The sequence below is a fragment of the Streptomyces sp. NPDC036984 genome (assembly GCF_055607665.1).
This window is the reverse complement of the sequence record NZ_JBVJRL010000032.1, coordinates 1-93256: the sequence shown is the minus strand read 5'-3', so window position 1 is coordinate 93256 and position 93256 is coordinate 1. Positions and strand designations below refer to the sequence as shown.

Here is a 93256-nt window from a genome sequence, read left to right as displayed (position 1 = left end):
GAGCCGCTCGACGACGGTCCGCTGGAGCCCGATGTGTCGTGGTCCGACCCGTCTTTGACCAGCCATTCCAGGGCCGCGGCACCGAGGGCCAGACCGGCGGCGGAGCCCGCGACCAGGAACCCGCGCCGGTTCAACCGGGTCGGCAGCGCACCCTCGGCGTGGGGCGTGTCGCCGGGGTGCGCTGCGGTAGGCGGGCCCTTCACCAGGGTCAGGCCTCCCGCCGTGTTCATCACCCGCCGCTGGGGCAGTGGTAATGACCGGGCGAGGAGGTGGTGGTGCACCTGGTCGAACAACGCGTCGAGGGTGGGCGGATCCGGGCGGCGCAGCGCTGCGAGCAGCGCCTCGGTGAAGGCGGTGTGGGTCGCGCCCGGCAAAGCCCGCGAGGGCTTGGTCGCCGATGACGAGGCGAGGACGTACGTGCCGGCGATGTCGATCTGCCCACTGATCAGCCCTTGCTCGTCCCCCATCGGTCCGGTCGCCCGGCCCGAGAAGCAGCAGTCCAGTACGAGCACCCTGACCGCCGCGCGACTGTCGACCATCGCCTCCCGCAGGACGTCGTAAGGGAGTGCGGTCACGCTCGTCCGTGCCGGGTCGGTGTGGACCACGGCCAGATGGAGCCTGCCCTGCCCGTCGACGACTCCGTGACCCGCGTAGTAGACGAGCAGTACGTCCGTGGCCTCGCCGGCGGCCTCGGTGACGGGGACGCCGAAATCGGTCGGGACCTGGGGCTCGTCGACCACGACACAGTGCTCGTCCCGCAAAGTCCCGTTGGCCGGATCCGTGAGGACTGCCCTGAGATCGGCGAGGTTCGCCCGCACCGCCGGGAGCCCGGGCAGTTTGGGATGCTCGTACCGGCTCACGCCGATCAGGACGGCTCGCGAACCAGCCGGATCCGGGAACCGGGTCACTCCGGCGTCCCCTCCCCGTCCCTGCCTGCCTGCCCGTCCGCCAGCAACCGCTCGACGACCTCGACCAGTGCGGGGACGTCGACGCGCTTGCCGTCCACCTCGACGGTGCGTCCGTTCTCGTTGGTGACGGTGATCCGCAGGTCCGCACGGCGATGCTGGAACCATGTGGCCAGAGCGCCGATCAGCGCGCCGACCGCGGCCGCGCCCACGCCGCCGGGACCCAGGGCCACCACCAGGGCGTCCAGCCCTCCGCCCATCTCGCCCGGCGTGATCGGGGCGTGTTCGACGCGCACGCGTCCGCGCAGCGCGTCCTCGTGCCGCAACCAGTCGAAGAGGGATCTCAGCTCGTCGAGCCCATGGTCGGTCTCGCCGGACACGGACTCGGTACAGATGCGCAGCTCTTGAGACGTCGCCGATGTCACCCGCTCATCATCCCGCGCAAGAGCCGTAATCGGGCCGAATCTCAGCACTTCGCCTTCTGTATCTGCGCATCAGATCCATGGTCCCCGCGGAACAAGCATGATCTCGGGTTCCGGCTAATACTCCAGCCGGACTTCTGTATTTCTCCTGGTCAACGGCTTGGCGGTGGGGAGTGTAGCGGGGGTTGAGCATGCGTGGGACGGTCTTGAACAGGCCGTCCCACCAACGGGTGCCCGCGCCGCATGTAATGACAGCGTCGGGCACGTGCCTGGTGACGGCGGCGCCATCGTGACCACTTCAGCACGTGGTCGCGGCCTGCAGGACGGTGGCGGGGTTGAGCTGCCAGCAGACGACGGATTTCGGCTGGTGTGAGGTCCACGAGGTCGGGCGTGTCGGCCTGGTCACCCCTTTTTCGCGTTCCTGCACGGCCATCACCGCGAGGAAGGCGTGAGCGAGCATCGCGAGAGTGATATGCCGATACCAGCCCACGTAGCGGCGGACTTCGTACTGGTCCAGGCCGCACTCGTTCTTCGCGCTCTGGAAGCACTCCTCGATCTTCCAGCGGCAGCCGGCAACACGGACCAGATCGGCAACAGTGGCTTCCAGCGGGGTGCAGGCGAGGTACTAGAACGATCTCTTCGGGCTTGCTGATGCTGCGGCGAGCCAGCATCCACCGCTGCCCCGGTCGACAGACATCCCACGCGCGTAAGTTGCCGTGGCGCGTCTCGTAGCGGCGCCAATGGCACCAGGCCGCACTCTTCCCCAGCCGCATCTGTTCGGCGGCGGTGGCCAATGTGTCCCAGAAGCTGAGCGGAAGCGGTTGGAGGTCACCGCGCTCCTTCAGCAGGCCGAAGGCCACTTCCCACTCGTCTTGGGTGAGGTACTCCCAGACGTCGTTCACCGTGATGTCGCTCTCGGTGGCGATCTCCTCAGGAACCAGCAGGGAAGCGGCTTCCAGCAGCTTGGGGGACGTCCATGCCCTGAATTCTGGACCAGGGTCTCCTGCTCGTGGCAGGAGGTGCCGAGCGATGACGATTGAGAAGGGCGCGATGCTCGCGACGTTCGGAGCGGTGTGGGCAGTGCTCGCGGTCGGCCGCAAGCGTTTTCGGGGCGACGTTCGGATCGGCGAGCGCTGCCGCTCAAGCGCGGAGCTGCTGACGCGCTCTCAGCACGGTGACAGGTGGCGGCAGGCTGTCCCGAAAGTGGCGCGTTGATTGGTATGCCGTATTCGGTGAAAGTGAGGAAAAGAGAGCTGGCGGCGCGGTGAGAATGCAGGTCAGTGAGTGCGCTCCCCGCGCTTGCGGGGATGGTCCCGACCAAGGACTCATCGCCTGGTCGTTCGATCCCTGGTCCCCGCGCGTGCGGGATGGGCCCCCTGGAGGCCGCGCCCTCGGCGCCATATCGGTGCTCCTGGCAGGTGCGGGGATGGTCGTCTAACGAGCTCGTGCACGATAGGGCGTGTACCGAGAGTGCCTGGTGAGGATGGCGGAGAGCCCATTTTGTGATCCAGAATGATTGGATGGTCACGCTTGAGACTCCCCGTTTGCTCCTGCGTCGCTGGCGCGAGGAAGACGTTGCGCCCATGGCTGCCATCAATGCCGACCCCGAGGTCATGCGGTGGATCCGTGACGGCAGCGTGCGTGACGAACATCAGACTCGCGGCGGGATCCAGGCGTGGGAGAGCGAGTGGGAGTCACAGGGCTTCGGCCTGTTCGCCGTGGAGATCCGGTCCACTGGCGAGCTGGCCGGGTTCACCGGCCTTTCGGTGCCCGACTTCTTGCCGGAGGTACTGCCGGCAGTTGAAGTCGGCTGGCGGCTGGGACGTTCCCACTGGGGGCAGGGCTTGGCCACCGAGGCCGCTGCGGCCGCCGTACGGTTCGGGTTCGAGGAGCGAGGGCTGGAGCGGATCGTCAGCATCACTCAAGTGGGCAACGACGCCTCCGAACGGATCATGACCAAACTGGGGATGCGTCCGGTGCGTGAGACCGTCAATCCCATCGGCGGTCGGCGCGTTCGGGTCTTCGAGTTGTCGTCGGACCAGTACGTCACCACCACTCGCTGATGGCGGCAACGAGGACGGTAGCCTCGTAGCGGACCGCGAGTTTGTCGTACCTGGCGGCCACGGCTCGATGTCTCTTGAGGTGATTGGTGCCGCACTCGACCGCGTGCCGGGCCTGGTAGTCCTCTGGGTCGAACTTGGGTGGCCGGACACCGCTGGACCCGCGCTTCCTGCTGGCGGGCACTTGCCCGCCATCTCGGACGCCGCAAGCACATGAGTCACACCGTCCAAGCCGTCGCCGGACTGCTGTCCCACCAGCAGACCGCGGACCTGACGTCGGCACGGCAGATGTGAACACTGAGCCCCGCCGCCGTCCTCGACGTCTTACTGCCTACCGTGCACGAGCTCGTTCGTCCTGTGTCTCGGCTTGGTACTCCTCCCCGGCGGGCAGGCCCGCCGGACGGCGGCCCGGCGGCTGCTGCGGCTCGGGGCGCGCGGGTGCGGAAGGCGTCGGCCGGTCCACCGGAGCGTCGATGGTCAGGGTCACCGGTTCCCCGTGATGCAGCACGACCAGCGGTTCGCCTTCCATCAGCCGGTAGCGCGTATGCGACGGGCCGATGTCCACCTTCAGCCGGCGTCCGCGCACCAGTACCGTGAACGCCACTGTGGACAGCGCTTCCGGCAAGCGCGGTGTGAACGCCAGCAGGGCCGGCTTTCCGTCCTCGCCGATGTACCGGCGCATGCCGCCGAAACCCGCGACCAGGGCGATCCACGTCCCGGCGAGGGAGGCGATGTGCAGCCCGTCACGGGTGTTGTGCTCCAGATCGTCCAGGTCCATCAGCGCCGCCTCGCCGAGGTAGGCGTAGGCCAGCCGCAGGTGCCCGGTCTCGGCGGCGAGCACCGCCTGACAGCACGCCGACAAGGAGGAGTCGCGGACGGTGAGCGCCTCGTAGTAGGCGAAATTGCGCGCCTTCTGATCATCGGAGAAGAAGTGCGGGCACTCCATCATCGCCAGCACCAGATCGGCCTGCTTCACCACCTGCTTGCGATACAGGTCGAAGTAGGGGTAGTGCAGCAGCAGTGGATAGTTCTCGGGCGGGGTCGCCTCGAAGTCCCAGCGCTGGAGACTCGTGAACCCGGACGACTGTTCGTGCACGCCGAGAGACTCGTTGAACGGGATCGCCATGCGAGCCGCGGCGTCCCGCCACGCGGCGGTCTCCTCTTCGTCGACGCCGAGTTCGGCGGCCCGGTCCTGATGACGCGTGGCCACCTCCGCCGCGGCCAGCAGGTTCTGGCGGGCCAGCAGGTTGGTGTACAGGTTGTCGCGGGCGATGGCGCTGTACTCGTCGGGTCCGGTGACCCCGTCGATGTGGAAGACGCCTTCCGCGTCGTGGTGTCCGAGGGAGCGCCACAACCGAGCGGTGTCCACAAGGAGGTCGAACCCCTCACGGCGCTCGAAGTCCTCGTCCCCGGTCACCATGACGTACCGGAAGACGGCCATGGCGATGTCGGCGTTGATGTGGAAGGCGGCCGTCCCGGCCGGCCAGTAGGCGGAACTCTCGGCACCGTCGATCGTCCGCCAGGGGAACACTGCTCCCGACAGGCCCAGCTGGCTCGCGCGTTCCCGGGCCGACGGCAGCATCCGGTGCCGCCATCTCAGTGCCGACGCGACGGCCTCCGGTGAGGTGAACGTCAGGACCGGCAGCACGTAGGACTCGGTGTCCCAGAAGGAGTGCCCGTCGTACCCGGTTCCGGTCAGGCCTTTCGCGGGGATGGCCTGGTTCTCACCGCGAGCCGCGGCCTGGAGCACGTGGAAGAGAGCGAACCGGACCGCCTGCTGGATCTGCGCGTCGCCCTCGACCTCGACGTCCGCGCAGGTCCAGAAGCGGTCCAGGTACGCTCGTTGCGCGGCGACCAGCCCGTCCCAGCCCGTGCTGACCGCGGCGGCCACCGCCCCGTCCACCTGGTCGTGCACAGCTGGCAGCGAACGCTGCCCCGACCAGCCGTACGCCACGAACTTGACCAGCCGCAGCGGCTGCCCGGGCACCAGGTCCGCGGTGACCGTCAGACGGCTGACGTCGGGTTCGCTCTGCGCCGTCCAGCGAGTGCTCTCGGGCCCCTCGACGAGATGGTCGGCCGCTGCTGCCACCCGCAGTGCGCTGTGGGTGGTGCGGTGCACGAGCCGCAGGCGGGTGTCCTGCGCGAAGGACTCCTCGGCGACCAGGGGGGACTCGATCGCCGCAGCCACGCGCGGGTCGCCCCCCAGGCGGGGCAGTTGTTCGTTGGCGACCAGCTCGGACTGCACGGCCACCGTGGTCGGTCCGTCGATCGGCTCGACCTTGTACACGATCGCGGCCACCGCGCGTTGGGGGAAGGAAACGAGCCGCTGTGAGGTGATCAGGACGGTGCGGCCGCCGGGCGACGTCCATCGCGCCGTGCGGCTGAGAACGCCGGACTGGAAGTCCAGAACGCGTTCGTGCGCCTGCAGCTGACCGTAGCGCAGATCGCACGGGTGGTCGTCGACCAGCAGCCGGATGATCTTGCCGTCGGTAACGTTGATCATCGTCTGGCCGGACTCGGGATATCCGTAGCCGGCTTCCGCATAGGGCAGCGGATGCCGCTCGTAGACGCCGTTGAGGTAGGCGCCGGGCAGCCCGTGGGGCTCTCCCTCGTCGAGGTTGCCGCGCCACCCGATGTGTCCGTTGGACAGCGCGAACACCGATTCGCTCTGGGCGAGCACGTCCAGGTTCAGCTCGGTCTCGCGCAGGCACCACGGCTCGACCGTGTAGCTGGGATGGGTGATCACCGTGACTCCAGGAGTTCGGCCAGGTCACGGACCACGAGGTCCGCCCCGTGCGCCCGCAGCTGATCCGCCTGGCCCACCCTGTCGACGCCCACGACGACGCCGAACCGTCCCGCTCGCCCGGCCTCGACCCCGGCCAGGGCGTCTTCGAACACCGCGGCCTCGTCCGGATCCGTTCCGAGCCCGCGGGCCGCCTCCAGGTAGGTGTCGGGGGCGGGCTTGCCGCGCAGACGGCGCTCGCGAGCCACCACTCCGTCGATCCGTTCCTCGAACAGGTCCTCGATGCCGGCCGCTGCCAGGACGTCGCGGCAGTTCGCGCTGGACGACACCACCGCGCAGCGCAGGCCGGCCTCCCGCGCGGCGTGGACGAAGCGGACCGAGCCCTCGTAAGGTTCCACCCCGTCCTCGCGGATCCGCCGCAGCACCAGGGCGTTCTTGCGGTTGCCCAGGCCGTTCACCGTCTCCGCCTCCGGCGGGTCGTCCGCCGTTCCCTCGGGCAGGTGCACCCCGCGTGCGGCGAGAAACGTGCGCACGCCGTCCTCACGGGGCCGACCGTCCACATACTCGTCGTAGTCGTCCACCGCGTCGAAGGGCACGAACTCGCTCCCCTCACGTATGGCGCGCTCGCGGAGATAGCCGTCGAACATCTCCTTCCAGGCGGCCGCGTGCACCTTGGCAGTCTTGGTGAGGACACCGTCGAGGTCGAACAGACAGGCAAGGACGTGCGCAGGAAGCCCCAGCATGTCGCCGAGGTTATGAGGCGTCCGCGGCCGCTCGCGTCAAGCCACCGTCCGGCACGCCGGACGGCACCCGCTCGGCCGAGGGCCGAGCGGGTGCCGGGGCGGGCAGACGCCGAGCCGGACACATCGCACAGCAGCACCAGTTCGGGCCAGGACGAAAGACGCGGCCAGGGCACGTCCGGGTATCGCCCCGGCGGGTACGGGGAGCATCAACGCCTCACTCTTGTCAGTGAGCGTCCCGCTCCAGATGCGCCACAGGGGCAGAGCGGCCCTGTCCAGTGGTGTTGCCGACCAGGCACTCTGGGGTGATCAGGCTGGTTCAGCCGTCGGACTCCGGCGACCGCGTGGAGGCGATCGGCACGTCGTTCGGGGACAGATCTACTCTCGCCGGGGTACGGCTTGGCCCAGTTGTGCGTCTGATACCACGTGAGGTGGTTCATCCGCGCGGGGTTCGCGTAGTCGGGCACGGCCTGGGGCCCGGTCAGCCGCTGCTCGGACTTCCAGTCCTCCCACTTCTCGGCGAGCTGCCGCATGGCCGACGGCACCTTCGACGCCGGCACGGCCGCCGCCTCCCCGGTCGAGGATGCCCGCGAAGGCGACGTCGTCGTCCGCAAGGCGCCGTCGAGGCCGAGAAAACCTCATTGATCATCTTTCTCCGACGCGGTCATCCACCGCGCCGGAGCAAGGGCGGCCGCCGCTTCCCCGTTCGTCAGTCCCGCAGGTGCCGCTCGAAGACGCGCTCGCGGTGATCTCGGTGCGCTCAGTACTGGGCTCCGAGGCGACACTCTGCGACCGTCTGTCATGTCGTCGTCGAGCTGGAACCGTGTTCGGTGAGCAGCAGGGCGATGTCGTCGGCCCGGTAGGAGGAGTCGCGGGCGTGGCGCAGAAGCCGGTCGGCGAGTTCGTCGAGTGAATCCGCACGAGCGTGGGCCAGAGATACCCGCAGGCGGTCGATGCCCAGCCCGATGTCGCTTCCCGGTGTCTCCACCAGGCCATCGGTGTAGAGGGCGAGGACGGAGCCCGGCGGGAGATCGATACGGGTCGGGGTGTAGACGCTCGCGGAGTCCACTCCGAGGACTGTTCCTACGTCGAGCTCGAGGGCGCTTGTCGTGCCGTCGGGGAGGCGGAGGAGGGGGGTGGGGTGGCCGGCAGTGACTGCGTGGGCGTGATCGCCGTGGGGTGCGAGGTGGATGTAGCAGCAGGTGGCCAGCAGGTCGCTGTCGAGGTCGATCAGGGTGCGATTGACCCCCGACATCACGTCGCCGGGTGCGTGGCCTGCGGCCACGAAAGCGCGTACTGCACTGCGCAGCTGGGCCATGGTGGCTGCTGCGGCGATGCTGTGTCCCTCTACATCGCCGATGACGAGGCAGACCCCGCTGTCGGTGGTGATCACGTCGTACCAGTCGCCGCCGATGTCCATTCCGCTGGTGGCGGGCAGGTACCGTGCCACGGTCCGGATGCCTGGGGTCTTGGGTAGGTGGTGCGGCAGGAACGCGTGCTGCAACCCGTGCGCGACGGCGAACTCCGAGTCGTACAGCCGTGCTCGTTCCAGAGCCTGAGCGATGAGTCCGGCGAGTGCGGTCAGGACGCTGCGGTCCTTTTCCGTGAAGTGATGAGGCGTGTCGAAGCCGAGGACGCAGGTGCCGACCGGGTGGCCGGAGGCGATCAGGGGCAGATACGCCCAGGAGCTCACCGGTCCCGTGGGGATCCCCGGGTAGCCCCGGGCGAGGTCCTTCTGGGACTCGATGAAGAGGGGGGCACCGGAGGTGAGGGTTTCCGTTCCAGGCATGTGGGCGTGCAGGGGAACGCCCTGGAGCCAGTCGAGGAAAGTCTCGTGGTGGCCGGTGTGGTGGAGAAGGTGCATTGCTTTGTTACGGACCACATATATCGCCATCTGCTGGCCTCCGAAGGCCGGCAGGAGCTGGTCAGAGACGACTTCGCAGACTTGGCGGGTGGTGACTGCCTCGGTCAGCGCGCTGCTGAGCTGCAGGACGTGGTACATCGCCCCCAGGCGCGCTGGTGCGGCGGCCGGCGCCACCACCGGTGGATGCGCGGGAACTGTTTCAGCCGATGAGGGACGGCTGGTGGCGATCACCCGGCCGGTCACGCCGTCGGGCTGCGGGTGGAAGGAGAAGGCGAGCCACTGGTCGGGGGGCCGGCTCACCAGGAACGAGGACGGCGCCTGCGAGATCATCGCGGAGCGGTGCCGGTACTCGACGCCGGGATCGGAGAGCCAGGGCAGCACATCCCACAGGCAGTGGCCGAGTATGTCGTCAGCGGAAAGGTCCAACAAGCGCAGGGCACGGCGGTTGGCATAGGTGACACGACCGTCGGGGGCCAGGGAGAACAGCCCGTCCGGCAGCCGTTCGACCGCTGCGACGGCTGCACCGCCCACCCGGGCATCCACGACCGCGCCGACCAGATGCGTAACCGCACGCGCGTCGTCGGCTGCCGGCGTCCGGCCCCACAACTCGACCGTGCGGTGTCGTGCGCCGCCGTCGCCGACATCCCGTACGCGCAGGCGCCGCCCGGCGATCCGGCCTTCGCTCCCCTCGCGCACGCAGGCTCGAAAGGCAGCACGATCACCGGGGTGCAGACATGCCGCAAGTGTTTCGGGACGGCCGTCGAAAGCGCCGCGATCGAGACCGAAAATCGCACAGAACGCGTCGTCCACGTTGAGGATGCCGGAGCTGAGGTTCCAGTCGAACAAGCCGACCTGCACGGCTGCTGCCGAGTGAGCGGGGGTCTCGACAGCAGCCATCCCCGGCTCGTATTCGACCTGCTCACCGGTACGGGCACGGAGTTCGGCCAGAGAATCACCGAGCCGACCGGCGACATTACGCAGGTGGCGACGCTGGGCCTTGGGCAGCCCCTCGCTGCCGGGTGAAGCCGGCCACACGATCGCCAAGGATCCGAAAAGCTCACCCTTTGTGCCCACAGGCACCGAACAGGAGCCGAAGGCATACGGCAGAGCCACCGCGAGCTGCGGATAGCGCCGCATCGCCTCCTCGGCGTTCGCCAGGTGCACCGTGCGCCCGGACATGTACGCCACCGCAACCGGAATCGGGCTGCTCGCTGCGATGAGCCGCCAGCCACCCAGCAGCGAGGGCGGCACGCCGCAGGTCGCGGCGAGGATGATCGACCGGCGGTCGCGAGAGCGCAGAAAGATGCTCCCTGCATACGCGCTCGTGCCCTGTACGGCCTCCACGACGGCAGCCGCGAGCAAGTCCTCACGCTCAGCCGTCCCGCTGGCGGTAAACCCGCGCATACATCCAGTGTGCGCAGGTCAGCGCATCCCCGCCCGTCGCCCGGCGGCCAACAAGGACTGGGCCGGCTCGCTGCATGCGGCGCTCGCCCGCCGAAGCAGTGTCTTGGATGCCGACGGGCAGAGTGCGCCGGCGGTCATCGAGGTGAGTGCGGCCCGCTTCTTCGGGGAAGTCGCTGATCAGTGTGCGGTAGGTGTCATCGCTTTCTTTCGACCAGGAGGTTGTCGGGTCCCACGAAGAGGTTCTGCGCGGTGTCGTAGCCGAGAGCGGCTTGGAACGGGAACAGCGAGTCGTCAGTGACGGAGAGGACTTCGCCGGTGACGACAGCGCCGATATCGGGTCCGCGGTCTACGACGATCCTGACGCGGTCGAGTCGGGCTGCTTCGACCATGAACGGTGAGTGGGTGGTGTGGATGACCTGGGCGACTGGAGCGAGGCGCTCGTTGATGAAGCGCAGGAAGTCGGCCTGGGCGCGGCCATGCCACCGAAAAGCGCTGGCCTGCTGGTCACACAGCCGCCGCAGCACCCTGCGCATGGACACCCTCGTCGCCTTGTGCTACATCACGACGACCCGCTGGCCGCTACTGGAGCTGACCTGGATCCTCGACTCCACGGCGGCCTTGTTGCCGATCGCGGTGTCGAAGTCAACCGTCACCGGCATGCCCACGCCGACGGTCGAGCCGTCCTCGGGGGAGAGATGCCCGACGAAGTCATCGGCCGGGGAGGCCGTGGTGATCGTCGCGTTTCGGTGGCGGAGCGGCCCTGGGCATCCTCGGCCTCTGCGGCGACCTGATACTTGGTGGCCCGCTCCAGCCGGCCGTCCGACTTCCAGGACGTGCCGTCCGCGGACAGGGTGCCCGGAATCTCGGCACCGGTCGCAACGGCGGTCATGGTCACCTTCGTGAGTTTGCCGTTGCTGACGGTGACCTCAACGGGGTCGTTGATCGCGGCATTGTGGGCGCCTTGCTGGGGCGTGATCTTTATTCGGGCGCCGGAAGCGTCTTGGGCGACCTTCTGATCCACCGGAGACTGCTTCAGGAACGCCTCGTGGATGTCGTCGCGGATCTCCCAGCGGATCCGCAGCCGTCGGAGGCCGTGGATCCACGCGTTCGTCCGCTCGACTACCCAGCGGACCGAGCCCAGGCCGGAGCCGTGCGGAACTCCGCGTCGGGCGATGACCGGCTTGATGCCGCGCTTCCACAGGAGCCGACGGTACTTGTCGAAGTCGTAGCGCCGGTCGGCGAACAACTGCCGCGGCCGGTGACGGGGGCGACCGGTCACTCCGCGGATCCGCGGGGTCGCGTCGAGCAGGGGCAGCAGCTGGGTGATGTCGTGGCGGTTGCCACTGGTCAGGGTGATGGCGAGCGGGGTGCCGCCTGCGTCGGTGATGACGTGGTGCTTCGAGCCGGGCCGGGCACGGTCGACCGGGCTCGGCCCGGTTCTGGGCCGCCCCGACGGGCCTGGTGGTGGGAGCCGTCGATCACCGCCCGGGACCAGTCCAGCTTCCCGGCACGGTGCAACTCGGTCAGCAGCACCTGGTGCAGCCGATCCCACACCGCGGCCTCCTGCCAGTCCCGCAGTCGGCGCCAGCACGTCATCCCGGACCCGAAGCCGAGCTCCTGCGGCAGCCACTCCCACTGGATCCCGGTGTGCAGCACGAACAGGATGCCCTGCAGGCAACCACGGTCGTCCAGTGGCAGCCGGCCGGGATGGCGCGGACGCCGCTGCCTGACCGGCAGTAACGCCTCGATCCGCCTCCACAGGTCATCCGGCACCATCCACGGAGGACCGTTACCCTTCCCCACGACTCGTTGAACGAGCCAGCCAGGAAGGGGATATGGCTACGACCAGGCTTTCTATATAGGTGCTCTGGACTCCCGCAGCTGACGGCCTGGAAAATAGGGTGCGGTCGGCTGAGCTGGGGTGATAGGTAAGCGATGTGACAGAGAGTCTTGAGTTTTCCGCCCTGCTGCAACTGATCGACGAGCGGTCGGCCGCGTTCCGGAGTGCGGTTGCCGCCGCGCCCAGCCTTGACGCGCCGGTGCCGTCCTGCCCCGAGTGGACGTTGTTCGATCTGGTGCAGCACCTGGGTACGGGCCAGCGCTGGTGGGCCGCGATCGTCGCCGCGGGCCCGGCCGAGGCTCCCCCGGCCAAGGATGCCGCGGAGGTGCCGCGCGAACTCGAGGCGCTGCTGGCCTGGTACGCCGAGTCGAACGAACTGCTGCTGAGTGCGCTGCGCGAGGCTGGCCCGGAGCGCGAGTGCTGGGCGTGGTGGGGCGCCGGCGTGTCGCCGGCGAATGCCTGGGGCGTTGCCCGGCGCCGGGTGCACGAGGTGCTGGTGCACACCTACGACGCCCAGCTCGCCGCAGGCGCCGTGCAGCCGATGCCGGCGGACGTCGCGATCGACGGCGTGGCCGAGTTTCTCGACACCTGCAACTCCACCCCGGCAGCCTGGCCGCACCAGGCCGCCACCATCCACTACCACGCCACCGAGGGCCGCTCCTGGCTCCTCGCGTTGGACGGCACCGGCGCCTGGCCCGCACCCCTCACGGACGACGCCGCACCCGCCTCCGCTTCGGCCACGGGCACGGCCGAGCAGCTGCTCCTCTTCGTCTGGGGCCGCCTCACGCTGAGCGACCTGAAGATCGAGGGCGACCAGCAGGTGTTCGAGCAGCTGATCGCCTGGGAGCCCGAGGAGTAGTCCAGTCAATACCGCCAGCGGACGGCCTCGATGACGTCCGCGTCGGTGAACATCGCGCACAGCTCCGCCTCCGCGCGGCGGACGGCCGGTACGGCCTCGTACAGCTCGGGCCCGAGCGCCTCCCGCAGCACTGCCGACTCGGCCAAGAAGGGGATATGGCTACAACCAGGCTTTCTGTCAGGTGCTCTTATAGAGCGTCCGCGAAGCCGGATCCGCAGGCCGACAGGCCGGCCGTAGGTCCCGGATCCGGTCCTTGAGCACGGTCAGTCCGCGGTCCCAGCCGATCCGGTCAGCGATCACCGTCGCGGGCACCTTTTGGCCACTGCTCAAGCAGTTCACGACTCCGTGGCTCCACCACATCCACGATCGAGCCCTTCGGCGCCCGTTGGTGCTTCGGCGGCGCGTCGTCCGCGATCACCCTGCGGACGGTGTTCCACTTCCTCGCGATCACCCGCACCGGCATCTACGCGGCCCGGTGAAGCCGGCGGATCTCCGCCCAATCCTCCACGCTGATCACCCCTCCACCCGGTCTGGCTCAACGAGCCAGACCCCCTGGAGGGGATCAACTTCCCAAGCGCCGCCCCTGGTCCACTTCTCCAACCATCACCGACGCTCCGAGCTCGCCTAGCGAGCTCGTGCATGGTTGGCGCCGGCACGTCGAGGAGTGTGAACTGGCCCGGTGTTCCCCTCGTACCGGTCGGGGGCGTTCTTTTTGAACTTGCGGTGTGGCGGGGTCACCACGCGTCCGCCGGTCTGGGCACCAAGGCCCTGATAGCCGGCATCCGCGAGGAACTCCACCGCAGGGCCGTCGGACACAGCTCTGACTAGTCCTAACGTGCGGGCATGCGTGATGTCCGCAGAGCTCGCGGGTTCAGCCGGGCTGCAATATAGAAGGCGGCCGTCCGCGTCCGTGAAGACCATGGCCTTGACGGCGTTCTGCTTGTTCTTCCCCGAGATGAACTTGTCCCGGTCCTTGCGTCCGGCGGCCGGGCGGCGGACGCGGATCTCGGTGCCGTCGATGATCCCGGTCTTCTCGTTCTCGCCGAGTTGGTCAATCACCTGGGTGATCATGCGGCGCCGAAGGCCGGGAGCGATGGTGCGGCCCCGCTGGGCCAGCAGCAGCCGTATTTCACTGATCGCACGCGTGATGGTGGAGCGGTCCACGCCGAACCAGCAGGCGAGTACGTCGTGGGTGGCTCCATGGCGGAGGTGAATCAACGTGGCCAAGAGCCGGTCGACGAAGACGAGCTTGTGTTTGGCACCGGCGCCGACAGCTCGCCGGCGGGGACGCGAGGCAAGTACCGCCTGGTGCCGCTCGTGCCACAACGGGCCGATCTCAGCTACAAGTTCGGCGATCACCTCTGAACTCAGTCCAGTGATCTGCCGACTGCGAATGACCGCTGCACGCGTCCTGTTCCCCACCACGCAGACCATGATCGAAAATCAAGGTCTCGACGTGCCGGCGCCAACCACGCACGAGCTCGTAAAGGGTGGTGCAGAAGGCTTGGTGACGGGCATTTTTCTCGTATGGGTGGGGTGTCGAGGCTGAGCCGGTGTAGGTGGAGACGTTCACCGTGTTGCAGCCTGCTGAGGGTCAACGTCCAGCGCTGCCCGCAGCACTCCCCCACCCCCACTGCTACCGATCCGGCGATAGCCGACTGGCAGCCTTCGGCCCGCTGCGCCACAGCTGGGCCGGAGTGGGGGCGCGGGGGTTTCCCTGGGGGTTTCCCGGTTCCTACTGGAGTGGGCAACAGGAGGGTTCTCGACAGCTGGTGGTGGCGCGGCTCAGTCTCGAAGTGCCGACGGCTCTGTCGGTGATCCCGGGGCGAGAGCGGTCTGCGTGGGTCGGGGTCGGCTCAGCGGCCGTGCCGCAGAGCTGTGCCCTGCCCGGGGCGGGCCTGCACCAGTAGTGGGCTGACGGGCTGTCTCCGTCGGCTTGCCTTCGGTAGATCTCAGGCGTTGTTTTCGAGGAGGACTCATGATCGTACGCAGGAAGCTCTCCGTCGTCCTGGCCACCGCCGCGCTGGCCACGGGGCTGCTCACCGCCGCTGGTCCGGCGTCGGCGAAGCCCGCCGGTCAGGCCGCTGCCGAGTGCGGGGTCCGCTCTGACGGCAAGCTGTGGTGCGGCAACCGCGTTGGTGCGAAGGGGTATGAGCACCGCTCGTACGGTTCGGCGGTGCGGGGGCCGCTGAACTCGTCGTTCAGCTGGTTCGCGTGCTGGGGTCCCGGTGACCCCCATGGCGGCGGGAACAACATCTGGTACTGGACGAAGCTTGACAACGGACAGTGGGGGAATGTGCCGGCCGTGGACGTGTACACGTCTGTCGACCCGGCGCCGGGTCTGCGTCAGTGCTGAGCTGCCCTCCGGGCGCGTGAATGGGGCTCGCCTCCTGAGTGGGGCGGGCCTCACGGCATGCTGTCCTCGTCTACGGCCGGGCTGGACAGCGGAACTCCCCCGGCCGAATTCGTGCTGACCTGGCCACGCGCACCCTGATCGACCAACGCCGTCACCGAACTCCACCACAGACGCCCACCCACCCATCCTGCCTCGCGCCCACCGCTGGTGACGTCGGCGCCGACACCGCTTAGTACTCCAGCAGCGGTTCGTGTCTTGAGCAGGCAGTTGTCGTTGTCTTGGCATGGAGGGGGTGACTGAAGTCGGTTGCTGGGCTGCGGAGTTGGAGTGGGTATTCGAGCGGGTGGCGAGTCGGTTCGGTCGGGCGGATCTGCGGTGGCGGATGCGGGATCATGTCCGCGGTCTGCTGGGCCAAGCGGCAAGGAAGAACGGCTGCCAGCTTGCGGAATGGGCAGGCCACCGCACTCCGGACGGCTTTCAGCGGCTGTTGAACAGCAGCGTCTGGGACGCGGATGCCCTGCGTGCCGATGTCCGTGCTTATGTCGGTGAGCGTCTCGGTCCGGGCGGGGTACTGATCATCGACGACACCGGGTTCATCAAGAAGGGCACCACGTCGGCCGGGGTGGGCCGGCAGAACCGGAACCTCGGGAAAGATCGACAACTGTCAGATCGGGGTGTTCGCCGCCTACGCCACCGGCTCGGGTCGGGCCCTGGTCGACCGGGACCTCTACCTGCCGAAAGCCTGGACCTCCGACCGCGACCGCTGCCGGGCGGCGAAGATCCCTGACGAGCGGGGCTTTGCCACCAAGGGCGAGCTGGCCCGGAACATCGTCCGCCGATGCCTCGCTGCGGGTCTGCCCGCCGCTTGCTCTACTCCGCAGACAGCCGCGGACGACCCTCGTGAGCACCCCGAGAACCGGTCACACCAGCCCTTTGACCTGCGACTTCAAGTTGGCGGAGGCTCACTTGTGGGCACGCCGCATCTCCTCAATGCGTGTGGCCACGTCGACCGGTGTCGCACTCGGCTGACGATGCGGCGTCGAGCTTCGATCAACCAACCCGAGTTCACCGTGTCGCCGGTACCGGTTCACCCACTTCGACGCCGTTGCTCGGGAAATCCCCATCTCGGCGGCGGCATGCGCGATCGGACGAGTCTTGCAACGCTCGATCAATCGGCGGCGACCCTCCACGGACAATGGTGCGTTCGTGTGGGTCATGGTGTGGTCGACACCGTACGGGACGCGTGGTGCCGTGCGCCGGTGACGATGAGTGAGACGTTCTGCCCACCGAAGCCGAAGGAGTTGCTGAGCACGGCTTCCTGGGGGATGTCTCGTCGCTCTGCGACGACATCGAGGTCGATGTCGGGGCCGACGCCGGCCGCGGTGAGATTGCGGGTCGGCGGGATGGCGCCGTGCTTCACACTGAGGACGGCGATGAGCGCCTCGATTGCGCCGGCGGCGCCAAAGAGATGACCGAGCGCCGCCTTGGGGGCTGTCACGGTGGCGCGGCCGAAGACCTCTCCGATCGCGTGCGCCTCGGCGACGTCGCCGGCCCGAGTTCCGGTGGCGTGGGCGTTGATGTGGCTGATCTGCTCGGGAGCCAAGCCGGCTTGCGCGAGGGCCTTCCGCATGGCCGAGATCTGACCGGAGCCGTCGGGAGCGGGCGCCGTGATGTGGTGAGCGTCGGCGGCGATGCCGGCGCCCGCGAGTACCGCGTGGACACGCGCGCCTCGGGCGCTGGCGTGTTCGGCACTTTCGAGCACTATGACAGCCGCGCCCTCACTGAGGACGAATCCGCTGCGGTCCGCGGCAAACGGCCGGGAGGCTGAGGCGGGTTCGGCGGTGTGGCGCGACAGTGCTTGTGCCTGGGCGAAGCCGGCGACGGTGATCGGGGTGATCGCGGCCTCGGTTCCACCCGCGATGACCACGTCCGCCTCTCCGGCACGGATGAGCCTGGCCCCCAGGGCGATCGCCTCGGCACCGGAAGAGCACGCCGAGACGGGCGTGTAGACCCCGGCCCGCGCACCGTATTCGATACTGATCAGCGCCGCCGCCGCATTGGGCATGAGCATCGGGACCGTGCGTGGCGAGACGCGCCGTGTCCCGGCCGCCTCCAGTACGTCGTCTTCCTTCAGCAGCGTCCCTACGCCCCCGATGCCCGTGCCGATCGCTGATGCGAGCCGGTCCGGGTCCACCCGCGGGGCACCGGCATCGGCCCAGGCTTCGGCCGCCGCGGTGAAGGCTGCCTGCTGTGAGCGGTCGAGCCGCCTGGCCTGCACCGGCAGCAGCGATTCGGCGGGGTCGATCGCCATCGTCCCCGCGACGATGTCGGGAAGGCCGGCGTCCTCGTGGCCGGGCAGGACGCCGCCGCGGATGCCGGACTTGCCGGCAAGCAGGGCGTCCCAGGTGGACTCCGCGTCTCCACCCAGTGGCGTGATCGCGCCGAGTCCGGTCACGACGACTTCAGTCCGGTGCATGTCCTTGGACCTTTCTTGTATGCGATACAAGCGAACCAGCCTTGTTGTATCACATACAATTTTGGTGTGGAGAAGAAGCGAACCGAAGCTCGTTCAGCGTCGGCTCGGTCGCGTGACCGCGGTCGCGCGACGAGGCGCCGGCTGATTGAGGCAACTGCACGGCTCTGCAAGGAGCGGCCCGGCGCCGAGGTGAGCGTCGCGGAGATCGCGAACGCGGCAGGTGTCTTTCCCAATCAGGTCACCTACTACTTCGGCTCCAAGGACTCGCTGCTCGTGCACGCCGCCTTTCTCGGCTTGCTGCACGACGCCCGACGGATTGAGCGCATCGGTCACCAAGCCCCCGATGCGGCGGCATTTCGACGCAACATCGCCCGCGCCGTACTGGCCATGCCCTCGCTCCCATCGGTCGCGCGAGCACTCGCCGCCGGTATCTCCAAGCCCGAACTCGCCCCCGTGGTCGACCGGCACCTCCAGTTGCTGTTCCGGCAATCCGAGCGCTTCGTGAGCCAGCTCATCGACAGTCGCGGCTGGCGGACCCGTCGACCGCTCAGCGTGGAGGCCAGGACGTTCTGGAGCACCGCGCTCGGCGCAGTACTGCTCGTCCGCGCCGGGGCACACGGCACTGTCGCCGACCTCGACCTCGCCGGAGCATTGACCATCCATAGCGAACCCGAGCGCGGCTAGCTCAGTCGAGCCTGCGGCGGAGACGTGCGCGGCTCCCCCGCGACGGTGGCCTTGTCGCGGTCCGCGTCTCCCCGCTCTCGTCCGTGCACTCAGTCAGCTCACTGCCGAAAACGAAGCACTGCGCCAGCAGCTGCAACTGCCGCCGCCCAACGTCATCCCCCTCCGGCCGAATCGGCACGGTTGACGGCCCTTCGGTAAACCTCAACCTTCGCTCGGAAATGCGCTGTTCTGCGGTTGGTCGGGGCATGTGAAGCCATGCTGCCATCATGAGGCGGACGACGAAACGGATCGCGTCGCGGTGGTCCTTGCCCTGATGGTCACTGGGTACGCCTGCTCCTGTGGAAGGGGCCGTGGTGGTTCGACGGCAACCATCTCCGCAGCACAAACCTCCGGCCGGCCGACGGCGTCGTCATCGCGGGCTTTCGCACCATGCTCGTCGCCCTCGGTGCCCGGCGCCGTAGCCACGCTAGGCCTTTACTACACCCACAAGGGCCACAAGCAGACCGAAGCCCTGTTTGAGCACCCCCGGCAGAAGGACCGGGAACAGGCCGAGCTGACGCGTGAGGGTCAGGTGACGGACCGCTACCTGGAGGCGATCAAACTCCTGGCTTCCGCCAGCCCACTGAGCGGCTCGGCGGCATCTACGCGCTCGAACGCATCATGCGCGACTCCGAGAAGGATTACGACACGGTCGTTCAGGTGTTGTCTGCGTTCATCAGACAGAGCGCCCCCGTCGACGCGGTCAGCGAACCCGAGCCAGGACCAGGCGACCGACACCCAACAGACGACCTCCAAGCCGCACTCCCTGTGCTTGGTCGTCGGCCCGAGAGAGCAGACGAGAAGCTGGCAGTCGATTTGCGTCGCACCGATCTACGCGGCGCGATCCTGGTGGGCGCCAACCGGCTGGGACGCTCGCACGGCGGGTTCACCACCAAGCTGCACTCGGCTGTCGAGCAGGGCCAGAAGCCCATGTCAATCGTGGTGACCGCAGGACAACGCGAGGACTCGCCGCAGTTCGAACCCGTGCTGGAGAAGATCCGCGTGCCCCGCATCGGGCCCGGCCGGTCACGCGTCCGCCCCAATCGCGTGCGGGCCGACAAGACGTACGCCTCCCGCAGGAACCGCGCCTACCTGCGCCGCCGCGGGATCCACTGCACCATCCCGGACAAGGCCGGCCAGGCACGCAACCGCCAGAAGCTCGGCTCCCTCGGCGGCCGGCCGCCGCGCTTAGACCCGGCCGACTACCGCGAACGCCACGCGGTCGAATGCGGCATCAACTGCCTCAAGAGAAACCGCGCTGTCGCCACGCGCTACGACAAGCTCGCCGTCCACTACGAGGCGACCGTGCTGGTCGCGGCCGTGAACGAGTGGCTGTGACCAGCACCATCGCAACGGCCTTCAGACGACGTCGAACTCGTTGCCCTCGGGGTCCTGCATGGCCGCGGCGTAGAGCCCCATGTCCGGCTCGTCCTTGATCGTCAGCACAGTGGCACCGGCCTCGACCAGCTGGTCCACCGCGGCCCTGACCCGCCGCGCGCGGACGTCCAGCGGGACGTCACGGCCGCCACCGACCTTCAGGTCGAAGTGCCACCGGTTCTTGGCGGTCTTCGGCTCCGGAACCTGCTGGAACCACACGCGCGGTCCGCGACCGGCCGGATCGACGATCGACTCCGGAATGTCGCCGGCCCCGGTCGGCAACTCCTCCGCGGGCACCCCCATCGCCTCCCAGTAGGCGCGCCACGTGGCGTGCCCATCCGGCGCGGGCTCGGGCACATAGCCCAGGGCCTGGGCCCAGAACGCCACCATTCTCTGCGGATCGGAGCAGTCGATCGTCAGCTGCACTGTCATCTCCATGCCCGGAGCTTCCCAGACAGGTCTGACAGACGATCCACTTTCACAACAGGCCCTAGCTTGACTCTGTCGGGAATCTTGAGTTGCCGATGTCAAGTGCCGAGGGTTCGCCAGGACTTCGGCCGGGGTATCTCGCGCTGGTCGAGGTAGTTCTGGAAGGCGGTCGGCCGACGGGACGTAGGTTCCTCGGTCGGCGGTAGTCCGCTGAGACGTTCGATGTTGACGGCGATGGCGGTCAGGACGTGCTGGATATGGGCCTTTCCCTGTCCTCGGTAGCGGCACCGGCGCATGCCGTGTCCGTGGGCGAACTCGTTGACGGTTCCCTCGACTCCGGAGCGGACCGCATAGCGGGTCTTCCACTCGGGCGTCTGCTGTTCGGTGCGGAGGCGGAGTTGCAAGGCGCGGAGTTCTCGCGGAGGAAAGCCCACGGTGCGTGCGTTATCGCGGGTGGTGGTGCACTGGGCACGGACCGGACACGGTCGGCACTGGCTCTTGGTGAACCGGGCCACGATCAGCGGGGCTGCGGTGGGTGAGGAGGTCGGGTAGGGGCCGTGCCAGCCCTGGCTGACCTGGCCCTGGGGGCAGGTGACCTGCTGGCGGTCATAGTCGATATGGAAGTCGTCCCGGGCGAAGCCCTCGTTTTGGCGGTGCTGGCGAGTGGGGTTGGTTCGGAGTGGCCCGGAGACGGTGACCTGGTGTTCACGGGTGGCTTGTTCCAGGTGGGGCAGGAAGGTGTAGCCGGCGTCGACCAGGTGCTCGGCGGGCAGCAGCCCGCGAAGCGCGAGGCGGGATGTGGATGCCGGGCAGAACCTGGCTGTCGTGCGTGGTGGCCGCGGTGGTGGCCACGTCCGTGATCACGTTGGGGCCGTCGGGAGCACAGGTCTCGGTCAGGTGCGCGGAGAACCCCTTCCATCTGATGATGTGCCCATGCCGTGCGTAGCGGGCCGAAGTGTCGTAGGGAGAGACGATCGCCTGGGACGAGGGCGGCAGCCCGGGTCCGTCTTCCTTCTCAGCGGTACGCCAGCGCAGGTGTCCTGCGGCGTCGCGATGGTAGTTCTGCACCATGATCTGGCGCAGGGCCTGGACGTGGGGGCCGAACGCCCGGTCCGCTCCGTGCTGTCGGAGGTGTTCCAGGAGCCGGATGGCGTCGTTGCCGGTGGCGATGATCCTGGTCTTGGGCTTGGTGGGGTTCTTGCCCAGGCGGACCGGGCGGCCGTAGCGGCGTCCCCAGTCCTCATCGACCAGGTCGTCCAGCAGGTGAGGGGCGGCACCGGCGACTTCTTCCAATGCGGCACGGACCTCCTCCGTGATCAGTTCCAGGCGGGTCAGGTCGCGCACCGCGGCCAGGACATGGGTGGAGTCGGTGCGCTGCGTGGTGCGCTCGCGCACCAGGCCGGCCTCCTTCAGGCGAGCCAGGGCAAGGTCGAGGAGGCGGTCGGCGCGGTCGCCTTCGTCGAGACGTTCACGGAAGTCGGCCAGCACGCTGTGGTGGAAGCCGGGGTCGTCCAGCTCCATGGCCATGGCGTACTTGAAGTCGATGCGGCAGCGCACCGCCTCGGCGGCCTGCCGGTCCGACAGACCGAGCACGAACTGCAGCACACAGACGGTGGCCAGCTGGGCGGGCGAGAGGCCGGGGCGCCCGTCGCGCGGGTACCAGTCGGTGAAGTCCTCGTCACGCCACAACCCGTCCAGCCGGTCGCACACCCATATCGCCGTCGTACCGTCCGGGTTGCTCGCCCGCGCGATCTGCGCAGTCAGAGGCGGACCTTGCTCACCGGAACGCGGGCGCAGGGACAACGGGCACCTCGGCAACTGCATCGATCATTCGCCGAGCCCGCGGAACTCGCCGCCGTCGCGCTGCTGCTGGCCGTCCGGGCGTTGAGGGCCGCGCTGGGCGTGCGGGAGCGGGAGGGCGCCGAGCGGCCGGACCGGCGGCCCACCCGACCCGCCGTCAGCAGGCGCGGCCGCACCCATCCCGCGGGCGCTCGTACCCGCCTCGCCCGAGCCCCCGGGCAGGCGTCCGGTCGGCGGTGACGACGTATCACGCCGAAGGAGATCACCCGTCACGTGATCGACTGCGAAGGCGTTCCGCAAGGGACGGAACGGGTCAGCGCGGAGTGGTGTCGTCGGCCTTGAACGGGGCACCGTGGCCGGGAACGATCAGGTCCGCCGCGGCCAGCACCCGCAGGCGGGAGGCGCGCAGGACCTCGCGGTCCGGGGCCACCGGGTCGTCCGCCGGGCCGTTCGCATGCCACCACAGGTCGCCGGCGAAGGCCACCACGCCCGAGTCCGTACCCGCCAGCAGCGTGATGTCCTCGGGGCTGTGGCCCGGGGTGCGGATCAGCCGCAGCGACGGCGTGAGTTCGTAGCCCTCCGCGTCCCGGTTGGTCCACTGGTCGTCCAGGTACTCCACCTTGTGGTCGTGCACCCGGGCACGACGGAAGAGGCCCACGTTCATGGTGTTGTCCGGGTGGTGGTGGCTGAGCACCACGTCGGTGATGTCGTCGGGGCCGAGGCCCAGTTCCGCGAGCGGGGCGAGGATGTGGTCGTGGCTCGCCACCATGCCCGGGTCGAAGACCACGTGCCGTCCGGCGTCGGAGACGTAGGAGACGGTGGCGGCGACTCCGGGGCCGGTGGAGCCCACGTAGCCGGTGGTCAGGACCTCGTACACGGCGCTGCGGCCGAGCGGTGCGTCTGTCATGGCCTCAATCCTGCCGAGGGCCACGGCGGTTCACGAGTGGCACTGCTGCCGCTGATCGCAGGATTCGTGCCACCGTGTGCCACACTGCCGCATGCCACCTTTCAAGACCGTCGCCGCGTACGTCCCTGCCGGCGTCGGCATGCTCGCCGTCGGCATCGTCACCGAGGTGTTCGGCCCGCACGGAGCGGCGCTGCCGAGTTTCGACTTCGCCCTCTGCGCCGACCGGACCGGACCGGTGCCCACGGACTGTGGCGTACCGCTCTCCGTCGCGCACGGACTGGACCGGCTCGCCGACGCCGATCTGCTCATCGCCCTGCCCGGGGCCGGGTTCCGCACACCGCCCGCCCCTGCCGTCCTCGACGCGCTGAGGGCCGCGCACGTGCGCGGGGCCGTGGTCGCTGCCCACTGCGTCGGCACGTTCACGCTCGCCGCTGCCGGACTGCTGGACGGCCGGCGGGCGACCACGCACTGGCGGTTCGCCGAACTGCTCGCCGACTGCCACCCGGAGGTCACCGTGGAACCCGACGCGCTCTACATCGACGAGGGGAGCATCGTCACCGGGGCGGGCGCCGCCGCGGGCTTCGACCTGTGCCTCCACCTGATGAGGCGGGAGCACGGCGCCGCGATGGCCAACGCCGTCGCCCGCGACATGGTGCTGCCCTCCCACCGCGACGGCGGACAGGCCCAGTACCTGGCCGCGCCCGTCCCCGAGGACGGCCGGGACGAGCGGCTCGCCGAGGTCCTCGGCTGGGCCCGCGAGCACCTCCACGAGCCGCTGCCCGTCAGCGAACTGGCCGGTCGCGCCTTGATGAGCAAGCGCTCCTTCGCCCGCCGCTTCACCGCCGCAACCGGCACCACCCCGCACGCCTGGCTGCGGAGCCTGCGACTGAGCAGAGCCGAGGAACTCCTGGAAACCACCGATCTGCCCATCGAGGAGATCGCCCGCCGGGTCGGTTACGCGAGCGCGGCCGTGCTGCGCGAACAGTTCGTACGGCGCCGGGGAGTCCCGCCCCGCTCCTACCGTCGCTCCTTCACCAGCACGCCGTAGCGACCGGGTGCTCGCGCGGGTCAGAAGTTCAGGACACCGAGGTCGCGGACGGTCTGGGCGAGGGCCCGGATGAGCTCGTTCTCGGCGTCGCTGCGCCACACCAGGGCGTAGGGAATCGTCCCCATCTCGGGGACGGGGACGAAGCGCACGTGGGACATGGACCAGTAGCGGGTGACGTGCGAGGGGAAGGGGTGGACGATCTCGCCGGTGCCGACGAGGTGGATCAGCTCGTCGGCGTTGGTGACCTGTTCGATTCGCTCGATCGGCTTCCCCCGGGTGGTGTGGAACGACAGGTAGCCGTCTTCCCAGTAGTCGGGCATGTCGGGTGGCATGGCATGGGCGAAGTCGCCCAGGGCCTCGAAAGGGACGGAGTGTCGTTCGGCGAGTTCGTGGCCGGCGGCGACGGCCAGGACGCGGGGATCGCGGAAGAGGATCGGGCCGACGGTGAGGTCGGGTTCGTCCACCGGCAGCCAGGTGAGGAAGACGTCCATGTCCCCCTCGCGCAGCCGGGCGAACGGGTCGACGTAGGGTGCTCGGCGCAGCTGCAGTTCCCACTGGGGGTGGCGGGAGCGGAAGGTCTCCCAGTAGGGGTACACGTCGGGCACGTTGAACGGCATCATGCCGACGCGCAGGCGTGCGGTCTTGCCGCGGGTGGCCAGTCGGGCGCGTTCGAGGCTGTCGCGCAGGTTCGCGTAGACGGGCCGGAGGTCGGCACGCAGCTGCCGGCCGAGCGGGGTCAGGCGGATCTGGCGGCGGTTGGAGCGGTCGAACAACAGGCCGCCCAGTTGACGCTCCTGACGGCCGATCACCTGACTGACGCGCGCCTGCGTGAGGTGCAGCCGGGCGGCTGCCCTGCCGAAGTGCAGTTCCTCGGCCAGCGTCAGGAAGATCTCGATGTCGCGCACTTCCACGTGTTGCCGACCCCCGTCATAAGCCTGAGTTATCGGATCTTACTGATCTTCGACGTTGATGGGCGCGGCGGGGAGTCGGAAGATCGACAGCGACACCACGTCATCGGACAGGAGTACCGCACATGCACGCCCCAGCCGAAACCACCAGCCGCGTCTGGTTCATCACCGGCGCCAGCCGGGGCCTCGGCCGCGCCTTCGCCGAGGCGGCGCTGACGGCCGGCGACCGGGTCGCGGTTGCCGCCCGCACCGTGGCCCCGCTGGAGGAACTCGCGGCCGCTCACCCCGCGCGGGTGCTGCCCCTAGGGGTCGACGTGACCGACCGCGACGCGGTGTTCGCCGCCGTCGCCGAGGCGGTCGGCCACTTCGGCCGGCTCGACATCGTCGTCAACAACGCCGGCATGCTGTCGATGGGCATGGTCGAGGAGTTCACCGAGGCCGAGGCGCGCGCCCAACTGGACGTCAACTTCTTCGGCGCGCTGTGGGTCTGCCAGGCCGTCATGCCGGTCCTGCGCGAGCAGGGCTCCGGCCACCTCGTGCAGGTCTCCAGCATCGCCGCCCTGGGCGGCTTCCCCAGCACCGGCCTCTACAGCGCCAGCAAGTTCGCCCTGGAAGGCCTCAGCGAAGCACTCGCCATGGAGGCTGCCGCCTTCGGGGCCAAGGTGAGCATCCTCCAGCCCGGCGGCTACTGGACCGACCTCTACACCGCCATGCACAGCACCAGCCCGTTGGAGGCGTACGCGCCGCTGCGGGAGCAGTTGGCCGCGCAGTTCGCCGAAGGCTCGGTCGACAGCGACCCGAAGCTCGCCGCAGCCGCGCTGCTCAAGCTGGTCGACAGCGACGAGCCGCCGCTGCGCCTGCTGCTCGGGAGCATGGTCTACGACCTCGCGTTCGACATCGCCCGCACCCGCATGGCCACCTGGGCGGCGTGGGAGCAGGTCAGCCGCGCCGCGGAACACGCGATTCCCACCCCGGCAGGCAAACCGGTGACAGACCGACCGTTCTGCTCCTGAGGGGTTGCGGCACGATGTTCCGTACCACGGCCGAGGTCGTGCACCGCTTCAACCGCGCCTTCCTCGACCATGACGCCTCGTCACTCGCCGAGCTGATCGCCGACGACTGCGTGATGGAGGCGAGGGAGCCGGCACCCGACGGGTCCCGCTATGAAGGGCGCGCCGAGTGCCTGGAGTTCTGCCGGTCGCTGGCCGAGGACCGCGCGGGCCGGTTCGAGCCGGAGGCCGTCGTCATCACCGGTGAGCGGGCGACGGTCCGCTGGCGGTACCGCTTCGGCGACGGACCGGCCGACTCGGTCCGCGGCGTCAGTCTCGTGCTGGTACGGGACGGTTTGATCGTCGAGTCCCTCGGCTACGGCAAGACCCCGGCCGCGTCGGCCGGGGCCGGGATCCACGGAGAGCGAAGGAAGTCCTGAACATGCGGGTGTTGTCGGTGGCGTACGGTTCGCGCGGGGACGTGGAGCCGATGCTCGGACTCGGGGCGGCTCTGCGAGCGCGCGGCGCGCAGGTACAGGTGTGCGCGCCGCCGGACTTCGCGGAGCTGCTGGAGGGCGTCGGCCTCCCGCTGACGCCGCTCGGCCGGTCGCTGCGCGAGATGGCGACCCGGGCGGTGACCGGGTCGGCGAAGGCGCCGGCGGCGAGCCTGACCGAGCGCGCGGCCCGGATGGTCGCCGAGACGTACGACTCGGTCACCGCGGTGGCCGGCGGCTGCGACGCCGTGGTGGCGACCGGCCTGATCCCGGCGGCGGCCGCCGCGCGGGCGGTGGCCGAGAAGCTGGCCGTCCCCTACGTGTTCGTCGCCTGCTTCCCGACCTACCTGCCCTCACCGCACCACCCGCCGCTCGCGTGGCCGGGCCGGCCGCTCCCGCCGGAGGTGACCGACAACCGGGTGCTGTGGGAGCTGAACCGCGAGGACATGAACGCGCTGTTCGGCGAGGGGATCAACACCCACCGGGCGTCGATCGGCCTGCCGCCGGTGGACGACGTCCGGGAGCACGTCCTCACCGGCCGCCCGTGGCTGGCGGCGGACCCGACCCTGAGCCCGTGGCCGCGGCCGGCGGACCTCGACGTGGTGCAGACCGGCGCGTGGATCCGGCAGGACGACCGCCCGCTCCCGGCCGCTCTGGAGGCGTTCCTGGACGCCGGCACACCACCGGTGTACGTGGGCTTCGGGAGCATGCCCGTCCGCGACGCGCAGGACGCCGCCCGGGCCGCCGTCGCAGCGGTCCGCGGGCAGGGCCGCCGCGTGCTGCTCTCCCGCGGCTGGGCCGGCCTGGCGCTGACCGACGACCGGGGGGACTGCTTCGCCGTCGGCGAGGTCAACCAGCAGGCACTCTTCGCCCGGGTCGCCGTCGTCGTGCACCACGGGGGCGCGGGCACCACGACGGCGGCTGCCCGGGCCGGCGCGCCGCAGGTGGTGGTGCCGCAGATGGCGGACCAGCCGTACTGGGCGAACCGGGTGGCCGAGCTGGGCATCGGCGCAGCGCACGACGGACCGACCCCGACCCACGAGTCCCTGTCGGCCGCGCTCGAGACGGCCCTCACCCCCGGCGTCCGCGCCCGGGCGGCCGCTGTGGCGGCCACGATCCGCACCGACGGGGCGATGGTGGCCGCGGAGCTGCTGTGCGACACGGTCGGCCGGGAAAGGCCCCCGGCACCCGTGCACCACTTCGGATGAGTCGTCAACAGTCTGCGGGATCGGGGGACGGGATGTGGACACACGTGTCCGGCCGAGGGGTGCCGGTGGCCGACAGGTTCGCCTGGTTCACCGAGACGGTGTCCACGGACCTGATACCTGTGGCGATCAACACCGATCGGGCGGGTGACTTCCACGCCGGCGTCGGGACGGTCGAGCTGGGCGCGCTCACGGTGTCGACGTTCGAGTTCTCGCCCCTCTGGTCGCGCCGCGCCCCGGCGCACATCCGGCGCGGCGACCCCGAGCAGTACCAACTCGCCCTGGTCCAGGGGAACGCGATGAAGGCGTGCCAGCTCGGCCGCGACTCCGGTCCGGTCGTCGACGGCTTCATCGTCACCAACACCTCCGCCCCGTTGGAGTGCGACACCGACCGCGAGGGCGGACCGACCCGGGCGATCATCCTTCAGATCCCGCGATCGGAACTGCCCCTGCGCGCCGGGCGCGCCGACCACCTCGTCGCCCGTCGGCTTCCCCTGACCGGCCTCGGCGCGGTCCTGGCCGACTTCCTGACGAGCCTTCGGGACAACGGCCAGGACTGCCGGGGCGAGGAACTCCCGGCCCTCGGCCGGGTCGCCCTCGACCTGGCCACGGCCTACCTGGCCGAGCAGCTCGGCACCATCGGGGCCACGCCACCCGAGATCCGCGCCCGTGCCCTCCTGGAACGCGCCAAGGTCTTCATCGAACGCAACCTGGGCGACCCCGAACTCACCCCCCGGACGGTCGCCGACCACCACAACATCTCGCTGCGCGGCCTCTACGCGCTGTTCCGGGACGAGCCGGGGGGCGTCGCCGCCCTCATCCGGACCCGCCGCCTCGAGCGCTGCCGCGCCGACCTCGCCCGGCCGGAGCTGCGCGCGCTGCCCGTCCAGGCGATCGCCGCCCGCTGGGGCTTCTCCAACGCCACCGTCTTCGGCCGCGCCTTCCGCCAGGCCTACGGCCTCACCCCCGGCGAGTACCGGCACCGCGCACTCGGCCCCGGCTCTGCACGCGGAGTCGAATCATCCTGCACGCTGCGGCGACCGTCGCCGACCGGGCTCGACTAGATTCTGTTGCCGCTGGTGAGGCGGGAAGCACCGCTCCAACCAGCCGAAGAGCGAAAGGAATTGGACGTGAAGGTACTCGTGCTGGGTTCGACCGGTTACATCGGGTCGGCCGTGGTGCGGCGGCTCACAGCGGAGGGCCACCAGGTGGTCCACCTCGTGAAGGACGCGGACCGGCTGCCGGCCGGGGCGCCGGGGCTGGTGGGCGACCTGGCCGACCCGGCCTCGCTGCGGGCCGCCGTCACCGATGACATCGACGCCGTGGTCAACCTCGCCACGCCGACCGGCGACGAGACGGTGGACGCGGCGGCCGTGGACGCGCTGACCGAGCGGCTGCGCGGCTCCGGACGGGCCTTCGTGTACACCAGCGGCGTCTGGGTGCTCGGCGCCACCGGTGATGCGCCGGTCGACGAGGACGCGCCGACGAACGCCATCGCCATCGTCGGCTACCGACCGCGGATCGAGCAGCGGGCGCTGGCCACCGGCGGGGACGACGTGCGAGCCGTCGTCGTGCGACCCGGCATTGTGTACGGCCGCGGCGGCGGCATTCCCGGCCTGATGACCGACTGGGCGCGCGAGCACGGCACCGGCCGGTACGTCGGCTCGGCGGCGACCCGCTGGCCGATGGTCCACGTGGACGACCTCGCCGAACTCTTCGTGCTGGCGGTGACCAAGGCCGATGCGGGCAGCGTGCTGCACGGGGTGGCGCACGAGGCGGTGCCGGTCGCGGCGCTGGCCGCGGCCGCCGACATCGCCGCGGGCGGCAGCGGCCGGGCCGAGCCCTGGCCGCTGGAGCAGGCCGTCGAGGCCGTGGGCGGCCCGTTCGCCGAGGCCCTCGGCCTGAACCAGGTGGTGTCCGGGCAGCGCGCCGTCGCCGAACTCGGCTGGCGGCCCAGCCGCCCGTACGTCCTGACCGAGCTGACCGGAGGCGACCGTGGCTGACCTCGCCGGTACGACGCTGCCCGTCTGCCGCACCTGCGGCACCCAGTACGCCGTCCCGCGCCCCGACTGCCCGGTCTGCCTGGACGAGCGCCAGTACGTCGGACGCGACGGCCAGCAGTGGACCAGCCTCGCCGAGTTGCGCGCCGACGGTCACCGGGGCCGCTTCGAGGAACAGGGCCCGGACGTCCTCGGCATCGGCTGCACGCCCGAGTTCGCCATCGGCCAGCGCGCCCTGCTGCTGCGAACGGCCGCCGGCAACGTGCTGTGGGACTGCGTGCCCTACCTCGACGACGCGGTGGTCCGTGAGGTACGGGAGCTCGGCGGCATCACCGCGATCGCCATCAGCCACCCGCACTTCTACTCCGCCATGGTCGACTGGGCGCACGCCTTCGACGCCCCCGTGTACCTGCACGAGGCGGACCGCCGCTGGGTCGGCCGCCCCGACCCCGCCCTGCACTTCTGGAGCGGGCGGACCCACCGGCTGAACGACGAGCTGACGCTGATCAACCCGGGCGTCCACTTCCCGGGCAGCACGGTCATGCACTGGAACGCCGGCCAGGGCGCACTGTTCACCGGCGACATCGTCAACGTCGGCCCCGACCCCCGCTGGGTCAGCATCATGTACAGCTACGCCAACCACGTCCCCGAGCGCCCCGACGCCGTCCGCGCCGCCGGCGAACTGCTCGCCGGCTACCCCTTCGACCGGATCTACGGCGCCTGGTGGGACCGCGTCGTCACCGTCGGCGGCAACGAGGTCCTCGCCCGGTCGGTCGACCGCTACCTGCGCTTCGAGCAGGCCCTGCCCACGGAGAGCGGCCCATGACCGGGCGGTGCCGGACGGGAGAGTGAGCACCGAGGTCCGCCCGGCCCGCGAGGGCGTACGCGGCGTCAGGGCGGACCGCGCGGGGCCCGGTGACCTCGGCGCCTGGTACGGCGACTGTGCTTACCGTGACGAGGCTTCGGCTCTTGGGCTGTGGCCTCGCCTTTTGTAGTGGCTGGTCCGGGTCTGGTGTTGGCGTCGGCGGCGCCAGTGGGACCAGTGGGACCAGTGCAAGATGGGGGTGGTGCTCCAGCGGGCAGGCCGGGCGAGGTAGGTGATCAGCCGGCGGATCTCGGGGGCGGTGAGTGGGATCGACTCTGGCGTTCGAGCCGGTCCGTCCCCTTTTCGAGCTGCTGGACCCGCAGGACGGTCAGGTAGGCGCGGGCGGCCAGAGCCGGCCGGGCCCCACTGCAGTCAGCGAGTGTCAGTGCGCTTTTCGAGGCGGGTGCCGTGGCGAAGGGTGATCGACATCAGGTCGCTGGGGGCGTCCAGTTCCAGGCGGTGCCAGCGGCCGCGGGGGACGATCACAGCGGTGCCTGCGTGCAGCTGCACCATGTCCTCGGCGCCGCCGGGCCTGGTGGGACGGAAGTAGAGGCGGACGCCACCGGTCAGGCAGCACACCGCCTCCTCGGCCTCCGGGTGCATCTCCCAGTGGTCAGCGTGAACGTCCGCGTCCGTCTCCACGTGGAACGTCGCGATCTGCCAGGCGCCGAAGTCGCTGCTCGTCATCCGCCGTTCGCCGGCTTGGACATCGCCGTCGGGGTGGATATGCAGCGCCGAGGCGAACAGGTCGATGGAGGAGATGGGTGTCGTCGTCATGACGGTGTTCCTTCCAGTCGGTTCTCTGCGGGGGTGGCGGGTTGCGGGGCAGGTGTGTTGGCGCGGCGGCCGGGCAGTACACCGATCGCCACGACCGCCGCGAGCACGAAGAGGACGGCGGCGACGGCCAGGACCAGGGCATAGCCGTCATTGAGCGCGGCGGGGTCGGTGGCCGTGCCGGTGCGGTATGCGGCGATGGTGGCCAGGGCGGCCAGGCCGACGCAGCCGCCGAGTTGGCGGGAGCTGTTGAAAAGGCCGGAGGCCATGCCGGCCTCGCGGGAGGCGACGCCGGTGGTCGCGGCGGCGGCGACCGGGGCCAGGACCAGTCCGACGCCGACGCCGGTGATGATGCAGGGGCCGAGCACGTCGGTGAGGAAGCCGCCGCCGGGGCTGATGAAGGCGAACCAGATCAGGCCCGTAGCGGCCAGCAGAGCGCCGGGTACCAGGGCGGCTCGGGGGGTGCGTGCCGCGGTGACGCGGGTCGCGATGACGGTGCCCGCGACCAGGCACACGGAGAACGGCAGGAACGCGGCGCCGGTCGCTGCGGCACCCATGCCCAGGACCTGCTGCATGTACAGGGACACGAAGTAGAACGCCGCGAACTGCCCGGCCGCGGCCAAGAACACCAGCACGTTGGCGCCGGCCACCCAGCGACTGCGCAGCAGGCCGAGGCGCAGCAGCGGCGCGGGGGCCCTGGATTCGGCGAGGACGAAGGCGGCCAGGAGCGCGGCCGCGGCGGCGAAGGTCGCCACGGTGGCCGTGGATCCCCATCCTCGGGCGTCGGTGCGGACGACGCCGAACACCAGCAGCCCGATTCCGCCGGTCGCCAGGACGGTGCCGAGCACGTCCAGCCTCTCGCGCCGGTCGGGCTGTGCTCCGGCCAGCACTCCTGCCGGAACCAGCGCGAGAGCCGCTGCCACGATGGGCAGGTTGACCAGCATCACCCAGCGCCAACCCGCGTACTCGGTCAGCAGACCACCCGCCAGTACTCCCAGCGCTCCTCCTGCGGCGTTCACCGCGCTCCACACCCCGAGCGCCCGAACACGCCGAGGGCCCTCGGAGAAGGTGGTGGTGAGCATGCCCAGCGCGGCTGGGGCGGCCGTGGCAGCACCCAGCCCCTGACCGGCACGGGCGGCGATCAGTTGCCAGGGCGCCTGGGCCAGCCCGCCCGCCAGCGAGCACAGCCCGAAGACGGCCAGGCCCACCACGAACACCCGACGATGACCGAACAGGTCACAAGCGCGGCCGCCCAGTAACAGCAGTCCGCCGAATGTGAGCGCGTAGGCGTGCACGATCCACGACAGGTCGAGCGGCGCGAATCCCAACGCGGTGCGGATGGCGGGCAATGCGACGTTGACCACCGACATGTCCAAGGCGAAGACGAACTGGGCGACGGCCGCCGCCGCCAGCACCAGTCGGGGTCGCCCCCGTGAGTTTTTATACATGTATAGAAAGTAGCCTCAGAGGATCGCCGCTGTCGACACCTGGGGGATGATGAGGGCATGCCGCAACCATCCGCACCACGCAAAACCCCGGGCCGACCTCCCCGCATCTCCCGCGAGGAGGTCATCGGAACGGCCCGCCGGATCGTGACTGAGGAAGGCGTGGACCGGCTGACCATGCGGCGGCTGGCCACGGAGATCGGCAGTACGCCGATGGCGCTCTACCACCACGTCCGAAACAAGGAAGAACTGCTCGTCCTGCTGCTGGACGACTACGCCGCGCGGACGCTGCACCGACCCGAACTGCCGGCCCGACCCCGCGAGCGGATCGTCGTCGCCGCCGCTGCGATCCACGAGGCGCTCGCCGCCTGCCCCTGGATCGTGGAGGTGCTGACCGCCGACGACCTGATGTCCACATCCGCCCTGTGGTTCGTCGAGCAGATCGTCGACGGCTTGATCGCATGCGGCCTGCCCCCCGAGCAGGCCGTACACGGGTACCGCGCGATCTGGTACTACACCGCCGGAGAGATCGTGGTCCGGACGACAGCGGCCCGACGGCGCGCAGACGACGACCGTGCGACCTACCGGGAGCAAATCTTCGCCGCTCTCGACCCGAACGAGCTACCCCGCTTGGCACAGGTCGCGGACCACTGGGCACCGCTGACCGCCGAGGACACCTACCTGGACGGGCTCCGCGCCCTGGTGGACGGCCTCCTGACTCCCCGTTGACCTGCTCGTTCGCTTCATATCTGCCCGCGCGCAGATCCGATGCCAACGCCTCTGCCCGCAAGCTTCACCAAACCGATCTCATGAGCGCTGTGATCTGCGGCTGGTGAGGTCCTCGGCGCGTGCGGCGACATACTCGACCCAGTCGCGTCGGACGTAGGCGACCCAGCGGGGCGCGGTGTGGCGGTGTATCCCGGTCACGTCGGCGACGATCGGGCCGGGGGGATCAGCGACGAGGGCGGCCGGCGCCGCGTTGCGCGCGATGCGAACCGGGATGCCGTGCCCGTTGAGCTGCTGGGCAGGGGGTGCCTGGCTGCGCTGGCGCAGGGTGCGGCCCAGGCGGACGACCGGTTCGAGCTGGCACCTTTCACGGGCGCTGGCTACCGGGCGGGCAGCACGACCGGGTAAAACGAAGGCCGCCTGGGCTCCTGACCGCCTTCGCTCTCCAGCACGCGGGAGGCGGGTGCCGGGGTGCCGGACCAAAAGGCTGCGGTCCTGAGGTACGACACAGGCTCCGAGGCATGGGAAAGGGCCCGGATCACCGGGCCCTTTCCGTTCGTAGCGGGGACAGGATTTGAACCTGCGACCTCTGGGTTATGAGCCCAGCGAGCTACCGAGCTGCTCCACCCCGCGTCGTCTGTTCAGCCACTCTACACGCACGCACGGGGAGGGCGTCGACGAGGCGCACCTGATGGACTCGCTGTGGGCGTTCGCCGACGAGTCGGCCCCGACGGGTCCGCTGGCTCTTCCGCTGCCGGCTCCTACCTTCGCCGTCCGCCCGGGTCGGTTCAATCTCCCGGGCGGACGCGGGGCTGGTCAGAGCTGGGTACGTGCTCACGGGGGTGTGGTGAGCGGAAGCGGACGGTGGTGTGCAGGGGGATCATGGGCGGATGGGAACGCCTGCGCGTTCCCCGACGACGTGGCCGGCCGCGCACCAGGCCGGAGGGGCTGTGGGTTGACTGGCAGAGCAGTCAGCGTCTGGACGCGGGTGGCATTTCTGCGTTGGTAGGCCTGCTGGACCGAAGGGTGGCGAGGCCGAAGGCCAGTCCTCCGGCGATGAACCAAGGGTTCCAGAGGGCCAGCGTCCAGGCCCGCTGCCCCGCGCTCACGGAGGTGTCCAGGTGAATTGTGTTGGTCAGCAGCAGCACCTCGATAGCGATGCCACGGGCCAGTAGGAGGGCACTGACGCCCCACCCCAGCCACCTCGCCAGCAGGGCGGGAACGCCCTGGAGCCTGGACCGGGCAAGCAGCCATGCCAGCAGAGCGCCGAGGAGGCAGAGCGCACCCACACCCCACAAACCGGCTACGACGAACCACAACGGACGCTCGGTGGCCAGCGGACCGGCGGAGATGCTCAGCCCCGCATCACCGCCGACGGCCCAGTAGAAGTGCAACCCTGCGAACGCGGCCGCCCACAAGCATGCGATACGCCCCCACAGCGTGGACGGCTCTGCGCCTGCCCCCTCCCGTCCGCGGTTCACCGCCGGCCCTCACGGGCATCGCGCCTGTCGGCGCACGGACCGTCCGCTTCCTGGGGCAACACGATGAACGCGGTGCCCTCGGCCAGGTCGATGCGGGAGCGAGGCGGCGCACCGTCGCTCTCGTCGTCCCGCCGCAGCAACTCCACCCGCCGCTGCTCCAGCTCCACCGTCTTGTTTCCGTTCACGACCGCCGTGAATTCATCGAAGGCCGTGTTCGACAACGACCGCCCGGTGCGCCTGCGTAGCCACGGCATCAAGCCCAGCCCCGTGAACCATCGCCACGCGCTCTCCGCCAGAGCGAACAAGATCAGTAGACACGCGAACGCCGGCAACGACATGGCCCACATCGCCACAACTGGCCCCCATCACCCTCAACACAGCTGACGGTCGGGAAACGGCTGAGGGGTTGGCGTCGTTCCCGCAGCGCGGCCAAGACCGGCTCGGGTGTCTCGTCCCGGAGGAAGCAGGCGAAGACCACTTCGTGGTGCAGGCTCACGCACGCATCGTCCGACGGTGTTCTGACAACTGGGCTTGGGCGGCCACGGACGCGACGTCGGACTCCCCGGTGTGCTGCCGCCTCCCTGACGGCTCGGCAAGGACGATCGGGAATCAGTAGGTCACTTCCGGTCGCGCCCTCAGGCATCAGCACTCCCCCTTCCGGGACCTGGGAGTGTCTGTGCGAGCGGTCCACGTATCGGACGTGCGGACTGGGAGAACTCGGGACGCCAGCCATCGGTCCGTGATGTGCCCGGCTGGGTGGTGCCGGCAGGGGCCGCCGTCCTCCGTCAGGCTGATCAGCCCGTCGATACCCCGGCCGCCGCAGCCGACTGGACCAAATCGGCGTGATGGGTCCTTCAGGGCTTCACGCCGACGTGCCGCGTATTTGCGGCACCCCATGCTCGGGTCGGCAAAACACATGGTGTGGGACGACGCGGGCCGGGTTGCACCGACCTGTTTGTCACGGTGTCGGCAGAGCCGTGGAGGCCGGGGTCTTGCCGGGCGGGTTGGGCTGGCCGGTGAACACCACGACCTGCCACGTGCCGTTCTCGCGCATCACCGTGAACTTGTCCTGCATGGGCTTGCCTGATGTGTCTGTGGCGGTCAGCCGGGCAAGGCCAGTGTTGGGACCGTAGGCGTATCCGATCTCAAGGCTGCGGATCTTCCAGCCACGTCCGCCCTTGTCAGCGAGTATCTGTGCTGCTTCCCGACGCGACCACGGCTCATCTTTCACTCCGCCGACCCGCATGAGATCGACGGCGCTGCGTGTGTTGAGAGCACGGAGGTAATCGCTGACGGTCCGACGTGCTCCGTCGGACGGCGAGGCAGCAGGCTTGGCCGTGTCACTGTGCGAGGAGCAGCCGACCAGGGCCAGTAACGCAAGTGCGACGACAGCGGTACCGCGACGGTTCACGACAGGGCTCCTTCTTCTCTTGTGGCGGCAACAGATTGTCAGGTGCGGTGGGCGTAATACAGAGCGTATGGACTGCCCGAAAGGACTTTCTTCAGACGTTTATTGCAGGTGTCACGTGTGTGATACGTGAGGTGGGGGAAACCGGCGAACCTGCTGGTGACGAACATCGAGTGATCGATGACGCCGTTATGGTTCCAGTCGGCTTGGAGGCCGTCTGAAGCCAACAGGTCCCGCACGTCGTACAGATGCTTCGTGCGCTTGGAGTGCTTCGTGGCGATCCAGTACCACCTCTCCGCTCCCCCCGCGTGTAGGAAGTCCAAGCGGTGGTGGGGCTGTAGAACCAGTACTTGTTGCTCTTACGTGGGATCTGGGAACCGGCGGCGGGCTTTCAGCCGCCGGCGGGCATGATCTGCGACAGGAAGTTCGTACGGTCGTTGCAAAAAAGCGGTTCCGGCCGCAGAGGCAGAAAAGGCACGTGCCGCCGAACCCGGGCGGCAGCTTCGCGGAGGCGCCTGGCGCGAGCCTGATCAGTGCGCCCGGTCACTCCTCCACAGATGCCTCCGGCATCGTCTGGAGGACGGCTTCCATCAAGCGCTGGCGCACAACGGCCCCGACCGGCCGCGTCGTCTCTGGGCCGCTACCGGTGACCGGGTGCTGCAGAAGATCGGTGGCTGCAAGCACCGCGAGAGCGGCCTGCCGCCGGTCGAGCACCGTGCTGAATGTTACTCATCGCGTCGTGGAAGGCCTCTCCGCTCCACCGCCGCCCCGCTGCGGGGCGATTAGGCACTGGCCATGACCTCCTACAACCGCATCGCGGCTGAACTCGCCGACTTCGCCGCGGCAAGGGGAGACCATCCGCAGCGCCCTGGACGACGGCCTGCCCCCACGCGGCTGACGACTGACCAGTACTGCACACGACGGCCAGACGCCGGCCGCCCGGATCGATCCGGGCGGCCGGCGTGATTTCCTCAGCACCGAGAGGGCGGGGCCAGCGGCTTGCGCTTGTCCGCGACGAACTCAGTTCGAGTGCGGACGACCGTCTCGGACCCATGTCACCACAACCAGAGCTGCGGTGACGTACATCAGGACGCTGAAGGTGGCTACGGATTCGACGTACTGCTCGTAGCCGTCTGCTGGCAGCTGGAGCGCAAGGGAACCAAGCGCAGTCCCAAGTGCCGCGGTAGCGGCGGCCATGGCGACGAACGGGGCCTTCGTCATTGGTGCTTCCTCCAAGCCACGAGACGATGGATCAAGACTGAGACTACATGCATTGCGATGTCGCTGCCGGTGGCGGTTGTGGATGGTCACCCAAGCACCAAACACCTTTGTGCATCTGTCAGTTGGGCCCGCGTCACGGAAGAAGACTTACCGGCCGGGTCTCGCCATGAGAGCGAATCGACAGATTGATCACGACTCGATACGCGCCCTAGTGCGGCGAGCCGCTGCCCGGCGCAACCGAGGCGGCTGAGCTGTTCGACGGCCAGTTCCAGGGCTACGAGGTGGGTGCGCAGGGCCGCGAGGTCGACGGCCGGGCGAACCTGCGCCGGAGCCAGCTACTCCTGGGCGGAGAGGAGCAGTTACTCGGAAGGTCATGTCCGTCCTCTTCTCCGGCCCGTTCCTCATGGGGAGCGGCCCTGGAGAGGCCGAGCCCCAGTCTCCAACAGGCGGGACAGGCGGACTCGGAGCCATCACGTCTCTCATTACAGCGATCACTGGGTTCGTCTCGGCAGTAGCCGGACTGGTCGGGGCTCGTGCCGGGTACCGGGTTGTGAGCAGTCGCAGAGTCTCCGGCCGTCGGGACCCTGACGGGGAAGGCGACGGAACGGCGGCGCAGGGTGAGGACCCGTCAGGAGGCCACGGAGCATGGCTGCTGACAGGCCATTCGGTGAAGGCCCGCTCCAGGTGCCGTCGATGGGCCACATCCTTCTCTTTCGACCCCATCGCCCTGCCCAAAGCGGCCCACTGTGCGAAGCCCCCCACGTGCGCGCTCCGCTCGAGCGCGCTGCATGTCGAACCCGGGCTCAACGTCCTCACACGGCCGCGGCCGACGCACAGGGTCATGGACGGCCTGGCCGCCGCGTTCGTCGTCGGCAGCCGGTTCCACCGTTCTGCCCTCTCACCTGTTCTTGCGCATCGTCCGCGGCTGTCGAGCGGCGTTGTGGTCCTTCATCTGCGCCACCCTTGGCCTCAGGCCGGTGGTGCGGGACCTGTGGGAGACGTACTCCGGAAGGCGGTCTAGCGTCCTGACCACCGGGCCCGAGCCCAGCAGGGCCAGCGGTCCGGTCGGCGGACCGGCCGGTCCATGGCGTGGGAGCCGGGCGGCGCAGCAGCCCCGCAGAAATAGGAGGCGCAGGTTCCACTGCTGATTCTGCAGGGCCGCTGCTTTGCTCACGTACCCTGCGGTGCGTCCGATACGCCCGATCTCTTCCCCTCGCATCCGTTGACATGTGGTCTCACGCAAGTGGGGTCCGGCCGTACCCGGCCGGACCCCGCTTCCGCTTTCGCGCGAGGCGTACGCCTCGTGTTCAGGCGCCTTCGTCTACCAGCGGTACCAGCGCCCCTTGCGCCCACCACTGCCCGCGGGCCTGACGACGAAGCCGAGCAGCCACACAACCAGCACGATCACCGCGATCCACCACAGTGCCTTCAATGCGAAACCCGCACCGAAGAGGATCAGAGCCAGCAGAAGAACCAGAAGCAGGGGAACCATTGTTATCAACCTCCTGGCCACCGAATGCCCTTACTTCAGCCCTACAAGCACACAAAATATGAGTTACTTCTGCAGGATGAGGGGCATGCGCAGAGGGGCGTGCGCGCCGTGCGTGGTTCCCCCTCCCTCGCATCTCATGCACCGCAGTTGCACGTATCGGATCACTCGATGAGCGCTCGCACCTCGGGTTTACCGGCACCGTAAGGGGTCATGCGCACGCGCACGTCAGTGCCCTCGGTCCGCAAGGAGGCCGCGGCGCCGAACCACCCGGTCGGCCACTGCGGCAGCCCGCTCCACTTGAGCGGCAGTACCGCCTACGCGGGGTCAGGGGGCATGGCTCGGGTCGAGATACAGGTGCGTGCGAAGGTGCGAAGCGGCTCGCGCAGCCGCGACTCAAGCACGTACGGGTGGTGGTTGCGGGGGTAGACCGAGAAGCTGTCGTCCTGCTGCTTCTCGAGGTCGCCCCACCGGCTTCGACCAGGGCCGGTATGCCCGCGGGAACGAAGCCGAGCGCACCGCCAGCGCACTCAAGGGGGTTCCGCGCCGTGGCCACCCGTTACGACGAGGCAGCATGCGTATTCCACGGCACGGTCACCTCGCAGCGATCCGGCTATGACTGCGAGGATGACCCGCCGGACAGTACCCAGTAGGTTTCTCGCCCCGCCCGATCCCCGGGGGCCGGGCAGGACTGTCCACATGGAAAAGCGGGACACCGTCGCGCAGGAGCTGCTGCGCCGCCGCGACGCCGCCGTCCCCAGGTGTCTTGACCCGCAGGGTTGTTCAGGCGGGTGATGGGTTGCTGGCCTCCGAGTGCGGTGCGGCATCCGTGATGGTTGTAGCTGTCCAGCGCGGCCGTGCGCTCGATGTGGCTGGTGTAGGGGTGGACGTAGGCCCATTCGTCGAGCAGCGTGCGGTTGAACCGTTCGGCCTTGCCGTTGGTCTGCGGCCGGTAGATGCGGGTCAGCTTGCCGGTCGCGCCGGGGTCGGCCAAGGCCTGCTGCCAGGCGAGGTCTTGCGGCAGGGCCAGGCGTTGTCGGTCAGGACCCGTTCGATGCGGTCGAGCCGCAGGTGGCAAAGAAGGCAGCGGCTCGGCGCAGGAAGGCGGCGCAGGTGGCGGCCTTCTCATCGCTGTGGAGCTCACCGTAGGCAAGGCGGGAGTGGTCGTCGACGGCGGACTGGACGTAGTCGACACCCGTCCCGCCGCGGGTGGCCCGGCCCGCTTGACGTCCCCCACTTGTGCGCCGCGGTCCGGGATATACCCATCTCGGCTGCGACATGGGCGACGGGACGGCCGGAACGGTCACGTTCAGCCCGCAGCCGCCTGCCGGGTGAACGGTCAGCCGGGCGTTACGGTGGGACACGAAGACCTCCGTGCGGTGCAGTCCTAGACAGCTCCACCTCACCGGAGGTCTTCGTCATGATCAAGCCCAACCGGCGTCGACAACGCTCGTGATCAATGCACCTTGACGCCGGCGTCCGGGGCGGACGCCCGAGCCGTGCGGCGGAAGGCGGCGCGGTAGGCACTCGGGCGCCGGCCGGTGTGACGGGCGAAGAGGACGGCGAAAGTGCCGGGGTCCCGGTAGCCGACGGCCGCTGCGACGGCGGCGACGGTGTGGTCGGTGGTCTCCAGAAGATGGCGGGCGCGGCGGACCCGGGAGGCCTGCAGATGGGCCAGCGGGCTGCGGCCGGTCTCTTCGGCGAAGCGGCGCAGCAGCGTGCGGGTGCTGACCCGGAAGGCGTCCGCGAGCTCGGCGAGGTCGTACCGCTCGGCGAGGTTCTGGTCGAGCCGCCGCATCACCCGCTGGGAGAACGTCTGGCCGGGCTGCGGGAGGAGCCGCGGGTCGACGTACGGCATCTGCGAGGTCCGCGCGTCGTCGACGAGCGCCACCCGTGCGGTGGTGCGGGCCACCCGGGCGCCGTTGTGCCGGCGGATCAGGTCCAGCGCGAAGTCGTACATGGCGCTGAAGGCTGCCGTGGTCGTCACCCCCGTGTCGGTGACGACCAGGTGCTCGGGCCGCACGTCGGCGTCCGGGCAGCGCCTGGCCAGTTCGCCTGCGTGCAGCCAGGAGGTGGTGGCCCGGCGCCGGTCAAGGAGACCGGCCTCGGCGAGCAGGAACGCGCCGACGCACAGAGAGACGACGGCGGTACCTGCGGCGGACTGCGCGCGGATCGCCGCAACCTCGGGGGCGAGCCGGGCGAGCCGCGCGTCGAGGTCCGTGCCCGGGCGCAGTTCGAAGCCGGGGACCACGAGGACGTCGACCTCGCGCAAGGGACGCACGCCCAGGCTCGCGCCGCCAGAGGCGGTGACCCGGCGGCGGGGCGAGACGACCGACACCCGGTAGCCGGGCGCGTCCGGTCCGGCGACATGCCCGGCCATCGTCAACAGGTCGGGGACACCGAACACTTCGGACGCGAAGCAGCCCGGGTACGCCAGGACCCCGACCTGCAGCGCACCCGACCCGGCGCCCGCGCCCGCGCCCGCACCCGCACCCGCACCCGCACCCGCACTCGCGCCGCCCTCCACCTGCCGCGCCGCCTTTGCCATCGCTCCCCTGCCCCCTGACGTCCCCGGCCGCGGGGCCGCCGTCCGCGTACCGCTCGCCTCCCTCGCGTGTGGCGAGATTACCCCTGGCTTCGGCGATCCCGCCCCTCGCCCGGCGACCGGCCCCGGCACCAGGCTGGCCTCATGAGCAACGACGATCCGATCACCGACTTCTCCCGCCGGAGTGTGGCCGTGGAAGGGGTGGAGAAGACGGTGTACGTGGCCGGGGCCGGGCCCGCGGTCGTGGTGCTGCCGGAGATGCCGGGCATCAGTCCCGACGTCCTGCGGCTCGCGCGCTGGGTGCGGGACGCCGGCTTCACCGTGCATGTGCCCTCCCTGTTCGGGACGGACGGCGCCTTCCCCACCGTCGAGGGCGGCCGCGAGGTCGTGCGCCGCGCCTGTGTCAGCGCGGAGTTCCGCGCCTTCGCCGGAGGCGGCACCAGCCCGGTGACCATCTGGCTGCGCGGCCTGGCCCGCCAGGCCCACACCGCCTGCGGTGGGCCGGGGGTGGGTGCGATCGGCCTGTGCTTCACCGGCAACTTCGCCCTCACCATGGCCCTGGAGCCGGCCGTGATCGCCCCGGTGGTCAACCACCCGTCGCTACCGCTCGACGACCCCGGCGCACTCGAACTCGACGCGGCCGACGCGCGCGCGGTGCGCGACCGGCTCCACCGCGACAAACTCACCGTCCTCGCCTACCGCTTCGAGGGCGACCGCTGGTGCACGGGGCAGCGCTTCGCCGCCTACCGCGCGCTGCTCGGCGACGCCTTCGACGGGCGCGTCCTCGTCGACAGCGCCGCCAACCCGGCCCCGCCCCCCTTCTTCGCCGACCTGGTCGGCACCCCGCACAGCGTCGTCACCGCCCACCTCGTCGACGAGGCCGGCCACCCCACACTCCAAGCCCGCGACGAAATCCTCGCCTTCCTCACCGACCGCCTGCACCCACACGGAAACCCACCACTGCCCACCACCTGACCGCGCCCTGATCCGCCGGACACCATTACCACGCCACCGTCACCCGTCGCCTGCCCCGGCCCGGCACCATGCCCGCCACCGCTGCCGGCGAGGACCCGGGAACGGCCGACTCCTCCGCCCGCGGCACCGCCGGTGAGCTGGTCCTGGCCCTGTACGGCCGTACTCCGGTGGACTCTCTGAAGCTCGACGACGACCGACGTCTCGTCGACCTGCTCGTGGCCTGGGGCCCGGATGAGCAGGACGTGACAAGGCGCCACCTGCTACACCTGGCCGACGGGACACAACTGCTCAGTTCCGCCAGGTCTGTCGGAGCGCCGGCCCCGCCCCAGGCCGACATGCATGTCCGTGACTCCCGCCGCGCTCCGCGGGCAGTGCGACGCAGTTTCCGTCGACCGCCGTCAGGAGGTGTCCCGGCCACGCCGATGCGACCGCATGGCAACTTCCCGCGCGCCCGTCACCTGTCGGGGATTTCCGGGACCGCGGCCTCCAGGTCGGCGATGCTGCCCGACATGATCGTGCGGAGGTGCTCGGTGATGTGCTCCGCGGGCCAGTCCCACCAGGCCACGGCCAGCAGGCGGGCGATGTCCTGGTCGTTGTAGCGCGTGTGGATGAGGCGGGCCGGGTTGCCGCCGACGATGCCGTAGTCGGGTACGTCGCCGGTGACCACGGCGCCGGTGGCGATGATCGCGCCGTGGCCGATTCGTACACCGGGCATGATCGTCGTGCCGTGGCCGAACCAGACGTCGTTGCCGACGACGGTGTCCCCTCGGCTGGGCAGTCCGGTGAGGAGGTCGAAGTGGTCGGCCCAGGAGCCGCCCATCGTGGGGAAGGGGAAGGTCGAGGGGCCGTCCATACGGTGGTTGGCGCCGTTCATGATGAACCGCACACCCGTTCCCAGCGCGCAGAACTTGCCGATGATCAGCTTTTCCGGACCGTAGTGGTAGAGGACGTTGCGTGTCTCGAACCCGGTCGGATCATCCGGGTCGTCGTAGTACGAGTACTCCCCGATCTCGATCAGCGGGGACTTCACCAGTGGCTTCAGCAGCACCACCCGAGGCTGCTCGGGCATCGGATGCAGGATCGTGGGATCGGCGGGAACAGGCATGGCGAGCGATTCCTCGGCGGTTGCGTGTCGGTGACCCGCCCATGATCGCGTCACTGGGCCGTCCCGGACACGGATTTACCACCCGCAGACGCCTGCTGCCCGCCCGTGTTGCCCGGGTTCCCAAGACCCGACCCGAAACGGGCATCCTGCTGGCCCTGGCCCAGGCCTCCCGCGCCCGCACGACCGTCGGCATCCGCCACCGGTCCTGGCGCCAGGAGTACACCGAACGCGACATCGACCCCTACGGCGTGGTCTTCCACACCGGCCGCTGGTACGTCGTCGGCCACGACCACCTACGCGACTACCTGCGGACCTTCCGCATCGACCGCATCGCCTCCCTCACCCCACGTACCCACCACTTCACGCCCCCCGACGGCTTCGACCCCGTCGCCCACCTGACCTCGACCCTGGCCCAGGTGCCCTACCGCTGGCAGGTCGAGGTGACCATCCATGGCCCTCTCGAGGAGATCGGCCGCCGGCTGCCGGGCTCAGCGGTGACCCTCACCGCCCAACCCACCGGCGTCCTCATGCGCGCACGGGCAGAAAGACTGGACGGCATGGCACATCTGCTCGCCTCCCTGGAATGGCCCTTCACCATCCACCACCCCGACGAACTGCGCCAAGCCCTCAAAAACCTGGCCGACCAGCTCACCACAGCCGCCCAACGGGAACCGGGTGACCTACCGCGGCACACAGACCCGTAGTTCGGACAAGCTGCTCGTCCCCCACCGCGCGTCCTCGACTCCCGCCCCGCCGTACTGCTCTCCACCGGCCGGCGAGGCGGTGCGGAGCCCGCCGAGGACGAAGGCACCAACGGCCTCGTCCCCGGAGTCCGACGGTGCCAAGTCCAGGCTGTGGACCGCTCGGCCCCGGTGCTGCCGATGAGGACCCGAAGCTCTTCGTCCGGACGAAGGACGCCGACGAGATCGTCCGACGGCTCGCCTCACGCCTTGATCGAATTCCGGGCCCAGGACACCAGCGCGCAACCGCCCCTTGCTACCCCGAGCGAGGGGCGGCCTGGAACACGCACGCCTCCGCAGGAGACCGCCTGTGGTCCGCTCACTCCTTGGCGGGCCGGTCGTGCCTGGCCTTTGGCGTCAGTTTCTTCTTCTTCGTCTTCTCGAGCTGCTCGACCTCCCAGGGCCCGGAGACGACCGCCGGGGCCTCGCCGGAGATCACGGAGGCGAGGGGCTGGCCGTTCTCGTCGTAGACGGTCGCGACGTCGGTCAGTTGCCAGAAGAGGTTGAGCTCCGGGTGCTCGCTCAGGTTCACGTAGGTGCTGGAGACGAAGGAGGTCGACTGGGTGGACACGGTGAGTTGCTGGGTGGTGGTGGAGGACTCGCTCAGGGAAGCGGAGACGGAGGCGCTGAAGGGGCCCCAGCCGGCGCTGGCGCTCACGCCGACGGAGGCGTTGGTGGTGTCGGACTCCGAACTGCTGTCCTGCTTGCCCTGGGTGACGGTGTAGCTGACGGTCCGGCTCTCGCCGGGGGCGAGGCTGTACGACTCCCCCGTGCAGTGCCAGAACTGTTCCCGGGTGACGGCCACGCCGAGTCCGACCTGGTCGTCCCCCGGTGTGGTCACCGGAGTCCGGGTCGTGGCGCCGTGCTGGACGAGACCGGTGGCCACCAGGACGCTGGGGCCGTCCTGCGGGATGAGCATGTCGGCCGTGGGCTTGGGGATCGGTCCGATGTTGTTGGGGTCCAGCAGGTCGGATCCGGAGAAGGTCATGGTGCTCTTCCCCGGCAGGTTCTGCAGGACGGCGGCGAAGGCGCCGGAGTAGTGGGACTTGGCCAGCCAGTAGCCGTCGGCCCAGCAGTCGCCGCTGATCACGATGTTGCCGCCGTTGGGTTCCAGTACGAGCCCGGGCAGACCCGCGGTCCAGATCCCGTTGACGAACCCGCACAGGTCGCCGGACTGGTCGAGGTAGAAGAGATCCAGGGGGATCGATAGGTCGTTGAAGACGAGGATCTCGGCCCTGGACTCCTTGGGGGGCGAGGCCAGGGTCCCGTCGAGGGCCGCCTGGTAGGTGTCGTTCATTCGCATGGTGAGCTCCGATCACCGGCCGCGCATCCACGTGCGGGGCGGGGTCCGTCAGAATTCGGGCTCGTCGGTGAGGTAATAGACGCGCGGGCCGCGCTCGGTGTGCACGAGGGCCAGAGGACCTTGGGTGGCCACCTTGGCGGCGGCCGGAAGGCCCAGATCGGCGGTCAGGTCCCACCACTGCCGGCCCGTCTGCGGCCCTCGCCACAGGGAGAGGTGATTGTCCTCGTCCACATAGGACACCCAGGGGCGGCCGTCGCCGGCCACCCCGGACGCCACGGAGCTGTTGGCGGCCACCACCGGATAGGTTCCGTACTGGGTCGTGTGGATCTCCTGGCTGGACCAGCCGTCGGCCCAACTCGCCCAGAACGGTTCGGATGCCTGGTTCCACAGTGCGACGCCTGCCAAGGTTTCCGAACCCACCGCGGCCGCCAGCGGGCTCCCGTCCTTGGGCTGTCTTACGCTCAGCTTGCAGAGGTTCTGCCACTTCCATCCGCCGTCGTCCCCGAAACCCACCACCTCGATGAGGTTGTCCTGCCGGTCCGCGTAGTAGATGCGCCGGCGGTCGGTGTCCCAGCCCACGGCGGACAACCCGCTGATCGGGGATGCGGTGGGGAGGCTCGCGTACTTGGTGAGATCGGTGAGCCTCCCCGTCACCCCTTGTTCCTCCACCTCGGTGATGTGGTTGACGCTGTCGAAGTAGTAGACGAAACGGCCTCGGCCGTTCTGCAGCGCGGTCAGTGGGCTGCGCTCCGGGACCTTGGGGAGCTTGGGGTTGGCGCCCCAGGTCCAGCCGCCGCTGAACTTCATGATGATGAGCTGACCGGTCTCGTCCACGTAGGAGAGCGCCATCGTCCCGGACCGCATCCCGCCGGTGGCCAGCGGGCTGTTCCACGCGGCCACGGGCGTGCCCTCGCCGCTGGTGAAGTTGCGGTAGGCCCAGCCGTTTCCGTTGGTCCCCAGTTCACCGACGGCGCCGTCGGTGTTCGCGTAGTAGACCCGCCGACTGTCCGACCCCCATGCGGTGGCGGCGAAGCCGCCGGTCAGGGAGGGGAAGGGGGCGGGTTTGCGGATGCCGGGGCCCACTTCCGTCCCGGCGGCGACGTTGAGGTTGGTCCACTGGAACGAGCCGTCCGGTTCCCGTGCCACCTCGATGACCGCCGTGTAGCCTCCGCCCGGAGTCACGCCCGTGGGGCGGGCGCCCGCTGTCGTCATGATCTCCTCCGGCTGCTGGTGGGTGAACCCGTGCCCCGAACGCGGCTCTGGGTTCCGCGCTGCGAGAGCGTCGGCCGGGGCGGTTCGGCTGCCGGCCGTACGGAGACGAGCTCGGGCACGTCCGGTTCGTCGACGCGCTGGGCGAACGTGCCGGGCTTCCCGGTGTCCAGTTCGTCAACGTCGACGGGTCCCCAGACGACCGTCGGGCCCTTGGCGGAGACGACCGACGACAGCGGTGTCCCCGTGCCGTCGAACACGGTGAGGACGTCCGTGAGCTGCCAGAACAGGCACATCCGCCCGTGGCAGGTGTCGTTGGTGTACTGGTTCGAGGTGAAGCTCGTCGTCTGGGTGGACACGGTGACCTGCTGGGTCCTGGTCGAGGACTTGCTCAGCGAGGCGTTGACGGAGGCGCTGAACGGGCCCCAGCCGGCGCTGGCGCTCGCGCTGACCGATGCCGTCACCGTCTTGGTGTCCGACGAGCTCTCCTGCATCCCCTGCGTCTGGGTGTAGTTGACGGTCTTCTCCTCGCCCGCCGCGAGGCTGTACGACTCCGGCAGGCGCTGCCAGAACTGCTCACGGGTGACGGAGTTCCCGTTCGGCAGCACCCCCGCCCCCACCAGGATCCTCGGCCCGTTCGTCGGGATGATCACGGAGCTGGTGGGCACGGGAGTCTCCCCGATGTCATCCGGATCCAGCAGGTCACGGCCCGTGAGGGTCACGGCGGCGTTGTCCTCGGTGGCTCGCCAGACCGCCGCGAAGGCGCCCGAGTATCCGGCTTTGGCGACGAAGTAGTAGGAGCGGTCGATGTTCGTCCAGGTCGCGGTCGCTCCGGGGTTCAGGACCTGGCCCCGGTGGCCGGGGGTGAATCTCTGGGTCCGCGGGTTGAGGCCGTACAGCAGGCCGTCGAGGCCGACCCAGTACACCAGCAGGTGCACCGGGGTGCCGTTGGTGACCGTCATGTTGGTACGGCTGCCCTTGTTCACGGATATGAGCGTGCCGCTCACGGCGTCCTGGTAGGTGTCGTTCATGCGCATGGGTGGCTCCTTCGCGCATACGGCCGGCCGGCGGCCCGCGGCGCCCACTACTCCTCGCTGGTGTAGTAGACGCGCGGGCCGCTGGTGCGGATGGCGGCGAACGGGCTGGGCACGCCGGTGGCGACGTCGGGGAGGTCCAGCTCGGCGCCCAGGTTGCGGGAGGTCCACCGGTCCCCGGCTCCCCGCAGTTCGATCAGGTTGTGGTCGCCCTCGCCCGGGCCGTCGGCCAGGTCGGGGGCGCCCAGGTAGAACACCTCGGCTGCCGAGCGGTCGGCGCCCGGCACGGCGGCCAGGGCGCTGCCGCCAGCCGCCGCGGGAGCGCCCGCGCCGTCATCGGCGTCCGCGCCGGCACGGTTGACCTCCCACCCGCGACCGTTGAACTCCACCGCGACCACCATCCGGTCGGCGTCCAGGTAGTAGAGCTGCGGATGGTCGTCGGCGGTGAGCACGACCGCCGGCTGGCTGCCCGCCACCGCGGCCGGGGCCCCGTACGCGGACAGGCGGCGCAGCTGCCACGCCACGCCGCCCTCGGGCTTCTTCTTCGTGCCCGCGATGACCGTGTGCTCCAGCTGGACGGGGCGGTCGCCCTCGTCGAGGAAGTACACGAGGCGGGAGTCGGTCCCGTACCCGACGGCGGTGAGCCGGCTGAGCGAGGAGGGGGTCGGGCACCCCTCGATGCCGGAGGTCACGTCGCAGACCGACCAGCCCTCCTCCCCGAGCCAGGACGCCTCGACCAAGTGGCCCCCCGCGTCCAGGTAGTAGGCGTACTCGCCCTGCTCGGTGGTGACGGCGGCCAGCGGGCTGATCGGGGAACCGCGCGGGGCGTCGGTGCACACGCTGTACGTCCACTCCCGTCCCCGTTCCGCCAGCCGTACCGGGCGCCGGCCGTCCTCGCCCCGGCCGTCGTCGAGGTAGTAGACCCGCAGGCCCCCGATCCGGCCCGTCACCGCCACCGCGCTGCCCACGTCGGCGGTCGGGGCTCCGGTCTCCCTCGTGAAGACGCGGTACCCCGCCCAGTGACCGTCCGGCGACGACGGGTCGTACGCCGCGCCGACCAGGCTGCGGTCCTGCTCCTGGTAGTAGACCCGTCGCTGGTCCTCGCCGGATCCCGCGGCCGCCAGGCCGCTGCCCGCGATCGCCACCGGACTGATCTGCCGCCACCCCGGCCCGGCACCGGACTCCGGGGAATCGGCCGACCGCCCCGCGGAGAAGTTGATATCCGAGTACCCCCACTTCCCGTCCTGCTGCGCCACCTCGATGATGCTGTAGACCTTCTCGGCCATCGTTCCCCCGTCCCTTCCGTCCGTCCCCCGTCCCTTCCATCCGCCGGGCGCGGCCACAAAAGCGACAGCGACCCACGGCCCCGGACACTCCTTGCCCCCGTCCCGTCCCCGGAGTTCGGACCGGTGGCACCACCGCTGTCCTCCCCTCCACGGTGAACCCATGCGGCAGCCGTCGCATCCGGAACGGGGGTCCCGATCAGCAGGGTGGCGCGGGTAGTTGACGATTCCACAGAGACTCCCCCGCCGGACGGCAGTGCTCCCGCGCCGAGATGCGGGAGACCGCCCATGGTGGGCAGATGGATCGGGGGACCCACAAACCCCTCGCCACACCCGAGGCCGGCCTGCATCCGGTCCACCGCAACGGTCCGGCGCGGACATCGCCCCCACCACAAGGCCGTCTTCCGGCACAAGGCCCCTCGGCTCGACAGATTTTCTGCCTCCGGCCCCCTCAGCGGATAGACAACAGCCTCTTACGGGCCTGCGAGTTCTCATCGACGAGCCTATTGCGGCATCTGGCGCAGCCTGGTCGCCGCCTGATTGAGTGCGGTGACGCTGACCTGAGGCAGGCCTGCGGCCGCCAAAACATCCGCGATTTGATCAATAGTGTCCGGGATTTCCGTATTGCGAGGGCGCCGCTCGATCTGCACTTTCGCTATCTCGTACTGATCCACTCGCCCCAGTATGAAATTGGCTACACCCTGACCCGAGGTGGTGATGCCCAGCAGAGGGGCTGAATAGGCCCCGTTGCTGGGCTCGGTAGTCCGAAGGAAACGCAGGATCACATTCAGCTCGATCCAGTATGCGTACCCCTCGCTCTGGTTACCCGGATCCGCCGCCCCCAACACCGCGTGGCCCATCTCGTGCAAGAAGACCATCGCAGACTCAAAGTTGACATCAGCGTCCTGAAGGTGGTCCAACCATTGCTGTTTCACCCTCAGCAGAACCGTCGGAAGACTGTATTGCGCCGGTGGCCCCGGCGTAAAGATCACGTACTGCGGCGCCGGATACTCAAGAGGGGGACCCGGGTTGGATGAATTATGGTTGTCAATTGAGGCTTGCCCGAGTCGCGCCGCCATCTGGCCGCGGTTGGTAACCGGAAGATAAATGGCAGGATTACCCGAAGCCAGGAGACCGGTCTGGAAGTCCGGATTGAAGTAGAGAATCTTCACACCCCCCACGTCTGCGGCTTTCGGATAGAACACGTTGGCGGCTTGAGCGTTCTGGACAAACCAATCCTTGAGCCGTGAGAACCGATCGGTGATCATCTGCGGAAGAGGCATTTCCCCACCTCGTATGGCGACTTCTGTGGGCCGAGGATCACCCGGAGGCATGTCGTCTTGTACCGGATGACGCTGACGACAACTCGCCCCGGTCCGCCGGGCAGGCGATGGTTGATCAGGGCGGCGACGGATCGACGGCGTCCTCAATCCATCTACCCACCATGGACGATCTCCCGCAATCCAGGAGCGGGAGTACTGGCGTCCGGCGCGGGAGTCTCTGGTGGAGTCGTCAATCACCCGCGCGGACCGGCCAGTCAGGGGCTCGGTTCAGCTGCGACGACGCAGAAGACGTACTCGACCCTCGTGATGGCGATCCTCGAAAACGGATCCGTCCGCAGTTCCGTGGAACCCCTGGCGCGGTTCAGCGGCTCTATCGGCGTCCTGGTGGTGGAGGCGGTGTCGACCGCTCGTCCGGATCGTCGCGTGCACCCGCCATCGCTACGAGCACATCCACCGCATGCCGGAGAAACGCCGGACGACAGCTCGCTCGCCCGCCGGCTGCACGTGTGCCATGTACGGCCGAGCCTCGTTCCAACTGCTCAGGGCTCGAATCTTCACGCAGCCGTGGCCTTCACGAATCGCCGACAGAGCCGTCTCCTGGTTTTCGTGAAGGCCGGAGTCACATCGTGGCTGGTGGGTTCGTCACTGGCGGCTGATTGCCCGTGAGATGCCGGCGGTGACGGTCGTGGCGAGAATCCAGCCGGCTGCGGTCAACCCGTAAGCGAGCCATTGCCCCATGCCTCGTGGTGCGAAAGCCGTCTCCTGTCCGAAGGTGATGATGGGGACCAACAGGTCGAGGGTGTAGAAGACCGCGTTGAACGGCGGTGCCTTTCCGGCTTCGAGCGGTGCCGGGTGATGTGTGCCGAAGAAGATCGCCCCGCAGGCCAGGAGAGCCAGGAGCCAGAGGCCGGCGCGCAGAGGCCGGTAGCCGTAGCCGACGGTCACGTCCTGGATGTGGCCCCAGGCCCGGCTGTGCGGGGGGAGCGTGGCGCGCCGATGGCGCTGTTTGGCCAGCAGCACGGTGCGTGCTTCATCCTCGTGTCCCAGCCGTCGGTACGCGGCTGCGAGCTGTTCGTAGGGCTGCGGAAGATAGCCGTCGGTGCCGCGCCGGAGCCAGTCGACCCGTTCAGTGGCCGACAGGGGGTGTGCGAGGGCGTCGTAGGTGGCCTCGGCCAGCCGGAGGTCGGCGGGCCACGTGTCAGGGGCGTCGTACAGGGTGCCCAGCTGAGCATTGCGTGCGTCGACGGTGCCGTCGATCGGTCGCTGGGTTCGCAGATCGGTCTCCCGGGCCTGGGTGAGCCTCAGCGACAGGGCGGTGCCGTCGGGATGTGTGAGCGTGGCATCGCGGAAACTGAGCTGCGTACCGATGTGGCTGCCGTCGAGCTTGATGCCGCCCACGACGGCGAGCCCCTGGCCGAGGTCGAAGTTGCGGGCGACGCTGACATCGACGGCCTCCAACGCGACGCCGCCGGCGTTGTTCAGCAGGGCGCCGCAGAAGCCGATCGCTGCCGAGACCGTGGCACCGGACAGGATGATCCGCCCCTCGGCCCTGAAGCGCGGGTGGAAGGTGAAGTCCTCGGTGATGTGGACGTGGTAGGCGTCCAGCGCGTGACCGCCGGGGTTGCTCAGGAAGGCGCCCTCCAGGTCGAACTCTCCGTCGATGGAGCCACCGGATATGCGGAAGGCTCCCTGGACAGCCAGGTCGGTGCACAGCGTGTCACCGCCGACGGCCACATGGACGGCGGATATCGCCTCGCTCCCGGGTGCCGTGATCACAGCGTCGCGGAGGTCCAGGTCGCCGTTGATCCGAGCGCGGTTCAGTACGAGGGGTCCGGTCAGCCGGCAGCGGGACAGTACCAGTCGGCCGTCGATCTGGGCCGTGTCGGCGGCGAGACCTGGCAGGGAGCTTCCGGGCAGGGCCAATTCGCGGATCCTGGCGCCTTGCAGCAGGGGGACTTCGTCGAAGCGGCAATCTGCCAGGACGACCGGCACAGCCACCTCGGCGAACCGCAGATCCAGGGCGCCCGTGATGTGGGCACCGGTGAGACGCAGTGCCGGGCGGTCGCCCGGGGCGGGATCGGCGCCGGCACCCAGCAGCAACGCCGCGATGACATCGGCCCGTACTGCGCATCCCGCCGATGACGTGCCGTCGCGGACATCGACGGCAGTTCCCTGCGCGAAGGAGTCCCACAGCCGACGCTCAGCAGCATCGAGTTCATCGAGGTGCATGATCGATGATCATCCCGGTGGGGCCCTCCCAGGACAAGACCTGACCCCGATCTCGCGGACGAGGCAGCCGTGGGCACGCCGGCGCGGGACACGGCCCTTCACACGACAGCGGCCAGAGCTTGAAAGTCCCCGGCCCCGGTTGGCTGCTGTGGGCAACCAGTGACGGGCTGGAGTCCGCCCGGTGTTGCTGAATTGGCAACAGACGTCGCGTACTTCCAGCTGTCTGCTGGATGATCGCTGGTGCTGCCCTTGACGGAACTGATCTGAGCTCAGTCTGGACTCGTCGTCCGTACCGGACGACGCACGACGCGCCAGGAGGAACGATCCATGCCTCAGACGACCGCCGCTGACCGCGTCCACCGTCTGGTTTCCTCGCCGGCCGGTCGAACACACGTGGTCGAGCGGGGCAGCGGGCCACTTGTCCTGCTCGTGCACGGGTTCCCGGAGTGCTGGTACGCCTGGCGTCACCAGCTGCCCGTACTGGCCGCCGCGGGCTACCGGGCAGTGGCCATCGATGTCCGCGGCTACGGGCGCTCCTCCAGGCCCGAAGCGGTGGACGCGTACCGGATGCTCGACCTGGTGGAGGACAACGTCGCCGTGGTGGAGGCCCTCGGCGAGCGGTCCGCGGTGATCGTCGGGCACGACTGGGGCGCGGCCATCGCCGCGGCCTCCGCCCTCGTCCGGCCCGATGTGTTCCGCGCGGTCGGACTGCTGAGCGTGCCCTACACGCCGCCCGGCGGCCCCAGGCCCAGCGAGGTCTTCGCGCAGATGGGCGGCACCGAGGAGTTCTACGTCTCCTACTTCCAGCAGCCCGGCCGGGCCGAAGCGGAGATCGAGCCCGACGTCCGAGGCTGGCTCGCGGGCTTCTACGCCGCCCTGTCCGCCGACACCATGCCCGCGCCCGGCGCCCCGGACCCGCACTTCGTCAGCCGTGACGGCAGGCTGCGTGACCGCTTCCCCGCCGGCCGGCTCCCGGCCTGGCTCAGCGAACACGACCTCGACGTCTGCGCCGGGGAGTTCGAACGCACCGGCATGACGGGCGCGCTGAACCGCTACCGGAACATGGACCGCGACTGGGAGGACCTGGCCGACTTCCACGGAGCCCCCCTCACCCAGCCGTCGCTGTTCCTCGGTGGCAGTCTGGATGCCTCCACCACCTGGCTGGCCGACGCCATCACGGCGTACCCCACGACCCTGCCCGGCCTCGCCGCCTCGCACATCCTCGACGGCTGCGGCCACTTCATCCAGCAGGAACGCCCCCTGGAGACCAACCGGATCCTGACCGACTGGCTCGCCTCTCTCGCCCTGTGACACCACCTACGAGGCGGCACGTCGCACCTTTGTGACGGCGGGACTGTCCGCGCTGCGCGACGACGTACCGGAGACAGGCTGGGTGCAGTTCAGCCTCGCGCCGGGCCCGTCGTCCTGGACGCGGACGTACCGCGTGCTCGGCGGCACCGCCCGCGGGCTGCTCGCCGCCGGCCGAGTGCGTTCCTTCTTCTTCATGCACAAACCGCCGGGGCTGCGCATCCGCTTCGAGGTATCGGCACCGGGATACGGCGACGTACTGCGCAAGGAGCTGCTCGGCCGGTTCGGTCAGCCGGACGGGCACGTGGGTCCGCCGCTGTGCGGGGTGTACGAGCCGGGAACGTATCTGTTCGGCGGTCCGCGGTCGATGCGGTACGTGCACGAGCTGTTCACCGTGGATTCGCCGGCCTGGCTCGACCATCACGTCGGCCGGGGCGAGGGCGGTGAGCCCGCGCGGCCGGTGGCCGACTGGCGGGGCTCCCTCGTGCTGCTGAGCGATCTGCTCAAGGGCCTGGGCGTCGTCAGATGGGAGCATCGCGGGGTCTGGCAGGTGGTGCGGGACGAGTCCGGGCGCAGGCTGGAGGGCTCGGCGCTGGACGACGACGCCCGCCGTGCCGCCGCCGGTATCGCCGAGTCCTGGCGCGCCGGGCGTGAGGGCCTGCTCGCACCCGTGCCGCCGGAGCGGCGCGCGGTGGTGGAAGCACACGGGGACGCCGTTTTTCCGGGCCGCCGAGCGGTGGCGCACCGGGTACTTCGAGTCCGGGGACGCACTGGTCGGGCCCCGCCGCGCCGCCGCCCACCACGCCGTCTTCCACTGGAACCGGGGCCTGCTCTCGCTGGCCCGGCAGAGCCTGCTCGCCCATGCCCTCGCTGATGACGGGGGGTGCTGAGATGAGCGGGGTCTCGCGGCTGGGCGGCACAGCGCTGCTGCGCGTGGGCGGCGGCCGGCAACCCGGAGCTGTTCGCCCGGGTCGCCGCATACGCCCGGCACGAGGATCGGCGCGCCGGACGCGCTCGTGCTCTGGCCGAACGGCTGGGCACCACGGTCGTACCGCATCCGGATCCGACGTCCGCCGACCGCCACGCCCGGCACCACAGCCGACACCAGAGGCGGAGGCGGGAGCGGAGGCACCCGCAGGCGCGCCCCATGCCTAGGGGGCAACGGCGTGCGGGTGGCGTGGTGGACGAAAAGCAGCCGCTGCCCGTCGGCCTCGGCGACGACCTGGTGGCCCTCCCGCCGCAGGGTGATGCGCTCCAGCCGCAGATGGCGGGCAGCCGATCCGGCCGGCCCCTGGTACGGCGCCGAGTCCGGGTCGCCGGTCCACCACCCGGTGACGACGGGCCGTCGTACGGCGTTGGCGGCACGCTCGGCCGGCGGTGGCACCAGCAGCTCCACGAACCGGGCTCCCGACAGCCGCTCCACGGCCGCGAGGAAGGCCCGGTAACCGTCCGGGTTCGGGTAGGTGCCGTACAGGGTGTGCAGCGCGTCGGCGAACCGGGCGTCCAGCACGCCCGCGGGCGAAGCGGTCTCCAGCACCGCCAGTGGCCCGGGGCCCGCGAGCGGACGCAGGAGGCAGTCCGGGGGCCAGGCGCGAGGCCGTCCGGGCCGGTGGTGCGCCGAGGGCATCCAGCAGACCGTCGTCCAGATCCACCTGCTCGTCACCGGCGTGCGCGGCCAGGTGGGCCGGCAGTCCTGCGCCGCTACGCCGGCTGGCATCGCGCCGAGACCCTGGGCTCCGGGTACGCCGGGCCTGCGGCGGGCGCGGCGGACCGGGAGTCGTCGGGCAGATGCCGCGCGAGGATCTCGCCGAGCGGGCGGCCTTTTTCGTCGAGCTGTTCCAACTCCGGCGGCAGCGGCCGTCCGTCAGGCGCGGCGGACCGGTCGGCGTCCCGCAGCCAGGCCACCCGCGCGGCGATGCCCAGGGCCCGCTGGACTTGCTCGGCTGCGGCTGCGGGGACCGACGTGGTGACGGTTCGGTACGAGTCGGTGAACCATCGGCGGAGCGGCCGGCCCGCTGTGCGCCCTGCTCACCGCGGCCCACGGCGCCTCACGGGCCTGGCTGCCCTGCCTGGGGTTGCGCTGAACGGCGGCTGAACGCCGCGGGTTCGGATCGCCGCGGCAGTGGCCTCATACGGAGTCCGGCAAGGGCGGCTGCCCCCAGGGCTCTTCGAGCGCCGCGCGGAGGGCGTCGACGCGCTCCCGGCCGATCCGTTCGGCGAGCTGTTCCTCCAGCCGGTCGAGGATGAGGACAGCCTGGTGGTGGGCGCGTTGCCCTTCCCGGCTGCGCCGGATCAGCCGCCGCCGTGCGGAGGCGGGGTCGGGGACCTGTTCGAGGAATCCGGCGGCGATCAGGCCGTGCACGGCCTGGTGCGCGGTCTGGCGGGTCACGCCCATGCGCCGCGCCAGTTCGGACACCGTGGTGCCGTGGTCGTCCAGGACGGCGAAGAGCTGGACCTGAGTGGGCGAGACCGGTGCGGCCCCGGCTGCTTCCAGGGCTGCCAGCAGCCCATCGTCGAACCAGCGCCGGGCGTCGCTGAGCAGCTGGGGGAGGTTGCGGTGAGTGGACTGCATCTGTTCCTCGCGATCGGCTTGCCTGCTCACACCCTCTCATGTCAGGCTACCTGACATTATTGAGGTCGGTCCAAGGAGGAACGAGCCCATGACCATCGAGTACGCCACCCGCTACCGGCGGGCCTCACACATCCCCGCCGAGCCGGGAAAGCCGTATTTCATCGAGAAGGGCGAAGGAGACCGCGCCCACCTCTTCGGCGACCTGATCACCATCTACGCGGGTGGCGAGCAGACCGAGAACACCTTCAACTTCTTCACCGTCGAAGGCCCCAAGGGCGACCTCATCCCGGCCCACCTCCACCCGGAAACCCACGAGGTCTTCTACGTCACCCACGGTGCGGTCCGCCTGTTCGTCGAGGACGCGGAAGGCAACCAGCAGGAGAAACTGCTCACCCCCGGCGACTTCGGATTCGTGCCCAAGAACTGCCCGCACGCCTACCGCATGGAGCGCCACCACAGCCAGGTCGTCGGCGTGGCGGCCGGCCCCGGCGGCACCTTCGAGCGGTTCTTCGAGACCCTCGGTGCTCCCGCCGAACAGCTCGGCCTGCCCACCGAGCCGGTCGTCCCCGAACCGGGAAAGTTCGCGACCGTCCCCCAGCAGTACGACGTGCGCTTCCTGCCCGAGCACCAGTGGCGCACCCGGTGACGGCGACCGAACCCTCGGTGCGGGAGCTGATCGTCGCGCCCCACCCCGACCGTGCTGTGCTGCCACCCGCCGACCTGCGGCAGCCGGGCGTCCGCGAACTGCGCGGCGTGCCCTACGGCCTCGTCGAAGGCAGCCGCCCGCTGGAACTCGACCTGTGGCTGCCGCAGACCGACCCGGCACACCCCGCCCCGCTGGTGCTGTTCGTACACGGCGGCGCCTGGCGCCGGGGACGCCGCGACGACATGGGCCCACGCACCCGCTCCTGAACGCCGGGGCCGTTCGCACGCATTGCGGCCGCCGGCTTCGCCGTCGCCTGCATCGACTACCGCCTCAGCGGCGAAGCCACCTTCCCCGCCCCACTCGACGACCTGCGCGCGGCCCTGCGCCGGCTCACCCTGCGCGCTCCCGAACTCGCCATCGACACCCGACGGACCGTTGTGTGGGGCGAATCCGCGGGCGGGCACCTCGCATCCCTGCTGGCCCTGACCCACACCACCCCGCCCCTGGCCGCAGCCGTGATCTGGTACGCACCCGGCGACCTGACCACTCCACGCGGATGCTTCAGCCCCGAAGACGCCGCCGGCCCCGAAGCGCTCCTGCTCGGCGCAGCCCCGGCGACCGTCCCCGAGCAGGCCCGCGCCGCCAGCCCGGTGGCCCGGGCCCACCCCGGCGCACCACCCTTCCTCCTCGTCCACGGCGCCCAGGAAACCCTGGTCGACCACTCCCACGGCCAAGCCCTCGCCACAGCCCTCCACAACGCCGGATCACCGGTCGAACTATGGACGGTCGACGGCGCCGACCACGGCTGGCACCAGCTCACTGACGCCCAGGTCGAGGACATCTTCTCCCGCTCCCTGTCCTTCGCCGAACGCCAGGTCACCCCGGTGCTGCATGTGTGACCGGCACTGTTTGTGCGACCGGCGCTCCTTGTGTGCCGTCAGACCGGTGACCAGCCGAGCGCGCCCTGGAAGTACACGTCCCAGAGGCGGCCGGCGAAGAACTGACCGAACCTCCCCAGCCCGGCCAGCCGGCCACGGGTCGTGTCCGCCCGCAGCCGGAAGCTCGCGAGCTCGCGGATGAAGTCCGGCAGCCGAAGGCGCACGACTCCGGTGGCCACGACCTCGGCGTCCGCCTCCTCGCCGGCCGGCACCATGCCGCGCAGGATCCGGATGTACAAGGTCGTGGTGTCGGCCCACAGCCCGTGGCCGGAGTCCTCGTCCACGGTCTTGCAGCCGCTCAGCGTGAGCGGGTTTCCGGCCCTGTCGGTGAAGAACAGGCGGTAGCGCATGCGCAGATGCTCCGGGTCACCCTCCTCCACGAAGAGGTGCAAACTGCCCGATTCCACGTCGCGCCGGCCGCCCAGCGCCTCGCAGTGGATCTGCCCTGTGATCGTCGCCCGGTGCTCGGGGTGGACGAGGAAACGGTCCAGCTCGTCGATGTGAACGGTCAGACGCACCGACAGTTCCTCCTGGCCCGGCCCGCCGTTGCGTAGCGCACGGGGGCCGGGCCCCCCGGAACCGAAGGCGATCGCACCGGTCATCCGTTCGCCGAACCGCAGACGGCCGCCGCCGGCGGCCGGGCACGGCAGCGGGGCGGACAGCGGTATCCCCTGCTCCTCGCACCAGGCCCGGGCCCTGTGCACCCCGAGTTCCACGGCCTGCCGGAAGCGGTCCCGGCTGAAGTTGATCAGATAGTTGAGCGGGACCTCGCACTGCAGCATCCTGACGGTGATCGGGCGGCCGAACTCGCCCCGGCCGCCCTCGCGGATGGCGGCGTTGTTGGCATCGATCCGCCGCTGCCACTCCAGCAGCCGGCTGTTGGCCACCGTCTCGATGATCTGGAAGTAGTGCGCCACGAAACCGTCGTGCCAGCGACGCCGCTGACTGACCGTCCAGATGATCCACAGCTCGTCGCAGCCCCGGCGGATCGCCTCACCGATGTTCGCGTCGGTGACGTAGACGGGGTCGATGTAGACCCTGCCGTCGATGGCGACCGGCGGGAACCACATCGGCAGCGACACGGCGGCGGCGAGCAGGTCCTCGTCCATCTGGTCGGCGGTCAGCACCTCCAGCTCGTTGCGGGAGAAATCGTAGAGGTTGAAGGTGGCGACCCGGTCGGTCGCCCGGATCTTCTCCCAGTCGAGCCCCCAGCCGCGAAAGACGTTCCGCCGGTAACCGTCGAGCGTGAACAGCGAAGAAGCGTACGGGCCCTTCAGGTACTGCGGCCAGTTGGGAGTGACCCCCTTCAGTGGGCGCATCTCCCGCCAGTTGTCGGCCATCTGACGCCCGCTCATGCCCTGGCAGTACATGGCCAGGTTGAACGTGCCCCCGCTCGCGCCGTCCGCGTGATCGAACCGCAGGCCCGCCTCGTCGAGCCAGACCTGGAGCACACCTGCCTGGAAGGCGACCTTGACCCCGCCTCCGGCGAGGATCAGCGCCCGACGGGTGTCATCGGTGCCATGGCCGTCCGTCATACGTCCGTCACCGCCTTTCCCGGGGTCGTCGCTTCCCTCTGTCGAAATCCTCGATGACGGCGTCGGCCGCACGGTCGGCGAGAGCCGCGATGGTGAGCGAGGGATTGGCACCCACCGGGCCGGGCATGACCGACCCATCGACGATCGACAAACCCGGACAGCCGTACACCTGCCCGTAGGAATCGACCACGCCCTCGTGCCAGTTGCGGCCCATCGGGGCCCCGCCGAGCGGGTGCACGGTGATGAGCCGGTTGAGATACGACAGGGGGTCCGAGGAGTAGTAACCGCCCAACGCCGAGGACAGTTCGCGCATGGTCCCGTTCATCCGGTGGAAATAGGCGTCCGAGGCGGCGGTGTCACAGTCCAGATCCAGGTATCCGTCCCGTAGCCGCATCCGTCCGGTCGGCACGTCCCGCCCCATGCCGAGGAGCGGCAGCGACGTGGCCGTGAACAGCCCCTTGCTCATGGCTCCGGACAACTGACGTCCGACCTCGCTTCTGGGGCTGCGGGTCAGTTGGGACCAGCCTCTGCGCAGCAGGAAGCGCAGCACGTGTTTCGAGGCGGTGAGGGCGTTCTGCTCCACCAACCAGTTGATGAAGTCCGGGTATCCCGCGTCCTCGATGAAGAACCCGCGTCCGGTACCGCCGTCGAGCTGGTCCGGCGAGCGCATCGCGCTGGTGATGACCGGACCGAAACTGGGATTCAGCAGGCGGGGCGTCTCCTTGCCACCGTGTCGTTCCCGGGCCTTGAAGACGAACCCCAGGAAGTCGCCGTTGCCCGAGAAGTGGGTTCCGAGTGCGGGGCTGAGGTCCGGGAGCCGGCTCCGGTTCCGCAACAGCAGATAGGGAGTGCCGAGCGCCCCGGCCGCGAGAATCAGCCGGTGTGCCCCTACCACGTGCGGCACGGCCGTGTCCCGTTCCCCCTCCGTCTGGTCCAGTTGCCGGTCGAGACACGAGATGACGAACCCGTCGGACGTGGGTGTGAAGGACTTCACCTCACAACCGGTGCGGAGCACGGCTCCGTGCTCTTGTTCGGCGGTGCTGAGGTACGTGAGGTCCAGGGTGTTCTTACTGCCGAAATTGCACCCGAGATCGCACTCGCCGACGAGCCGGCACGTGTAGCGCGGAACTCCGTACCGATTCTCCTCGCCGCCGGCAATGGGCACGCCGGGCACCGGCTTCTCTTCCGGATTACCGAAGGTGACGGCCAGGTGGGGGAGATCCCAGTCCAGGCCCAGCCGCTGCGCCGCGTCCTGCATCGCCAGGGTCTTCGGCGTGCTCCGGTAGGGCTCGTGGTCGGTGGGGTACCTTTGCACCCCCATCGTCTTCTCGACCCGCTCGTAGTGCGAGACCAGTTCCTTGTAACTGATCGGCCAGTACTCACCGGATCCCGCCAAGGTGTCGTCCTGGGGGAACCAGTTCTCGGGTTTGCGCAGCAGGACGTTGGCGTAGATCAGCGAACCGCCACCGAGTCCGCTGCAGACGACGGCGTCGAGTTGCGAGAAGCTCCACACGTCGAACATGCCGTACAGCCCGTGGTCCGGGGCCCAGAAGTTCGACGCGGTCGCGTGCGGCCCGCGGGGAAATCTGCCCGGCTCGTACGCCCTGCCGCGTTCCAGCAGGCAGACACGCTTGTGTGCTTGCGCCAATCGTGCCGTCATGACCGAGCCGCCGAAACCCGACCCGATCACCACGGCGTCGAAGAATTCCATGCCGACTGCCTCCGAGAAGCGTCAAGCCCCTACGCAGGACAGGCAAACGTTCATGTCTTCTCATTGTGACGCAGCCGGTCACGAGGCGCATGCCGAGCATTTTCGTGAGTGCCGCACCGGCCTCCCGGCCGTCGCCGCACTTCCGCAGGACAGCGGAAATCGACATGCAGGTCCTGGCGTCACTGCGACCTGACGAAGCACTACTGGCGAAAAGCCGCCCTCACGATCACAGGGGAGGGTGGGCTTGGCCGGCGGGAGCGGCACCGCCGGCCCATGACGGCCTGCACGGGAATTGCGCCAACGGCCCTGAAATCGACGCGACTCTCGTGGTCACGGCGGGACCCGGGACCACCGGCCGGTCACGCGCCCCGAGCAGCAGGCATTGGAGAAACCGACATGCACCGAGCATTCACGCTGTCCGTCGCCACGCTCGCGAGCAGCACCCTGCTCCTCGCCGTACCCCTGACCGTCGCGGCCTCGGCTCGGGCACCCGGCCCACAGCCGACACCGTCCTTCACGGTGGGCGAGACGATCCCGGACAACGAGGACACGGGCAGGCCGGTGACCGAAGTCTGCAAGCCCCGGTCACAGTCGGGACCGACTCCGCCCGACCGCCGGACGGCTCCGGTGCCGGCAGAGGCCGCGGTGCGCGGCCCGTGGTGGCCGCGGCCTCTGCCGGCCGGTCGAGAGGGGATCAGCGGTTGATCATGTCCCGCGTCTGGGCGTAGACCGTTGCGTCCGTCAGCAGGCCCGTGTGACTGATGCAGGCGGTCTGGGTGTTGGCCGCGCCGGACAGGGCGACGGAACTGTCCGGGTTGATCACCGTGTCGCAGGGCGACCACCAGGTGGCGTACCGGGGTGTACCCGGTGTCTCGTCGCCGGAGTTGAGGGCGGCGAGGAAGCCGGAGCCGATCCGCATCTCGGTGCAGGAGGCGTCGAAACAGCTGTTGGCGCTGTCGGTGCCGTGGTTCGGTCCTCCCAACGACACCCAGGCGTCAACCTTGGAGGTGCCGCCGAGGTTCTTCAGGTAGTAGCGCGAGGAGAGTCCTCCCATGGAGTGGCTGACGATGTCGACCTTGGAGGCGCCGGTGGCCGCGAGGAGACGGTCGACCTCGGTGGACAACTGCTGGGCGGTCGTGGCATTCGACTGGTGCCAGTCGTAGGACCACTGGTCCAGGTACGAGGACGGCCAGCCGTCGGTTCTGAAGCGGTCCGCCATGGTGTTCCAGTTGCCGGCGTCACCGGTGTAGCCGTGCACGAACAGGACAGGATTGCTGGTCGAGTTGAAGGTGGAGCTGCTCGACGCGTGGGCGGGAAGGGACGCCTGCACGACGAGAAGGGCGCCGGCCACGGCTGCGGCTGCGCTCACGAGGGTTTTCTTCACGAGGGACTCCCGGGTGGGGTGCGGGACAGCGCTCGACGGCGCGTTCGGGGAGGGGACGGCGCTGGGGCGGCGTTTCCCGGGTCACGGGAGCTGTGCCTACGGACGTGCGACGGCATGCCGAAGGGCCGTTCACCGTGGTCGCACGAGGGGAGAAGACACCGGTGTCGTTGAGGGTGACGTGAGGGTACTGACCGGTAGGTATCGTTGGTCAAGAGGCGTGCGCGCGGAATTTGTCGGCGCAACCAATGCTGCGGCGTGGCAGGTGCAACGCGGTGATCCTCCAGCTCCTCACGGGACGGGCCGGACTGTCCCGCGCCGACAGCCCACTCGGCCCGCCGGAGCGGCGTCCCCACCGATGGAGGGGCGTACGCCGTGCCGTTCGGGTCCGCTCCGGTGCGCCCCGTCCTCACCGCCCGCCGCAGGCGTGCCACTCACCGGTCGGAGAAGCTGCCGTGCCACTGTGGCGTCGCCGACGGATACCGGTGGCATGCCGGGCGGCCATGCCACCTCGCGCGAAAGGAGCGTGGGACGTGGAGCTGCGGAAGGCTGCGCAGGCGGGCGTCGCAGGTTCGGACGACGACGCTTACCGAGAAGCTTTCGACCGGTTCCTTTCCGGAACGGACGAGAAGCCCACCACCCACGCGTACCTGCGCGAGGTGGTGGACAGGCTGTCCGCTCGACGGGTGTTCCTGGACGTCGGCGCCGCCGACGGCTCGACGACGCGGCATCTCGCGCCCTACTTCGCGCGCACTGTGTGTATCGAGCCGAGCGAGCCGATGCGGCGTGCGCTGGTGCGGGCCTGCCCGCAGGCCGAGGTGGTGGCCGCCCCGGTCTGCGAGGCCCAGGTGGACGCCCAGGCCGATCTGGCCCTGCTGTCCCACGTGCTGTACTACATTCCGCGTACGGAGTGGGCGGCGACGATGGCACGCATCATGGAGTGGGTGGCGCCGGGCGGGATTCTGCTCGTGGTGTTGCAGGATCCCGACAACGCCTGCATGCGCATGGTGCGTCACTTCACCGGCCGCCATTTCGATGTGCGGGAACTCGTCGGCGAACTGGAAGCCCTCCGGCCCGGCCTGGTCGGCCGCACCGAGCTGGACCTGCTTCCCGCCCGTTACCGCGGGCGCGACCTGGAGGAGACCGTCACGGTCGCCGGCTTCCACCTCAGCCTTCCCGGCGCCCCTCCCCCGCCCCGCGAGGCGGTCGAGGCGTACGTGCGGCGGCACTTCGGCAACGGCGACGGTTCGTACGCGTTCCGCCACGACCAGCATGTGCTGCGCGTCGAACGACCGGCACCGTGAGCACTCGCCCACCTCGGCGAAGTGACGGGCGAGGGCGGGGCTTGAGTGACCGGGTGCCGCATCAGGCAGCCGCGGCGGCCTGTGTCGGCTCAGGCGACCGGGCGTCGCTTGGCGAGCCAGTCGACCATGGCGCTGAGGGCGTGGACGGACAGCGAGGCGTCGCGGCTCCGGGTTGAGCGGTAGTCACCGTTGCCGGAACCAGTCGACGGCGCCCTCGGAGGGGACGAGGGCGGCCGTCTGGAGGTCACCGACCATGCCGTGGTCGGCGATGGGCGGGTAGCGGCGGGTCAGCGGTTCGCCGTCTCCGGTTGGTAGGCGGCGAGGGCCCAGATGACGAAGACGTCGATGGCCATCATGATCACCGACCACACCGGCTGGTAGGGCAGGAACAGGAACTGGGCCAGCAGGCTCAGGGAGGCGAGCAGGATGCCTGCCGCGCGGGCCCATGTGGCGCCGGAGAGGATGCCCCCGCCGGTCAGGGCGGCGATGACGCCGAGAATCAGCAGGATCCAGCCCCAGCCGGTGAGGTTGATCTTGTACACGTAGTCGTCGATGGACGCGTAGACGTCGTCCGCGGCGATCGCGGAGATGCCCTGGAAGATGGCCAGGATGCCGTTCAGCAGCAACAGCACACCGGCGAAGGTGGCGCCGCCGGTGGCCCAGGGGCTGTTCCGGGTCGGGGTGGGGCCGTAGCCACCGGAGGGGGATGTCGAGCGAGGTTGCGCGGTCATGGTGGCGCTCCGTTCTCGTGCGGCGGACGCGTCCGCCGACGTCGGTCCGACAGTTTCGACCCTCGGTTCGGCGGGGCGCCACGACCACAGGCGTTAGCCCGATCGGGTGACGTGTGGTGCGGGCCGGTCAAGGCCGTCCCCTCGCTTTCCGCCGGGCGGCCGGTGCGGTCGCGGCCTGGCACCTCCGGCCCCGGGCATGCGGATGACGGGCGGTGGCACTTCACTCGGAAGGGACCGATCGGCAGTCGGCAGGGAGGCCGCAGCGTGACTGGACACGTGAGACGAGGCGCAACGGTGGCCGTACTGGTGGCGATGCTGGCCGCCGGCGCGGGCGGATGCTCGGACGACGGCGGTGGCGGCGCGTCGGACGCCGCGAGCAAGGCGGCCTCCGCCGCCGCGTCGGTGGGGTCTCGGGCGGCCGACTCCCTGGCTTCGGCGACCGCGGAGGCCCGCCGCAAGCTCGACTCCGTCAAGGGCGGCGTCAACGCCAAGGCGGACGTGAAACTCGGCACCACGGGCAAGGACGGCAGCGGGCGCAGCACCGTCACCGTGACCGCCGACAACACCACGGACGCCGAGAAGTCCTTCGCCGTTCAGGTCAATTTCCACGACGGCGGAGGCAAGCTGCTGGACGTGGTCGTGGTGACCATCTCCGACGTGGCGGCCGGCAGGTCCGGTACCGGCACGGCCCGCAGCACGCGCAAGCTCTCCGGGACGGTGAAGGCCGTGGTCGGCACCGCCGTACGGTACTGACGGCGCCGAGCCGGCCGAAGGGGCGCTTCCTGTCGCTTCCTCGTGCGCCTCGGATCAGCTGCGTCCGCTCTCCCGCACCGTGCATGTGCCCGTTCCCGAGGGGCACCACAGGGTGCGCACGTCGTGCCGTACTGGCGGAGGAGCCGCCGCTGAGCCGCTACTGGAGGCGGTAGCGGAGCCGGCCGCGTGTCACCCGGGCGGCCGGGCCCGCACGAGCAGCGCCGACCGGTCGTGCCCCTCCTGACGCCATGAGCCGGGAAGGCGTCAGGGATCCGTCCGACCGCACCGGCAGACGGAGGAAGACGGAACGGGCGTCACCGCTGCCCCCGTCCCGCATCACCATGCGGGTACCGGCCGCCCTCTCGATCGTTCTCATCGCCGACAACACCCCCGAGGGCAGGATCCGATCGCTGATCCCCTTCGTCTCCATGCCGCTCTCCCGTGCGCTCCTCGTCATGTTCGCACTCGGCGGCCTGTGCGGAGCGCTCCTGTGGCGCAGCAAGGGCAGGTGACCGCAGCCCAGCCGCGAAAGGACCGGATGTACGCGCGCCGACGGATGTGCGTGTGGCCGGCCTCGGGCAGGTTTTCGGTGTGGACGGCGCGTGGGGGGATACCTGCGCTTCATGACAGTGCGCGCCGGCTTGGACATGGTGGATCGGGTTCTGACGCAGCAGGCGGCTTCCCGCATCCCGGAAGGTGTCGGCAAGGTGTTGTCGGCGGTGGAGGAAACAGCGGAGAGCAGCAAGCTGTGGTGGGGTGCCGCAGTGGTGATGGCCGTGGCCGGGGGGTGGCAGGGGCGGGTGGCGGCGGTGGCGGGCCTGTCCGCCGTGGCTCTCGCGCAGCTCTTCTCGGGCGGGGTGTGCAAGCAGCTCGCGGACCGGCCGCGGCCGCCCAAGGAGTGGATCCCTCACGACGAGGTGCACGACCGGCCCGATTCCTCCTCGTTCCCCTCCGGACACACCGCGGGTGCGGTCGCCTTCACGGCCGCCATCGCTCCCACGTGGCCCGCGGCCGGTGCCGTGTGCGCGGTACCGGCCGCGATGGTCGCCCTCGAGCGCGTGCAGTCCGGCGCCCACTATCCCAGTGACGTCGTCACCGGTGCCGCGATCGGACTGGCGAGCGCCTGGCTGACCCGGCGTGCACCGTCCCTGCTCCTGCGCCACCTGCCCTGACCGTCCGCGGGCCGGGGGTCCGGTACCCCGCGGGCCGGTGACCGCCGTCGGGCGAGAAACCGGCGCGGTCAGCGGCCACATCCAGTCGGCCCGTATCTCACTCCAGAGGAAAGGAGATCACCGTTGTCCCAGGTAGAAGAATCCATCGAGGTCCAGGTCCCGGTCCGTACCGCGTACAACCAGTGGACCCAGTTCGAGGACTTCCCCCGGTTCATGGACGGGGTCGAGCGCATCGAGCAGCGCACCGACACCCTCACCCACTGGGTGACCAGGATCGGCGGCGCCCAGCGGGAGTTCGACGCGGAGATCACCGAACAGATCCCCGACGAGCGCGTCGCCTGGACCACCGTGGACGGTGAGGCCAGGCAGGCAGGCGTCGTCACCTTCCACCGCCTGGACGACACCCGCACCAAGGTCATGCTCCAGCTCGAGTACGAACCGGAGACACTGGCCGAGACGGTCGGCGACAAGCTCGGCTTCGTCAAGCGGCAGGCCACCGGCGATTTGAAGCGGTTCAAGGAGTTCATCGAATCCCGCGGCGGCGCGGAAACGGGCGCCTGGCGCGGCGAGGTGTAGCCTCCGGAGCCCACAGGCCGGTGCCGTGCCCTCCCCGGCAGGCACCGGTCTTTCGCGGCTGCCGTCGTTTCCTCCCTCCGGTGCCGGGCACCCACGGTTCATGCAGACGCGCCAGGTACCGGTACGGACCATCCTCGCCGCCATCGGTTTGGTCCTCGCCGCCTACATCGCGCTCCAGCTGGTGATCGCAACACGCCGGGTGCTGGTGTGGGTGGCGATCGCGTTGTTCTTCGCGGTCGCGCTGTATCCCGCGGTCGACGCGGTGGAGCGACGGGTGACGCGCGGTCGCCGGTCGGTGGCCACCTTGCTGGTCTTCCTGGTCGCGGTGGTGGCCGTCGGCGCGTTGGTCGCCTTGTTCGTCACGCCGCTGGCTCAGGAGGGGACCCGGCTCGCCGGCCGGCTGCCGGAGATGATCCAGGACGCGCGAGCCGGCCGCGGTCCCGTCGGGGACCTGCTGGAACGTACCCACGCCCTGCGGTACGTCCAGCAGCATCACCAGCAGATCCGCTCCTTCGCCACCGGGCTGGGCACCCCGGCCCTGGCGTTCGTCCGCAGCGCCGCGACCACCCTGGCAGGAGCCGTCACGATCTTCGTCCTGGCGTACCTGATGGTGCTGGAGGGCCCCAAGATCGTCAACGGCACTCTGTCTTTGGTGGATGACGCACGCGCCGACCGAATCCGCCGCGTGGGAGCGGATTGCGCTCGCACCGTGACCGGCTATCTGACCGGCAACCTGCTGATCAGCGTCATCTGTGGCGTGCTGACCTACGTCGTGCTCCTGGTGGCCGGGGTGCCGTTCGCGGGCCTGCTGGCCCTGTTCGTCGCCCTCGCCGATCTCATTCCCCTGGTGGGCGCCACCCTCGGGGCCGTCGTCGCCTCGGTGGCAGCCTTCATCCACTCCCTGCCCGCCGGCATCGCCGCCGTCATCTTCTTCATCGTCTACCAACAGGCCGAGAACCACCTCCTCCAGCCGGTCATCCTCTCTCGTACGGTGAAGCTCAACCCCCTCACCGTCCTGCTGGCCATCCTGATCGCCGTCGACATCGCCGGAATCCTCGGCGCGCTGCTCGCCATCCCCATCGCCGGCATGATCAAGGTCATCCTCCACGACATCTGGGCGCACCGCGGCGGTCGGACACTGAAATTGCCGATGCGGGGGGACGACCGCACGGACGTCGCCCGGTCCGCCGACGATGCGAAGTGATCACGGCTCATACCACAAGACCTACGACACGACGGCAGGCGTCATCGTCTTCCTCGCCTGGCTGTGGATCAGCAACCTGGCCATCCTGCTCGGCCGGGTACTGGACGCGGAGACCGTCCGGCAGCGGGCCGTCACCGGGCGGACATCCGCCCGAGGCCCAGCCCTGGACCCCGCCGCGCCGCACCGGCAAGGGGGACGAGAACGACCTGCACAGCATGGACGACGTTGGATGCCCTGAACTGCTCGCACGGGGGTACTCGCACGCTCACGAAGAACTCCGAAGTCTCTCGGGCCGTACCGAGCGCACGTTATGGAAGGTGATCGCTGTGTCCAGTACGCAGCCTTACGACGGGGCGGGCCGCCGAGCGCCCAGCGAGGAACCGGTGGGTGAGCTGGTGCAGCGTGCTTCGCAGCAGCTGACCGATCTGGTGCGGGGCGAGCTGCGCCTGGCGCAGGCGGAGATGAAGGAGAAGGGCAAGCGCTACGGCAAGGGCGGCGGACTGTTCGGCGGTGCCGGGCTGGTCGGGTTCCTGATGCTTCAGGCCCTGGTGGCCACGGTGATCGCGGCCTTGGCGGTAGCGCTGCCGGTGTGGGCCTCGGCCCTGATCGTCACTGCGGTGCTCGGTGTGATCGCCGCCGTGATGGCGCTGACCGGCAAGAAGAACGTCGCCAAGGCGGCGCCGCCCGCCCCGGAACAGACGATCGAGAACGTGAAGGCCGATGTGGCCGAAATCAAGGAGAGCGCACACCGATGACCCAGCCACCCCACGACGAGCCCACCGCTTCCAGCCCCGAGGAACTGCGCGAGCAGGTCGAGCAGACCCGCCACGAACTCGGCGAGACGGTCGAGGCGCTCGCGGCGAAGACAGACGTCAAAGCCCGCGTCCAGGAAAGGGCCGCCGAGGTCAAGGAACAGGCCGCCGCCAAGGCGGAAGAGCTGAAGAACAAGGCCACCGACATCGCCCACCAGGCACAGGACAGGCTGCCCGATCCCGTCAAGGACAAGGCTGCCCGCATGGCCGACCGAACCCGCGTCAAGACCGCGCAGGCCGGCCAGTTGTGGCAGGACAAAGCTCCTGAACCGGTCCGGCACACCACTGCCCAAGGCGCCCGGTGGGTGCAGGACAACCGCAAGCTGCTGGTTGCCGGCGGGGGCGTGGCGGTGCTGCTGTGGCTGGTCTGCCGCCGTAAGGGGTGAACCAGGTGAAGGCATCGAAGATCGCCTACAAACCCGTCGGCCTCGCCCTCGGGGCGGTGAGCGGCATGGTCGCCGGTGGCTTGTTCAAACAGGCATGGAAGATGCTCGGCCATGACGAGGACGCGCCCGACGCCACCGATGAAGACCGCTCCTGGCGCGAGACTCTCGTCGCCGCCACCCTCCAAGGGGCGATCTTCGCCGGGGTCAAGGCCACCGTCGACCGGGCCGGCGCCACCGCCACCCGCCGCCTGACCGGAACCTGGCCCGGCTGACGCCCACCGCATGATGCGTGAGGGCCGGCGCCCGCACCGGCGCCGGCCCTCGCGCCCACACCCCCGCAGCCGCACGAAGGACCGCCGTCATGTCCGATCAGCACGCAGCTGCGGCTCTGACAGCCGCCGCAGTCGTCGCCACGATCCTCGTCGCCCGCGCAGCGATCCTCCGCCACGGTCACCGACGCCACGCCACCCGCCTGACAGCCGGCGAACCGTCGACGGCAGCACGGCCTCCGTCACGGCCCCGCCGGATGATCCCGCCGCCGACGTCGTCCGAGCGGCCGAACAGCACGTGTACAGCTGCTACCAGCAGCTTCACACGCGCGCCGACCCTCCCGAGTGAACGCGAGGCCGGGGCAGGCATACCTGGGCAGGCCTGAGTATGGCCTGCGTATGCTCGTCCGAGCGATTGTCCACCGCAGCCTGCCGTGACGACAGAGGACGGCAACCGCGTCAAGTGGGCGTCCGACAAGAGAACGGACGGCTCATGTTGTGGCTGATGAAGCGTGCGGTGGCGACTACCGCGATCGCCGGGGGCCTGCTGTCGGCAGCGGCTGGAAGTGCCGGGGCGACCGGTGTCATCGGCGCAGGGAACAGTGCGCACGACAATCGCTGCGTCAACACCGGCTCCGCGCCTAGCATTCGGCCAAGCGCGCCTTCGACCGGTACGACGGCCGGAGAGCGTGCTGGCGTTCTTGTTGAGCACTCCCGCCGATCAGTGCGGTGACCAGGACAAGGCCGACCAGCCGGCGGAGAACGTGCACGTCGACATGGCGGAGTGACCGCCTGGCCCGGTGACCTCCTGGTCCGGTGGCCGAGTGGGGCGGTGGGTGAAGGCGTCGCCCCTTGGCGCGTGGAGCGCAGACCGGGCTGCGACACATCCAACGCCCCCCTTCGGGCGCCCGCCTGAGGAGATGTTCGGTCCGGGCCCCTGGACAAGCCGGCGCGCAGAGCAGGGGCCGGACCGGTCACCACTGCTGCGGTCCCGGGCACGGCCCCTGTTCCCGGCCTACTGGTTCGGCCTCGCTGCGCTGATGTCCCCGAGTGCCGATTCCGAGTCCCGCTCGATCGCCAGGTCTCCGAGCGACACGATTCCGACGGGGTGGCCCTCTTGGACCACCGGCAGGCGGCGAACGGAGTGCTCGCGCATGAGCTCTACCGCATGGTCGAGATCCTCGTCGGGGGTCACGGTGACAAGGTCATCGCTGCACGCGGAGGCAACGGTCTTCTGCTCCAGGTCTCCGCCCAGTGCAAGCGCACGCACCACGAGATCACGGTCGCTTACCAGACCACGCAGCTCGTCGCCCTCGGTGACCAGAACGACCCCGATGTCCTCGTCACGCATCCTCTGGGCCACCGCCGTCACCGAGGTCTGCGGTTCCACCGTCACCAGCTGGCTGGTCATGATGTCTCGCACATGCTGCGTCATGGCGCCTCCCTTGAGTAGGTTCTTCTCGTTCTCGTTGTGCCGAGTACCCGAGCCACGCCGTGTCCCACCGGCGATGACTCACGCAGCCCGGCCACGACATGCCGCTCCCGGCGCCTGCGCCCAGGGAAAACCGTCAGGCGGCGCTCTGCTTGCGGGTCACCAGGTGCCGACGCCTGAAGGCAGCCTGTTCCGTACCCTGGCGGCATGCGCATGCGCCCCACACTGAGCTGGACCCCTACCGAGGACCTGCCACCGGGCACCACGGATCTCGGGCCGGTCACCGATGCGCTGAGGACCGGCGGCGTGCTGGTGCTCAGCGGGGCGGGTATCTCGACGGAGTCGGGCATCCCCGACTACCGGGGCGAGGGCGGGAGCCTGAGCCGGCACACCCCGATGACCTATCAGGACTTCACCGGTGGCGCCCAGGCCCGGCGCCGGTACTGGGCGCGTAGCCACCTCGGCTGGCGCACTTTCGGTCGCGCCCGCCCCAACGCCGGGCACAGGGCCGTGGCCGCGTTCGGGCGGCACGGCATGCTCTCGGCTGTGATCACCCAGAACGTCGACGGCCTGCACCAGGCCGCCGGCAGCGAGGGCGTGGTCGAGCTCCACGGGAGCCTGGACCGGGTCGTCTGCCTGTCCTGTGGCGCCTCCAGCCCGCGCCGCGAAGTCGCCCGGCGGCTGGAGGAGGCCAATCCGGGATTCAAGCCGGTGGCCGCAGGAATCAACCCGGACGGTGACGCCGACCTCACCGACGAACAGGTCGGGGACTTCCGCGTGGTGCCCTGCGCGGTCTGCGGCGGCATCCTCAAACCGGACGTGGTGTTCTTCGGCGAAGCCGTTCCGCCGTGGCGGGTCGAGCACTGCCGCAAGCTGGTCCGCGAGGCGGCCTCGCTGCTGGTCCTGGGCTCCTCACTGACGGTGATGTCGGGGCTCCGGTTCGTCCGCCAGGCCGCCCAGGCCGGGAAGCCGGTGCTGATCGTCAACCGGGACCCGACCCGGGGCGACCGGCATGCCCTGACCCGGATCGCGCTCCCGCTGGGAACGGCTCTCACCACCGTGGCCGGGCGGCTGGGCATCCCCGCGGACGGCCGGCCGGCGGCCTGGGTGGAGGGATGACGGTGGTGGGGCGTCACCGAGCGCATCACCAGCCCCGCGGGGCGATGCCGAGCATGACGGGAAGGGTCCTCGGCCGGCACAGGACCTGAGGGGACGCCGCCGCACGCGCCATATGTGCCCAGACCATGTCCCGGGCCGACGTCGCTGAACGCCACCCGGCTGGTCACTTCAGCGACGCGCAGGCGAAGTCCGCCCGCACCGTACGCACTTGAGCCAGATGGTCAGCCTCCAGGGGGACCTGTGTGGTGAGGGAGAGGCCGGCGACCGGTTGCCGTCCCTGGTCGCCACCGCGAGCTGCGGGTGGCTGGGGCGACGGCCACGCCGGACGGCCGCTTCAGCCGGAGCAAGGGGCCCGCGTCGCGACAGGCGGCGTCGATGCGCCGCGGGGGTCCGATAGTTTCGGAGGGCACCGCCCGCGGCCGCCGTGTGCCCCGTGCGCCCGGGACCGTAAGATCGTGTTTCTCGTGGGGGAGGTAGTCATGGACAGGCGGCGTCCTGGCACGCCGACGCTGGAGGAGGTGGCCGCCCGCGCCGGAGTGGGCCGGGGCACGGTCTCCCGCGTGGTGAACAACGCGGCAGGGGTGAAGGAATCGACCCGCGAAGCCGTGCAACGCGCCATCGCCGAACTGGGGTACGTACCCAATCTCGCCGCCCGGTCCCTGGCCGGCCGCCGCGCCGACGCCGTGGCGCTCGTCATGACAGAGCCGGACTGGCGGCTGTTCGCGGAGCCTTTCTTCTCCGAGATCGTCCGCTCGCTCGGCGACGCCCTGGCCGACACGGGCATGCAGCTGCTGCTGACCCTGGTCCGCTCGGACACCGAACGGCGACGCTTCCTGGAGTACGCCCGCGGCGGGCGGGTCGACGGGGTGCTGGTGATGTCCGTGCACGCCGACGACCCGCTGCCCGACATGCTCGCCGAGGCCCGGCTGCCGACCGTCCTGCTGGGCCGCCGGTCGGGCGACGAGCAGGTCAGCTACGTCGATGCGGACAACGTGGGTGGCGCCCGCGACGCCGTCGCCCATCTGCTGGCCGGCGGTCGCAGGACGATCGCCACGATCACCGGACCGCTCGACATGTACGTCGCCAAGTGCCGTCTGCGCGGCTACCGCGACGCCCTGGCATCGGCCGGCCTGACGGCCGACGAATCGCTGACGGTGGAGGGCGACTTCACCGAGGAAAGCGGTTACCGGGCCATGGTCCGTCTCCTCGAACGGCATCCGCAGATCGACGGCGTACTCGCCGCGTCGGACACCACGGCGGCCGGTGCCCTGCGGGCGCTGCGCGCGGCCGGCCGCCGGGTGCCGGAGGACGTCGCCGTCATCGGATTCGACGACTTTCCGCTGGCCGAACGGACCGAGCCGCCGTTGACGACGGTCCGTCAGCCGGTGGTGGAGATCGGGCGGGCCATGGTCCGGCTGCTGCTGGAGGAGCTGGAGGAGCCGGCCCTGGCCTGGCGGCACGTGATCCTGCGGACAGAGCTCGTGGTGCGCGCGTCGGCCTGAGCGCCACGGCGACCGGGTGACGGCGTACGCGCCCGCCGTTTTCGGGAGCGCTCCCAAAAAATCACGTCCAACGATCCCGCCCGCAGCTCCCAACTGGGCATTCGAAACCTCTTCGATGCAATACCCGTCCCAGACCTTGTCAGGAACATGCGCCTCTCCCTACAGTCCCACCGAAACCGAGGGAATGGGAGCGCTCCCATATGCAGCATGGGAGCGCTCCCACAGCCGACCTTCCCCCAATCCCCCCGGAGAGGACCCGCATGCGACCGTCACCGCACCAAGCCCGGAGCGTGCGCGGCGTGCTCGGCGCGCTGCTCACCTCGCTCGTCTCGCTCGCCGCGTTGTTCACCACGGCCTCGGCGGCCCAAGCCGACACGTCGGTCTGTGAAGCGTTCGGGTCGACGACGATCCAGGGCCGCTACGTCGTGCAGAACAACCGCTGGGGCACCGGCGAGACCCAGTGCATCACCGTGACCGACTCGGGATTCCGGATCGCCCAGGCAGACGGATCCGTTCCGACGAACGGCGCCCCGAAGTCGTACCCGTCCGTCTACAACGGCTGCCACTACACCAACTGCTCACCCGGCACCAACCTGCCCGCCCGGCTCAGCACCGTCTCCAGCGCGCCGACCAGCATCTCGTACGGCTACGTGAGCGACGCGGTGTACGACGCCGCGTACGACATCTGGCTCGACCCGACACCCCGCACCGACGGCGTGAACCGGACCGAGATCATGGTCTGGTTCAACAAGGTCGGCTCCATCCAGCCGGTGGGCTCGCAGGTCGGCAGCGCCACCGTGGCCGGGCGTCAGTGGCAGGTGTGGTCCGGCAACAACGGCTCCAACGACGTGCTGTCGTTCGTCGCGCCGTCGGCGATCACCAGCTGGAACTTCGACGTCATGGACTTCGTCCGGCAGGCCGTCTCCCGCGGGCTGGCGCAGAACGACTGGTACCTGACGAGCGTCCAGGCGGGCTTCGAGCCATGGCAGAACGGCACGGGCCTCGCCGTGACCTCGTTCTCCTCGACGGTCAACACCGGCTCCTCAGGTGACCCGGGCACTCCCGGAGGCTCCACGGCGTGCAAGGTGGCCTACACGACGAACGTCTGGCAGGGCGGCTTCACCGCCGATGTCACCGTCACCGACACCGGGTCCGCCCCCGTCAGCGGCTGGAAACTCGGCTTCACCCTGCCGTCCGGGCAGCGCATCACCAGCGCCTGGAGCGCGACCGTCTCCCCGTCCTCGGGAGCCGTCACGGCGAGCAACCTGGCCTACAACGGACAGATCCCGGCCGGCGGCCAGGTCTCCTTCGGCTTCCAGGGCACCTATAGCGGCAGCTTCGCCAAGCCGTCCGACTTCAGCCTGAACGGCACGGCCTGCACCACCGCGTGACACACGCCCCCAGACTCCGGGTCCCGCCCGCCTTCCCGCGCCGACGAACGGGCGGGACCCGGATCCCACCGGCGCCGCCCCCGTCCTGGGACACACTCCCGGAAAGGCCCGTCTCCATGCGCCCTCTGTCCGCCCGCCGCACGGTGACGACGGCCCTGGCCCTATGCGTCGCGGCCCTGGCCCTCACCGCACCGGCCGTCGCCGCTCCGGAGCCCGTCGCCCGCTCGGCTGCTGCCGGCCTCCCCTACCAGGACGCCTCCTTACCCGTGCCGGACCGCGTCACCGACCTGCTCGCGCGGATGACGCTGGACGACAAGCTCGGCCAGATGACACAGATCGAGAAGGACGCGTTCGTCCCGCAGTCCGACCTCGCCACGTACCGCATCGGGTCCGTGCTGTCCGGGGGCGACTCCACGGTCAGCCCCAACAACGCCCAGACCTGGGCCGACACCTACGACTCCCTCCAGCGCACCGCGCTGACGACGCCGCTCGGCATCCCGATGATCTATGGGATCGACGCCGTGCACGGCCACAACGCGGTCCGCGGCGCCACCCTGTTCCCCCACAACATCAGCCTCGGCGCCACGCGCGACCCCGCCCTCGTCCAGCGGATCGGACGGGCGGTGGCCGAAGAGGTGTCGGGCACCGGCATCGACTGGGACTTCGCCCCCTGCCTGTGCGTGGCCCGCAACGACCGGTGGGGCCGTACGTACGAGTCGTACGGCGAGACGCCTGAACTGCCCTCGGCGATGACGACGTTCGTCACCGGCCTCCAGGGGGACGCCCTGGGCGCCGGACCGGCGTCGGTGCTCGCCACCGCCAAGCACTACCTCGGCGACGGCGGCACCAGCGGTGGTGTCGACCAAGGGAACACCGAGCTGTCCGAGGCCGACCTGCGGGCGATCCACCTGCCGCCGTTCAAGGAGGCGGTGCGCCGCGGCGTCGGGGCCGTGATGCTGTCGTACAGCAGCTGGAACGGGGTCAAGTCCCATGCCGGCACATACCTGGTGACCGACGTCCTCAAGGGCGAGCTGGGCTTCAGCGGGTTCGTCGTCTCCGACTGGGCCGCGGTCGACCAGCTCGACGGGCAGAGTGGCTTCACCGGCGCCGAGATCACCACGGCCGTCAACGCGGGCGTCGACATGGTCATGGTCCCGCATGACTACAAGAGGTTCCTCACCCTGCTGCGGGGCGAGGTCACCGCCGGCCGCATCCCGCAGGCCCGCGTCGACGACGCGAACCGCCGCATCCTCACGAAGAAATTCCAGCTCGGCCTGTTCGAACACCCGCTCACCGACCGGTCCTACACCTCCACGGTCGGCTCGGCCGCGCACCGCACCCTGGCCCGGCAGGCCGTACGCGAATCCCAGGTGCTGCTGAAGAACGACGGCGGCATTCTGCCCCTGGCCAAGTCCGCCAAGCTGTTCGTCGCCGGCAAGTCGGCCGACGACATCGGCAACCAGAGCGGCGGCTGGACCGTGGGCTGGCAGGGCCGCAGCGGTCCCGTCACCGACGGCACCACCGTCCTGCAGGGGATCCGCTCCGCCGTCACCGACCCGTCCCAGATCACCTACGACCGCTACGGCAACGGCATCAACTCCGGTTACAGCGCCGCCGTCGCCGTCGTCGGGGAGACGCCGTACGCCGAGGGCCGCGGCGACCGGACGGACGGCATGGGGCTGGACCAGGAGGACCTCCAGACGCTCGCCAAGCTGAAGGCGAGCGGCGTACCTGTCGTCGTGGTGCTGGTCTCCGGCCGTCCGCTCGACGTCACCGCCCAGTTGCCCGACTGGAAGGCGCTGCTGGCCGCGTGGCTGCCCGGTACGGAGGGCGCCGGTGTCTCCGACGTCCTGTTCGGCGATCACGCGCCCACCGGAAAGCTGCCGGTGACCTGGATGAAGAGCGCCTCGCAGGAGCCGATCAACGACGGTGACGGCAAGAGCCCGCTCTTCCCGTACGGGTACGGGCTGACCTACGACGGTACGAGCCCCACCCCAACGCCCACTCCGACGCCCACTCCGACCCCGACGCCGGTCGAGTGCACCGCACAGTTCCGTGCCGTCTCGTCGTGGCAGGGCGGTTACCAGGCCGAAGTGACCGTCAAGAACACCGGCTCCGGCGCGCTGACGGGCTGGTCCGTCGACTGGGACCTGGGCGGGTCCACCGTCACCAGCCTGTGGAACGGCACGCTGACCACGGCCCAGGGCCGGGCCGTCGTCCGCAACGCCTCGTTCAACGGCTCCCTCGCGCCCGGTGCCACGACCACCTTCGGCTTCACCGCGAACGGCACCGCCGGCACCCCCGCCCTGCACTGCGCCGGCAGCTGACCGTGCACCGGACCGGCCTGCTGCCGTCCCGCACCGCGCCGGCAGCCGACCGCGCACCGGACCGGCCTCCTGCCGTTCGCACCGCGCCTCTCGCCGTCCCACACGGCGTCGGCACCCGGCCCCGTCCGCCGGTCCGGCCGGCCCGCCGCCGCCCCGACCGCACCACCCGGACCACGGCGGCCTGGGGCACCCCCCCCCACCTGACCCACCCGCGCCGGGCGGCCCCCGGCGCGGCTCCCGCGTCCTCGCCCGCCCGGCCGGCACGGGCCCCGGGCGGGCGGGGATCCCAGCGTCCCCCCCGACGCACAACCGAACGGAAGCCGCACGAAACCGTACAGAACGATCGGAAAGCGAACGGAAAGGAGAGAACGGTGGCTCGACGCAGCAGACTGCTGTCACTGGCGGCGGCCCTGTCGACCCTGGCGGCGGCGCTCGGCCTGGCCCTCCTGGGACAGGGCACCGCGCAGGCCCACGGGGTGGCGATGATGCCCCCGCACCTACCTGCGTCACCTGGACACCCGCACGGCGACCGGCGGCCTGGACCCGACCAACCCCGCCTGCCGGAACAGCCGCCCTGCGGCCGGTCCGGTGACGCCCTGCGGTTCATCCAGTAGGTCCGCTCGGACAGCCAGGAGAACTTCTTCTCCTGCTCCGACATCGTCTTCGACGGCGGCCATGGCGAGGTGACCGGCATCAGGAACTCCGGCAGCACGCCGACGCCCACTCCCTCGGATCCGCACACCGGCTCCTGCATGGCCACCTACTCCGTGGTGAGCTCCTGGAACGGCGGCTTCCAGGCATCCGTCGAGGTCATGAACCACGGCACGGCCCCGCTCGACGGCTGGGGCGTGGCATGGAAGCCCGGGGCCGGCACGAAGGTCGGCAGCATCTGGAACGGTACGGCGTCCACCGCCGCCGACGGTACGGTCACGGTCCGCAACGTGGACCACAACCGGGTCGTACCCGCCGACGGCAGCGTCACCTTCGGCTTCACCGCCACCTCGACCGGCAACAACGTTCCCACCGGGCCGATCGGCTGCGTCACGGCACAAAGCACTCCCTGAGCCTCGCGCCCCTCGCCGCCTCCCCGGCACGCTCCGGGGGGGCTGCCATTCCGACGCCGCGCAGCCCCGCCCGAACCGGGCAGCGTCAGGATTGCGTGAAGCTGCGCCCGTGGTCAGCGGCGTAGGCCTCGAAGACCTCCGCAGATGGTCCGCCCGTATGAAGAAAACGCTGGTCGAGGATGGCGGCGAGGTCTTCCAGCGCGGCGGCGAGCACATCGCCGGTCAGCCGGACGTCCGGCCGTCGGGCTGCCTGCCCTCGCCGGGCGAGGGCGGCGGCATAGCCGAGGATGGCCGCCAGGGAGGAGTGATCCTCCCCGTCATGGAAGTAGTAGGCCTCGGAGTACTGGGTGAAGTCGACACGGATTCTCACGACTTCGGTGGCCAGGCCGTCCAGCAGGAGCGCCCCGGCAACGCTGTCGATCTGCTCGGCCGTCGGATCCGCGTCGCGCAGCAGCGCCAGCCTGATGGCCAGCACCCTCCTGCGGGTCAGCGCGGGGTAGATCTCGAGCACCCAGGAGACCGTGGCGGTCAGGAGGGCGAAGCCGACGAGCGCCTCCAACGGGGAGACCAGGCGAAGCCACCCTTCGGCCGGCGTGATGTCACCCAGCCCGAGTGTCGCGACGGTGACGAGTGACAGGTAGACGGCGTCGAGGAGTGCCGGCTGCTGCGCTGCCCTGGAACCAGGTGTGAGCGTGAAAGCCCCTGGCATGTGGGGCCAGTAGATGATCGCCCAGCCGAGGATGATGACGGCGGCCCAGAGACCGACCACCGTGACCATGGCGAGCGGGCCGACGAGGCCGACCACACGCCTGCGGGCACGCAGGCGCCGGGCCAGTCTCCACATCCCCGTCATGACGAGTCGGCTCAAGCCGGCGTGGCGGGTGGGGTGCCAGAGCGTATGGAACAGATCTCGCAGGGCGGCCATGACCATCCCCACCCCTACCAGCGAGACCAACCACTCCATGCTCGTCTCCCACGGGCCCGTTCCGTGAAGCGGCCTCGACTCACCGAGCGATGAGGACCATCGCATCTGCCGTCCCATTTTGCCCTGATTTCGGAGCGTAATGCACATGCTCGCCCCCGCGCGGATCGACCGCCTTCGCCCGCATGCCCCCGTGCCGCTTTACCGCGATGGCGGCGTCATACGGCCGCGAGGAGCAACGCCAAGCGCCTGGCCGCCGAGGCAGGGTACCTCGGGGCCGCGGCGGCCCTCGCCCTGAGCGGCGTGGTGTTCGGCGTCGGGAGCGCCGGCCGGAGGTACCTCGGCCGTCGGCGCCTGCGGCAGTGGGACAGGGAGTGGACCCTGGTCGGGCCGCGGTGGGGGCACAAGACCGGCTGACCACGCCGGTCCGCGCTCGGGTGTTTCCACACTCGCCTCAACGCGCCGGGCTACGATCGTTGAGGCTCCGGCGGGTCCGGGAACCGGCGAGTGCTGCGCAGCCGTATCCTCACGCGCTGCCCTTGGAGGTGGTCCGGGTCGGTGCAGCGGTGGTAGCAGATGAGGGTGCGCGCCGCCGCGGGCGATCCGCGGCGCGCTCTGCCGGCGTCGCAGCCAAGCGCGTAGGTGGGTTCGCATCCCGGAATCCGCGAAAATCACGCGACGCGCCGCGCCCGATCGTCAAGACTCCACGCGTGGCCACCATGAATGCCGATGGGACTGAACGCTGTCGGTCCCCCCGCTTCTCCCTGACCGCGTCGGCCGGACGTACCTTCGGCGCGATTCCGCCAACGGCACTGGTACTGCTCGGCATCGTCAGTGTTCAGGTGGGCTCGGCAGTGGCCAAGCACCTTTTCAGCGCGGTGGGCAGCTTCGGAACGGTCGCGTTGCGACTGTTCTTCGCGGCGGCGGTGCTGATGCTGTTGTGGCGGCCGTCACTGCGTATGAATCGTCGCACGTGGACAGTGGTGCTCGGCTACGGCGTCACTCTCGGCGCGATGAACCTGTGCTTCTACCTGGCGCTGGCCCGGATCCCGCTGGGCATCGCGGTGACCGTCGAGTTCCTCGGGCCGCTGATGGTGGCCCTGGCAGGGTCGAGGCGATGGCTGGACGCTTTCTGGGCCGTGCTCGCGGCAGGCGGTGTGGTCCTGCTGCTGGAGGGACGCGGCGACCTCAACCTTCCCGGTTTTCTGTTCGCCCTCGCCGCGGGAACCTGCTGGGGCCTCTACATCCTGGTCGGCGCGGCGCTCGGCCGTCACACCACGGAAGGCAACGGTCTGGCCCTGGGCATGGCCGTCGCGGCGCTGGTGGCTGTGCCGTTCGGCGTGGCCGACAGCGGTACGGCGCTGATTCAACCGTGGGTCCTGGTCGCGGGCCTCGGCGTGGCACTGCTGTCGTCGGTGATCCCGTACTCGCTGGATCTGGAAGCACTGCGCAAGATCCCCCCGCGCGTGTTCGGCATCCTGATGAGCCTCGAACCGGCGATGGCGGCCCTCATCGGCCTCATCGTGCTCCAGGAGTCCCTGCACTGGTCGCAGTGGATCGCGGTGCTGTGCGTGGTGGCCGCATCGGCGGGCGCCGCACGCAGCGCCCGCCCAGACGCCTGACCGCCGGCAAAGCCGTCTCCGCGCTGTCCTTCGCTAGGGTCGTGGTACCGGCCGCTGTCGTGCCGTCCCGGTGACCGGGACGGCTGGCCGTCAGCCTTGAGGAGCTCGTATGGACTACTACGACCTCGGCAGCCACGGCCGGCGCGTGACGACGACGTCCTCAGAAGCGCAGACGTGGTTCGACCGCGGGCTGAACTGGACGTACGCCTTCAACCATGAGGAGGCCGTCCGCTGCTTCGAGGCCGCCGCCGCGGCGGATCCCGCCTGCGCCATGGCCTACTGGGGCCTGGCCTACGCGCTCGGCCCCAACTACAACAAGCCCTGGGAGTTCTTCGACGAGCAGGAACTGGGGCGGACGGTGGAGCGTGCGCACGCCGCCGTACAGCGGGCACACGCCAAGGCGGCCGGCGCCACCGAGGTCGAGCAGGCCCTCATCAGCGCCCTGGCGGACCGCTATCCACAGGCCCAGGCCCCGGACGCCGAGGACTGTTCCGTGTGGAACGTGACGTACGCCGACAGCATGCGGGCCGTCCACCGGCTGGCCGGCGACGACCTGGACGTCGCCGCCCTGTACGCCGACGCCCTGATGAACCTCACCCCCTGGCAGCTGTGGGACATCCGCACGGGCAGTCCGGCCCCGGGCGCACGCACCACCGAAGCCAAGGCGGTGCTCGAACGGGCGATCGCCACACCGGCGGGCGCACGGCACCCGGGCCTGCTCCACATGTACATCCACCTGATGGAGATGTCCCCCACGCCCGAAGCCGCCCTGCCCGCCGGTGACCTGCTGCGCGGCCTGGTGCCGGACGCGGGCCACCTCCAGCACATGCCCTCGCACCTGGAAGTCCTCTGCGGCGACTTCCGCCGTGTCGTCTCCGACAACACCGAGGCCATCGCGGCCGACGAGAAGTTCCACGCCAGGGCCGGGGCGATGAACTTCTACACCCTCTACCGGTGCCACAACCACCACTTCAAGATCTACGGCGCGATGTTCCTCGGCCGCTTCAAGGACGCGATCGAGACCGCGGACCGGCTGGAGTCGGCGGTGCCCGAGGAACTGCTGCGGGTGGAAAGCCCGCCCATGGCGGACTGGCTGGAGGGCTTCCTCGCGATGCGGGTGCACGTGCTCATCCGCTTCGGCCGCTGGGACGACATCCTGAACCTGCCGATGCCCACCGACGCGCGGTTGTACTGCGTCACCACGGCCATGCTGCGCTACGCGCGCGGGGTCGCTCTCTCGGCCATGGGCCGCATCGACGAGGCCGAGCGGGAACGTGGGCTCTTCCGCGACGCGGCCGCCCGGGTCCCGGAGACGCGGATGCTGTTCAACAACACCTGTACGGACATCCTGGCCATCGCCGCGCACATGCTGGACGGTGAACTGGATTACCGCAGGGGCGAGTACGAGGCGGCGTTCGCGGCGCTGCGCCGGTCGATCGAACTGGACGACGGCCTACCCTACGACGAGCCGTGGGGGTGGATGCAGCCCACACGGCACGCATACGGCGCGCTGCTCCTCGAACAGGGCCTCGTCGCAGAGGCCGAAGCCGTCTATCGCGCCGACCTCGGACTGGACGACACGCTGCCGCGCGCCCTGCAGCACCCGGGCAACGTCTGGGCCTTGCACGGCCTGCACGAGTGCCTGCTGCGGCTCGGCAAGCAGGGCGAGGCAGAGATCCTGGCCCAGCAGCTGAAGATCGCCACGGCGATGGCAGACGTACCGATCGAAGCGTCCTGCTTCTGCCGTCTCCAGCCCAGCGCACCCTCCACTCCCCCGCACCACTGCCACACCACACACCGCTGAAACCGACCGCGCCACCAGCTGTCCCAGGCGGCGGACCACGAACGGTTGCCCACCCCGTCCTGGAGGTGGAACCGGTCAGGGATCGCGGCGCGACGATCGGCTGGTGTGTGAACGCCCGCCGCACCGCACGCAACGACGAGCGGCTGCCCCGGTGTGGCCGCCAGACGTTGGACCAGTCGTGGCGACGGCTCGTCTCTCGGCGCGTGCCCCCTCGAGTCGAGTACATCGGCAATCATGAAGCATGCGCCCGCATGACTGGCACCTCACGGAAGACGTCGACGACTTTCTCGCCCGAGCCGGAGACTTCCTGCGTTCGCGACCCGCTCTGCACAACACGCCACTGACAGCGATCGAGAGACTGCGAACGCGCGGGGCGGACGCATACGGCGCCGAAGCCACCGTCTTCGGCCGACTGGAGTCAGGCGGCGGGGTCCGCGCCATATTCTACCGCCTTCCGTCCCACCGCCTGACCCTCACCCCGCTCTCCCCCGGGCAGGCCGGCACCCTCGCCGCCCACCTGGCCGACCTCGGCCACACCTTCTCCGGCGTCACCGCGGACCACGACACCGCCTCCGCTTTCGCAGAGGCATGGCAGCGGCGCACAGGCACAGCGGCGGTACGCGACTGGCGGGGCCGTCTGTACCGGCTCGGCACGCTCACGCCCACGGGGGCGATCCCGGACGGCCGGGGCCGGGTCGCGGGCGCGCAGGACCGTGGGCAGATCATCCGATTCTGCAACGAGTTCTGCGCCGACGTCGGAGAGGCCCCCTCCGCGGACGCCGACTCCTGGGCCGCCTCGCGCTTCGGCGACAAGCACTACACGTTCTGGGAGACCCCGGACGGCACTCCCGTCTCCATGGCAGGCTCGACGTCGATGGTCGGCGGCATGATCCGGGTGGACCCCGTCTACACCCCGGCCCACCTCCGGGGTCGCGGCTACGCGGGCGCCGTCACAGTCGAGGTGAGCAGAGCCGCGCTGACCGCAGGCGCGACGGACGTCGTCCTCTTCACGAACCCGGCCAACCCCACCAGCAACGCCCTCTACCAGCGCATCGGATACGTTCCGGTTGGCGACTTCTCCGGGTACAGGTTCTTTGGATGTCAGGAAGGAACTCGCCCTGCCGGCCCCTCAGGTAGCGGATGCGCAGGAGGAACCAGATCAGCAGCCGAGCAGCAGAGTCCCAAGTAGCGTCTCCGGCATGACTTCTTCTCCTGATCACGTCGACGGCAGAGAAGCCCTGGCAGCCTTTGTCCGTTCCCTGCATCGCAGCCACGCCGAGCAGAGAAGCTCATGGGAGAACGCGGACCTCCCCAGCTTCCTGGATGCCTTGGCGGCATGGATCGAGGATGCGGACGGCTGGTACAGCAACACCGGCCGCGAGTTGCCGGCCAGCGGTGACTGGACGTTCTTCGCACGAGCTCTGCGAGCCGCGGCCATCTACGAATAGTCGGGGCACCTCTACCCCGATACCTCGCCCCCGGGGCTCCACGCCGACTCGACCCCATGCCACGCTGACGGCCCGCCCAGTGCCCGCACAAGGTGTTCCTGCGAATGGTCGAGCGAGCGGCGAGCCGCGTTGACGAACCTCGCGTGTGCCTCGTACAGCCCACCGTGAATCGGCCGGAGCTCTTCCAGATCTGTCGGCTGCCGGCCATGGAACAGGATCGTGAGCTCCTCGATGAGGTCGCAGATCTGCTCGGCCGCCGCCATGGCCTCCTGGCTTGCCACCAAGGACATCGATTGCAGGGCGGCATTGAACGGCCCCCAGACGACGGCGGGCGCGCGCCTGTCCACGAACGCCTCACGGAGTTCCATCTCCACGACGCCGAAGGCTTGAAGGAACTTTTCGTAGGCGGCGGTCCGTGAGTCCTGGAGCCACTGGCGGTTCTGGCCGCGCCGTCCCACAACGCCACCCGCGATGACGCCCACGACGGTGGCGGCGATACCTCCCGCAGTGGATATCAGGAGTCCCCATGGGACAGCGACACCGGCAAGATCAACGAGCGAAGCGGATGGCACAGGTCGAATCGGCACCGGCATCCACGACCTCCGGAGCCGGTTGCGGGAGCTTCTGGCCCTACCCCTGGACGGGAAGATCAGGACGGACGGCGAGCAAGATCATGTAGGCGATCGCCGCTGTTGCCCCCAGGAGGGACAACACACCCCCCCGCGACGGCTCGCGGCCTGCTCGCTCGGCCCGAGCCGGATGCGCGGTACTCGACGCAGGCCCGCACGAGGCCGGCGAGGGCCAGGGGCAGCGCGATGAAGCAGACCAGCATCCAGAACGGGCAGCAGAGCCAGGACGCCATGGACGCCCCGCCGAACCAGACCGCGAGCTCGGCCCTCTCTCGTGTCTCGTCCGGTGCACCGACAGAAGTCATGGGCTGATCCAAGCAGAACACCTGGTGGAGGCTGAACACCGGCAGCGGCTGATCAGCCCGCGCAGGGCGGCCCCTGTGCCTCGCTCGACTGGTCCTCGCGGTAGGCGCCGCAGGCCAGGACGGCCTCCGGGCGGTCCCCCGACTGGCGCAGCAGGACGAGGGTCTTGTCGTGGGGTGGGGCGTTGGCCCCGTCGTAGGAGACGAATCCGGTGGCTCCGTTGAAGGAGATGCCGGTGCCGAGGACCAGCAGGACCGACTCGCGGTCGATGTCCGGGTCGCGCAGACCGGCCTGGCGCACCGCCTGCGACAGGACGTGGAAGGCGTCGTACGCGACCGCGGAGTGGCCGTCCTGCCTCCAGGGGTCGGCGCCGTCGGTGGTGGCCTTCACATAGGCGTCGTAGTCGGTGATGAACTGCTTGGTCCTGTCACTCGCGTCCGGATCGTCGTCGGGCAACCGGTGCGCGGAGTAGTACAGGCGCAGCCAGTCCTTGTTGGCGAAGGCGCCGGTCTGCGCCACGTTGGTCAGCTCGTTGCCGCCGAGCACCGTCACGTCACGCCCGGTGCACGTCCCGGCGGTGTCCATGGAGTTGATGAGCGCGGTGAAGTCCTTGGCCCGCGCCGACCAGTACACCACCGACTCCGGCTTGTCCTTCAGCGCGTCGCACAGCGCCCGCGCCAGCAGGTCGGCGTTGGGCTGGGAGACGGCACCGCTCAGTGGCGCGGGGCTGAAGCGGCCCTCCTGATTGAAGTCGAACACCTGGTGCGTACCTCGGAACTCGCCGACGAAGCGGCCGGCAAGGCTGTGGCTGTACAGGTCCGCGGAGCTCTCGATCACGATCGCGTGCCTGGCCGGCCCGCACCGGTCCTCGGAGCCGGGCTCGGCCACGATGTTCTCCGTGTACGCGAACTCCGCCTCGATCCCGGCCTCGCGCGAGTTGAACGGCGTCGACGGCCAGTACGTTCGTGCGGCCGGGCCGGTGAGCATCTCGTCGGCGGTCGCGGTGGTGCCGATCGAGGGGATGCCCGCCTTGCCGAGGATCCGGAGGGCGGCCTGAGTCTCCTTCCGGCTCTGCGCGAAGCCCAGAACGCCGACGACTCGGTCTCGTGCCGGGACGCTCCTCTCGTGCGCCACCTCCGCGACGAGCTTCTTCGCCTCGCTCTCGGCGTCGCGGAAGGCCACTCCGGCTTCGCGTACGTCCACGCGCAGAGGTATCAGGGAGTCGTCGGCGGCGGCCTCGCGGTTCAGCTTCTCCTGCCACATCGCGATGCCGCGCAGTTCCGGGATCGTCCCGTCGAAGCGCGTCTCGTCATCGGTCTTCGGCGGGTCGGACACGAAGGCGACGACGGTCCGTACGGCGCGACCACCGGCGGCGTACTGCGCGACACGCGCGTTCTGGTCGTCGATGGTCTTCTTGGCCGCCTGGTACCAGGCGGCGGCCTCCACCGGTATGGGCTCCGTGGGCGCGGACTCCGCCACGGACCCGGTGCCGCCGAGGCAGTCCCGCGCCGGGGGAATCACGCCCGGGAGCACGAGTCCTGCCGTGAGCAGGGCGAGTGCGGACACCCCGCTCGCGATCGAGGTCGGAACGCGTCGGCTGAACCTGAACGTTCTCGGCTTGACGGCCAGGACGGGCACGCCGCGCGCCGCCAGGGCGTCTTCGGAGATGGTGACCAAGACCGGGGGTTGGTCGGCGGCGCCGTTGTCGGCGAGGCGCACGCTCGCTTCCGGGAAGGTGCTCTCGGCCGGATCGCCCAGCTCCCGCAGCAGGGCGTCGGAGGGCACGCCCACGGCGACGACGAGCGGGCCCGGCGGTCGTGCGGTGGACCGGGCCCGGTGGAGGGACCGCAGGAAACGCTCGGCGGCACGGGCGCCCGGATGTCCTGCCGGAGGCAGCTCCACGAACAGGACCGGGCGGCTGGTTCTGCGGCGGCGACCGGGCAGGATCCGCCCGATCGCGGGTCGGCGCAGGTCTTCCAGCAGGGCGCGCAGGACGAGCCAGTCGAACTCCTGGAGCGCCTCCTCATGGGCCGCGTCGTCCATGAGCTGCACGGAGCGCTCGGCGGCCACATGGTCCATCAGCCGGAAGAGGTTCTTGCTGCCCTGGGCCACCTGTTCTGCGCCCAGCCAGCCCCGCATCACCTTGCGTGAGACCCGACGGGCCCACAACCATCGCGGGAGCAGCTGAACGAACGACAGCCAGCTCAGGTTGGCCAGGAAGCCGGCGAGCCCGTCGAGAGACGGTCCCTGCATCCTGGTGAAGGCCAACGCACCGCCACGATGGGCCCGTCGCTCGCTGGCGTGGTTCCGCAGCTCGGCTTCCTGGTTCGCGTTCGTCGCCCACTCCTGCGGGTGCGACCTGACGTACTCGATCAGGTCGCACATGACATGGAAGTACGGGAAGCGGTCGGGAGTCATGTGCTGCGGAGCGCTGCGGTACAGCTGTGTCCCGGCGTTGACGGAGAGCAACCTGGAGTCGGCTTCCGCCCTGCTTCCCGCCGGCAGATGAGCGAACGGTACCCGTTGCCGCAGCGCCCCGGTCAGGGCCGCGACGATACGGTCCACGCCGCTCCGGTACGACGCCTGCGGCACGCGCAGAAGGAACAACGGCGGACTGGTTCCCAGCTTCGCCCGGTTCTCGTACTCGGGGGCCACGGTGACCCGGAACTCCCGTACGAACTCAATGGCCTGGTCGTTCGGAAATCTGGGGCCGTCGAGAGGTGCAGTCATGCGGAACTCCCCCATGTCCAACCTGATCAACCCACGCCACGAGACGACACTGCCTCCTGGCCAACTCGACCCGTCGCGAATGAAGTTGGGTGACGGAGGCCGAGAAAGGGGAGTTGCAGGGTAGCTGCAATGCGGCAGGGGTAACAACGGATCGCCGAAAGCGCTGCAGCACTCCTCACGTGCGCCCCCTCACACCCGCCCCATGCGCCCCCTCCGGCCCGGGAGCGCGCTCGCCGTACAGGGAACCGCGGCCACCGGTCGCCGCAACCGCCGCCACAGGGAACCACCCGCGGGACAGGCGATCCGCTCCCTGGGAGAGCGTCTTCGAGGCGCGCGGGTGCGGTACCGGCGCGCCCGCAGGAGCGGAAGGCGCGTCGCTCCCATCCGCGCTCGGGGCCTCTCAACGGGCCATACCGAGGTGTGGGTATTGCGGCATTTCGAACAGTTCATCTTGACTGAACGGCAGGGACTCCGTTGCTGAGCACAGAGGACATCGACGATCAGTTCCCCTGGCTGGACACGCCGCAGCTCCACCACGCGATCAGTCAGTGAGCTTCTTCAGCCTTGACGCTCCAGGGTGAGGATGGCTTTGGCGATTGACGTCATGCGGTTCGGACTGCATCGGGACCTGCGGAAGATCCGCCAGGATTTCAAGCGGGCGACGCCGCGTTCGACCGGTGCCCGTGCCGCGGCCAGGGCCCGGTTGACGGTCTTCTCGGTGGGGGTGAGTTCCTGCAGGGGCCTGCGTTTGATGCCCGTGGTCAGCCAGGGGCCGCCGCCCTGGTAGGCGAGATCGGCCAGGATGGGAACGCCCTGGCGCTCGCAGATGCGGATGATCCGGTGGGTGCGGGCGGCGGTCAGGTCGTGGGCGCGGCCCGGCAGCGCGGGTGAGAGCCACAGCAGCCGGCCGTCCGGATCGGTGACCACCTGTACGTTCACTCCGTGCCGGCGGTGCTTGTGGAAGTAGTCCGCGCGTGAGTCGCCGACCCGGTCGCACTCGGCGAGGGTCCCGTCCAGCAGGACGAAGTCCACCTCGGCCTCGCGCAGGGCCTTCAGTAGACCTGGCGCACGTTGGGCGAGCAGGTCGGTGACTGCGCTGGTGTAGGCGTGGGCGGTGGACTCGCTGATCCCGAACCCGGCAGCGATCTTTGCCAAGGTTGTGTGCTCACGTAGGTACACCAGTGCCACCATCGCGCGCTGGGACGGGCGGAGCTTGCAGCGTCGGTCGCCCTCACGGGTGACGATGAGCATGGTGACCCACTCCACGAGCGCATGTGGCAGGTCGAGTGCGGCAGGATAGATGACCAACGAGGCCCCTGAGCAGCGTGGTTGAGACGTCAGACATCTCGATCAACTGTCCGGGGGCCTCGCTCGTTGCGCTTGTCGGGTGTCACATGATCGGGGCCCGGCTCGAAGAAGCTCACTGGGTCGTCGGGCATCTCCGAGACCATGTGGACGCCGATCGCGGCACGGCGTCCGTGCCGAGGCGCTCGATCACACCGCGCGAGCCCGACGTCAGCCTCGTAAGAGCTCGTAACACGATCTTGTTGAGGTGTGGTGGTCGGGCGTGACTGGTGTGACGATTCGGCTGTTCGGGAGGGTGTGAGTACTCGGCCGTGGACTGTGGACGACGACGTGTGGACGTTGTCGGGCCGTTGCTGCCGCCCTGGCCGGAGAAGGCGCCCGGCCCGCGGCCGGTGGACGACCAGCTGTGTCTGCAGGGCATCCCGTACGTGCTGTACAACGACATCAGCTGGGAACTTCTGCCGCTGTAGCTGGGTTCGGCTCCGGGCAGACGTGCTGGCGCCGACTGGGCCGGTGGCATGAGGCGGGCGTCAAGCGCCGGATCCTGCCGGTGATCTCCCGCAAGGGCGCCCTGAATATCAAGGGCCTGGGCAAGCTCCGCTACGTCGTCGAGCCGACCCTCTCGCCCCTGTACCACTTCAAGCGCCTGGCTGTCCGCTGGGAAAGACGCTTCGACCTGCACGGTGCCCTCGTCTCCCTGGCCTGCTCACTCATCTGCCGGAGATGCCTCAAGAAGACCCGCCCATGATCCCGTTACGAGCTCTTACAAGTGCGGGGTGAGTTACTCGATCGCGATCTTTGAAATGTTTCAGCGAGCGCCATCGACCGAGGGTCGGCAATATCGGGGATATGAAAGGGCCAGTGCTGTGGTCAATCACCGTCATTGCGATCGGTGCGATCGTGGCGGCGATCATGGCGGGGTGGCTCTTGGGAGGGGGGTTGGAAGCGGCCAGCGAGGTCGCTGGAGTAATCGGCGCTGTGGTGATCGGGGTCCAGATCATCCGCTGGACACAGCGCTCAGCGCAACCGGCAGTGACAGTGTCCACACCCGGGCAGGTGGAGAAGGCACGGCAGACGCTGGCTCGCCTGGTCTATGCACAGTGGCGGCAGGAAGCCGAGGTGCGCCGACTGGACGATCCTGCGCCGGCCGCGGTGCGCTGGCGGCTGTCCGCATTCGATGTGATGGACCACGCCAGCCACATCGCCGAGCGTGGCCGAGTGCGGTTCTCCGGACGCACCGACCGCGTAAGCGAGCTGGTCAGAGCGTTCCACGGCCTCAGCCGACGCCGACTGGTGATCCTTGGGGCGCCGGGCATGGGCAAAACTACCCTGGCCGTGCTGATGCTGCGCGAGATCGCAAGAGAACTATCGAATCATCCGGAGCAGGATGAGCCAGTGCCGGTCCTGCTGCCGCTGTCCAGCTGGGACCTCCGCGGGGGTGAGGGCCTGCATGATTGGCTGGCACGGCAACTGGCTGCCGACTACCCATCGCTGCGTGCACCCGAGTTCGGCCCAAACTCTTGCAGGAGCCTGGCCGAGGAACGTTGGATCCTGCCCATCCTGGACGGCCTCGACGAGCTTCCCGCACACACACGCCGGGAAGTACTTGCTGCACTCAATCGAGCCACCGCCGACCCCCTCATTCTCACCTGCCGCAGCGAAGAGTACGGGGCCGCGGTCGCCCAGCCGGGTGACGTACTCACGGCCAGTGCGGTCATCGAGCCCGACCCACTCGACACTACAGACGCCGCTGCCTACCTCACAGCCTGTCTCCCCCGCGACCCTGGCGGCGCCTGGTCTCACATCCTCTTCCAGATGAGGACCCACAAGGGCGGCCCGCTGACAGAGGCACTGACCACGCCGCTGGCGCTTTGGCTAATCCGCGCCGTCTACGTCGACCCCCACAAAGACCCCACGCCGCTCACCGACCCGCGCCGGTTCCCCACCGCCACCGCGATCATCCGCCACTTGCTCGACAATCTCATCAGCGCGCTCACCATCGCCAACCCGCCCGTCTCACGGCGTGATCGGCAGCGCCATCCATTCCGGCCTCGCCGCGCCTGGAACCCCCATGACGCGCAGCGCTGGCTCGGTTTCCTTGCCCACGACCTCAGCCAACTTGGCACCCGCGACCTCGCTTGGTGGCACCTTCCCCGCATCTTCCCCAGACACCAGCTCGCCATCATGCGGGGGGGCGTAGCCGGGATCATGGCCTTGCTTGGGGCCGGGCTCGTGACGGGTGGCGAGCTATCGAGTCGGCTCTTCACCGGGCTCACGGTCGGAATCACGGTCGGGATCGCAGTCGGGTTCGGATCTGCGATCATGCGGGCGCCCCCGACCGAGCCGGCCTACGCCAATCTGCGACTTCGTGGCCGAACCCGCCTTCTACCCCAACGCCTCATGGCCGGGCTCGCGGTCGGACTCGCGGTCGGGCTCTTCTCCGGCCTTATGTACGGGTACGGGCTTGTGTACGGGCTCGGATTCGGGCTCATCTACGGGAGCGTGTTCGCGATCGTGGGAGTGGTCCAGTCGAGGGTCGAGCTCCAACGCCTTGCGGTCGGGCTTGCACTCGGGCTTGCGCTCGGACTCATGACCGGGATCGCTGTCGGGCTCGCGGTCGGGCTCGTATATGGCCTTGCACAGGGGAGCGATCTCCCGATCGTGGGCGGGCTTCAATCGGGAGTTGGGATCGGGCTCGTGACCGGGATCGCGGTTGGGTTCGGATCTGCGATCATGCGGGCACCCTCGACCGAGCCGGCCTACGCCAATCTGCGACTTCGTGGCCGAACCCGCCTTCTACGCCAACGCCTCATGGCCGGGCTCGCGGTCGGACTCGCGGTCGGGCTCTTGATCGGGATCGCGGCCAGGCTCATTGAGACGCTTGTGTTCGGGTTCATACTCTGGCTCGGGGAGCACGGCTTCCGGATCAGCATCAGCGATGCGCTCATTGAAGGGATCAGCGATGGGTTCGCGTTCGGGTTCGCGTTCGGGTTCGCGTTCGGGCTGATGGAATGGATGCGGACCCCACAGACAATGGGTAGGCCGAGAACCCCCGCGTCCGCGTTGCGCAGCGATCTCCAGGTCGTCACTCTTCTCATACTCGCGGGCGGACTAATTATGTCCGCGTTCATGGGCGATTTCCTGTTTGGGGTTGTGGGCGGGCTCGTATTGGGACTCGGCCACGCGGCGGATTCCTACGTGATCACGAAGGTCCGACTCAACCTGACTGGACGTCTGCCGTGGAGGCTGATGAATTTCCTCGACGACATGTACCGGCTCGGCGCGCTACGCCAGATAGGAGCGATCTACCAGTTCCGCCACGCCGACCTGCAGGACAGGCTCGCCAGTCAGCACTGATCGCACCCAAACGATGCCGTGGCGTGGGCTGTTCCGCTAACAGGCCATTTCATTTGGGGAGTCTGCGGTAGCAGATGAGGGCAGCTGCCAGCGCGGTGAAGGCCAGGAAGTGGCCGGGGTTGCGCTCGTAGCGACGGTGCAGGCGTCGGCAGCCGGTGAGCCAGGCGATGGTGCGTTCGACGACCCAGCGGTGTCGGCCCAGGTGTGTGGAGTTCTCGATGCCGCGCGTGCGTAACCATCGCCGCAGGTGGGGATAGTCGTAGCCCTTGTCCGCGTGCAGCTTGGCCGGGCGTCGGCGTCGTGGCCCGCGGCGTGAGCGGATCGGCGGGATGCCCTGCA

At 69.6% G+C, this 93256-nt stretch carries 81 protein-coding genes, 1 tRNA gene and 10 pseudogenes; 45 read left to right on the top strand and 47 right to left on the bottom strand.

The features are described 5' to 3' along the window. The 3 genes and pseudogenes from ACZ7DL_RS36290 to ACZ7DL_RS36280 all read right to left on the bottom strand — a co-directional run. Positions 1-908: caspase family protein (locus ACZ7DL_RS36290; RefSeq protein WP_470780932.1), on the bottom strand; the 908-nt coding region annotated here is incomplete at its 3' end. Further along, a complete protein-coding gene (locus ACZ7DL_RS36285) occupies positions 905-1330 on the bottom strand; it encodes an effector-associated constant component EACC1 (RefSeq protein ID WP_470780930.1) in 426 nt (141 codons plus the stop codon). The genes ACZ7DL_RS36290 and ACZ7DL_RS36285, both read right to left, overlap by 4 nt. 295 nt (positions 1331-1625) lie before the next feature. Beyond that, positions 1626-2007 (bottom strand): annotated as a pseudogene (locus tag ACZ7DL_RS36280) (IS701 family transposase); the annotation flags it as partial. A gap of 349 nt (positions 2008-2356) precedes the next feature. Here ACZ7DL_RS36280 and ACZ7DL_RS36275 point away from each other — a divergent pair. Both ACZ7DL_RS36275 and ACZ7DL_RS36270 read left to right on the top strand, forming a co-directional pair. Then, the gene (locus ACZ7DL_RS36275) at positions 2357-2542 is read left to right on the top strand and encodes a hypothetical protein (protein ID WP_470780928.1); all 186 of its coding nucleotides are present in this window, start codon (positions 2357-2359) and stop codon (positions 2540-2542) included. A gap of 305 nt (positions 2543-2847) precedes the next feature. Then, on the top strand, positions 2848-3390 hold the full coding sequence (locus tag ACZ7DL_RS36270; protein WP_470780926.1) for a GNAT family N-acetyltransferase: 543 nt from the start codon (positions 2848-2850) through the stop codon (positions 3388-3390). Here the strand turns inward: ACZ7DL_RS36270 and ACZ7DL_RS36265 are convergent. From ACZ7DL_RS36265 to ACZ7DL_RS36250, 4 genes and pseudogenes are all read right to left on the bottom strand, one after another. Continuing rightward, a pseudogene (locus tag ACZ7DL_RS36265) lies at positions 3374-3556 on the bottom strand (IS5 family transposase); the annotation flags it as partial. The gene ACZ7DL_RS36270 and the pseudogene ACZ7DL_RS36265 overlap by 17 nt on opposite strands. Positions 3557-3718: 162 nt before the next feature. Continuing rightward, the gene (locus ACZ7DL_RS36260) at positions 3719-6133 is read right to left on the bottom strand and encodes a glycoside hydrolase family 65 protein (protein ID WP_470780924.1); all 2415 of its coding nucleotides are present in this window, start codon (positions 6131-6133) and stop codon (positions 3719-3721) included. Beyond that, positions 6130-6873, bottom strand: coding sequence for a beta-phosphoglucomutase family hydrolase (locus tag ACZ7DL_RS36255; protein ID WP_470780923.1), 744 nt, complete (start codon positions 6871-6873; stop codon positions 6130-6132). The genes ACZ7DL_RS36260 and ACZ7DL_RS36255 overlap by 4 nt, the downstream gene beginning before the upstream one ends. Before the next feature lie 796 nt (positions 6874-7669). Next, positions 7670-9211, bottom strand: a complete 1542-nt coding sequence (locus ACZ7DL_RS36250; protein WP_470780946.1) for a SpoIIE family protein phosphatase — start codon at positions 9209-9211, stop codon at positions 7670-7672. Between ACZ7DL_RS36250 and ACZ7DL_RS36245 the strand changes: the two genes are divergently transcribed. Further along, positions 9128-9757, top strand: a complete 630-nt coding sequence (locus ACZ7DL_RS36245; RefSeq protein ID WP_470780948.1) for a hypothetical protein — start codon at positions 9128-9130, stop codon at positions 9755-9757. The genes ACZ7DL_RS36250 and ACZ7DL_RS36245 overlap by 84 nt on opposite strands. Before the next feature lie 575 nt (positions 9758-10332). On the opposite strand, the gene ACZ7DL_RS36240 is transcribed toward ACZ7DL_RS36245, so the two are convergent. The 3 genes and pseudogenes from ACZ7DL_RS36240 to ACZ7DL_RS36230 form a co-directional block, all read right to left on the bottom strand. Continuing rightward, positions 10333-10671: a hypothetical protein gene (locus tag ACZ7DL_RS36240; protein WP_470780922.1), complete on the bottom strand. Its 339-nt coding sequence runs from the start codon at positions 10669-10671 to the stop codon at positions 10333-10335. Positions 10672-10692: 21 nt separating this feature from the next. Then, positions 10693-11033 (bottom strand): annotated as a pseudogene (locus tag ACZ7DL_RS36235) (Ig-like domain-containing protein); the annotation flags it as partial. Between the two features lie 135 nt (positions 11034-11168). After that, positions 11169-11914: pseudogene (locus tag ACZ7DL_RS36230) on the bottom strand (IS5 family transposase); the annotation flags it as partial. Positions 11915-12075: 161 nt separating this feature from the next. Here ACZ7DL_RS36230 and ACZ7DL_RS36225 point away from each other — a divergent pair. Further along, positions 12076-12837, top strand: a complete 762-nt coding sequence (locus ACZ7DL_RS36225) for a maleylpyruvate isomerase family mycothiol-dependent enzyme (protein ID WP_470780920.1) — start codon at positions 12076-12078, stop codon at positions 12835-12837. A gap of 5 nt (positions 12838-12842) precedes the next feature. On the opposite strand, the gene ACZ7DL_RS36220 is transcribed toward ACZ7DL_RS36225, so the two are convergent. Both ACZ7DL_RS36220 and ACZ7DL_RS36215 read right to left on the bottom strand, forming a co-directional pair. Continuing rightward, the gene (locus ACZ7DL_RS36220) at positions 12843-12983 is read right to left on the bottom strand and encodes a hypothetical protein (protein WP_470780918.1); all 141 of its coding nucleotides are present in this window, start codon (positions 12981-12983) and stop codon (positions 12843-12845) included. A gap of 478 nt (positions 12984-13461) precedes the next feature. After that, a complete protein-coding gene (locus ACZ7DL_RS36215) occupies positions 13462-14196 on the bottom strand; it encodes a transposase (RefSeq protein ID WP_470780915.1) in 735 nt (244 codons plus the stop codon). Positions 14197-14815: 619 nt separating this feature from the next. Between ACZ7DL_RS36215 and ACZ7DL_RS36210 the strand changes: the two genes are divergently transcribed. Together ACZ7DL_RS36210 and ACZ7DL_RS36205 are read left to right on the top strand one after the other, a co-directional pair. Next, a complete protein-coding gene (locus ACZ7DL_RS36210; protein ID WP_470780913.1) occupies positions 14816-15193 on the top strand; it encodes a hypothetical protein in 378 nt (125 codons plus the stop codon). Between the two features lie 283 nt (positions 15194-15476). After that, a pseudogene (locus ACZ7DL_RS36205) lies at positions 15477-16080 on the top strand (IS701 family transposase); the annotation flags it as partial. Positions 16081-16158: 78 nt separating this feature from the next. Here the strand turns inward: ACZ7DL_RS36205 and ACZ7DL_RS36200 are convergent. Both ACZ7DL_RS36200 and ACZ7DL_RS36195 read right to left on the bottom strand, forming a co-directional pair. Then, a pseudogene (locus ACZ7DL_RS36200) lies at positions 16159-16410 on the bottom strand (helix-turn-helix domain-containing protein); the annotation flags it as partial. Continuing rightward, positions 16407-17669 (bottom strand): beta-ketoacyl-[acyl-carrier-protein] synthase family protein, encoded by a 1263-nt coding sequence (locus ACZ7DL_RS36195; RefSeq protein WP_470780911.1) that lies wholly within the window; start codon positions 17667-17669, stop codon positions 16407-16409. The gene ACZ7DL_RS36195 and the pseudogene ACZ7DL_RS36200, both read right to left, overlap by 4 nt. A gap of 66 nt (positions 17670-17735) precedes the next feature. On the opposite strand from ACZ7DL_RS36195, the gene ACZ7DL_RS36190 reads away from it, so the two are divergent. Together ACZ7DL_RS36190 and ACZ7DL_RS36185 are read left to right on the top strand one after the other, a co-directional pair. Next, complete coding sequence (locus ACZ7DL_RS36190) at positions 17736-18353, top strand: TetR/AcrR family transcriptional regulator (protein ID WP_470780909.1); 618 nt, start codon at positions 17736-17738, stop codon at positions 18351-18353. Between the two features lie 660 nt (positions 18354-19013). Continuing rightward, positions 19014-19730, top strand: a complete 717-nt coding sequence (locus tag ACZ7DL_RS36185) for an IS5 family transposase (RefSeq protein WP_470780907.1) — start codon at positions 19014-19016, stop codon at positions 19728-19730. Positions 19731-19751: 21 nt separating this feature from the next. Here the strand turns inward: ACZ7DL_RS36185 and ACZ7DL_RS36180 are convergent, their stop codons facing one another. The 4 genes from ACZ7DL_RS36180 to ACZ7DL_RS36165 form a co-directional block, all read right to left on the bottom strand. Continuing rightward, positions 19752-20207, bottom strand: coding sequence for a VOC family protein (locus ACZ7DL_RS36180; RefSeq protein WP_470780905.1), 456 nt, complete (start codon positions 20205-20207; stop codon positions 19752-19754). A gap of 89 nt (positions 20208-20296) precedes the next feature. After that, positions 20297-20815, bottom strand: coding sequence for a transposase (locus ACZ7DL_RS36175; RefSeq protein ID WP_470780944.1), 519 nt, complete (start codon positions 20813-20815; stop codon positions 20297-20299). Positions 20816-20903: 88 nt separating this feature from the next. Beyond that, the gene (locus ACZ7DL_RS36170) at positions 20904-22001 is read right to left on the bottom strand and encodes a transposase (RefSeq protein WP_470780903.1); all 1098 of its coding nucleotides are present in this window, start codon (positions 21999-22001) and stop codon (positions 20904-20906) included. Between the two features lie 310 nt (positions 22002-22311). Continuing rightward, positions 22312-22905: an MBL fold metallo-hydrolase gene (locus ACZ7DL_RS36165; protein ID WP_470780902.1), complete on the bottom strand. Its 594-nt coding sequence runs from the start codon at positions 22903-22905 to the stop codon at positions 22312-22314. A 91-nt stretch (positions 22906-22996) separates the two neighbouring features. On the opposite strand from ACZ7DL_RS36165, the gene ACZ7DL_RS36160 reads away from it, so the two are divergent. Further along, positions 22997-23953, top strand: a complete 957-nt coding sequence (locus ACZ7DL_RS36160; RefSeq protein ID WP_470780900.1) for a GlxA family transcriptional regulator — start codon at positions 22997-22999, stop codon at positions 23951-23953. 20 nt (positions 23954-23973) lie between these two features. Here the strand turns inward: ACZ7DL_RS36160 and ACZ7DL_RS36155 are convergent, their stop codons facing one another. Next, complete coding sequence (locus ACZ7DL_RS36155; protein WP_470780899.1) at positions 23974-24858, bottom strand: LysR family transcriptional regulator; 885 nt, start codon at positions 24856-24858, stop codon at positions 23974-23976. Positions 24859-24986: 128 nt separating this feature from the next. Here ACZ7DL_RS36155 and ACZ7DL_RS36150 point away from each other — a divergent pair, with 128 nt between their 5' ends. From ACZ7DL_RS36150 to ACZ7DL_RS36125, 6 genes are all read left to right on the top strand, one after another. Then, complete coding sequence (locus ACZ7DL_RS36150) at positions 24987-25874, top strand: SDR family NAD(P)-dependent oxidoreductase (RefSeq protein ID WP_470780896.1); 888 nt, start codon at positions 24987-24989, stop codon at positions 25872-25874. A gap of 14 nt (positions 25875-25888) precedes the next feature. Next, positions 25889-26290 carry a nuclear transport factor 2 family protein gene (locus tag ACZ7DL_RS36145; protein ID WP_470780894.1) on the top strand — a complete coding sequence of 134 codons (402 nt, stop codon included), beginning with the start codon at positions 25889-25891 and terminating at the stop codon, positions 26288-26290. Between the two features lie 2 nt (positions 26291-26292). After that, on the top strand, positions 26293-27552 hold the full coding sequence (locus tag ACZ7DL_RS36140; protein WP_470780893.1) for a glycosyltransferase: 1260 nt from the start codon (positions 26293-26295) through the stop codon (positions 27550-27552). A gap of 65 nt (positions 27553-27617) precedes the next feature. Then, complete coding sequence (locus ACZ7DL_RS36135; RefSeq protein ID WP_470780891.1) at positions 27618-28613, top strand: helix-turn-helix domain-containing protein; 996 nt, start codon at positions 27618-27620, stop codon at positions 28611-28613. 66 nt (positions 28614-28679) lie between these two features. Beyond that, the gene (locus ACZ7DL_RS36130) at positions 28680-29552 is read left to right on the top strand and encodes an NAD-dependent epimerase/dehydratase family protein (protein ID WP_470780890.1); all 873 of its coding nucleotides are present in this window, start codon (positions 28680-28682) and stop codon (positions 29550-29552) included. Further along, a complete protein-coding gene (locus tag ACZ7DL_RS36125; RefSeq protein WP_470780888.1) occupies positions 29545-30375 on the top strand; it encodes an MBL fold metallo-hydrolase in 831 nt (276 codons plus the stop codon). Before ACZ7DL_RS36130 ends, ACZ7DL_RS36125 begins: the two co-directional genes overlap by 8 nt. Positions 30376-30786: 411 nt before the next feature. On the opposite strand, the gene ACZ7DL_RS36120 is transcribed toward ACZ7DL_RS36125, so the two are convergent. Together ACZ7DL_RS36120 and ACZ7DL_RS36115 are read right to left on the bottom strand one after the other, a co-directional pair. Continuing rightward, positions 30787-31191 (bottom strand): cupin, encoded by a 405-nt coding sequence (locus tag ACZ7DL_RS36120; protein WP_470780886.1) that lies wholly within the window; start codon positions 31189-31191, stop codon positions 30787-30789. After that, positions 31188-32636, bottom strand: a complete 1449-nt coding sequence (locus tag ACZ7DL_RS36115; RefSeq protein WP_470780885.1) for an MFS transporter — start codon at positions 32634-32636, stop codon at positions 31188-31190. Before ACZ7DL_RS36115 ends, ACZ7DL_RS36120 begins: the two co-directional genes overlap by 4 nt. A 57-nt stretch (positions 32637-32693) precedes the next feature. On the opposite strand from ACZ7DL_RS36115, the gene ACZ7DL_RS36110 reads away from it, so the two are divergent. Further along, entirely contained in the window at positions 32694-33362 is a 669-nt protein-coding gene (locus tag ACZ7DL_RS36110; protein ID WP_470780883.1) for a TetR/AcrR family transcriptional regulator, read from the top strand. A 556-nt stretch (positions 33363-33918) separates the two neighbouring features. On the opposite strand, the gene ACZ7DL_RS36105 is transcribed toward ACZ7DL_RS36110, so the two are convergent. The 8 genes and pseudogenes from ACZ7DL_RS36105 to ACZ7DL_RS36070 all read right to left on the bottom strand — a co-directional run bounded on the left by ACZ7DL_RS36105 (position 33919) and on the right by ACZ7DL_RS36070 (position 41506). Continuing rightward, a tRNA-Met gene (locus tag ACZ7DL_RS36105) sits at positions 33919-33992 on the bottom strand. 338 nt (positions 33993-34330) lie between these two features. Then, on the bottom strand, positions 34331-34840 hold the full coding sequence (locus ACZ7DL_RS36100) for a DUF3995 domain-containing protein (RefSeq protein ID WP_470780881.1): 510 nt from the start codon (positions 34838-34840) through the stop codon (positions 34331-34333). Next, positions 34837-35187 carry a DUF6191 domain-containing protein gene (locus ACZ7DL_RS36095; protein ID WP_470780942.1) on the bottom strand — a complete coding sequence of 117 codons (351 nt, stop codon included), beginning with the start codon at positions 35185-35187 and terminating at the stop codon, positions 34837-34839. The genes ACZ7DL_RS36100 and ACZ7DL_RS36095 overlap by 4 nt, the downstream gene beginning before the upstream one ends. Before the next feature lie 611 nt (positions 35188-35798). Continuing rightward, positions 35799-36251 (bottom strand): hypothetical protein, encoded by a 453-nt coding sequence (locus ACZ7DL_RS36090; protein ID WP_470780879.1) that lies wholly within the window; start codon positions 36249-36251, stop codon positions 35799-35801. Between the two features lie 1017 nt (positions 36252-37268). Beyond that, complete coding sequence (locus ACZ7DL_RS36085; RefSeq protein WP_470780940.1) at positions 37269-37445, bottom strand: SCO3870 family protein; 177 nt, start codon at positions 37443-37445, stop codon at positions 37269-37271. A 1345-nt stretch (positions 37446-38790) separates the two neighbouring features. Then, the gene (locus ACZ7DL_RS36080) at positions 38791-38961 is read right to left on the bottom strand and encodes a DUF5670 family protein (RefSeq protein ID WP_199209256.1); all 171 of its coding nucleotides are present in this window, start codon (positions 38959-38961) and stop codon (positions 38791-38793) included. 763 nt (positions 38962-39724) lie between these two features. Then, positions 39725-40322 (bottom strand): annotated as a pseudogene (locus ACZ7DL_RS36075) (DDE-type integrase/transposase/recombinase); the annotation flags it as partial. A 92-nt stretch (positions 40323-40414) separates the two neighbouring features. Further along, positions 40415-41506, bottom strand: coding sequence for a GlxA family transcriptional regulator (locus ACZ7DL_RS36070; protein WP_470780878.1), 1092 nt, complete (start codon positions 41504-41506; stop codon positions 40415-40417). A gap of 141 nt (positions 41507-41647) precedes the next feature. On the opposite strand from ACZ7DL_RS36070, the gene ACZ7DL_RS36065 reads away from it, so the two are divergent. Continuing rightward, on the top strand, positions 41648-42478 hold the full coding sequence (locus ACZ7DL_RS36065; RefSeq protein WP_470780876.1) for a dienelactone hydrolase family protein: 831 nt from the start codon (positions 41648-41650) through the stop codon (positions 42476-42478). 454 nt (positions 42479-42932) lie between these two features. Here the strand turns inward: ACZ7DL_RS36065 and ACZ7DL_RS36060 are convergent, their stop codons facing one another. Continuing rightward, entirely contained in the window at positions 42933-43583 is a 651-nt protein-coding gene (locus ACZ7DL_RS36060) for a CatB-related O-acetyltransferase (RefSeq protein WP_470780874.1), read from the bottom strand. A gap of 41 nt (positions 43584-43624) precedes the next feature. On the opposite strand from ACZ7DL_RS36060, the gene ACZ7DL_RS36055 reads away from it, so the two are divergent. Next, positions 43625-44287 carry a helix-turn-helix transcriptional regulator gene (locus tag ACZ7DL_RS36055; RefSeq protein WP_470780872.1) on the top strand — a complete coding sequence of 221 codons (663 nt, stop codon included), beginning with the start codon at positions 43625-43627 and terminating at the stop codon, positions 44285-44287. 355 nt (positions 44288-44642) lie between these two features. Here the strand turns inward: ACZ7DL_RS36055 and ACZ7DL_RS36050 are convergent, their stop codons facing one another. From ACZ7DL_RS36050 to ACZ7DL_RS36025, 6 genes are all read right to left on the bottom strand, one after another. Next, a complete protein-coding gene (locus ACZ7DL_RS36050) occupies positions 44643-45626 on the bottom strand; it encodes a hypothetical protein (protein ID WP_470780871.1) in 984 nt (327 codons plus the stop codon). Positions 45627-45674: 48 nt separating this feature from the next. After that, the gene (locus ACZ7DL_RS36045; RefSeq protein ID WP_470780869.1) at positions 45675-46838 is read right to left on the bottom strand and encodes a hypothetical protein; all 1164 of its coding nucleotides are present in this window, start codon (positions 46836-46838) and stop codon (positions 45675-45677) included. Next, positions 46835-47872, bottom strand: a complete 1038-nt coding sequence (locus tag ACZ7DL_RS36040) for a hypothetical protein (RefSeq protein ID WP_470780868.1) — start codon at positions 47870-47872, stop codon at positions 46835-46837. The genes ACZ7DL_RS36045 and ACZ7DL_RS36040 overlap by 4 nt, the downstream gene beginning before the upstream one ends. Before the next feature lie 47 nt (positions 47873-47919). Beyond that, on the bottom strand, positions 47920-49155 hold the full coding sequence (locus tag ACZ7DL_RS36035) for a hypothetical protein (protein ID WP_470780866.1): 1236 nt from the start codon (positions 49153-49155) through the stop codon (positions 47920-47922). 500 nt (positions 49156-49655) lie between these two features. Beyond that, entirely contained in the window at positions 49656-50435 is a 780-nt protein-coding gene (locus ACZ7DL_RS36030; RefSeq protein ID WP_470780864.1) for a hypothetical protein, read from the bottom strand. 642 nt (positions 50436-51077) lie between these two features. Next, positions 51078-52664, bottom strand: coding sequence for an oxidoreductase (locus ACZ7DL_RS36025; RefSeq protein WP_470780862.1), 1587 nt, complete (start codon positions 52662-52664; stop codon positions 51078-51080). Positions 52665-52991: 327 nt separating this feature from the next. Here ACZ7DL_RS36025 and ACZ7DL_RS36020 point away from each other — a divergent pair, with 327 nt between their 5' ends. Both ACZ7DL_RS36020 and ACZ7DL_RS36015 read left to right on the top strand, forming a co-directional pair. Further along, the gene (locus ACZ7DL_RS36020) at positions 52992-53975 is read left to right on the top strand and encodes an alpha/beta fold hydrolase (RefSeq protein WP_470780860.1); all 984 of its coding nucleotides are present in this window, start codon (positions 52992-52994) and stop codon (positions 53973-53975) included. Between the two features lie 31 nt (positions 53976-54006). After that, entirely contained in the window at positions 54007-54846 is an 840-nt protein-coding gene (locus tag ACZ7DL_RS36015; protein WP_470780858.1) for a lantibiotic dehydratase C-terminal domain-containing protein, read from the top strand. 1254 nt (positions 54847-56100) lie between these two features. Here ACZ7DL_RS36015 and ACZ7DL_RS36010 read toward each other — a convergent pair. Beyond that, the gene (locus tag ACZ7DL_RS36010; RefSeq protein WP_470780856.1) at positions 56101-56544 is read right to left on the bottom strand and encodes a MarR family winged helix-turn-helix transcriptional regulator; all 444 of its coding nucleotides are present in this window, start codon (positions 56542-56544) and stop codon (positions 56101-56103) included. 88 nt (positions 56545-56632) lie between these two features. Here ACZ7DL_RS36010 and ACZ7DL_RS36005 point away from each other — a divergent pair, with 88 nt between their 5' ends. The 3 genes from ACZ7DL_RS36005 to ACZ7DL_RS35995 are packed head-to-tail and all read left to right on the top strand — an operon-like array spanning position 56633 to position 58089. Beyond that, complete coding sequence (locus ACZ7DL_RS36005) at positions 56633-57190, top strand: quercetin 2,3-dioxygenase (protein WP_470780855.1); 558 nt, start codon at positions 56633-56635, stop codon at positions 57188-57190. Then, on the top strand, positions 57187-57456 hold the full coding sequence (locus ACZ7DL_RS36000) for a hypothetical protein (RefSeq protein WP_470780853.1): 270 nt from the start codon (positions 57187-57189) through the stop codon (positions 57454-57456). Before ACZ7DL_RS36005 ends, ACZ7DL_RS36000 begins: the two co-directional genes overlap by 4 nt. 21 nt (positions 57457-57477) lie before the next feature. Then, entirely contained in the window at positions 57478-58089 is a 612-nt protein-coding gene (locus tag ACZ7DL_RS35995; RefSeq protein WP_470780938.1) for an alpha/beta hydrolase fold domain-containing protein, read from the top strand. Between the two features lie 38 nt (positions 58090-58127). On the opposite strand, the gene ACZ7DL_RS35990 is transcribed toward ACZ7DL_RS35995, so the two are convergent. From ACZ7DL_RS35990 to ACZ7DL_RS35980, 3 genes are all read right to left on the bottom strand, one after another. Beyond that, a complete protein-coding gene (locus ACZ7DL_RS35990) occupies positions 58128-59663 on the bottom strand; it encodes a patatin-like phospholipase family protein (RefSeq protein WP_470780851.1) in 1536 nt (511 codons plus the stop codon). A 7-nt stretch (positions 59664-59670) separates the two neighbouring features. Next, complete coding sequence (locus ACZ7DL_RS35985) at positions 59671-61374, bottom strand: GMC oxidoreductase (RefSeq protein ID WP_470780849.1); 1704 nt, start codon at positions 61372-61374, stop codon at positions 59671-59673. A 694-nt stretch (positions 61375-62068) separates the two neighbouring features. Next, positions 62069-62758: an esterase/lipase family protein gene (locus tag ACZ7DL_RS35980; protein WP_470780847.1), complete on the bottom strand. Its 690-nt coding sequence runs from the start codon at positions 62756-62758 to the stop codon at positions 62069-62071. A 530-nt stretch (positions 62759-63288) separates the two neighbouring features. On the opposite strand from ACZ7DL_RS35980, the gene ACZ7DL_RS35975 reads away from it, so the two are divergent. Further along, the gene (locus ACZ7DL_RS35975; RefSeq protein ID WP_470780845.1) at positions 63289-64059 is read left to right on the top strand and encodes a class I SAM-dependent methyltransferase; all 771 of its coding nucleotides are present in this window, start codon (positions 63289-63291) and stop codon (positions 64057-64059) included. Positions 64060-64346: 287 nt separating this feature from the next. Here the strand turns inward: ACZ7DL_RS35975 and ACZ7DL_RS35970 are convergent, their stop codons facing one another. Beyond that, positions 64347-64790: a DUF7144 family membrane protein gene (locus ACZ7DL_RS35970; protein WP_470780843.1), complete on the bottom strand. Its 444-nt coding sequence runs from the start codon at positions 64788-64790 to the stop codon at positions 64347-64349. Positions 64791-65054: 264 nt separating this feature from the next. Here ACZ7DL_RS35970 and ACZ7DL_RS35965 point away from each other — a divergent pair, with 264 nt between their 5' ends. The 9 genes and pseudogenes from ACZ7DL_RS35965 to ACZ7DL_RS35925 all read left to right on the top strand — a co-directional run bounded on the left by ACZ7DL_RS35965 (position 65055) and on the right by ACZ7DL_RS35925 (position 69965). Beyond that, positions 65055-65543, top strand: a complete 489-nt coding sequence (locus ACZ7DL_RS35965) for a hypothetical protein (protein WP_470780841.1) — start codon at positions 65055-65057, stop codon at positions 65541-65543. A gap of 248 nt (positions 65544-65791) precedes the next feature. Further along, complete coding sequence (locus tag ACZ7DL_RS35960; RefSeq protein WP_470780839.1) at positions 65792-66055, top strand: DUF1049 domain-containing protein; 264 nt, start codon at positions 65792-65794, stop codon at positions 66053-66055. 111 nt (positions 66056-66166) lie between these two features. Beyond that, a complete protein-coding gene (locus tag ACZ7DL_RS35955) occupies positions 66167-66715 on the top strand; it encodes a phosphatase PAP2 family protein (protein WP_470780837.1) in 549 nt (182 codons plus the stop codon). A 123-nt stretch (positions 66716-66838) separates the two neighbouring features. Next, entirely contained in the window at positions 66839-67291 is a 453-nt protein-coding gene (locus ACZ7DL_RS35950; protein WP_470780836.1) for an SRPBCC family protein, read from the top strand. Between the two features lie 100 nt (positions 67292-67391). Next, a complete protein-coding gene (locus ACZ7DL_RS35945) occupies positions 67392-68495 on the top strand; it encodes an AI-2E family transporter (protein WP_470780833.1) in 1104 nt (367 codons plus the stop codon). After that, a pseudogene (locus ACZ7DL_RS35940) lies at positions 68491-68719 on the top strand (ribonuclease BN); the annotation flags it as partial. The gene ACZ7DL_RS35945 and the pseudogene ACZ7DL_RS35940, both read left to right, overlap by 5 nt. A 159-nt stretch (positions 68720-68878) precedes the next feature. Then, positions 68879-69250, top strand: a complete 372-nt coding sequence (locus ACZ7DL_RS35935; protein ID WP_470780936.1) for a phage holin family protein — start codon at positions 68879-68881, stop codon at positions 69248-69250. After that, complete coding sequence (locus ACZ7DL_RS35930; protein WP_470780831.1) at positions 69247-69693, top strand: DUF3618 domain-containing protein; 447 nt, start codon at positions 69247-69249, stop codon at positions 69691-69693. The genes ACZ7DL_RS35935 and ACZ7DL_RS35930 overlap by 4 nt, the downstream gene beginning before the upstream one ends. Before the next feature lie 5 nt (positions 69694-69698). Next, positions 69699-69965, top strand: coding sequence for a DUF4235 domain-containing protein (locus tag ACZ7DL_RS35925; protein WP_470780830.1), 267 nt, complete (start codon positions 69699-69701; stop codon positions 69963-69965). A gap of 1012 nt (positions 69966-70977) precedes the next feature. On the opposite strand, the gene ACZ7DL_RS35920 is transcribed toward ACZ7DL_RS35925, so the two are convergent. Further along, entirely contained in the window at positions 70978-71397 is a 420-nt protein-coding gene (locus tag ACZ7DL_RS35920) for a CBS domain-containing protein (RefSeq protein WP_470780828.1), read from the bottom strand. Between the two features lie 204 nt (positions 71398-71601). On the opposite strand from ACZ7DL_RS35920, the gene ACZ7DL_RS35915 reads away from it, so the two are divergent. From ACZ7DL_RS35915 to ACZ7DL_RS35895, 5 genes and pseudogenes are all read left to right on the top strand, one after another. Then, the gene (locus ACZ7DL_RS35915; protein WP_470780827.1) at positions 71602-72513 is read left to right on the top strand and encodes an NAD-dependent protein deacetylase; all 912 of its coding nucleotides are present in this window, start codon (positions 71602-71604) and stop codon (positions 72511-72513) included. A 479-nt stretch (positions 72514-72992) separates the two neighbouring features. Next, positions 72993-74015, top strand: coding sequence for a LacI family DNA-binding transcriptional regulator (locus ACZ7DL_RS35910; protein WP_470780825.1), 1023 nt, complete (start codon positions 72993-72995; stop codon positions 74013-74015). A 260-nt stretch (positions 74016-74275) separates the two neighbouring features. After that, the gene (locus tag ACZ7DL_RS35905; protein WP_470780823.1) at positions 74276-75406 is read left to right on the top strand and encodes a glycoside hydrolase family 12 protein; all 1131 of its coding nucleotides are present in this window, start codon (positions 74276-74278) and stop codon (positions 75404-75406) included. Positions 75407-75522: 116 nt separating this feature from the next. Further along, complete coding sequence (locus ACZ7DL_RS35900) at positions 75523-77733, top strand: glycoside hydrolase family 3 N-terminal domain-containing protein (protein ID WP_470780821.1); 2211 nt, start codon at positions 75523-75525, stop codon at positions 77731-77733. Positions 77734-78104: 371 nt separating this feature from the next. After that, positions 78105-78797, top strand: a pseudogene (locus ACZ7DL_RS35895) (cellulose binding domain-containing protein). Between the two features lie 85 nt (positions 78798-78882). Here the strand turns inward: ACZ7DL_RS35895 and ACZ7DL_RS35890 are convergent. Next, positions 78883-79761, bottom strand: coding sequence for a potassium channel family protein (locus ACZ7DL_RS35890; RefSeq protein ID WP_470780818.1), 879 nt, complete (start codon positions 79759-79761; stop codon positions 78883-78885). Between the two features lie 677 nt (positions 79762-80438). Here ACZ7DL_RS35890 and ACZ7DL_RS35885 point away from each other — a divergent pair. The 4 genes from ACZ7DL_RS35885 to ACZ7DL_RS35870 all read left to right on the top strand — a co-directional run bounded on the left by ACZ7DL_RS35885 (position 80439) and on the right by ACZ7DL_RS35870 (position 84593). Next, positions 80439-81341, top strand: a complete 903-nt coding sequence (locus ACZ7DL_RS35885; RefSeq protein ID WP_470780934.1) for an EamA family transporter — start codon at positions 80439-80441, stop codon at positions 81339-81341. 109 nt (positions 81342-81450) lie between these two features. Then, a complete protein-coding gene (locus tag ACZ7DL_RS35880; RefSeq protein WP_470780816.1) occupies positions 81451-83145 on the top strand; it encodes a tetratricopeptide repeat protein in 1695 nt (564 codons plus the stop codon). 241 nt (positions 83146-83386) lie between these two features. Then, positions 83387-84334, top strand: coding sequence for a GNAT family N-acetyltransferase (locus ACZ7DL_RS35875; protein ID WP_470780814.1), 948 nt, complete (start codon positions 83387-83389; stop codon positions 84332-84334). Between the two features lie 10 nt (positions 84335-84344). Then, positions 84345-84593: a DUF7660 family protein gene (locus tag ACZ7DL_RS35870; protein WP_470780813.1), complete on the top strand. Its 249-nt coding sequence runs from the start codon at positions 84345-84347 to the stop codon at positions 84591-84593. A gap of 11 nt (positions 84594-84604) precedes the next feature. On the opposite strand, the gene ACZ7DL_RS35865 is transcribed toward ACZ7DL_RS35870, so the two are convergent. After that, positions 84605-85075: a hypothetical protein gene (locus ACZ7DL_RS35865; protein WP_470780812.1), complete on the bottom strand. Its 471-nt coding sequence runs from the start codon at positions 85073-85075 to the stop codon at positions 84605-84607. 333 nt (positions 85076-85408) lie between these two features. Here ACZ7DL_RS35865 and ACZ7DL_RS35860 point away from each other — a divergent pair, with 333 nt between their 5' ends. Continuing rightward, positions 85409-85534 (top strand): hypothetical protein, encoded by a 126-nt coding sequence (locus tag ACZ7DL_RS35860; protein ID WP_470780810.1) that lies wholly within the window; start codon positions 85409-85411, stop codon positions 85532-85534. Positions 85535-85579: 45 nt separating this feature from the next. On the opposite strand, the gene ACZ7DL_RS35855 is transcribed toward ACZ7DL_RS35860, so the two are convergent. Together ACZ7DL_RS35855 and ACZ7DL_RS35850 are read right to left on the bottom strand one after the other, a co-directional pair. Continuing rightward, the gene (locus ACZ7DL_RS35855) at positions 85580-88255 is read right to left on the bottom strand and encodes an ABC transporter substrate-binding protein (protein ID WP_470780808.1); all 2676 of its coding nucleotides are present in this window, start codon (positions 88253-88255) and stop codon (positions 85580-85582) included. Between the two features lie 558 nt (positions 88256-88813). Then, positions 88814-89563 (bottom strand): transposase, encoded by a 750-nt coding sequence (locus ACZ7DL_RS35850; RefSeq protein ID WP_470780807.1) that lies wholly within the window; start codon positions 89561-89563, stop codon positions 88814-88816. Positions 89564-89878: 315 nt separating this feature from the next. Between ACZ7DL_RS35850 and ACZ7DL_RS35845 the strand changes: the two are divergent. Together ACZ7DL_RS35845 and ACZ7DL_RS35840 are read left to right on the top strand one after the other, a co-directional pair. Further along, a pseudogene (locus tag ACZ7DL_RS35845) lies at positions 89879-90308 on the top strand (transposase). A 113-nt stretch (positions 90309-90421) separates the two neighbouring features. Continuing rightward, the gene (locus tag ACZ7DL_RS35840) at positions 90422-92917 is read left to right on the top strand and encodes an NACHT domain-containing protein (protein ID WP_470780805.1); all 2496 of its coding nucleotides are present in this window, start codon (positions 90422-90424) and stop codon (positions 92915-92917) included. Positions 92918-92966: 49 nt separating this feature from the next. On the opposite strand, the gene ACZ7DL_RS35835 is transcribed toward ACZ7DL_RS35840, so the two are convergent. Continuing rightward, positions 92967-93256, bottom strand: a 290-nt coding sequence (locus ACZ7DL_RS35835; protein WP_470780803.1) for a transposase, incomplete at its 5' end; no start/stop codon positions are given.

What these genes read in the sequence shown, in the direction of transcription:
- ACZ7DL_RS36055 (WP_470780872.1), top strand. Translation starts at nt 43,625, where the DNA reads ATGATCGCGTCACTGGGCCGTCCCGGACACGGATTTACCACCCGCAGA.
- ACZ7DL_RS36195 (WP_470780911.1), bottom strand. Translation starts at nt 17,669, where the DNA reads ATGCACCGGACTGAAGTCGTCGTGACCGGACTCGGCGCGATCACGCCA.
- ACZ7DL_RS36145 (WP_470780894.1), top strand. Translation starts at nt 25,889, where the DNA reads ATGTTCCGTACCACGGCCGAGGTCGTGCACCGCTTCAACCGCGCCTTC.
- ACZ7DL_RS36030 (WP_470780864.1), bottom strand. Translation starts at nt 50,435, where the DNA reads ATGCCTCTTCCGCAGATGATCACCGATCGGTTCTCACGGCTCAAGGAT.
- ACZ7DL_RS36035 (WP_470780866.1), bottom strand. Translation starts at nt 49,155, where the DNA reads ATGGCCGAGAAGGTCTACAGCATCATCGAGGTGGCGCAGCAGGACGGG.
- ACZ7DL_RS35915 (WP_470780827.1), top strand. Translation starts at nt 71,602, where the DNA reads ATGCGCATGCGCCCCACACTGAGCTGGACCCCTACCGAGGACCTGCCA.
- ACZ7DL_RS35855 (WP_470780808.1), bottom strand. Translation starts at nt 88,255, where the DNA reads ATGACTGCACCTCTCGACGGCCCCAGATTTCCGAACGACCAGGCCATT.
- ACZ7DL_RS36005 (WP_470780855.1), top strand. Translation starts at nt 56,633, where the DNA reads ATGACCATCGAGTACGCCACCCGCTACCGGCGGGCCTCACACATCCCC.
- ACZ7DL_RS35900 (WP_470780821.1), top strand. Translation starts at nt 75,523, where the DNA reads ATGCGCCCTCTGTCCGCCCGCCGCACGGTGACGACGGCCCTGGCCCTA.
- ACZ7DL_RS35880 (WP_470780816.1), top strand. Translation starts at nt 81,451, where the DNA reads ATGGACTACTACGACCTCGGCAGCCACGGCCGGCGCGTGACGACGACG.
- ACZ7DL_RS36020 (WP_470780860.1), top strand. Translation starts at nt 52,992, where the DNA reads ATGCCTCAGACGACCGCCGCTGACCGCGTCCACCGTCTGGTTTCCTCG.
- ACZ7DL_RS36275 (WP_470780928.1), top strand. Translation starts at nt 2,357, where the DNA reads ATGACGATTGAGAAGGGCGCGATGCTCGCGACGTTCGGAGCGGTGTGG.
- ACZ7DL_RS36070 (WP_470780878.1), bottom strand. Translation starts at nt 41,506, where the DNA reads ATGGCAAAGGCGGCGCGGCAGGTGGAGGGCGGCGCGAGTGCGGGTGCG.
- ACZ7DL_RS35930 (WP_470780831.1), top strand. Translation starts at nt 69,247, where the DNA reads ATGACCCAGCCACCCCACGACGAGCCCACCGCTTCCAGCCCCGAGGAA.
- ACZ7DL_RS35860 (WP_470780810.1), top strand. Translation starts at nt 85,409, where the DNA reads ATGAAGCAGACCAGCATCCAGAACGGGCAGCAGAGCCAGGACGCCATG.
- ACZ7DL_RS36180 (WP_470780905.1), bottom strand. Translation starts at nt 20,207, where the DNA reads ATGGAGATGACAGTGCAGCTGACGATCGACTGCTCCGATCCGCAGAGA.
- ACZ7DL_RS36110 (WP_470780883.1), top strand. Translation starts at nt 32,694, where the DNA reads ATGCCGCAACCATCCGCACCACGCAAAACCCCGGGCCGACCTCCCCGC.
- ACZ7DL_RS36240 (WP_470780922.1), bottom strand. Translation starts at nt 10,671, where the DNA reads ATGCGCAGGGTGCTGCGGCGGCTGTGTGACCAGCAGGCCAGCGCTTTT.
- ACZ7DL_RS35905 (WP_470780823.1), top strand. Translation starts at nt 74,276, where the DNA reads ATGCGACCGTCACCGCACCAAGCCCGGAGCGTGCGCGGCGTGCTCGGC.
- ACZ7DL_RS36120 (WP_470780886.1), bottom strand. Translation starts at nt 31,191, where the DNA reads ATGACGACGACACCCATCTCCTCCATCGACCTGTTCGCCTCGGCGCTG.
- ACZ7DL_RS36270 (WP_470780926.1), top strand. Translation starts at nt 2,848, where the DNA reads ATGGTCACGCTTGAGACTCCCCGTTTGCTCCTGCGTCGCTGGCGCGAG.
- ACZ7DL_RS36255 (WP_470780923.1), bottom strand. Translation starts at nt 6,873, where the DNA reads ATGCTGGGGCTTCCTGCGCACGTCCTTGCCTGTCTGTTCGACCTCGAC.
- ACZ7DL_RS36165 (WP_470780902.1), bottom strand. Translation starts at nt 22,905, where the DNA reads ATGACAGACGCACCGCTCGGCCGCAGCGCCGTGTACGAGGTCCTGACC.
- ACZ7DL_RS36095 (WP_470780942.1), bottom strand. Translation starts at nt 35,187, where the DNA reads ATGTGGGCCATGTCGTTGCCGGCGTTCGCGTGTCTACTGATCTTGTTC.
- ACZ7DL_RS35885 (WP_470780934.1), top strand. Translation starts at nt 80,439, where the DNA reads ATGAATGCCGATGGGACTGAACGCTGTCGGTCCCCCCGCTTCTCCCTG.
- ACZ7DL_RS36115 (WP_470780885.1), bottom strand. Translation starts at nt 32,636, where the DNA reads ATGTATAAAAACTCACGGGGGCGACCCCGACTGGTGCTGGCGGCGGCG.
- ACZ7DL_RS36140 (WP_470780893.1), top strand. Translation starts at nt 26,293, where the DNA reads ATGCGGGTGTTGTCGGTGGCGTACGGTTCGCGCGGGGACGTGGAGCCG.
- ACZ7DL_RS35945 (WP_470780833.1), top strand. Translation starts at nt 67,392, where the DNA reads ATGCAGACGCGCCAGGTACCGGTACGGACCATCCTCGCCGCCATCGGT.
- ACZ7DL_RS35970 (WP_470780843.1), bottom strand. Translation starts at nt 64,790, where the DNA reads ATGACCGCGCAACCTCGCTCGACATCCCCCTCCGGTGGCTACGGCCCC.
- ACZ7DL_RS36045 (WP_470780869.1), bottom strand. Translation starts at nt 46,838, where the DNA reads ATGACGACAGCGGGCGCCCGCCCCACGGGCGTGACTCCGGGCGGAGGC.
- ACZ7DL_RS36210 (WP_470780913.1), top strand. Translation starts at nt 14,816, where the DNA reads ATGATCGTACGCAGGAAGCTCTCCGTCGTCCTGGCCACCGCCGCGCTG.
- ACZ7DL_RS36065 (WP_470780876.1), top strand. Translation starts at nt 41,648, where the DNA reads ATGAGCAACGACGATCCGATCACCGACTTCTCCCGCCGGAGTGTGGCC.
- ACZ7DL_RS36080 (WP_199209256.1), bottom strand. Translation starts at nt 38,961, where the DNA reads ATGGTTCCCCTGCTTCTGGTTCTTCTGCTGGCTCTGATCCTCTTCGGT.
- ACZ7DL_RS35960 (WP_470780839.1), top strand. Translation starts at nt 65,792, where the DNA reads ATGAGCCGGGAAGGCGTCAGGGATCCGTCCGACCGCACCGGCAGACGG.
- ACZ7DL_RS35910 (WP_470780825.1), top strand. Translation starts at nt 72,993, where the DNA reads ATGGACAGGCGGCGTCCTGGCACGCCGACGCTGGAGGAGGTGGCCGCC.
- ACZ7DL_RS35890 (WP_470780818.1), bottom strand. Translation starts at nt 79,761, where the DNA reads ATGGAGTGGTTGGTCTCGCTGGTAGGGGTGGGGATGGTCATGGCCGCC.
- ACZ7DL_RS36050 (WP_470780871.1), bottom strand. Translation starts at nt 45,626, where the DNA reads ATGCGAATGAACGACACCTACCAGGCGGCCCTCGACGGGACCCTGGCC.
- ACZ7DL_RS36010 (WP_470780856.1), bottom strand. Translation starts at nt 56,544, where the DNA reads ATGCAGTCCACTCACCGCAACCTCCCCCAGCTGCTCAGCGACGCCCGG.
- ACZ7DL_RS35985 (WP_470780849.1), bottom strand. Translation starts at nt 61,374, where the DNA reads ATGGAATTCTTCGACGCCGTGGTGATCGGGTCGGGTTTCGGCGGCTCG.
- ACZ7DL_RS36040 (WP_470780868.1), bottom strand. Translation starts at nt 47,872, where the DNA reads ATGCGCATGAACGACACCTACCAGGACGCCGTGAGCGGCACGCTCATA.
- ACZ7DL_RS35870 (WP_470780813.1), top strand. Translation starts at nt 84,345, where the DNA reads ATGACTTCTTCTCCTGATCACGTCGACGGCAGAGAAGCCCTGGCAGCC.
- ACZ7DL_RS35920 (WP_470780828.1), bottom strand. Translation starts at nt 71,397, where the DNA reads ATGACGCAGCATGTGCGAGACATCATGACCAGCCAGCTGGTGACGGTG.
- ACZ7DL_RS35875 (WP_470780814.1), top strand. Translation starts at nt 83,387, where the DNA reads ATGCGCCCGCATGACTGGCACCTCACGGAAGACGTCGACGACTTTCTC.
- ACZ7DL_RS36160 (WP_470780900.1), top strand. Translation starts at nt 22,997, where the DNA reads ATGCCACCTTTCAAGACCGTCGCCGCGTACGTCCCTGCCGGCGTCGGC.
- ACZ7DL_RS36060 (WP_470780874.1), bottom strand. Translation starts at nt 43,583, where the DNA reads ATGCCTGTTCCCGCCGATCCCACGATCCTGCATCCGATGCCCGAGCAG.
- ACZ7DL_RS36150 (WP_470780896.1), top strand. Translation starts at nt 24,987, where the DNA reads ATGCACGCCCCAGCCGAAACCACCAGCCGCGTCTGGTTCATCACCGGC.
- ACZ7DL_RS35990 (WP_470780851.1), bottom strand. Translation starts at nt 59,663, where the DNA reads ATGACGGACGGCCATGGCACCGATGACACCCGTCGGGCGCTGATCCTC.
- ACZ7DL_RS36025 (WP_470780862.1), bottom strand. Translation starts at nt 52,664, where the DNA reads ATGCACCTCGATGAACTCGATGCTGCTGAGCGTCGGCTGTGGGACTCC.
- ACZ7DL_RS35955 (WP_470780837.1), top strand. Translation starts at nt 66,167, where the DNA reads ATGACAGTGCGCGCCGGCTTGGACATGGTGGATCGGGTTCTGACGCAG.
- ACZ7DL_RS36085 (WP_470780940.1), bottom strand. Translation starts at nt 37,445, where the DNA reads ATGGCCGCCGCTACCGCGGCACTTGGGACTGCGCTTGGTTCCCTTGCG.
- ACZ7DL_RS36185 (WP_470780907.1), top strand. Translation starts at nt 19,014, where the DNA reads ATGCGCGACTCCGAGAAGGATTACGACACGGTCGTTCAGGTGTTGTCT.